The sequence below is a fragment of the Streptomyces harbinensis genome (genome assembly GCF_900116145.1).
Lineage (GTDB): Bacteria > Actinomycetota > Actinomycetes > Streptomycetales > Streptomycetaceae > Streptomyces > Streptomyces carpaticus.
Map to the genome: position 1 here is coordinate 527,011 of NZ_FPAB01000002.1, position 113,919 is coordinate 640,929.

General features: G+C 74.3%; 101 protein-coding genes (2 of these 101 cut by a window edge). 48 read left to right on the forward strand and 53 right to left on the reverse strand.

The window, feature by feature from the left end; translation table 11 throughout:
- A protein-coding gene (locus BM385_RS06665; protein ID WP_093842436.1) for a sulfite exporter TauE/SafE family protein crosses the window boundary here: on the forward strand, positions 1 to 538 show its 3' portion. 260 nt of this gene lie to the left of the window's left edge; only the last 538 of its 798 coding nucleotides appear in the window; the start codon falls outside the window, past its left edge; the stop codon is at positions 536 to 538.
- A gap of 15 nt (positions 539 to 553) precedes the next feature.
- Here the strand turns inward: BM385_RS06665 and BM385_RS06670 are convergent, their stop codons facing one another.
- Positions 554 to 1,225 (reverse strand): pyridoxamine 5'-phosphate oxidase family protein, encoded by a 672-nt coding sequence (locus BM385_RS06670; protein ID WP_093842437.1) that lies wholly within the window; start codon positions 1,223 to 1,225, stop codon positions 554 to 556.
- Between the two features lie 46 nt (positions 1,226 to 1,271).
- Here BM385_RS06670 and BM385_RS06675 point away from each other — a divergent pair, with 46 nt between their 5' ends.
- Complete coding sequence (locus tag BM385_RS06675) at positions 1,272 to 2,606, forward strand: aminotransferase class I/II-fold pyridoxal phosphate-dependent enzyme (RefSeq protein ID WP_078576214.1); 1,335 nt, start codon at positions 1,272 to 1,274, stop codon at positions 2,604 to 2,606.
- Between the two features lie 30 nt (positions 2,607 to 2,636).
- Here the strand turns inward: BM385_RS06675 and BM385_RS06680 are convergent, their stop codons facing one another.
- A complete protein-coding gene (locus BM385_RS06680; protein WP_093842438.1) occupies positions 2,637 to 3,491 on the reverse strand; it encodes an alpha/beta hydrolase in 855 nt (284 codons plus the stop codon).
- 172 nt (positions 3,492 to 3,663) lie between these two features.
- On the opposite strand from BM385_RS06680, the gene BM385_RS06685 reads away from it, so the two are divergent.
- Positions 3,664 to 4,245, forward strand: coding sequence for a TetR/AcrR family transcriptional regulator (locus BM385_RS06685; protein WP_093842439.1), 582 nt, complete (start codon positions 3,664 to 3,666; stop codon positions 4,243 to 4,245).
- A 33-nt stretch (positions 4,246 to 4,278) separates the two neighbouring features.
- Here the strand turns inward: BM385_RS06685 and BM385_RS06690 are convergent, their stop codons facing one another.
- Positions 4,279 to 5,706, reverse strand: coding sequence for a GntP family permease (locus BM385_RS06690; RefSeq protein ID WP_093842440.1), 1,428 nt, complete (start codon positions 5,704 to 5,706; stop codon positions 4,279 to 4,281).
- A gap of 240 nt (positions 5,707 to 5,946) precedes the next feature.
- Between BM385_RS06690 and BM385_RS06695 the strand changes: the two genes are divergently transcribed.
- The 7 genes from BM385_RS06695 to BM385_RS06725 all read left to right on the forward strand — a co-directional run bounded on the left by BM385_RS06695 (position 5,947) and on the right by BM385_RS06725 (position 12,881).
- Positions 5,947 to 6,732, forward strand: a complete 786-nt coding sequence (locus tag BM385_RS06695; protein WP_026047579.1) for a FadR/GntR family transcriptional regulator — start codon at positions 5,947 to 5,949, stop codon at positions 6,730 to 6,732.
- A 170-nt stretch (positions 6,733 to 6,902) separates the two neighbouring features.
- A complete protein-coding gene (locus tag BM385_RS06700) occupies positions 6,903 to 8,228 on the forward strand; it encodes an ABC transporter substrate-binding protein (RefSeq protein WP_093842441.1) in 1,326 nt (441 codons plus the stop codon).
- Positions 8,225 to 9,175: a carbohydrate ABC transporter permease gene (locus tag BM385_RS06705; protein WP_093842442.1), complete on the forward strand. Its 951-nt coding sequence runs from the start codon at positions 8,225 to 8,227 to the stop codon at positions 9,173 to 9,175. Before BM385_RS06700 ends, BM385_RS06705 begins: the two co-directional genes overlap by 4 nt.
- Entirely contained in the window at positions 9,172 to 10,005 is an 834-nt protein-coding gene (locus BM385_RS06710) for a carbohydrate ABC transporter permease (RefSeq protein WP_093842443.1), read from the forward strand. Before BM385_RS06705 ends, BM385_RS06710 begins: the two co-directional genes overlap by 4 nt.
- Before the next feature lie 34 nt (positions 10,006 to 10,039).
- The gene (gene manD / locus BM385_RS06715) at positions 10,040 to 11,242 is read left to right on the forward strand and encodes a D-mannonate dehydratase ManD (protein WP_019434684.1); all 1,203 of its coding nucleotides are present in this window, start codon (positions 10,040 to 10,042) and stop codon (positions 11,240 to 11,242) included.
- A 68-nt stretch (positions 11,243 to 11,310) separates the two neighbouring features.
- The gene (locus BM385_RS06720) at positions 11,311 to 11,937 is read left to right on the forward strand and encodes a bifunctional 4-hydroxy-2-oxoglutarate aldolase/2-dehydro-3-deoxy-phosphogluconate aldolase (protein WP_254791451.1); all 627 of its coding nucleotides are present in this window, start codon (positions 11,311 to 11,313) and stop codon (positions 11,935 to 11,937) included.
- A complete protein-coding gene (locus tag BM385_RS06725) occupies positions 11,934 to 12,881 on the forward strand; it encodes a PfkB family carbohydrate kinase (RefSeq protein WP_093842444.1) in 948 nt (315 codons plus the stop codon). The genes BM385_RS06720 and BM385_RS06725 overlap by 4 nt, the downstream gene beginning before the upstream one ends.
- 34 nt (positions 12,882 to 12,915) lie before the next feature.
- Here BM385_RS06725 and BM385_RS06730 read toward each other — a convergent pair whose 3' ends face one another.
- A complete protein-coding gene (locus BM385_RS06730) occupies positions 12,916 to 13,326 on the reverse strand; it encodes a (R)-mandelonitrile lyase (RefSeq protein ID WP_019434681.1) in 411 nt (136 codons plus the stop codon).
- Positions 13,327 to 13,369: 43 nt separating this feature from the next.
- A complete protein-coding gene (locus BM385_RS06735) occupies positions 13,370 to 14,386 on the reverse strand; it encodes a zinc-dependent alcohol dehydrogenase family protein (RefSeq protein WP_093842445.1) in 1,017 nt (338 codons plus the stop codon).
- A gap of 258 nt (positions 14,387 to 14,644) precedes the next feature.
- On the opposite strand from BM385_RS06735, the gene BM385_RS06740 reads away from it, so the two are divergent.
- Entirely contained in the window at positions 14,645 to 15,538 is an 894-nt protein-coding gene (locus tag BM385_RS06740; RefSeq protein WP_093842446.1) for a helix-turn-helix transcriptional regulator, read from the forward strand.
- Positions 15,539 to 15,628: 90 nt separating this feature from the next.
- Here BM385_RS06740 and BM385_RS06745 read toward each other — a convergent pair whose 3' ends face one another.
- On the reverse strand, positions 15,629 to 17,437 hold the full coding sequence (locus tag BM385_RS06745) for a flavin-containing monooxygenase (protein ID WP_093842447.1): 1,809 nt from the start codon (positions 17,435 to 17,437) through the stop codon (positions 15,629 to 15,631).
- A 205-nt stretch (positions 17,438 to 17,642) separates the two neighbouring features.
- On the opposite strand from BM385_RS06745, the gene BM385_RS06750 reads away from it, so the two are divergent.
- Positions 17,643 to 18,662 (forward strand): SMP-30/gluconolactonase/LRE family protein, encoded by a 1,020-nt coding sequence (locus BM385_RS06750; RefSeq protein ID WP_093842448.1) that lies wholly within the window; start codon positions 17,643 to 17,645, stop codon positions 18,660 to 18,662.
- 12 nt (positions 18,663 to 18,674) lie between these two features.
- On the opposite strand, the gene BM385_RS06755 is transcribed toward BM385_RS06750, so the two are convergent.
- Positions 18,675 to 19,265, reverse strand: a complete 591-nt coding sequence (locus tag BM385_RS06755) for a TetR/AcrR family transcriptional regulator (RefSeq protein WP_019434676.1) — start codon at positions 19,263 to 19,265, stop codon at positions 18,675 to 18,677.
- 124 nt (positions 19,266 to 19,389) lie between these two features.
- Entirely contained in the window at positions 19,390 to 20,259 is an 870-nt protein-coding gene (locus BM385_RS06760; RefSeq protein ID WP_026047576.1) for a helix-turn-helix transcriptional regulator, read from the reverse strand.
- 78 nt (positions 20,260 to 20,337) lie between these two features.
- On the opposite strand from BM385_RS06760, the gene BM385_RS06765 reads away from it, so the two are divergent.
- From BM385_RS06765 to BM385_RS06800, 8 genes are all read left to right on the forward strand, one after another.
- Positions 20,338 to 21,105 carry an SDR family oxidoreductase gene (locus tag BM385_RS06765; RefSeq protein ID WP_019434674.1) on the forward strand — a complete coding sequence of 256 codons (768 nt, stop codon included), beginning with the start codon at positions 20,338 to 20,340 and terminating at the stop codon, positions 21,103 to 21,105.
- An 83-nt stretch (positions 21,106 to 21,188) separates the two neighbouring features.
- Positions 21,189 to 21,398, forward strand: a complete 210-nt coding sequence (locus BM385_RS06770; RefSeq protein ID WP_019434673.1) for a 4-oxalocrotonate tautomerase family protein — start codon at positions 21,189 to 21,191, stop codon at positions 21,396 to 21,398.
- Between the two features lie 18 nt (positions 21,399 to 21,416).
- Positions 21,417 to 22,259 carry a HipA family kinase gene (locus BM385_RS06775; protein ID WP_019434672.1) on the forward strand — a complete coding sequence of 281 codons (843 nt, stop codon included), beginning with the start codon at positions 21,417 to 21,419 and terminating at the stop codon, positions 22,257 to 22,259.
- Entirely contained in the window at positions 22,256 to 22,654 is a 399-nt protein-coding gene (locus tag BM385_RS06780; RefSeq protein WP_019434671.1) for a DUF3037 domain-containing protein, read from the forward strand. The genes BM385_RS06775 and BM385_RS06780 overlap by 4 nt, the downstream gene beginning before the upstream one ends.
- Before the next feature lie 96 nt (positions 22,655 to 22,750).
- Positions 22,751 to 23,512 (forward strand): SDR family oxidoreductase, encoded by a 762-nt coding sequence (locus BM385_RS06785; protein ID WP_093842449.1) that lies wholly within the window; start codon positions 22,751 to 22,753, stop codon positions 23,510 to 23,512.
- A 91-nt stretch (positions 23,513 to 23,603) separates the two neighbouring features.
- Complete coding sequence (gene ung, locus BM385_RS06790) at positions 23,604 to 24,287, forward strand: uracil-DNA glycosylase (RefSeq protein ID WP_026047575.1); 684 nt, start codon at positions 23,604 to 23,606, stop codon at positions 24,285 to 24,287.
- 272 nt (positions 24,288 to 24,559) lie between these two features.
- On the forward strand, positions 24,560 to 25,738 hold the full coding sequence (tuf, locus tag BM385_RS06795; protein ID WP_093842450.1) for an elongation factor Tu: 1,179 nt from the start codon (positions 24,560 to 24,562) through the stop codon (positions 25,736 to 25,738).
- 82 nt (positions 25,739 to 25,820) lie between these two features.
- Positions 25,821 to 26,675, forward strand: a complete 855-nt coding sequence (locus BM385_RS06800) for a spermidine synthase (RefSeq protein WP_093842451.1) — start codon at positions 25,821 to 25,823, stop codon at positions 26,673 to 26,675.
- Between the two features lie 46 nt (positions 26,676 to 26,721).
- Here BM385_RS06800 and BM385_RS06805 read toward each other — a convergent pair whose 3' ends face one another.
- Both BM385_RS06805 and BM385_RS06810 read right to left on the reverse strand, forming a co-directional pair.
- On the reverse strand, positions 26,722 to 27,618 hold the full coding sequence (locus BM385_RS06805) for a DUF8017 domain-containing protein (protein WP_139275145.1): 897 nt from the start codon (positions 27,616 to 27,618) through the stop codon (positions 26,722 to 26,724).
- 19 nt (positions 27,619 to 27,637) lie between these two features.
- Complete coding sequence (locus BM385_RS06810) at positions 27,638 to 28,498, reverse strand: DMT family transporter (protein ID WP_093842453.1); 861 nt, start codon at positions 28,496 to 28,498, stop codon at positions 27,638 to 27,640.
- Positions 28,499 to 28,680: 182 nt separating this feature from the next.
- Between BM385_RS06810 and BM385_RS06815 the strand changes: the two genes are divergently transcribed.
- The 3 genes from BM385_RS06815 to BM385_RS06825 all read left to right on the forward strand — a co-directional run bounded on the left by BM385_RS06815 (position 28,681) and on the right by BM385_RS06825 (position 30,605).
- Complete coding sequence (locus tag BM385_RS06815) at positions 28,681 to 29,250, forward strand: helix-turn-helix domain-containing protein (RefSeq protein ID WP_093842454.1); 570 nt, start codon at positions 28,681 to 28,683, stop codon at positions 29,248 to 29,250.
- A 47-nt stretch (positions 29,251 to 29,297) separates the two neighbouring features.
- Positions 29,298 to 29,861 (forward strand): YbaK/EbsC family protein, encoded by a 564-nt coding sequence (locus BM385_RS06820; RefSeq protein WP_093842455.1) that lies wholly within the window; start codon positions 29,298 to 29,300, stop codon positions 29,859 to 29,861.
- A gap of 63 nt (positions 29,862 to 29,924) precedes the next feature.
- Positions 29,925 to 30,605 (forward strand): GntR family transcriptional regulator, encoded by a 681-nt coding sequence (locus tag BM385_RS06825; protein WP_093842456.1) that lies wholly within the window; start codon positions 29,925 to 29,927, stop codon positions 30,603 to 30,605.
- A 72-nt stretch (positions 30,606 to 30,677) separates the two neighbouring features.
- On the opposite strand, the gene BM385_RS06830 is transcribed toward BM385_RS06825, so the two are convergent.
- The 3 genes from BM385_RS06830 to BM385_RS06840 form a co-directional block, all read right to left on the reverse strand.
- On the reverse strand, positions 30,678 to 31,220 hold the full coding sequence (locus BM385_RS06830) for a VOC family protein (RefSeq protein ID WP_019434661.1): 543 nt from the start codon (positions 31,218 to 31,220) through the stop codon (positions 30,678 to 30,680).
- Between the two features lie 340 nt (positions 31,221 to 31,560).
- Positions 31,561 to 32,463, reverse strand: coding sequence for a serine hydrolase (locus BM385_RS06835; protein WP_093842457.1), 903 nt, complete (start codon positions 32,461 to 32,463; stop codon positions 31,561 to 31,563).
- Entirely contained in the window at positions 32,460 to 33,350 is an 891-nt protein-coding gene (locus tag BM385_RS06840; RefSeq protein WP_093842458.1) for a LysR family transcriptional regulator, read from the reverse strand. The genes BM385_RS06835 and BM385_RS06840 overlap by 4 nt, the downstream gene beginning before the upstream one ends.
- Before the next feature lie 129 nt (positions 33,351 to 33,479).
- On the opposite strand from BM385_RS06840, the gene bla reads away from it, so the two are divergent.
- Positions 33,480 to 34,424: a class A beta-lactamase gene (gene bla / locus BM385_RS06845; protein ID WP_175542930.1), complete on the forward strand. Its 945-nt coding sequence runs from the start codon at positions 33,480 to 33,482 to the stop codon at positions 34,422 to 34,424.
- A gap of 168 nt (positions 34,425 to 34,592) precedes the next feature.
- On the opposite strand, the gene BM385_RS06850 is transcribed toward bla, so the two are convergent.
- Positions 34,593 to 35,012, reverse strand: coding sequence for a CoA-binding protein (locus BM385_RS06850; protein ID WP_026047573.1), 420 nt, complete (start codon positions 35,010 to 35,012; stop codon positions 34,593 to 34,595).
- Between the two features lie 59 nt (positions 35,013 to 35,071).
- Here BM385_RS06850 and BM385_RS06855 point away from each other — a divergent pair, with 59 nt between their 5' ends.
- The 7 genes from BM385_RS06855 (at position 35,072) to BM385_RS06890 (ending at position 46,231) form a co-directional block, all read left to right on the forward strand.
- A complete protein-coding gene (locus BM385_RS06855; RefSeq protein WP_093842459.1) occupies positions 35,072 to 35,719 on the forward strand; it encodes a YigZ family protein in 648 nt (215 codons plus the stop codon).
- A gap of 63 nt (positions 35,720 to 35,782) precedes the next feature.
- On the forward strand, positions 35,783 to 36,889 hold the full coding sequence (locus tag BM385_RS06860; protein WP_093842460.1) for an LLM class flavin-dependent oxidoreductase: 1,107 nt from the start codon (positions 35,783 to 35,785) through the stop codon (positions 36,887 to 36,889).
- On the forward strand, positions 36,886 to 37,512 hold the full coding sequence (locus BM385_RS06865) for an FMN reductase (RefSeq protein WP_093842461.1): 627 nt from the start codon (positions 36,886 to 36,888) through the stop codon (positions 37,510 to 37,512). The genes BM385_RS06860 and BM385_RS06865 overlap by 4 nt, the downstream gene beginning before the upstream one ends.
- 118 nt (positions 37,513 to 37,630) lie before the next feature.
- Positions 37,631 to 38,686 (forward strand): pectinesterase family protein, encoded by a 1,056-nt coding sequence (locus BM385_RS06870; RefSeq protein ID WP_093842462.1) that lies wholly within the window; start codon positions 37,631 to 37,633, stop codon positions 38,684 to 38,686.
- A 1,059-nt stretch (positions 38,687 to 39,745) separates the two neighbouring features.
- Complete coding sequence (locus BM385_RS06880; protein ID WP_093842464.1) at positions 39,746 to 40,900, forward strand: exonuclease SbcCD subunit D; 1,155 nt, start codon at positions 39,746 to 39,748, stop codon at positions 40,898 to 40,900.
- Entirely contained in the window at positions 40,897 to 45,387 is a 4,491-nt protein-coding gene (locus BM385_RS28450; RefSeq protein ID WP_093842465.1) for an AAA family ATPase, read from the forward strand. Before BM385_RS06880 ends, BM385_RS28450 begins: the two co-directional genes overlap by 4 nt.
- A 31-nt stretch (positions 45,388 to 45,418) precedes the next feature.
- Positions 45,419 to 46,231: an SDR family oxidoreductase gene (locus BM385_RS06890; protein ID WP_093842466.1), complete on the forward strand. Its 813-nt coding sequence runs from the start codon at positions 45,419 to 45,421 to the stop codon at positions 46,229 to 46,231.
- A 46-nt stretch (positions 46,232 to 46,277) separates the two neighbouring features.
- Here BM385_RS06890 and BM385_RS06895 read toward each other — a convergent pair whose 3' ends face one another.
- Positions 46,278 to 47,969, reverse strand: coding sequence for a DUF885 domain-containing protein (locus BM385_RS06895; RefSeq protein ID WP_019435468.1), 1,692 nt, complete (start codon positions 47,967 to 47,969; stop codon positions 46,278 to 46,280).
- 85 nt (positions 47,970 to 48,054) lie between these two features.
- The gene (locus BM385_RS06900; RefSeq protein ID WP_019435467.1) at positions 48,055 to 48,597 is read right to left on the reverse strand and encodes a GNAT family N-acetyltransferase; all 543 of its coding nucleotides are present in this window, start codon (positions 48,595 to 48,597) and stop codon (positions 48,055 to 48,057) included.
- Positions 48,598 to 48,757: 160 nt separating this feature from the next.
- Here BM385_RS06900 and sigJ point away from each other — a divergent pair, with 160 nt between their 5' ends.
- Positions 48,758 to 49,687, forward strand: coding sequence for an RNA polymerase sigma factor SigJ (gene sigJ / locus BM385_RS06905; RefSeq protein WP_093842467.1), 930 nt, complete (start codon positions 48,758 to 48,760; stop codon positions 49,685 to 49,687).
- Positions 49,688 to 49,720: 33 nt separating this feature from the next.
- On the opposite strand, the gene BM385_RS06910 is transcribed toward sigJ, so the two are convergent.
- On the reverse strand, positions 49,721 to 50,470 hold the full coding sequence (locus BM385_RS06910) for a glucose 1-dehydrogenase (protein WP_093842468.1): 750 nt from the start codon (positions 50,468 to 50,470) through the stop codon (positions 49,721 to 49,723).
- Between the two features lie 129 nt (positions 50,471 to 50,599).
- Here BM385_RS06910 and BM385_RS06915 point away from each other — a divergent pair, with 129 nt between their 5' ends.
- Positions 50,600 to 51,340 carry a GntR family transcriptional regulator gene (locus tag BM385_RS06915; protein WP_019435464.1) on the forward strand — a complete coding sequence of 247 codons (741 nt, stop codon included), beginning with the start codon at positions 50,600 to 50,602 and terminating at the stop codon, positions 51,338 to 51,340.
- Between the two features lie 163 nt (positions 51,341 to 51,503).
- Here BM385_RS06915 and BM385_RS06920 read toward each other — a convergent pair whose 3' ends face one another.
- The 6 genes from BM385_RS06920 to BM385_RS06945 form a co-directional block, all read right to left on the reverse strand.
- Positions 51,504 to 52,613, reverse strand: coding sequence for an ROK family protein (locus BM385_RS06920; RefSeq protein WP_019435463.1), 1,110 nt, complete (start codon positions 52,611 to 52,613; stop codon positions 51,504 to 51,506).
- Between the two features lie 50 nt (positions 52,614 to 52,663).
- Positions 52,664 to 54,094, reverse strand: coding sequence for an adenylosuccinate lyase (purB, locus tag BM385_RS06925; protein ID WP_093842469.1), 1,431 nt, complete (start codon positions 54,092 to 54,094; stop codon positions 52,664 to 52,666).
- A gap of 11 nt (positions 54,095 to 54,105) precedes the next feature.
- A complete protein-coding gene (locus tag BM385_RS06930) occupies positions 54,106 to 54,885 on the reverse strand; it encodes an SGNH/GDSL hydrolase family protein (RefSeq protein ID WP_019435461.1) in 780 nt (259 codons plus the stop codon).
- Positions 54,886 to 54,904: 19 nt separating this feature from the next.
- The gene (locus BM385_RS06935; RefSeq protein WP_019435460.1) at positions 54,905 to 55,936 is read right to left on the reverse strand and encodes a hemolysin family protein; all 1,032 of its coding nucleotides are present in this window, start codon (positions 55,934 to 55,936) and stop codon (positions 54,905 to 54,907) included.
- Entirely contained in the window at positions 55,933 to 57,249 is a 1,317-nt protein-coding gene (locus BM385_RS06940) for a hemolysin family protein (protein WP_093842470.1), read from the reverse strand. The genes BM385_RS06935 and BM385_RS06940 overlap by 4 nt, the downstream gene beginning before the upstream one ends.
- Before the next feature lie 115 nt (positions 57,250 to 57,364).
- Positions 57,365 to 58,099 (reverse strand): Mut7-C RNAse domain-containing protein, encoded by a 735-nt coding sequence (locus BM385_RS06945; protein WP_093842471.1) that lies wholly within the window; start codon positions 58,097 to 58,099, stop codon positions 57,365 to 57,367.
- Positions 58,100 to 58,180: 81 nt separating this feature from the next.
- Here BM385_RS06945 and BM385_RS06950 point away from each other — a divergent pair, with 81 nt between their 5' ends.
- From BM385_RS06950 to BM385_RS06960, 3 genes are all read left to right on the forward strand, one after another.
- The gene (locus BM385_RS06950; protein ID WP_019435457.1) at positions 58,181 to 58,834 is read left to right on the forward strand and encodes a TetR/AcrR family transcriptional regulator; all 654 of its coding nucleotides are present in this window, start codon (positions 58,181 to 58,183) and stop codon (positions 58,832 to 58,834) included.
- Between the two features lie 86 nt (positions 58,835 to 58,920).
- Positions 58,921 to 60,459 (forward strand): MDR family MFS transporter, encoded by a 1,539-nt coding sequence (locus tag BM385_RS06955; protein ID WP_093842472.1) that lies wholly within the window; start codon positions 58,921 to 58,923, stop codon positions 60,457 to 60,459.
- A 156-nt stretch (positions 60,460 to 60,615) separates the two neighbouring features.
- A complete protein-coding gene (locus BM385_RS06960) occupies positions 60,616 to 61,437 on the forward strand; it encodes an SAM-dependent methyltransferase (protein WP_019435455.1) in 822 nt (273 codons plus the stop codon).
- Between the two features lie 91 nt (positions 61,438 to 61,528).
- Here BM385_RS06960 and BM385_RS06965 read toward each other — a convergent pair whose 3' ends face one another.
- Positions 61,529 to 62,902, reverse strand: coding sequence for an MFS transporter (locus tag BM385_RS06965; protein WP_093842473.1), 1,374 nt, complete (start codon positions 62,900 to 62,902; stop codon positions 61,529 to 61,531).
- Positions 62,899 to 63,558, reverse strand: coding sequence for a GntR family transcriptional regulator (locus tag BM385_RS06970; RefSeq protein WP_093842474.1), 660 nt, complete (start codon positions 63,556 to 63,558; stop codon positions 62,899 to 62,901). Before BM385_RS06970 ends, BM385_RS06965 begins: the two co-directional genes overlap by 4 nt.
- 262 nt (positions 63,559 to 63,820) lie before the next feature.
- On the opposite strand from BM385_RS06970, the gene BM385_RS06975 reads away from it, so the two are divergent.
- Both BM385_RS06975 and BM385_RS06980 read left to right on the forward strand, forming a co-directional pair.
- A complete protein-coding gene (locus tag BM385_RS06975) occupies positions 63,821 to 64,978 on the forward strand; it encodes a pectate lyase family protein (protein WP_019435452.1) in 1,158 nt (385 codons plus the stop codon).
- 115 nt (positions 64,979 to 65,093) lie between these two features.
- The gene (locus BM385_RS06980; protein WP_093842475.1) at positions 65,094 to 67,034 is read left to right on the forward strand and encodes a heparinase II/III domain-containing protein; all 1,941 of its coding nucleotides are present in this window, start codon (positions 65,094 to 65,096) and stop codon (positions 67,032 to 67,034) included.
- A gap of 67 nt (positions 67,035 to 67,101) precedes the next feature.
- On the opposite strand, the gene rocD is transcribed toward BM385_RS06980, so the two are convergent.
- The 4 genes from rocD to BM385_RS07000 all read right to left on the reverse strand — a co-directional run bounded on the left by rocD (position 67,102) and on the right by BM385_RS07000 (position 70,383).
- Positions 67,102 to 68,346, reverse strand: coding sequence for an ornithine--oxo-acid transaminase (rocD, locus tag BM385_RS06985; protein WP_093842476.1), 1,245 nt, complete (start codon positions 68,344 to 68,346; stop codon positions 67,102 to 67,104).
- Positions 68,343 to 69,158, reverse strand: coding sequence for a dimethylargininase (gene ddaH, locus BM385_RS06990; RefSeq protein WP_026047721.1), 816 nt, complete (start codon positions 69,156 to 69,158; stop codon positions 68,343 to 68,345). Before ddaH ends, rocD begins: the two co-directional genes overlap by 4 nt.
- Before the next feature lie 102 nt (positions 69,159 to 69,260).
- Entirely contained in the window at positions 69,261 to 69,782 is a 522-nt protein-coding gene (locus tag BM385_RS06995; protein ID WP_093842477.1) for an Lrp/AsnC family transcriptional regulator, read from the reverse strand.
- A 58-nt stretch (positions 69,783 to 69,840) separates the two neighbouring features.
- Positions 69,841 to 70,383 carry a DUF1990 domain-containing protein gene (locus BM385_RS07000; protein ID WP_302848648.1) on the reverse strand — a complete coding sequence of 181 codons (543 nt, stop codon included), beginning with the start codon at positions 70,381 to 70,383 and terminating at the stop codon, positions 69,841 to 69,843.
- A gap of 111 nt (positions 70,384 to 70,494) precedes the next feature.
- Here BM385_RS07000 and BM385_RS07005 point away from each other — a divergent pair, with 111 nt between their 5' ends.
- The 5 genes from BM385_RS07005 to BM385_RS07025 all read left to right on the forward strand — a co-directional run bounded on the left by BM385_RS07005 (position 70,495) and on the right by BM385_RS07025 (position 76,374).
- Positions 70,495 to 72,015, forward strand: a complete 1,521-nt coding sequence (locus BM385_RS07005; RefSeq protein WP_019435446.1) for a sugar ABC transporter ATP-binding protein — start codon at positions 70,495 to 70,497, stop codon at positions 72,013 to 72,015.
- Entirely contained in the window at positions 72,012 to 72,998 is a 987-nt protein-coding gene (locus BM385_RS07010) for an ABC transporter permease (RefSeq protein ID WP_093842479.1), read from the forward strand. Before BM385_RS07005 ends, BM385_RS07010 begins: the two co-directional genes overlap by 4 nt.
- The gene (locus BM385_RS07015; protein WP_093842480.1) at positions 72,988 to 73,974 is read left to right on the forward strand and encodes an ABC transporter permease; all 987 of its coding nucleotides are present in this window, start codon (positions 72,988 to 72,990) and stop codon (positions 73,972 to 73,974) included. The genes BM385_RS07010 and BM385_RS07015 overlap by 11 nt, the downstream gene beginning before the upstream one ends.
- Before the next feature lie 14 nt (positions 73,975 to 73,988).
- Positions 73,989 to 75,080 carry a rhamnose ABC transporter substrate-binding protein gene (gene rhaS / locus BM385_RS07020; protein ID WP_093842481.1) on the forward strand — a complete coding sequence of 364 codons (1,092 nt, stop codon included), beginning with the start codon at positions 73,989 to 73,991 and terminating at the stop codon, positions 75,078 to 75,080.
- A 169-nt stretch (positions 75,081 to 75,249) separates the two neighbouring features.
- Positions 75,250 to 76,374, forward strand: a complete 1,125-nt coding sequence (locus BM385_RS07025) for an NAD(P)-dependent alcohol dehydrogenase (protein ID WP_019435442.1) — start codon at positions 75,250 to 75,252, stop codon at positions 76,372 to 76,374.
- A 3-nt stretch (positions 76,375 to 76,377) separates the two neighbouring features.
- On the opposite strand, the gene BM385_RS07030 is transcribed toward BM385_RS07025, so the two are convergent.
- The 5 genes from BM385_RS07030 to BM385_RS27045 all read right to left on the reverse strand — a co-directional run bounded on the left by BM385_RS07030 (position 76,378) and on the right by BM385_RS27045 (position 79,619).
- The gene (locus tag BM385_RS07030) at positions 76,378 to 77,970 is read right to left on the reverse strand and encodes a Na+/H+ antiporter (protein WP_093842587.1); all 1,593 of its coding nucleotides are present in this window, start codon (positions 77,968 to 77,970) and stop codon (positions 76,378 to 76,380) included.
- A gap of 95 nt (positions 77,971 to 78,065) precedes the next feature.
- Positions 78,066 to 78,443 (reverse strand): DUF2255 family protein, encoded by a 378-nt coding sequence (locus BM385_RS07035; RefSeq protein ID WP_019435440.1) that lies wholly within the window; start codon positions 78,441 to 78,443, stop codon positions 78,066 to 78,068.
- A 137-nt stretch (positions 78,444 to 78,580) separates the two neighbouring features.
- Positions 78,581 to 78,784 (reverse strand): hypothetical protein, encoded by a 204-nt coding sequence (locus tag BM385_RS26715; RefSeq protein ID WP_139275146.1) that lies wholly within the window; start codon positions 78,782 to 78,784, stop codon positions 78,581 to 78,583.
- A 14-nt stretch (positions 78,785 to 78,798) separates the two neighbouring features.
- Entirely contained in the window at positions 78,799 to 79,308 is a 510-nt protein-coding gene (locus BM385_RS07040) for a sigma-70 RNA polymerase sigma factor region 4 domain-containing protein (RefSeq protein WP_093842482.1), read from the reverse strand.
- A 158-nt stretch (positions 79,309 to 79,466) separates the two neighbouring features.
- Positions 79,467 to 79,619 carry a hypothetical protein gene (locus tag BM385_RS27045; protein ID WP_019435437.1) on the reverse strand — a complete coding sequence of 51 codons (153 nt, stop codon included), beginning with the start codon at positions 79,617 to 79,619 and terminating at the stop codon, positions 79,467 to 79,469.
- A 567-nt stretch (positions 79,620 to 80,186) separates the two neighbouring features.
- Here BM385_RS27045 and BM385_RS07045 point away from each other — a divergent pair.
- Positions 80,187 to 81,476, forward strand: a complete 1,290-nt coding sequence (locus BM385_RS07045; RefSeq protein ID WP_107407796.1) for a glycosyltransferase 87 family protein — start codon at positions 80,187 to 80,189, stop codon at positions 81,474 to 81,476.
- Here BM385_RS07045 and BM385_RS07050 read toward each other — a convergent pair.
- The 13 genes from BM385_RS07050 to BM385_RS07110 all read right to left on the reverse strand — a co-directional run bounded on the left by BM385_RS07050 (position 81,409) and on the right by BM385_RS07110 (position 104,044).
- Positions 81,409 to 82,647 (reverse strand): acyltransferase family protein, encoded by a 1,239-nt coding sequence (locus BM385_RS07050; protein ID WP_093842484.1) that lies wholly within the window; start codon positions 82,645 to 82,647, stop codon positions 81,409 to 81,411. The two genes, BM385_RS07045 and BM385_RS07050, sit on opposite strands and share 68 nt — an antisense overlap.
- 73 nt (positions 82,648 to 82,720) lie before the next feature.
- Positions 82,721 to 84,004, reverse strand: a complete 1,284-nt coding sequence (locus BM385_RS07055) for an SGNH/GDSL hydrolase family protein (protein ID WP_093842485.1) — start codon at positions 84,002 to 84,004, stop codon at positions 82,721 to 82,723.
- On the reverse strand, positions 84,001 to 85,371 hold the full coding sequence (locus BM385_RS07060; protein WP_093842486.1) for an SGNH/GDSL hydrolase family protein: 1,371 nt from the start codon (positions 85,369 to 85,371) through the stop codon (positions 84,001 to 84,003). Before BM385_RS07060 ends, BM385_RS07055 begins: the two co-directional genes overlap by 4 nt.
- Positions 85,368 to 86,975 (reverse strand): GMC family oxidoreductase, encoded by a 1,608-nt coding sequence (locus BM385_RS07065; protein WP_093842487.1) that lies wholly within the window; start codon positions 86,973 to 86,975, stop codon positions 85,368 to 85,370. The genes BM385_RS07060 and BM385_RS07065 overlap by 4 nt, the downstream gene beginning before the upstream one ends.
- Positions 86,968 to 87,741 (reverse strand): 4'-phosphopantetheinyl transferase family protein, encoded by a 774-nt coding sequence (locus BM385_RS07070; protein ID WP_093842488.1) that lies wholly within the window; start codon positions 87,739 to 87,741, stop codon positions 86,968 to 86,970. Before BM385_RS07070 ends, BM385_RS07065 begins: the two co-directional genes overlap by 8 nt.
- Positions 87,738 to 88,502 carry a thioesterase II family protein gene (locus tag BM385_RS07075; RefSeq protein ID WP_019435430.1) on the reverse strand — a complete coding sequence of 255 codons (765 nt, stop codon included), beginning with the start codon at positions 88,500 to 88,502 and terminating at the stop codon, positions 87,738 to 87,740. The genes BM385_RS07070 and BM385_RS07075 overlap by 4 nt, the downstream gene beginning before the upstream one ends.
- 1 nt (position 88,503) lies before the next feature.
- Positions 88,504 to 89,484, reverse strand: coding sequence for a R2-like ligand-binding oxidase (locus BM385_RS07080; protein WP_093842489.1), 981 nt, complete (start codon positions 89,482 to 89,484; stop codon positions 88,504 to 88,506).
- 32 nt (positions 89,485 to 89,516) lie between these two features.
- Positions 89,517 to 90,557, reverse strand: a complete 1,041-nt coding sequence (locus BM385_RS07085; RefSeq protein ID WP_093842490.1) for an HAD-IIIC family phosphatase — start codon at positions 90,555 to 90,557, stop codon at positions 89,517 to 89,519.
- Positions 90,554 to 91,693, reverse strand: a complete 1,140-nt coding sequence (locus BM385_RS07090; RefSeq protein WP_093842491.1) for an acyl-CoA dehydrogenase family protein — start codon at positions 91,691 to 91,693, stop codon at positions 90,554 to 90,556. Before BM385_RS07090 ends, BM385_RS07085 begins: the two co-directional genes overlap by 4 nt.
- Positions 91,690 to 91,956, reverse strand: coding sequence for an acyl carrier protein (locus tag BM385_RS07095; protein WP_019435426.1), 267 nt, complete (start codon positions 91,954 to 91,956; stop codon positions 91,690 to 91,692). Before BM385_RS07095 ends, BM385_RS07090 begins: the two co-directional genes overlap by 4 nt.
- 46 nt (positions 91,957 to 92,002) lie before the next feature.
- Positions 92,003 to 92,854, reverse strand: coding sequence for a 3-hydroxyacyl-CoA dehydrogenase family protein (locus BM385_RS07100; protein WP_175542931.1), 852 nt, complete (start codon positions 92,852 to 92,854; stop codon positions 92,003 to 92,005).
- The gene (locus BM385_RS07105) at positions 92,851 to 102,189 is read right to left on the reverse strand and encodes a type I polyketide synthase (RefSeq protein ID WP_175542932.1); all 9,339 of its coding nucleotides are present in this window, start codon (positions 102,187 to 102,189) and stop codon (positions 92,851 to 92,853) included. Before BM385_RS07105 ends, BM385_RS07100 begins: the two co-directional genes overlap by 4 nt.
- Positions 102,190 to 102,205: 16 nt before the next feature.
- Positions 102,206 to 104,044: a fatty acyl-AMP ligase gene (locus BM385_RS07110; RefSeq protein ID WP_093842493.1), complete on the reverse strand. Its 1,839-nt coding sequence runs from the start codon at positions 104,042 to 104,044 to the stop codon at positions 102,206 to 102,208.
- 263 nt (positions 104,045 to 104,307) lie between these two features.
- Between BM385_RS07110 and BM385_RS07115 the strand changes: the two genes are divergently transcribed.
- From BM385_RS07115 to BM385_RS07130, 4 genes are all read left to right on the forward strand, one after another.
- Positions 104,308 to 105,543 carry a beta-ketoacyl-[acyl-carrier-protein] synthase family protein gene (locus BM385_RS07115; RefSeq protein WP_019435422.1) on the forward strand — a complete coding sequence of 412 codons (1,236 nt, stop codon included), beginning with the start codon at positions 104,308 to 104,310 and terminating at the stop codon, positions 105,541 to 105,543.
- The gene (locus tag BM385_RS07120) at positions 105,540 to 106,454 is read left to right on the forward strand and encodes an acyl-ACP desaturase (protein WP_019435421.1); all 915 of its coding nucleotides are present in this window, start codon (positions 105,540 to 105,542) and stop codon (positions 106,452 to 106,454) included. Before BM385_RS07115 ends, BM385_RS07120 begins: the two co-directional genes overlap by 4 nt.
- A gap of 32 nt (positions 106,455 to 106,486) precedes the next feature.
- Complete coding sequence (locus BM385_RS07125; protein ID WP_019435420.1) at positions 106,487 to 106,735, forward strand: acyl carrier protein; 249 nt, start codon at positions 106,487 to 106,489, stop codon at positions 106,733 to 106,735.
- Positions 106,736 to 106,966: 231 nt separating this feature from the next.
- Positions 106,967 to 107,566, forward strand: coding sequence for a DedA family protein (locus BM385_RS07130; protein ID WP_139275147.1), 600 nt, complete (start codon positions 106,967 to 106,969; stop codon positions 107,564 to 107,566).
- 36 nt (positions 107,567 to 107,602) lie between these two features.
- On the opposite strand, the gene BM385_RS07135 is transcribed toward BM385_RS07130, so the two are convergent.
- The 6 genes from BM385_RS07135 to BM385_RS07160 form a co-directional block, all read right to left on the reverse strand.
- A complete protein-coding gene (locus BM385_RS07135; protein ID WP_093842494.1) occupies positions 107,603 to 108,850 on the reverse strand; it encodes an Nramp family divalent metal transporter in 1,248 nt (415 codons plus the stop codon).
- A gap of 10 nt (positions 108,851 to 108,860) precedes the next feature.
- Positions 108,861 to 109,841 (reverse strand): phosphotriesterase family protein, encoded by a 981-nt coding sequence (locus BM385_RS07140; protein WP_019435417.1) that lies wholly within the window; start codon positions 109,839 to 109,841, stop codon positions 108,861 to 108,863.
- 78 nt (positions 109,842 to 109,919) lie between these two features.
- Positions 109,920 to 111,461, reverse strand: coding sequence for an MDR family MFS transporter (locus BM385_RS07145; protein WP_107407797.1), 1,542 nt, complete (start codon positions 111,459 to 111,461; stop codon positions 109,920 to 109,922).
- 157 nt (positions 111,462 to 111,618) lie between these two features.
- Entirely contained in the window at positions 111,619 to 112,431 is an 813-nt protein-coding gene (locus BM385_RS07150) for a DUF4097 family beta strand repeat-containing protein (protein ID WP_093842496.1), read from the reverse strand.
- Positions 112,428 to 113,072: a response regulator gene (locus BM385_RS07155; RefSeq protein WP_026047717.1), complete on the reverse strand. Its 645-nt coding sequence runs from the start codon at positions 113,070 to 113,072 to the stop codon at positions 112,428 to 112,430. Before BM385_RS07155 ends, BM385_RS07150 begins: the two co-directional genes overlap by 4 nt.
- Positions 113,060 to 113,919, reverse strand: the 3' portion of a protein-coding gene (locus BM385_RS07160) for a sensor histidine kinase (RefSeq protein WP_093842497.1). Its footprint extends 373 nt past the window's final position; only the last 860 of its 1,233 coding nucleotides appear in the window; the start codon falls outside the window, past its right edge; its stop codon occupies positions 113,060 to 113,062. The genes BM385_RS07155 and BM385_RS07160 overlap by 13 nt, the downstream gene beginning before the upstream one ends.

Here is a 113,919-nt window from a genome sequence, read left to right on the forward strand (position 1 = left end):
GGGCGCGGCGGCCGGCTCGCTGATCGCGAACGCGCTGGACGGGGCCGTGCTGCACGGTCTCTTCCTGGGCTATCTGCTGATGACGATCCTGGACAGCCTGCTGCGCGCGGGCTTTCTCGTCCGGCCCGAAGACGCTTCGCCCCGGCCGCTGAGCCGGGGCGCGGCGACGCTGGGAGGCACGGGTATCGGGGCGGTGGCGGCCGGTCTGGGGGTGGGCGGCAGTGTGCTGACGGTGCCGCTGCTGCGGCGCCGGGGGCTGCCGATGGTGGAGGCGACGGCGATGGCCAATCCGCTGAGCGTCCCGGTGGCGGCGGTGGCCACCACCGTGTACGCGCTGGCGCCCACGGCGGCGGTGGCGGCCGGTGGCCGGCTCGGGCATGTCGATCTGCCGGCCGCCGCCGCGCTGCTGGCCGGCTCGCTGCCCACCATCGCCGTGGTGGGCCGGTTCGCCGGGCGGGTCCCGGACCGGGTGCACGCCGCCGCCCATGTCGGCCTGCTGGTGCTGGTGCTGGGGGTGACCGCCGCCGTCGGCCCCTGAGCGGCCGGCGGCTGGTCAGGCGCCGGGGCGGGCGGTGAGGTAGTCCGGGACCGGCGTGCCGGCCGCCAGGTCCGCGGCGGGTTCGGGCGCGCCGTACCGGACGCCCACCGGCACCACGCCGCTCCAGTGCGGCAGCTCCAGGTCCGCGGCGTCGTCGTTGGGGCCGCCGGTGCGGGTCTTGGCGGACACCTCGGTGAGGTCGATGGCCAGGACGGCGGTGGCGGCGCTCTCCTTGCGGTCGGCCGGGCGGCAGTCGGCGGCCCGGCCGGGGACGGCCTGGTCGACGATGGCGTCGAGCGCGGCGGCCTTCTCCCCGGCGTCGGTGACCGGCCGGGCGGTGCCGTGCACCACGACCGAGCGGTAGTTGACGGAGTGGTGGAAGGCGGAGCGGGCCAGGACCAGGCCGTCCACATGGGTGACGGTCACACAGACCGGCAGCCCGTCCGCCGCACCGCCGGCGGCGCGCACCGGGGCGGAGCCGGTGGAGCCGTGGACGTACAGCCGTTCGCCGACCCGGGCGTACAGCGTGGGCAGCACGACCGGGGCGCCCTCGCGCACGAAGCCGAGGTGGCACAGATAGCCCTCGTCCAGGATGCGGTGCACCAGCTCCCGGTCCCAGGAGGCCCGTTGCGGTGCCCGGGTCGGGGTGGTGCGCGCGGTCCGCGGGTAGGGGATGTCGGCCGGCATGGGCAGCTCCTTGCGTATGGTTTTGCATTAGTGCATAATCTGCTTTGTGCTAGGAGATTATCGCATCACGGGTCGGGGCGCCGCCGATATCGCCGCCAGCGTGGAACGCGGCATCGGCACCGGAGCGCTGCCGCCCGGCCACCTCCTCCCGCCGCAGCGGGAGCTGGCCACCACCCTCGGCGTCAACCCCAACACCGTCGCCGCCGCCTACCGCACCCTGCGCGAACGCGGCCTCATCGAGACCGCGGGCCGGCGCGGCAGCCGTGTCCGCCACCGTCCTGCCAGCACCTCACGGGACGACACCATCCGCGTCGACGTGCCCCCCGGCGCCCGCGACATCTCCGACGGCAACCCCGACCCCGCCCTGCTGCCCCCGCTCGGTCCTGCCCTCGCCGCCACCGCCGCCCGCTCCGCCGGAGCCCCCGTGCTGTACGGCACCCCACCGGTCAGCGCACGGCTGGCCGCCGTCAGCCGCACCGGACTCGCCGCCGACGGCGTCCCCGAGGCGCCGCTCACCGTCACCTCCGGCTCGCTGGACGCCGTCGAACGGGTGCTCGCGGCCCATCTGCGTCCCGGCGACGCCGTCGCCGTCGAGGACCCGGGCTGGGGCAGCCTGCTCGACCTGGTGCCCGCCCTCGGACTGCGCCCGGTGCCCATGGCCGTCGACGACGAGGGCCCGCTGCCCGGCGACGCCGAACGCGCGCTGGAACGGGGCGCCCGCGCCCTCGTCGTCACCGCCCGCGCCCAGAACCCCACCGGCGCGGCCCTCACCGCCGGCCGCGCCGCCGCCCTGCGGGCCGTCCTCGCCGCACACCCCGGGGTCCTGCTGGTCGAGGACGACCACGGCCACCACATCGTCGATCTGCCGCTGCACACCCTCACCGGCGTCACCCGGCACTGGGCGTTCCTGCGGTCCGCCGCCAAGGGCTACGGCCCCGACCTGCGGGTCGCCGTCCTCACCGGTGACCCGCTGACGATCGACCGGGTGGCCGGGCGGCACCGGCTCGGCCCGGGCTGGGTCAGCCACCTGCTCCAGGAGACCGTCGCCGCGCTGTGGGAGAGCGGGGCCGTGGACCCGGCCGCCGTCGCCGCCTCCTACGGCAGCCGCCGCGAGGCGCTGCGCACCGCGCTCACCGAGCGCGGGCTGCCCGCCCGGGGCCGCAGCGGCATGAACGTGTGGGTCCCCGCCCCGGACGAGACCGGGGCCGTCGCCCGGCTGCTCACCGCCGGCTGGGCGGTGGGCCCGGGCGCCCGGTTCCGGCTGGCGTCCCCGCCCGGCATCCGGCTCACCGTCTCCCGGCTGACCCCGGCCGACATCCCGCCGCTGGCCGACGCCGTGGCCGCCGCCCTGACCCCCGGCGCCGTCCGCCGGTACGACTAGGCAGGGACGGGGCCCGCGCCGGGTCCGCGCCTACCGGGCCCGGCAGGTCCTGAGATAGCTGAGGAACGAGGCCTGGAGCCCGGTCACATGCGTCTCGTGCAGGAGCGCGCTGGTGACCGGTGCGTCGTGTGCGGTGAGGCGGTGCAGGAAGGTGGCCGTGTTCCTGGCGAGGTTCTGGTAGACGGGTATGCCGCCGAGCAGTTCCCGGTCGTTGAAGGTCAGGTGGAGCCGGGTGGCGGGCAGGGTGTCACCCATGGCCCGGAGGCGGGCGAAGACCTGGCTGTCCTCACCGACGATGCCGGGGCTGCCCGCGCCGATGGTCTCGAAGAGGGTGCTGTCGGAGAGCCAGGCATAGAGGCTGAAGAGCCCGCCGTAGGAGTAGCCGAAGAGGCCGTGGCCGCTCGGGGCCGTGCCGTAGTCGCGTGCGATCCGCGGGTGCAGGTCGTCGGTGAGGAAGGCGAGGAACGCGTCCCCGCGGCTGTCGCTCAGTTCGGCGAGGTAGGCGTCGGCCTGCTCGCGCGTCATCGTGCCCGTGGCGATGCCCATCTCCGTGGCATCGATGTACTCCTGCGCGATGGGCTCGCCGGGCGGCACGAGGTCGCGGTTGCGCAGCCGCTCCCAGTGCTCCGCCTCCTCGCCGGCGTAACCGACGCTGACCTGGATGTAGGGCTGGAGCGCCTGCATGGGGTCGAGTTGGGTGACGATGAGCGGTGCGGTCAAGCCCACGGCCCAGTTGCCGTCGAGCACGTACACCACGGGCGCCGGCGCCGCGGCGGGGTCGTAGCCCGGTGGCGTGGTGACCCAGACGCCGTAGTCGTGCCCACCACTGGAGCGCGTCTCGAAGTAGTCGGTGTGGGCGAGGCAGCCTTGCCACATGGTGCTCATCGGGGGTCCTTCACGAGTTGACCGGCGTGGATGGCGAGGACGTCGATGACCGCGGCGCCGGCGGCATGAGCGGGTCCCATGGCCGATCCTCCGCCGTTGCGAGCCGACTGCGACGATGTGCGGAGCAGCACGGAACCGCCCGTCCTTCTTTTCCAATGGATAAACTGTGGGAGTGATCCTGTCAACTTCGGAACCCAGGGGCAGCGCCCGCGAGCGACTTCTGGCGCGGCTTCTTGACGCCTTCGGCGAGACCCTTCCCCCGCCGGAGATGTCGCTCCGCGAGGTCGCCGCCCGGATCGGGACCAGCCACGCCCTGTTGCGCTACCACTTCGGGTCGCTCCCGGGTGTCCTGGCCGCCATGCTCACGGCGCAGCGATCCCGCGACAACGAGGCGCTGCTCCAGGCCGCCCGGCACAGCACCTTCGAGGAGTTCGCGGAGGCGATCTGGCGGACGTACAGCCGCCCCGAGCAACTGTCCCGGATCCGCGGCTTCTTCTCCGTCGTCGGGCTGGCCGCGTACGGTCCCGGGGACTTCCCCGAGTTCGTGGAGTCGATCGGCGACCTGACCGTGGCGTTGGCCTCACGCGCGGAACGCGAAGGGGCCGACACGCGGGAGGCGCGGGAGGTGGCCACCGTCACCGTCGCCGCGATGCGCGGCCTCCTCCTCCAGGAAGTCCTGGCTCCCGGCACCTGCCCGAAGGACGCGATCACCTTGATCCTGCGGATGAGACAGAACCCGTCCGTCCCCCGTTGAGGCCTCACCCCCGACCGGGGGTCCGCGGATCTCTCACAGAACCACCAGCCCCAGCAGCACCACCGCCCCCAGTGCCGCCAGCCCCTGGACGAGGGTGGCCGCGGTCTGGGCGCGGTAGGCGGTCTTCACGTCCATGCCGGAGAACTGGGTGACCACCCAGAAGTACGAGTCGTTGACATGGCTGACCACCATCGCCCCGGCGCCGATGGCCAGCACCGCCATCACCTGGCCCATCGGGATGGCGCCGAGCGTGCCGTCCAGCCCCAGGGCGGGCAGCAGCGGCTGGGCGAGCGTGGAGGTGATGATCAGCGCGGCGGTGGTGCTGCCCTGCGCGGTCTTGAGGAGGGCGGCGATCGCGAAGAGGACCAGCAGCGCGGGGACGCCGCTCACCGCCGAACCGTCCCCGATGAGGTCGGCGATGTAGTCGGCGATCGGCGTGCCCTTGATGACCGCGCCGAAGGCGCCGCCGGCGCCGGTGATGACCAGGATGGGCGCGGCGTCCACCAGTCCTTCGGCGACCCAGGTGGTCAGGGCCTTGGCGTCGCGCCGGGGCGGCAGCAGGGCCAGCGCCAGAAGGACGCCGATGAGCAGCGCGTTCACCGGGTTGCCGACGTCGGTGAGGAACGCTCCGAAGGCGCCGTCGACGAGCGTGCCGTCACCGGAGGGGAACGCGGCCACCGAGCCGATCGCCATCAGCACGATCGGCCCCAGGATCGGGGCCAGCGCCCGGCCCATCGAGGGAAGCCGCTCGAACTGCTCCTTGTACTCCTCGAAGGTCTGGCGCGCGTCCGGGAGATGGCTCTCCAGGTCCGTGGTGCGGCGCAGCGCCCAGGCGAGCCCGGCGACGGCGGCGACCAGGGAGACCGGGATGCCGAAGAGGATGACCCAGACCAGCCCGTCGGAGGCGATGCCGACATTGCCGGCCGCGGCGATCGGGCCCGGCGTCGGCGGGACGAAGGTGTGGGAGGCGTACAGGCCGGTGGCCAGGGCGGTGCCGAGGACGACGGGGTTCTTGCCCGTCCGGCGGGCTATGGAGCGCTGGAGGGGGGAGAGCACCACGTAGCCGGAGTCGCAGAAGACCGGGACCGAGACCACCCAGCCCATGACCGACATGGCCAGCGCGGGATGGCGTTTGCCGATGACCTTGAGGACGCCCTCGGCGAGGGTGACGGCCGCGCCGGTCCGCTCCAGGACCTTGCCGATGATGGTCCCGAAGAGGATCACCAGGCCGATGCTCATCAGGATCGAGCCGAAGCCCTCGGCCACGGTCCCGGCCAGGTTGTCGACGAACGGCTCCTGCGCACCGGTCGCGGCGCCGATGCCCATCGCGAGGAACCCGAAGGCGTAGGTGGCCAGCACGATGGCGAGGAAGGGGTGCAGACGGAACCGCCCGCACAGGACGATGATCAACCCGATGCTCACGGCCAGGGCGGTGAGCAGGGCGGGGCCTGCTGTGCTCATGGAACTCCTCGCGGGGACGCGGCACTTCGGCTGCGGCGGCCCTCGGCGGTGACGGGCCGTGCTGCGGGGGCCCACGGTACTGATGAGGCGCGTGTCGCGGGAGGGGTCCGACGGCAGGGGTCCGATGGCAGCGGCCCCGGCCGCCGTCGTCCCGGGTCGCCGAAGACGCGGGGCGGCCTCGGGCGTTGCGTGCGTCCGCGGCGCGGGGCAGCGTCCGGCTCGGCTGTTAAGCTCCTGACCATGCCCGCCCCGCCATCCTCACGACCGGGCCGTGCCGTGCCGTCGTCCCAGCGGGGGCTGCTGACCGAGCGCATCGCCCGGCAACTGGAGCACGAGATCCGGTCCGGGGAGCTCGCCGCCGGGGTGAAGCTGCCGTCCGAGCGCGAGCTGGCCGAGCAGTTCGCCGCCAGCCGCAACGTGGTGCGCGAGGCGCTGCGGCGCCTGGAGGCCCAGCATCTGATCGAGGTGGCGCCGGGCCGGGGCTCGTTCGTCAGCGAGCAGAACGCCGGCCAGGCGAGCAGCTACGACGCCCTGTACCGGGCGGGTCGTCCCACCGCGCGCCAGCTGATCGAGGCGCGCATCCCGCTGGAGGTCGAGATCGTCGGCCTCGCGGTGGAACGGGCCACCCAGGCCGACCTGGACGCGATGCGCAGGGCGAACGAGGTGCTCGCCCGGGCGACCGACGTGGTGCACAAGGCGCGGGCCGACCTCGACTTCCACGACGCGATCGCGGCGGCCAGCGGCAACCCCGTGCTGCGCATCATGCTCTCCTCGATCGGCGGCATGATGTTCGAGATGATGCTGCGCTCCAACTCCGATCCCTCGATCGGCGAGCCGGGTGTGCCGCACCATCCGGAGATCTACGAGGCCATCGTGGCCCGCGACGCCGAACTGGCCAGGTCGCGGATGCGCGAACACCTCACCCTGGGCCTGCGCACCTACGGCGCGGACCTCGACGTCAGTCTGGACGTCATGGCCCGCCAGCACATCGAGACGCTGATGCGGCAGTCCCGGGACGCCCCTTAGTCTCTGCCGTACCGGCGGCGACGCAGGGCCGTCCACCGGTCGGCGGAGCGTGAACCCCGTCCTGCGGGGCTGGTCAGGCGCCGTTCCGCCTGTTACGGTCCAACTGGTCCTACCAGTTGGACCACATTCGCGGGACGAGAAACAGTACGTCAAGAGAGTCGAGGACGAGGATGTCCACGAGCAGCCAGCCGGTCAGCCGGCGCTCCTTCGGCAAGCTCGCCGCCGTCGCCGCCGCGGCCGTCGCGGGCGGGTCGGCGCTCAGCTCCTGTGCCACCCGGAGCGGCACCGCGTCGCCCGGTGCGCCACTGCGCGTCATGGCGATCAACCACGTCTGGTCGCACGCCATCAGCGGCCGGGTCGCCGAGCTGGAGGAGCGGATCGGCCGCCGGGTGTCGATCACGATGCTCACCGCCGACCAGCTCGCCAGTAGTTACAACGTGAAGCTCAACGCCTCCGGCACGGACGTCGACGTCATGATGGTCCGGGCACTCCAGGAGCAGCTTCTGTTCGCGCACAACGGCTGGCTCACCGACCTCACCGACCGCGCGAGGGGTGATACGGCCTACGACTGGGCCGACTTCCAGGACGCGCCCCGCGAACGCTCCGTCACCGACGGCCGGGTGCTGAGCATCCCGGTGGTCACCGAACGCCCGGCGCTGTACTACCGCAAGGACCTGGTCGAGGAGTTCGGCGGGCCACCCGGCACGCTGGAGGACCTGCTGGAGATGTCGCTCGAACTCGCCGACCGGCGCCGGGGCTTCTTCGGGTACGTCGGCCGCGGCCAGCGCAGCGGCGCCGTCAGCCAGTGGTCCAGCTTCCTGTACTCCTTCGGCGGCGACTTCACCGTGGACGGCCGCTCCGCCATCGCCACCCCGCAGGCCATCGCCGCCTACGAGCTGTACGGCGGGCTGCTGGAGCGCACCGGGCCGCCCGGCGCCACCAACATGAGCCTGGAACAGGCCATGCCGATCTTCGCCCAGGGCAAGGCCGCTTTCTACGTCGACGCCGACGCCATCTACACCAACTTCCTCGACCCGAAGATCTCCACCGTCCAGGACACCGTCGGCTTCGCGCCGTTCCCGGCCGGACCCGCCGGCTCCCGGCCGCACAACATCCCCTCCTGGAGCCTGGCCGTCAACGAGTTCTCCCTGCTGCGGGACGACGCCTGGGAGTTCATCCGCTGGGCCTCCAGCCCCGAGATGGTCGCCTCCCTCCAGGCCGAGGGCATCCCCGGCGCCCGCAGCTCCGCCTGGTCGGACCGGGCCACCCTCACCTCCTTCCCCGCCGACCTGGCCGAGGCGATGCGGATCAACGCCGAGAACGGCCTCGGCCACGACCGGCCCGAAGTCCTCCAGGTCGGCCGCGCCCGCGACATCGTCGGCCGGCCGCTGGTGGCCGGAATCCTCGGCAAGTCGGTGCCCGGGATCGCCCGCGACGCGAACGCCGAATTCGACGACTTCCTCGTCCGCGACAACCGCCACCGGGAGCCCCGATGACCGCCACCCAGACCCGGCCCCGGACCACCGCCGGCCGGCGCCCGCCCGGCAACCGGCCCCCGCGCACGTTCGAACAGGCCAACCGGCGGCTGAAGTGGGCGATGCTCGCCCCGGCGCTCGGCTTCGTCGGGCTCATGATCGTCTTTCCGCTGCTCTTCACGCTCAACCTCGGCTTCACCGACGCCTTCGGCGCCGTGAACGCCGACAAGAGCTGGATCGGCCTCCAGAACTTCCAGGACGCCCTCGCCGACTCCCGCCGCTTCTGGCCCGCCGCCCAGCGCACCGTCGTCTTCACCGTCGGCGCCGTGCTGATCGAGACGGTCCTCGGCCTCGCCCTGGCCATGCTGATGCGCAAGGCGTTCCGCGGCATGCGCTGGGTGCGCACCATCCTGATCATCCCGCTGCTCACCACCCCGGTCGCCATCGGCATCCTGTGGCTGCTGATCCTCGACCCCACCAACGGCATCGCCAACCACCTGCTGGAGTCCGTCGGCCTGCCGCCGCAGGAATTCCTCGGCTCGGTCAGCCAGTCGCTGCCCACCCTCATGCTCATCGACGTGTGGCAGTGGACACCGATGATGACCCTGCTGCTCCTCGCCGGCCTCTCCACCCTCCCCGAGGAACCCGAGGAAGCGGCCAAGGTCGACGGGGCGGACGCCTGGCAGCGCTTCCGCCACGTGGTGCTCCCCATGCTCTGGCCGACGCTGATGACCGCGCTCGTGCTGCGCTCGGTGGACGCGCTCAAGACGTTCGACATCCTCTACGCCACCAAGGGCCCCGGCGGCGGCTCGGACTTCGAGGCCGAGACGCTCAATGTCTACGCCTACGGCCTCACCTTCGACTACCAGGAGTACGGGCTCGCCTCCGCGGTGCTGGTGCTCTTCACGCTCTTCATCATCGGCGTCGTGGTCCTGCTGCGGCGCCGCGCCGGAAAGAAGGAAGCATGAGTACCCACACCGCCGGCGCGGTCCGCAGCCGTCTGGGCTGGCTGCGGGGCATCGCGGTCGCCGCCGTCTCGCTGATCTTCGTCCTGCCCATCGTGTGGATGTTCGCCGCCGCGTTCAAGACCAATGTGCAGGTCACCGACCCGAGCGTGGGCCTGCTCTTCTCGCCCACCTTCGAGAACTTCCGCAACGTCCTGGCGGACGGCGAGATCCTTCGCTCGCTGCGCAACTCGCTCATCGTGGGCGGCGTCTCCACCGCCCTGTCCGCGCTCATCGCGGTGCCCGCCGCCTGGGCGGTGGGCCGGTTCCGGATGCACCGCACCGGCTCGCTGGTCCTGGTGGCCCGCATCGTCCCGGCCGTCTCCCTGCTGGTGCCCTGGTACTACCTGTTCGCCCAGGCCGGGCTGGTCGGCAGCTACACCGTGCTGATCCTCAGTCACATGTTCGTCTCCGTCCCGCTGATCCTGTGGATCATGATCGGCTTCTTCGAAAGCCTCCCGGTGGAACTGGAGGAAGCCGCCCGGACCGACGGACTGACCGCCTTCGGCGCGTTCTGGCGGATCGCCCTGCCGCTGGCCGCGCCGGGCACCGCGACCGCCTCCCTGCTGGCGTTCGTCTCCAGCTGGAACAACTTCATGTTCGCGCTGATCTTCGCCGACGAGACCACCCAGACCGCCCCCGTCACCCTCTTCAACTTCATCTCCTACGCCAGCACCGACTGGGGCGGCCTGATGGCCGTGGCCACCCTGATGACCGTCCCCGTCGTCATCGCCGCCCTCCTCGGCCAGAAGTACCTCGTGGCCGGCCTCACCGCCGGTGCCACGAAGGGCTGACCCGCACCACCCCACACCCCAGGAAGACCACTCCATGAAGATCGTCGACGCACAGGTCGTCGTCACCAGCCCGGGCCGCAACTTCGTCACGCTCAAGATCACCACCGACGAGGGACTCACCGGCCTCGGCGACGCCACCCTCAACGGCCGCGAACTCTCCGTGGTGAGCTACCTCACCGACCACGTGGTGCCGCTGCTCATCGGCACCGACCCGCACCGGATCGAGGACACCTGGCAGTACCTGTACCGGGGCGCGTACTGGCGCCGCGGCCCGGTCACCATGGCCGCGATCGCCGCCGTCGACGTCGCCCTGTGGGACATCAAGGCCAAGGCCGCCGGGCTGCCGCTCTACCAGCTGCTGGGCGGCGCCAGCCGCGAGCGGATACGCGCCTACGGGCACGCCGCCGGCCGGGACATCCCCGAACTGCTGGACTCCGTCCGGGCCCGGCAGGCGGAGGGCTACCGGGCCATCCGGGTCCAGACCGGCGTGCCGGGACTGACCAACGTCTACGGGGTACGCCCGGACCTGTCCGTCTCCGACCAGCTGCCGCGCCCGGTGGTCGAGGACTGGGACACCCCCGCCTACCTGCGGCACCTGCCGCGCGTCCTGGAGGCCGTGCGCGCCGAGTTCGGCCCCGGACTGCCGCTGCTGCACGACGCGCACCACCGGCTCACCCCGATCCAGGCGGCCCGGCTCGGCAAGGACATCGAACCCTACGACCTGTTCTGGCTGGAGGACTGCACCCCGGCCGAGAACCAGGAGGCCCTGCGGCTGGTGCGCCGGCACACCACCACACCGCTGGCCATCGGCGAGGTGTTCAACACCGTCTTCGACTACCAGACGCTCATCAACGAGCAGCTGATCGACTACGTACGCTCTGCGGTCACCCACTTCGGCGGCGTCACCCCGCTCAGGAAGCTGTTCGACTACGCGGCGCAGTACCAGATCAAGAGCGCCGTCCACGGCCCCGAGGACATCTCGCCGGTCGGCATGGCCGCCGCCCTCCACCTCGACCTGGCCATCCACAACTTCGGCATCCAGGAGTACTCCGGGCACACCGCGCTGACCGGCGAGGTGTTCCGGCACGCCTACACCTTCACGGACGGATATCTCCACCCGGGCGAGGCGCCGGGCATCGGCGTCGAACTGGACGAGGAACTGGCCGCCGCCCACCCCTACCGGCCCGCCTACCTCCCGGTCAACCGGCTGGCCGACGGCTCCGTCCACGACTGGTGACCGGCGCCCCGGCCACCGGCCCCGCCCACCGGCGACCCACCCGAAGAGACACGGACAAGGAGACCGTCGTGCCCGAAGGACCCGAGACGACACCCCCGGCCGCCCTGCTCGCCGCGCTGCGCACCCAGCGCCTCCTGCCGGTGCTGCGCTCGCCCGACGTGGCCGCGGCCGTCACCGCCGTGACGGCCCTGCTGGACGCCGGCTGCCGCGTCGTGGAGCTGACGACCTCGACCCCCGGCTGGGAGCGGGCGTTCACCGCGAGCCGGCACGGCCACCGGACCGGCGACGGCGCGGCACCGCTGCTGGGCGTCGGCACCGTGACCACCGCCGCCCAGGCCGCGGCGGCGATCGGCGCCGGCGCGGACTTCCTGGTGTCCCCCCATCCGGCGCCCGCGGTACGGGAGGAGGCGGCCCGGCACGGGACCGTGTTCGTCGAGGGCGGCTTCACCCCGGCCGAGGTCGCCGACGCGGCCGGCCGCGGACCGGCCAAGATCTTCCCCGCACACGTCGGCGGGCCCCGGTTCGTCGGCTCGCTGCGGGCCGTCCTGCCGCACGCCGCCCTGATCCCCACCGGCGGCATAGCGATCGAGGAGGCCCCCGCCTACCTGGCGGCCGGCGCGCTGGCCGTCGGAATCGGCTCCGGCCTCCCCGAGGACCCGGCGGCGCTCGCCCGGCTGTTCGGAGGCGTGCGATGAGCGACTACGACGTGGTGCTGATCGGCGAGATCCTCGTCGAGTTCTACTGCGAGGGCCCGCCCGCCGACGGGGCGCGCATCGGCCTCGGCTTCTCCGGCGACGTCCTGAACGCCGCCGCGGCGGCCTCCGCCGCCGGCGCCCGCACGGCCATCCTGACCGCCGTCGCCGACGACCAGCTGGGCGACGCCCTCGTCGACCGGGTCCGCGCCCTGGGCGTGGAAACGGCCCTGATCCGGCGGGTCCCGGGCGGCAACGGCGCCTACCTGCTGCACGGCGACCTCAGCGGCGAGCGGGAGTTCACCTACTGGCGCACCGGCAGCGCCGCCTCCCGGCTCGGCGTGGCCGACATCGAACGGGAACGCGCGGCGCTGACCGGCACCCGGGCCCTGGTCGCCTCGGGCGTCGGCAGCGCCCTGTCGGACAGCTGCCGGGACGCGATCCTGGCCGCCGCCCGGATCGCGGCGGACGCGGGTGCCGCCGTGGTGTACGACCCCAACTTCCGGGCCCGGCTGACCACCGCCGAACGGGCCCGGGCGGCCCTGGCCGACCTGGCCCCGCACTGCGCGCTCATCACCCCGTCCTGCCCCGCGGACGCGCGGGCGCTGCTCGGCACGGACGACCCGGTGGCCGCCGCCGGAGCGGTGCTCGCCCTCGGCGCCCGGGCCGCCGCCGTCACCTGCGGCGCGGAACGGGTCGTCGTCACCGGCCCGGACGGGCCGCTCACCCTGCCGGTGCCCACGGTGTCCGGTGCCGTCGACGCCACCGGGGCCGGCGACGTCCTCACCGGAACGACGGCCGCCCGCCTGGCGCTCGGCGACCCGCTGCCCACCGCGGTGCGCCTGGGCATCGGCGCCGCCTCGCTGTCGGTCACCGGCCGGGGCGGTACCGGCCGCATCCCCACCCTGGCCGAAACCCGGGCCGCCGCCCCGGCCGGCCGCCCCTGACGACGCCGGGCCGGCGCCCGGCCCTGCCCCCGGGTCAGCCGGTGGCCGGGGCCGCGCCGTACTCCTCGTCGGTGACCGGGGCCAGCCAGTGCACGACGTCGTGGGTGTCGTCCGCCTCGTTGAGGGCGAGATGCACCATCAGCCGGTTCGGCGCGGCGCCGTGCCAGTGCTCCTCGTCCGCTTCGAACAGCACCCGGTCGCCGGGCCGGATGATCTCCACCGGCCCGCCCCGGCGTTGGCACAGGCCGATGCCTTCGGTGACGAAGACGGTCTGGCCCAGCGGGTGGCGGTGCCAGTGGGTGCGGGCCCCGGGCATGAAGTGCACCAGGGCGGCACTGAGCCGGGACGGGGCGGGGGCGGCGGCCACGGCGTCGATGTAGACGTCGCCGGTGAACCAGTCGGCCGGCCCCTTGACGGTGTCGATCGAACTGCGGGTGATCTGCACGGTGCGTCCTTTCCATCGGGGGCGGTGGGGGAGCGGGCCCGGGTCAGGGCGTGAGGAGCGCCTTGATGGCGCGCCGCTCGTCCATGGCGCGGTAGCCCTCGGCGACCTCCGCCAGGGGCAGGGTCAGGTCGAAGACCTGGCCCGGGTCGATCCGGCCCGACACGACCCGGTCGATCAGGTCCGGCAGGTAGCGGCGTACGGGCGCGGGGCCGCCGCGCAGCCCGACATGGGAGAAGAACAGCTCCTGGCCGTCGACGGTGACCCCGTGCGGGACCCCGACGAAGCCCACGTTGCCGCCGGGCCGGGCGGAGTGCAGGGCCTGCCGCATGGCCTCCGCGGTGCCGACGCATTCCAGCACGCTGTCGGCCCCGATACCGCCGGTCAGCTCCTTGATCCGCTCGACGCCCTCCGTACCGCGTTCGGTCACGATGTCGGTGGCGCCGTAGGCGCGGGCCAGCCGCTGCCGGCTCTCGTGCCGCGACATGGCGATGATCCGCTCCGCGCCCAGCTCCTTCGCCGCGATCACCGCGCACAGGCCGACCGCGCCGTCACCGACGACCACGGCGGTCGAGCCGGGCCGGACCTCGGCGGCGTCGGCCGCCCACCAGCCGGTGCCCATCACATCGGAGACGGCGAGCAGGCTCGGCCACAGCCGCTCGTCCGGCACCTCGTCGGTGGCCACCAGGGTGCCCTCGGCGTTGGGGATGCGCACGTACTCCGCCTGACAGGTGCTCATGAACTCCCGGTGCAGGCAGTTCGACGGGTAGCCGTTGCGGCAGTTGGCGCAGGTGTTGTCCGAGGTGGCGAACGACCCGACCACGAACTGGCCGGGCCGCACGGCGGTGACCTCGCTGCCGACCTCCTCGACGAAACCGACGTACTCGTGCCCCATCGGGTGCGGGTCGCCGATCGGCTCCAGGCCGCGCCAGGGCCACAGGTCGGAGCCGCACACGCAGGTGACGGCGGTACGGATGACCGCGTCGGTCGGCCGCAGGATCCGGGGATCCTCCAGGGTCTCGAAACGGACGTCGCCGGGGGCGTGGATCACTGCTCCGCGCATCGGGAGGCTCCTTACCTGGTGGGCATCCGGTCCCGGGGGCACCGGATGCCGCCGAACGGGTGACGGGACCCGGCGCCGGCGGCGCGGCGGCCGTCCGCGGTCCCGGGACCCGGGCGCCCGTGCCCGCCCGCCGGCGGGGACGGACGGCGGGCGCCACGTCCTCTAGGTAACCCCGCCCGCGCGCCCGCAGCGAGTCACCGCCGAGGGGTGTACCAGCGGTACATCCCTCGCCCGCGCGACCGGCGGTACCGTCGGGGTGTGGACAACCGTGAGGAGGTCCGCGAGTTCCTGACCTCGCGGCGCGCCAGAATCAGCCCGGAGCGGGCGGGCCTGCCCGCCGGCCCCCGGCGGCGGGTGCCCGGGCTGCGCCGGAGCGAGGTCGCCGCCCTCGCGGACATGAGCGTGGAGTACTACGCCAAGCTGGAGCGCGGCACCCTCGCCGGTGTCTCCCCCGCCGTCCTGGAGGCGGTCGCCCGGGCCCTCCAGCTCGACGACGCCGAACGCGCCCACCTGCTGCACCTGGCCCGGGCCGCCGACGGCTCCGACCTCCTCGCCCGGCCCCGGCGCCGCACCGGCAGGCCGTGGACCCCGCACCGCAGCCTCCAGTGGACCCTGGACGCGGTCACCGCGGGGCCGGCCTTCGTCCGTAACGGACGCATGGACATCCTGGCCGCGAACCCGCTGGCCCGCGCCTTCTACAGCGACCTGTACGCGACCGGCGGCAACCAGGCCAACCTGGCCCGCTTCCAGTTCCTCGACCCCGCCGCCCGGCACTTCTACCCCGACTGGGAGGCGTTCGCCGACATGGCGGTGGCGATCCTGCGCACCGAGGCCGGCCGCGACCCCCACGACAAGGACCTGCACGATCTCGTCGGCGAGCTGTCCACCCGCAGTGACGCCTTCCGCACCCGCTGGGGCGCGCACGACGTCCGCGTGCACGGCACGGGCACCAAGCGCTTCCACCACCCGGTCGTCGGCGCGCTCACCCTCGCCTACGAAGGGCTCGACATGGCGGCCGAGCCCGGCCTCACCCTCACCGTGTACGCGGCGGAGCCCGGCTCGCCCTCGGAGGAGGGACTGCGCCTGCTCGCCTCCTGGGCCTCCACCGAGGCCCCGGCCGCCCCACCCGCACGGACGCCGCCCGCCGGCTGACCGGCACGCCCGCGCCGTCACCGCCCGGCGTACCGTCGCCGCAGGACGGCGCAGGACGGCGCCCGCGCTCAGCCCGGCCGGCGGTACCGGTCAGGCGCCACGGGTCCGTGGCTGGAGGATCTCCGCCATGCGCTCGTCCCGCCACCGCCGCAGCAGCGCGTGGAAGGCCACGGCGCCGTGCGGGTACGAGGACGGGCCGGACGGCCGGCCGCGGCCTTCGGCGTTGTAGTAGCCGGGGGTGCACTCGGCGTGGAACCAGGCGTGGTCGGGGGCGCCCTCCGCGAGGGTGGCGAGCCAGGCGTCCTCGGCCTCGCGGGACGGTTCGACCAGCGCGCCCTTGGCCTCCGCCGCCGCGACCAGGGCGGCGGCGTGGACGGCCTGTTCGTCCAGCACGTGGGTGAAGTTGACGCTGCTCGCGTTCTGCAGCGAACCCAGCTGGAAGAGGTTCGGGAAGCCGTTGCTGGTGAGGCCGTGCAGGGTCCGCGGGCCCTGGTGCGCCCAGGTGTGCAGCAGCTGCCGGCCGCCGCGGCCGTGGACCGGGAGCTTGCCGGACAGGACGCCGGAGACACCGACGGAGAACCCGGTGGCGAAGATCAGGCAGTCGAGCTCGTACGCGCGGTCCCCGACCACGACGCCGGTCTCGGTGACCCGTTCGATGCCGTGGGTGTCCGCGGTGTCGACCAGGGTGACGTTGTCGCGGTTGAAGGCCGGGTAGTAGAGGTCGGAGAACCCGGGGCGCTTGCACGCGTAGCGGTACCAGGGGGTGAGCTTGGCGGCGGTGTCCGGGTCGGTGACCGACTCCGCCACCCGGGCGCGCAGTTCGTTCATCTTGGCCGCGTCGGCGATTTCGTACGCGGCTTCGAAGGCGTCCCGGTCGCCGCCCTCGCGCCGGAAGCTGGGCAGCAGCTTCTCCAGCAGCTCCGCCGACGCGGTCCACCGGTCCGCGACGAGGTCCTCGGCGGCCGGCTCGCCCGAGACGATGCGCAGGAAGTTGTCGCGGCGCTCGCGTACCCAGCCGGGGCGGCCGGCGCCGACCTCCTCGGCCGTGGTGCGCCGGTTGGCCCGCACATCCACACTCGACGGCGTGCGCTGGAACACCAGGACGTGTGCCGCGTCCCGGGCCAGCATCGGGATCACCTGGATGCCGGTGGCACCGGTGCCGACGATGCCGACCCGCTTGTCCGCGAGGCCGGTCATCCCGCCGTCCGGGGTGCCGCCCGTGTAGCCGTAGTCCCACCGCGAGGTGTGGAAGGTGTGGCCCGCGAAGGTCTCGATGCCGGGGATGCCGGGGAGTTTCGGTTCGGAGAGGGTGCCGGTCGCGGTGATGACGTACCCGGCCCGGAACGCGTCACCCCGGTCGGTGCGCACCAGCCAGGTCTCGGACCTCTCGTCCCACTCCAGCGAGGTGACGGCGGTGGACAGCAGCGCGTCCGGGTAGAGGTCGTAGGTGTCCGCGATCCGCATCGCGTGGCGGCGGATCTCCTCGCCCGGGGCGTACTTCCACTCCGGGACGTAGCCGGTCTCGTCGAGCAGCGGGAGGTACACGTGCGACTCGATGTCGCAGTGGATGCCCGGGTAGCGGTTCCAGTACCAGGTCCCGCCGAAGTCGCCGCCCTTGTCGACGATCCGGATCCGTGCCACGCCCTGCTGCCGCAGCCGGGCTCCGGCGAGTATCCCGCCGAACCCGCCGCCGACGACAGCGACATCGACGGTGTCCCGCACGGGTGCGCGCTCGGCCGGTTCCGGGGCGTAGGGGTCGGCCGCCCAGTAGCCGAAGTCGGCTTCGGCCGTCCGGTACTGGCGCGGGCCGTCGGGACGGACCCGCCGGTCGCGCTCGGCGCGGTAGCGCGTGCGCAGGGCGGCGATCTCGTCGGCGGTGGGGGTGTGAGGGTGCGTCATGTGGGGTCTCGATCCTGTCGATCGGTGCTCGCGGGATCAGCTCGGCCACCCGTCAGCTGGGCCGGGTGCGCTGTCACCTGGGGGCGGCGACTACTCTAACAACCTACCGGACAACACTGTCCGGTTAGGGGCCGCCGACCCCGCCCGGAACCTGGTCCGGGCGGTCAGCGGCATCCGCACCGAACGGACCCAAGGAGTGACCCGGATGCGACGACACACGATCCGGCCCCTCGCGGCACTGGCCGCTACAGGGGCACTGGCCCTCACCGGATGCGCGGCGGACGACGGGACGGCGGGGGAGGGCACGAGCCCGGGCGACGGGGGACGTACGCTGCACGCCCAGCGGGTCATGCAGCTGACACAGGTGCACCCGCAGACCGGGATGACGCTGCTGGAGGGCCCCACCTTCGACGAGGAGGGCCGGCTGCTCGTCGTGGACGTCACCGCGCCCGCCGGGGAACCCAAGGTCATCCGAGTCGACCTCGACGAGGAAACCGCGCAGCCGCTGCACACCGACGACCGGGGCGCCTACACCTCGGCCCAGTTCAGCCCGTACGACGGCCGGCTCTACCTGACGGACTTCGCGGGCGGCGCCGTCGTCAGCCTCGCGCCGGACGGCGGCGACCCGCACACCTTCTTCTCCGGCGACGTCGACGGCGCGCCGATGAACCCCGACGACCTGGCCTTCGACCCGGAGGGCAACCTCTACCTCAGCGACTCACGCGGCATGAGGGAGGGCGAACCGCTCGGCCGCGTGGTCCGCATCGACCGGGACGGCGAGGAGGCCACGGTCCTGGCCGACGGGCTCGCGGCGACCAACGGCATCTCCTTCGACGCCGGTTACGACGGACTGTGGATCAGCGAACTGCTGGAGAACCGGATCTCCTACCTCCACCTCGACGCCGAGGGCGGCGTGGCCTCCCGGCACACCGCCGTCCATGTCGACGGCGGGATCGCCCAGACCGACTCGATCGCCGTGGACGCGGACGGCAACCTCTACCAGGCGCTGCACGGCAGGCCCGCCATGCTGGTGTACAGCCCGCACGGCGAACACCTGGCGACCGTGGAGATCCCGGCCGGTCACCAGGGCCTCGAATCCGCCACCAACGTCGCGATCGTCCCCGGCGGAACCACCGCCTATCTGACCGTCAGCGGGCCCGCCGGAGGCTATCTGTACTCCTTCGAGGCACTGGCCGAGGGCACCCGGCAGTCCAACGGCGGCTGAGCCCGCCCGGCTTCACCCAGGGAAGGGCCGAACGGCCCCCACCTCGACCCCCAGCAGCCGCCAGGCCGCCAGCGCGCGGCGCTCCCGCTCCGCGCGCGTCGGCCCGGTGACGGCACCGGCGACCATGGCCACGGCGAGCATCAGATCGTCGTCCCCGGCCAGCCCGTGCCCTTCCGGCAGGCACCCGCGCAGGGCGCGCTCGACGCGCGCGGAGAGGGACCGGGCGTACGCGTGGGTGCCGGAGTCCCGGTTCACCTCGTCGGCGTGTAAAAGGCTGATGAAGGCGGCGGATTCGGTCAGGTGCCAGGACACGACGCCGAGAGCCCCGGACAAGGTCGCCCCCGGGGCCGCGGCGGCCTGCTCCACCTGCTGCACGTTCTCCTCCAGCACGGCGGCGGCCACCGCCGACCGATCGGGGAAATGCCGGTACAGCACGCCCTGCCCGACCCCGGCCCGCCGCGCGATCGCGGACAGCGGGGCGTTCAGCCCCTGCTCCGCGTACACCTCGCGGGCGGCGACGAGGAGCGCGGCGCGATTACGGGCGGCGGCCCGCGGCCCGTCGTTGGGAGGCCGCCGCTCCTCCGGTCTCGGGTGCTCGGTCACCCCCCGAGCGTACCGGCGGCAACCCCCGGGCACGGGCGCGGCGACCCCAGGGCGCCGGCTCGGTGCGCTGTCCACCCGGCGGGCATCGGGCCGGCCGGCGCGGTCGGTCCGCCGGCAGATGCGGTCAGCGGCCCGGGCCGCTGACCGCCTGGGTGCCCAGCACGGCCAGCAGATCGAGGAGATCGCCGCTGCCGGTGCCGACCGCCGGGGTGAACCACAGCAGCCGCTGCCGGCCGTCCTCGCTGAACAGGTTGAGGCAGTTGACCTCGACCAGGCCGAGAGCCGGGTGGTTGAGCCGCTTGCGGTCCTCCCGCCGGACGGCCACGTCGTGGTCGGCCCACAGGGCGGCGAACTCGGGGGAGAGGCCGAGGAGCGTACTGATCATCGAGCCCGCCTCGGTATCCCTGGCATCCCGCCGGGCAGCCGCTGCCCGTAGGTCGGCGACGAGGATCCGGGACTGGCCGGCGTGATCGGCCTCGGGATAGAGCCGCCGGGCCTCCGGCTCGGTGAACCACCGGTGGATGAAGCTGGCCCGGGCTCCCCGGAAAGCGGAGTGGTCCCCGAGCAGCGCCACCGCCAACGGGTTCTGCACGAGCGTGACATGCAGATCGGTGATCACCTGCGCCGGGGTGGAGGTCACCCGGCCGAGCAGGTCGAGCATGCCGGGATGGACGTGCGAGGCGGCTCCGCCGTGCGCGGGCACCGGACGGTCGGCCAGATGGTACAGGTAGTCCCGCTCGTCGGCGGTCAGCCGCAGCGCCCGCGCCAGGGCGGCGATCATCTGCTCCGAGGGCTGGGACCCGGCGCCGCGTTCGAGCTCGTTGTAGTAATCCACCGACGCCCCGGCGAGCTGGGCCACCTCGTCCCGGCGCAGCCCCGGGACCCGGCGGCGCGGCCCGTGCGGAAGCCCCACATCGGCCGGCCGGATGCGTTCGCGCCGCGAGCGCAGGAACGCCCCCAGCTCGGTGTGTCGCACAGAACCCATGCCGTCCATTCTGCGCCGGGCCCGGCCGCCGACCCAGGGGATGACATCCCCTGGTTCCGCCGGCCGGGGCGCCGCATCGTGAAGGGCATGACACCGAACCACACCGCACACCGTTCTTCCCCGGCAACCGCACGGGTCGCTGTCGTCACCGGCGGATCGCGCGGCATCGGCCGGGCGGTCTCCGGCCGGCTCGCCCGGGACGGCCTGGCCGTCGTGGTGAACTACGCCCACGACGCGTCGGCCGCCGAGGAGACGGTGTCGGCCATCACCACCGCCGGGGGACGGGCGATCGGCGTACCGGCGGACGTGGCGGACGAAGACGCGGTCGCCGCGTTGTTCGATCGGACGGAGCGGGAATTCGGCGGCGTGGACGTCGTGGTGAACTGCGCCGGCCGGCTCGCCCTGTCGCCGATCGCCGACCTCGACCTGGAGGTCCTCGACGCCCTGCACCGCACCAACATCCGCGGTGCCTTCGTCACCGCCCAGCAGGCCGCCAGGCGGCTGCGTGCGGGCGGCTCGTTCGTGGGATTCTCGACCTCCGTGGTCGGCACCCGGTTTCCGGCCTACGGCGCGTACGCGGCGAGCAAGGCGGCGGTCGAATCGCTCACCCTGATCCTGGCCCGGGAACTGCGCGGCCGGGACATCACCGTGAACACCGTCGCCCCGGGCCCCACCGCCACCGACCTGTTCTTCGAAGGCAAGACGGATCAGGAGATCGACCGGCTCGCCAAGACCCCGCCCCTGGAGCGGCTGGGCACCCCCGAGGACATCGCCCAGGTGGTCGCCTTCCTCGCCGGCCCGGCGGGACGCTGGGTGAACGGCCAGGTCCTGCGTGCCAACGGCGGAATGGTCTGAGAACACCACCGAACCCCGGGGCGGTCGCCCCGGAAGCGTCCCGCCACCCGAACCCGGAAGCAACCACCCAAGGAGAAACCGTCATGCCTTTCGCCCACTTCAAGGTCCCGGCCGGCACGGTCACCGCCGAGGACAAGCAGAAGATCGTCGAACGCACCACGGATCTGTACGCGGAGATCTACGGAGAGCGGGCCCGCCCCACCACCGTTGTCCTGGTCGACGAGGTCACCGACGGCGGCTGGGGCGTCGCCGGCCACATCCTGACCGCCGCCGCGCTCAACGGGAACACCTGACCCCGATAACCTGGGGGAATGCTGCGCGAAACGTTCGCCACCCGCTATGTCACCCCCTTGCGGGAGGGGGGATCGCTGCCCGGGATCGTCGAGGCCGACGACCTGGGCACCTACGTCATGAAATTCACCGGTGCCGGGCAGGGCCGCAAGACCCTGGTCGCCGAGGTGATCTGTGGCGAACTCGCCCGCCGGCTCGGGCTGCGGGTGCCCGAACTCGTGCGCATGGAACTGGACCCGGTGGTCGGCCGCGCCGAGCCGGACCAGGAGGTGCAGGAACTGCTGAAGGCCAGCGGCGGGCTCAACCTCGGCATGGACTTCCTGCCCGGGTCGCTCGGGTTCGACCCGCTCGCCTACGAGGTCGGCGCCGAGGAGGCCGGGCGGGTGGTGTGGTTCGACGCCCTCATCGGCAACGTCGACCGCTCCTGGCGCAACCCCAACCTGCTGGTCTGGCACGGCGACCTGTGGCTCATCGACCACGGCGCCGCGCTCATCTGGCACCACAACTGGCCCACCGCCGGCGCCTGGGCCCAGCGGCCCTACGACGCCTCCGACCACGCCCTGGCCCCGTTCGGGCCGCGCATCGCCGAGGCCGCCGCCGCGCTCGCCCCGCTCGTCACCCCCGCGCTGCTCGCCGAGGTCACCGCCCTCGTCCCGGACGCCTGGCTGGAGGGGGAGCACGGCTTCGACACCCCCGACGCGGTGCGCGCCGCGTACGCCGAGGTGCTGGCGGCCCGGGCCCGTACCATCCACGAACACATCACCGTGGGCCCGCCCACCGCCGACAAGCCCTCCCAGGCGCCCGGCTGGCTCACCGGCGGCCACCCCCTGCCCACCCCCAGCACCCTGGACGATGCCCGATGAGCGACACCCCGGCGCCCCGGCGCGAGGTCTTCGAGTACGCCCTGCTGCGGGTCGTCCCCCGGGTGGAGCGCGGCGAGTGCGTCAACGCGGGCGTGCTGCTCTACAGCCAGGCGCACGCCTTCCTGGCCGCCCGCACCCACCTGGACGAGGCACGGCTGCGCGCCCTGGACCCGGACGTCGACCTGACCGGGGTACGGGCCGCCCTGCGCGCCGCCGAACGGGTCTGCGACGGCGGCAGCACGGCGGGCCAGGCCGCCGGGGACGCCCCCGGCCGGCGGTTCCGCTGGCTGGTCGCGCCGCGCAGCACCGTCGTCCAGCCCGGGCCGGTGCACAGCGGACTGACCGCCGACCCGGCCGCCGAACTCGACCGGCTGCTGGCCGTCCTGGTGCGCTGAGAGCGCCCGGGGGAGCGGGCGCGCCGCGCCGTTGACACCGGGGGGAGCGACTTCTAGCGTCACCCCGGCCACCACTCGACGGCGAGGAGACGCAGCATGTCCACCACTCAGCAGCGGGTCGCGATCGTCACCGGAGCGGCCCGGGGCATCGGCGCCGCGACCGCGCTGCGGCTCGCCGCCCAGGGCCGCGCCGTCGGCGTCCTCGACCTGGACCCCGGCGCCTGCGGCGAGACCGTCGAGAAGATCACCGCCGAGGGCGGCACCGCGCTCGCCGTGGGCTGCGACGTCTCCGACACCGACCAGGTCCGCGACGCCGTGGACCGGGTCGCCGCCGAACTCGGGCCGCCCGTCGTCCTCGTCAACAACGCCGGGGTGCTGCGCGACAACCTGCTGTTCAAGATGACCGACGCCGACTGGGACAGTGTGATGGGCGTCCATCTGCGCGGCGCGTTCCTCATGACCCGCGCCTGCCAGACGTACATGGTGGCGGCCGGCTTCGGCCGGGTCGTCAGCCTCTCCTCGTCCTCCGCGCTCGGCAATCGCGGCCAGGCCAACTACGCGGCGGCCAAGGCCGGGCTCCAGGGCTTCACCAAGACCCTCGCCAAGGAACTGGGCAAGTTCGGCATCACCGCCAACGCGGTCGCCCCGGGCTTCATCGTCACCGACATGACCGCCGCCACCGCCGCCCGGGTCGGCGTCGGCTTCGACGACTTCCAGGAGGCGGCGGCGGCGAAGACCGCCGTGCAGCGGGTCGGTGTCCCCGACGACGTGGCCCGCGCGATCGCCTTCTTCACCGCCGAGGAGGCCGGGTTCGTCTCCGGCCAGGTGCTGTACGTGGCCGGCGGCCCGCTGAACTGAACGGGCGCGGGCGGCGGTTGTCAGTGGCACCCGGTACGTTCGTGCGCGTAACAACTCCTGGCGCACCATCGGAGGTCGCGACGTGATCGGCATGCTGCCCGCATCCTGGCAGGGCCCGCTCGGCGAAGAACTGGACAAGCCCTACTTCAAGGAGCTGACCGAGTTCGTCGAGGAGGAGCGGGCCCGCGGCCCGGTGTTCCCGCCCCGCGAGGAGGTCTTCGCCGCCCTGGAGGCCACCCCGTACGACCGGGTGAAGGTGCTGATCCTCGGCCAGGACCCGTACCACGGGCGCGGCCAGGGCCACGGCCTGTGCTTCTCGGTGCGCCCCGGGGTACGGATCCCGCCCTCGCTGCGCAACATCTACAAGGAACTGCACAGCGAGCTGGGCCACCCCATCCCCGACAACGGCTATCTGATGCCGTGGGCCGAGCAGGGCGTGCTGCTGCTCAACGCCGTGCTCACCGTGCGCGAGGGCGAGGCCAACTCGCACAAGGGCAAGGGCTGGGAGACGTTCACCGACGCGGTGATCCGCGCGGTGGACGCCCGCCCCGACCCGGCCGTCTTCGTCCTGTGGGGGAACTACGCCAAGAAGAAGCTGCCGCTGATCGACACCGGCCGGCACGTGGTCGTCCAGGGCGCCCACCCCTCCCCGCTGTCGGCGAAGAAGTTCTACGGCTCGCGGCCCTTCACCCAGATCGACGCGGCCGTCGCCGCACAGGGCCACACCCCGATCGACTGGCGGATCCCCAACCTGGCCGGGTCCGCGGCCTCCTGACCCGGAAAACCCTTCGACACGCCCGCCCCGGCGGGCCACCATGGTGCCCATGTACCGGCAGCCCGTCCTCGCAGCACGGTCCGCAGCAGCGGACCCGACGCGGGCTGCCCTCTTCCTGTCGCACCTGACGGACGGCGCCCGACGCTGACCCTTCCCGGATCGCACCGCGGACCCCGCAGGGGGAGGGTCGGCGGGATCACGGGGTCCGCGCGCCGGCCGGGACGACCGCTCCCGGCCGGCGCCGCACCGGCGCAGCCGCGAAGGAAGAGACCATGCCCAGGCAGGCATACACCCGCACCAAGCCCCACCTCAACATCGGCACCATGGGCCACGTCGACCACGGCAAGACGACGCTGACCGCCGCCATCACCAAGGTCCTCAGCGACCACGGCACCGGCACCTTCGTCCCGTTCGAGCGCATCGACAAGGCCCCGGAGGAGGCCGCCCGGGGCATCACCATCACCCTCACGCACATCGAGTACGAGACGGACACCCGGCACTACGCCCACGTCGACATGCCCGGGCACGCCGACTACATCAAGAACATGGTCACCGGCGCCGCCCAACTGGACGGCGCGATCCTGGTGGTCTCCGCCACCGACGGCGTGATGCCGCAGACCGCCGAGCACGTCCTGCTCGCCCGGCAGGTCGGCGTCGAGCACATCGTGGTCGCCATGACCATGGCCGACGTCGGCGACCCGGACCTGATGGACCTGGTCGAGCTGGAGGTGCGCGAACTGCTCACCGCGCACGGCTACGCGGGCGAACTCCTCCCCGTCGTGCGGGTGTCCGGCCTCGGCGCCCTGCGCGGCGAGGCGCGCTGGAGCGCGGCGATCGAGGCGCTGCTCGACGCGGTGGACACCTTCGTGCCGGTGCCCGAACGGTATGTGGACGCGCCGTTCCTGCTGCCGGTGGAGAACGTGCTGACCATCACCGGACGCGGCACGGTCGTCACCGGCGCCGTCGAGCGCGGCACGGTGCGGGTCGGCGACCGGGTGCACCTGGTGGGCGGCACCGGGACCGAGACGGTCGTCACCGGCGTGGAGACGTTCGGCAAGCCGATGACGGACGCCCGGGCCGGGGACAACGTGGCGCTGCTGCTGCGCGGCGTCCCCCGGGACGCGGTACGCCGCGGCGACATCGTGGCCAGGCCCGGCAGCGTCACCCCGCGCCGGACCTTCACCGCGCAGACGCGGCTGCTCCCGGCGGCGGAGGGCGGCCGGCGCACCGGCGTCACCAGCGGCTACCGGCCGCAGTTCTACCTGCGCACGGCGGATGTGGTCGGGGACATCACGCTGCCGGACGGCGGGATGGCGCTGCCCGGGGAGACCGTCACCATGACGGTCGAGTTGGGCCACGCGGTACCGCTGGAGTCCGGTCTCGGCTTCGCGATCCGCGAGGGCGGGCGCACGGTGGGCGCGGGCCGGATCACCGCGGTCGGCACCGTCTGACGACCGCCGCGCCCGGGGGGTGGCCCGGACCGCTGTCCGGGCCACCCCCCGAGGGGCGGCGCCGGCCGGGGACAATGGCCGGATGAGTGAGCACGAGGCGATCCCGGTGGTCCGGCCGGTGAGGTTCGGCACCGCCCGGCTGCTGCCCGACCTCGACCGGGACGGCGGCCGGCTGCTGACGGTCGACGGGGCCCCGCAGTCGTACGTCGATCTGCGGGACCCCACCCACCTGGAGTTCGAGTACACCCGCCGGCTCGGCCATGTGCTGGACACCGTGGCCCCGACGGGCCGGCCCCTGGACCTCCTGCACCTGGGCGGCGGCGCGCTCACCCTGCCCCGGTACGCCGCCGCCACCCGCCCCGGCTCCCGGCAGCGGGTCGTCGAGGCGGACGGCCCGCTCGCCGCGCTGATCGCCGAACACCTGCCGCTGCCGCCCGGCGAACCCGTCGAGGTCCTGGTCGGCGACGCCCGGGAGCAACTGACGGCGGCGCCGCCCGGCGGGTACGACCTGGTGGTCGCCGACGTCTTCGACCGCTCCCGCATCCCCGGGCCGATGACCACGCTCGGCTGCGCCCGGGCCGCCGCCCGCGCGCTGCGGCCAGGCGGTCACTACGCCGTCAACCTCGCCGACGCCGCGCCGTTCGGGTTTCTGCGCTCCCAGCTCGCCACGCTCGCCGCCGTCTTCGGGAACCTGTGCCTGATCGCCGAACCGGCCGTGCTGCGCGGCCGGCGGTTCGGCAACCTCGTCCTGCTGGCCTCCGCCGCCGCGCCCCTGCCGCCCGACGGTCTCGCCCGGCGGCTGGCCGCCGACCCGTTCCCGGCCCGGCTGGTGGCGGGCGGCGAGCTGGTGCGGCTGACCGGCGACGCCAGCCCGGTCCCGGACGGGGAGGCCCGGCCCTCGCCGTTGCCGCCGGCCGGGGCGTTCGGCGTCGGCTGAGCCGGGGGACGGGTAGGGGCGCTCGGTGCCTCCCCGGACAACGGACCTAGTCGACGGCGTACGGCCGCAGGCTGTTCATCATCGCGTCGATCGTCTCCTGGGACGGCTCCTCCGGGAAGCCGGTGTCGGTCAGCAGCACCCAGGTGGCCAGGTCCCCCTGGGCGTCGATGAAGGAGAAGGTGACGGCCTTGCCGCCCTCCGGCGCCTCGCACGGCTCGTGCCGGTTCTCGGCCAGATCGGTGACCGTGGCGGTCACGGTGTGCCCGGTGATGCCGTGTTCGCTGGTGAACGGCTCGGGCTCGGTGATCTCGAAGGTGCCCAGCTGCTCCTGGTCGTAGGCGGCCAGTACCCAGTTCATCGCCTCGTTGCGGGCGGCCTCCTCGGTGCCCGAGGCGCCCTGGCCCGCCTTGGTGCCGGCCATCGACCGGGCGCTGGGGTTGTCCGCCTCGGCGCACCAGCCGTACAGGTACTCGCTGGGCCCGCTCATGGCCACCAGCAGGGTCCCGGGTTCGGCGCCCTCCCGGTCGTCGTTGTACCCGACGTAGGTGTCCTCGGAGTTGGTCTTCCACTCGGGCGGTACGTCGAACGCGCTGTGCTTGTCGGCGTTCGTCTGCACCCGCCAGTCGGGCGCCACCACCGGGTCCGGCTTCTCGACCATGGAACGGCGCGGATCATCGGGGGCCGGGCGTGCGCCCACCGGGTGCTCCTCGCCGCCGCCGTCCGACGCCCCGTCACCGCCGCGCAGGACCAGCGCCGTGGTGGCCGCCGCGGCGGCCACCACGGCCGCGGCCAGCACCACGGTGAGCACCGTCCGCGTCCGGCGAGGGCGGCGGGGCGGGGGCGAGGTGACCGCGGTCGGCGCGTACCCCGGGCCCTGCCACGCGTACGGGTATCCGCCCGCGGTCGGCGGGCCGCCCTGCGGCGGCTGTCCTTCTGGCCTCATGACACAGGAGAATAGAGGGCTACCCCGACGCCAGGAGCAGCGTCCCCGTCATCGCCAGCCCGGCACCGGCCGCCTGGACCAGACGCAGCCGCTCGCGCAGCACCCCGCGCGCGGCCGTCGCCGTGATCAGCGGGTCGAGGGAGGCCAGGACGGCGGCGACCGTCACCGGTCCGATCCAGGCCGCCAGCGCGTAGGTGGCGTTGCCCGCGACGTCCGCCACCCCGACGAAGGCGAGGGCCGGGAGCGCGGTCAGCAGTCCGCGCCGGCCGCCGCCCGGCAGGATGGGATCGCCGCGCCGCGCCGCCGCGTACAGTGCGGCGCCGCCCACCGCTACGCTGCACACCCGCTGGACGAAGAGCGCGAGGAGCAGTCCGAGCACGGTGGTGGAGGCGTGCACGATGAGCACCAGCACCGCGCCGAATCCGGCCGCCGAGACCAGGGCCAGGGCCACGGTGCGGCGCTGCACCCGCGCCCCGCGCAGCTGCGGGCCGCCGGCCAGCACCACGCCGAGCAGGGCGATGGCGATCCCGGTGTACTGCACGGGCTGCGGTCGCTCGCCCAGCAGCAGCGCCACCCCGATCGGTACGGTCACGGAGGTGGCGGCCAGCGGCGAGACCACCCCCATCGGTCCGTGGGCCAGCGCCCGGTAGAAGCACAGCATGGCGGCGGGGCCGATGACCCCGGCCGCCGCCGCGAACCACAGCCCGGGCCCCACCGCGCTCCAGGCGCCGGTGGCGGCCACCACCACGCCGAGCACCAGTGCGGAGAGCCCCTGCGAGACCACGACGACGGTGAGCGGCGGGGTGCGTCGCGACAGGAGCCCGCCACCGAAGTCGGACAGCCCCCACAGCAGGCTGGTGACCAGGGCCAGGGCTACCATCGATGACCTCGCAGTACAGTGTGTTGAACGGAGGGGACCGGCGTACTGTAGCTCATTCTGTTGCACTCTGCGATGCAGAATATGTGACTCCGGTGGTCTCCCCCGGCCCCGGCGTCCCGCACCGCACGCACCCCGGTCCGCCCAGCCCCGTCCCGCCCGCCCCGTGGAGAGGCCGCCCGCCTGTGACCGACCTCGATCAGTTCACCCAGTCACTCGCCCGCAACCTGCGCCGGCTGCGCACCGAACGCGGCTTCACCCTCGACGCGCTCGCCGCCCGCGCCGGCATCAGCCGGGGCATGCTCATCCAGATCGAACAGGCCAGGACCAACCCCAGCGTCGGCACCGTGGTGAAGGTCGGCGATGCGCTCGGGGTGAGCATCACCACACTCCTGGACTTCGACCGCGGCCCCGCCGTCCGCGTGGTGACCGGCGACCAGGCCGTCCGGCTGTGGTCCACCGAGGCCGGCAGCCACAGCACCCTGCTCGCCGGGACGGAGGCCCCCGGACCGCTGGAACTGTGGCGCTGGCGGCTGATGCCGGGCGAGGGCAGCGACTCCGACCCGCACCCGGTGGGCACCAGCGAGCTCGTCCACGTCACCGCCGGGGTGCTCACCCTCGTCCTGGACGGCGAGGACCACCCGGTGCCGGCGGGCGCCTCGGCCTCCTACGAATCCCATGTGGCGCACAGCTACCGCAACGACGGCCCGGAACCGGTGGAGTTCATGATGGCCGTCTCGGTGCCCTCGGCCTGACCCCGAGGGGCGCCGCGCCGCCCGTGCCGCCTTGCTAGGGTGCCGCCATGCGCGCCCCCATCGGAGACTTCGACGACGCCCGCCCGGCCATCGAGTGCCCGGACCTGCTGCCCGCCCCGGTCCTCGCCGCCCTGCGGGCCTGGGCCGGCCCGGTCCCGGTCGAGCAGGTGCTGTTCGTGGACACCGACCCGGAGAAGGCCGACACCGCGGTGTTCGTGGCGACCTACGGCGCCGACCTGGACCGGACCTCGGCCAACTGCGTGGTGGTCGCCGGGAAGCGGGGCGGCGAGACGACCCTGGCGGCGGCCGTGGTGCCCGCCACCGCCCGGCTCGACGTCAACGGTGCGGTGCGCCGCCACCTGGGCGCCCGCAAGGCGTCGTTCGCGCCGATGGACACCGCCGTGGAGAGCAGTGGCATGGAGTACGGCGGCATCACCCCCATCGGGCTGCCGGCCGGCTGGCCGCTGCTGGTGGACGCGGCGGCGGCCGACCTGCCCTGGGTACTGATCGGCAGCGGCAACCGCCGCGGCAAGATCATCCTGCCCGGCAAGGCGCTGGGCGCCCTGCCCGGGACGACCGTGGTCGAAGGGCTGGGCGTGCCGCGCTCCTGACCGGCGCGGCACCCGATATCGCGAGATTCCAGGGGATTCCTGGCCCCGGCTAGTATCGGGTTCATGGCCAGCCGAATCCCGACGACCCGGTCCGAGCTTGTCTACGAGAAGGTCCGCGGGGAGATCCTGCACGGCACGCTCCCACCCGGTTCCCGCCTGCGTTTCGTCGATTTGGCCAACCGCTTCACGGTCAGTCAGTCGGTGGTCCGGGAGGCTCTCGTGCGCCTGGCCGAGCAGGGCCTGGCCGTGGCCCTGCCGCAGCAGGGCTTCCGGGTTCGCGCACTGAGCCTGGCCGACCTCCACGAGCTCACCGAAGCCAGGGTCGAGATCGAGGCCCTGGTCGTACGCCGGGCGATCGCGCAGGGTGACCTGCCATGGGAATCCTCGGTGATCGCCGCGCACCACACGCTCGCCCGGACCCCCAGGACGACGCGGGCCGGGAAGATCAACGAGGAGTGGGTCGACGCGCACGAGGCCTTCCACGCCGCGACCCTGCGAGGCTGCCGGAACGGAACGCTCCTGTCCGTCGCCACCTCGCTGCGGGAAGCCGCTTCGCTCTACCGGTGGTGGTCCGGGGCGGCCGCCCCGGACCCGGACCGCGACATCGCCCTGGAACACCGGCAGATCCTGGACGCCGTCATCGCCCGCGACGAGGTGACCGCGATGTGCCTGATCGCCCAGCACATCCAGCGCACCACCGACGAGCTGAGCGCGGCAGCCGTTCCTCTCGAAGCACGCGGCTGACCCCCGGACGCGTCGGGGACGCGACGCCGACGCGCCCGGTCGAGGCGCGGAAGGTGCCGGTGCCGGACGGCGTCAATTCGCTCCGGCGCGCCACGGGTTGTTGCTGGAGTGGTCACCCCCGAGCCAGCGGGCGAGGTCGGCGTGTGCCGTGCGGAGCCGTTCGGCGTTGATGCGTTCCACGTCGGGGTGGTCCACGGTGAATTCGAGGTGCAGCCCGTTCGGGTCCACGGTGTAGAGCGAGACGCAGTAGCCGTGGTCGACGACGAACGTGCCGGGCTCCGTGTAGCCGGCCTCGGTGAGGCGTTCGCGGATCGCGTCCTGGGTCTCCTGCTCCACCTTCAGGGCGATGTGGCGCATCGGAGTGGGGTTGATCTCGGTGTGGAACTGCTGCTGGGCCCGCGGGTCGGCCAACTGGAAGAAGGCCAGTGCACTGCCGTCGGCCAGACCGTAGAAGGTATGGCACAGCGCGTACTCGGTCCCGTTGATCGACTCGATCTCGGTCCAGGTGGCGATCAGCGGCAGGCCGATCACCTCCTCGTAGAACTGCCGGTTGGCCTCCTGGTCGTCGACGGTCCAGCCGTAGTGGTGCAGGCGCAGCGGTAGTTGCGTGGTCATGGGAGGACCTCCGTCGGTCGGATGGAAGGGGCTGCCGTGGCGGGTCCTGCCGGGTCGGGACGCGAGGGCAGGGGGAGGCCCGCGCGGTTCCGAGCGCCGGGTGGCGCGTGATTCGCCGGGAAGCGTCGCCGGCCATCGGTCCGGCTACCGGACCCCGAGGGCCCCACCCCCCGCAGTCTTCGGCTGTGCCCAACCTAAGGAGGCGATCACGAGAAGTCAATAAAGTCTCTAGATTCCTGCACATCTCGATGGCTCGGCCAGGGTCCCCGGAGGAACCGCCGGTCCACGACACGATCCATCGGAACGACACACCGTCACGGACCCGCAGGGCCCGGCGGGATCAGCCCTGCCGCAGCTGATCGCGCAGCGCCCGCGCCACCCGGCCCATCAGCGCCTCCGCCTCCGGCTGCCGCCCCGCCGCCACCCGCGACTCGGTGAGCGCGGTCACCGCGAACACCTGCCCGTCCGCGTGCTCCACCACCCCCGACTCGTGCCGCAGATGCAGCAGCGTCCCGGTCTTCGACGACCACAGGGCGGCGTCCGAGCTGAAGTCGGGGGCCAGGCGCTGCCGCAGCAGGTTGGCGCCCATCAGCTCCCGTATCCGGGCGGCACTCGCCGGATCGATCGCCGAAGGCGTCCACAGCGCCTGGAGCAGGTCGGTGAACGCCCTGGCCGTCCCCGTGTTGGCCCGCGCGAGGTCGAGCTGCGGCACCGGATGGCCCGGGCCGCTGCCGGCCGCCGCGATCACCAGTTCCTGCGCCAGCCGCGCCTGTTGCGGACCCAGCCGCTCCACCGGGGTGTCCTCCAGATCACCCATCGGATGCCGCACCTTGATGCCCTCCAGGCCCAGCTCGCCCAGGATCCGCGCCACCTCGGCGGGCGGGGTCAGCGCGAACAGCGCGTCGGCCGCGGTGCTGTCGCTGATGGACAGGCCCAGATACAGCAGATCCTCGACCGCCATCCGGGCCGGGTGCCGGAACCGGCTCAACCCGGTCGGCCCGGGCGAGGTCACCCGTCCCGGCGCCACCTCGATCTGCCGGGTGGCGTCCAGCTCGCCGCGTCTGACCCGCTCCAGGGTCGCGATGGCCAGCGGGATCTTCACCAGGGAGGCGACGGGCAGCTCCCGGTCGGGGTCGATGCCCAGTTCCTCCCCGGTGGCAAGATCCCGCACCAGGAACGAGCCGCGCAGCCCGCCGTCCCGCAGCAGGTCACGCAGCTCGCGCAGCAGCCGCTCGTCGTTCATCCTCGCGCCTCCCGCGCGGTGTCGGCCCCCAGACAGTGCGCGACGTCGTCGCCCAGGAGGGTACGGATCCGGTCGCCGTCGGCCCGCACCGTGGCGGCCACGTCGTAGCCGCGCACCAGCGCGGTCTCGCCCAGCGGGCGCCAGCACAGCCCGAGTTCGCCGGCCTGGGCCGCCGAGCACAGCAGCAGATCCCGCGAACCCAGCACCTCGGCGGTGGCCGCCGCCAGGGAGGACGCGGACCGCACCTGCGCCGGGCGCAGCCCCACCGCGTCCCGCAGCCGGCCGAGCGGATCCCGCACGTGCGGCACCTCGTCCTCCGGCTGGAGCCACACCCGGCGGGGCGGCTCACGGTCGGTGCGCCCGGCCCGCAGGGTCTCCAGATGGATGCGGGCGCCGGAGGGCTCGGCGGTCTGGGCCAGGCCCAGCGGTACGGTCCACACCGCCTCGTCCGCGGGGACGGCCACCAGGGCGGCCCGTACCTCCTGGACCCGCACCCGCTCGGCGCGTTCGGCCGGCGGCAGCGGCCGGGGCTCCAGGATCAGCTCGTGCCGGCGGGCCGCGGCGATCAGCCGGGCCAGCGCGCCGGGCGGGCAGCTGTCCGGGACGGCCAGCCGGAAGGGGCGGCGCTTGGCGGTCTCGGCCTCGTGCTCCAGCAGATCGGCGAGCTGGACGAGCCGGCGGGCGTGCGGCAGCAGGTCCCGGCCGAAGGGGGTGAGCGTGGCCCGGCGGGCGGTGCGCTCCAGCAGGGGCTCGCCCAGGTGCTTCTCCAGCGCGGCGATCCGGCGGCTGGCGACCGACTGCGCCATGCGGGCGGCTGCCGCGCCCACTGTGAAGCTGCCGCGTTCACTCACCTTCACGAAGGCGCGGCAGGCACCGACCAGATCCATGCGGCCGACCCTATGCCACTTCGGCATCGAACCGCGCATTCGGGTCTTGGACGGCATGAGCCGGCGGCGGCAGGGTGGGGCTCGCGGACGGGGAGAGGCCCTGCCCGCGGAAGCGAAGGGGATGACCGGATGCGAGGACGCGGATACGGGCGGGGACGGCTGCCGGCGGCGCTGATCGGCGCGCTGGTGCTGGTACCGCTGGTGGGCTGCGGCACGGGGGAGACCGGGGCCGGCGCGGCGGACACCGCCGGCCCCGCGGCGGTGGTGGCGGACACCGCCGAGGACCCGGCCGGGGAGTTCGCCCGCCTTGAGGACGCCTACGACGCGCGGCTGGGCGTGTACGCGCTGGACACCGGGAGCGGGGAGGAGATCGGCTACCGGGAGGACGAACGGTTCGCCTACGCCTCCACCTTCAAGGCGCTGCTGTGCGGGGCGGTCCTGGAGGAGTACGGCCTGGCGGGCATGGACGAGGTGATCCCGTACGGCGAGGAGGATCTGCTGCCCAACTCGCCGATCACCGAGGAGCGGCTGGCGGAGGGTGGCATGAGCAAGTCGGACCTGTGCGACGCCACCGTCCGCTACAGCGACAACGCCGCCGCCAACCTGCTGTGGGACACGATCGGCGGCCCGGCCGGGCTCCAGGAGCGGCTGGCCGGGCTCGGCGACGACGTGACGCGGATGGAGCGCTGGGAGACCGAGCTGAACGAGGCGGTGCCCGGCGACGAACGGGACACCACCACTCCGGAGGCGTTCGCCGGGAACCTGGCCGGCTACGTGCTGGGGGAGGTGCTGCCGGAGCCGGAGCGGGCGCAGCTGACCGAATGGCTGGTCACCAACACCACCGGCGACGAGCTGATCCGGGTCGGCGTCGGCGAGGGCTGGACGGTGGGCGACAAGACCGGCGGCGGTGGGCACGGCACGCGCAACGACATCGCGGTGCTGTGGCCGGACAGCGGTGAGCCGCCGCTCGTGCTCGCGGTGTTCTCCACCCGGGAGGAGCCCGACGCCGACTGGGACAACGCGCTGATCGCCGAAGCGGCGTCGGTCGCGGTCGGGGCGCTGGGGCGCGACTAGCCGGGGGAGCCGGGCGGTCCGCTCATCGCGGGCCGCCCGCTCACGCGCGACGGCGGGCTCACTCCGGGCCGTCCGCGCACCGCGGGCCGCCCGCTCACGCGCGACGGCGGGCTCACTCCGGGTCGTCCGCGCACCGCGGGCCGCCCGCTCACTCCCGGCGGAGCCCGCTCACTCCGGGCGGTCCGGCAGCCGGGGGATCTCGATCGCCGGGCAGCGGTCCATCACCACATCGAGTCCGGCCGCCCGGGTACGGTCCCGGGCGGCCTCGTCGATCACGCCGAGCTGGAACCAGACCGCCTTGGCGCCGATGGCCACCGCCTCGTCGGCGACCGCGCCCGCCAGCGAGCTGTTCACGAAGACGTCCACGACATCCACCGGGAAGGGGATCTCGGCGAGCGAGGCGTAGCCGCGTTCGCCGTGCACCGTCTCGGCCTTGGGATGGACGGGCACGATCCGCTTGCCGAAGCGCTGGAGGACGGCGGCCACGCCGTGGGCGGCCCGGCGCTCGTTGGCGGAGAGGCCGACGATCGCCCAGGTGTCGCCGGTTCCGGTCAGCACACGCCGTACGGTTTCCGCTGAGGTATCCATGATCGTGCCAACGGCCGCCCCGGCCGTGCCATTCCCCGGGCGCGGCCTAGGCTGGCCCGATGCGGGACGGATATCTGACGGTGGCCGGTGCGGGGGGCGTGCACGAGAGCGAGGTCAACCGTTCACGCTTCGTGTGTGCGCTGGCACCGGCCGGCACCGAGGAGGAGGCCGCGGCCGTGGTGGCGCGGGAGCGGGCGGCGCACCCGACGGCCACGCACCACTGCTGGGCGTACGTGATCGGCGCGGACGCCGGGGTGCAGAAGTGCAGCGACGACGGCGAGCCGGGCGGTACGGCGGGGGTGCCGATGCTGCGGATGCTGACCCGCCGCGAGATCCGGTACGCGGTGGCGGTGGTGACCCGGTACTACGGCGGCGTGAAGCTGGGCGCGGGCGGGCTGATCCGCGCGTACGGCGGGGCGGTGGGCGCGGCGCTCGACGCGGTGGGGACGGTGGAGCGGCGGCGGTACCGGCTGGCCACGGTCGAGATCGGGCATCAGCGGGCGGGCCGGCTGGAGCATGAGCTGCGCGCGATGGGGCACGCGGTGCGGGAGATGCGGTACGGGGCCGGGGTGACGATCGAGGTCGCGGTCCCGGCGGACGAGGTGCCGGGCTTCGAGGGCTGGCTGGCGGATGCGACGGCCGGTGAGGCGCGGCTGGCGCTGGGCGGCGACACCTACGGCCTCGGCCCGGCCCGAGCGGGGGAATAGCGGGCGGAGCGGGTGCGTTCCCAGGATATAGTTGAACAGTCAACAACATGGGAGGCGGGCACGATGCAGTTCGGCATTTTCACGGTCGGTGATGTCACCACCGACCCCACCAACGGCACCACGCCGAGCGAGCACGACCGCATCAAGGCGATGACCACCATCGCCCTGAAGGCCGAGGAGATCGGCCTGGACGTCTTCGCCACCGGCGAGCACCACAACCCGCCGTTCGTCCCCTCCTCGCCCACCACCATGCTCGGCTGGATCGCCGCCCGCACCGAACGGCTCATCCTCTCCACCTCCACCACCCTCATCACCACCAACGACCCGGTGAAGATCGCCGAGGACTTCGCGATGCTCCAGCATCTGGCGGACGGCCGCGTCGACCTCATGCTCGGCCGCGGCAACACCGGCCCCGTCTACCCCTGGTTCGGCCAGGACATCCGGCAGGGCATCCCCCTCGCGATCGAGAACTACGCGCTGCTGCACCGGCTGTGGCGCGAGGACGTCGTCGACTGGGAAGGCCGCTTCCGTACCCCGCTCCAGGGCTTCACCTCCACCCCGCGCCCGCTGGACGGCGTACCGCCGTTCGTCTGGCACGGCTCCATCCGCAGCCCCGAGATCGCCGAACAGGCCGCCTACTACGGCGACGGCTTCTTCGCCAACAACATCTTCTGGCCCAAGGAGCACTTCCAGCGCCTCATCGACCTCTACCGCGACCGCTGGGAACACTACGGACACGGGCCGCGCGAGAGCGCCGTGGTCGGCCTGGGCGGACAATTCTTCATGCGCCGCAACTCCCAGGACGCCGCCCGCGAGTTCCGGCCCTACTTCGACAACGCCCCGGTGTACGGCCACGGCCCCTCGCTGGAGGAGTTCACCGACCAGACCCCGCTCACCGTCGGCAGCCCGCAGGAAGTCATCGAGAAGACCCTGGCCTTCCGCGACACCTTCGGCGACTACCAGCGCCAGCTGTTCCTCGTCGACCACGCCGGACTGCCGCTGAAGACCGTCCTGGAACAGCTCGACCTGCTGGGCGAGGACGTCCTCCCCGTCCTGCGGAAGGAGTTCGCGGCGCGCCGGGCCGCCGGCGTCCCCGAAGGCCCCACCCACGCCGCCCGGGTCGCGGAGCGGAACGACGCCGCGGAGCAGAAGGAAGGAACGCAGCGATGACCGCGCTGAAACTCACCGTCGTCACGGCCGGCCTCGGCAAGCCCTCCACCACCCGGCTGCTGGCCGACCGGCTGGCCCTCGCCACCGAGGAACACCTCGCCGAGCAGGAACGCGACGTCGACACCCGGGTGTTCGAACTCCGCGAACTGGCCGGCGACATCGCCCAGCACCTCGCCACCGGCTTCCCAGGACCGGCGCTGCGCGAGGCACTGGACGCCACCACCGGCGCGGACGGCATCATCGCCGTCACGCCCGTCTTCAACGCCTCCTACAGCGGACTGTTCAAGTCCTACGCCGACCTGCTCGAAGCCGACCAGCTCGCCGGCCGCCCGGTACTGATCGCCGCCACCGGCGGCAGCCCCCGGCACTCGCTGATGCTCGACCACGCGATGCGGCCCCTGTTCGGCTACCTGCGGACCACCGTCGTACCCACCGGCGTGTACGCGGCGGCCGAGGACTGGGGCGGCGGCACCGACCCGCTGATCGACCGGCTCCCCGCCCGCATCCACCGCGCCGGCCGGGAACTCGCCACCCTCATGGCGGGCGGCGCGGCCCAGGCCCGGCGCGAGCCGGACCTCGTCCCGTTCGCCGAACAGCTGGCCGCGCTGCGCCCGGGGACGTAGCGGGCCGGGTGCGGGTGCGGGTGCCGGCGGCGGCAACCCATCGGGGCGCGGCGGCGACCAGGGTGCGTCACCACCACCGCCGACCCACCCGCTCGCTCGCTCGCAGAACGGACGACCCATGCGTTCGCGTACCCGCACCCGCACCCTCTCCGTACCCCTGTTGCTGGCCGGCGCGCTGCTCGCCACCGCCGGCCTCACCACCCCCGCGGCGGCCACCGCACCCGCTCCCACCCACCTGACGGTGGCCGCCGACGGCAGCGCCGCGTTCACCGGCGTCCAGGCCGCCATCGACGCCGTACCTGCGGGGAACACCAGCCCCGTCACCATCACCGTCCAACCCGGCGTCTACCGCGAGACGGTCGTGGTCCCGAGCAACAAACCCCACATCCGGCTGGTCGGCAGCACCGGCCGGGCCGCCGACGTCACCATCGTCTACAACAACTCCAGCGGCACACCGAAGCCCGGCGGCGGCACGTACGGCACCAGCGGCAGCGCCACCTTCATGGCGGACGCCGACGACTTCGAGGCCCGCCACCTCACCTTCGCCAACGACTTCGACGAACTCGCCCACGCCGACCAGCCCAACCACCAGGCGGTGGCGCTGCGCACCCGGGGCGACCGCATCGTGCTGGCGAACATCGCCGCCCACGGCGACCAGGACACCCTCCTGCTGGACAGCGCGAACAAGGACCGGCAGGGCCGCGTCCACATCAGCGACTCGCTGATCACCGGGAACGTCGACTTCATCTTCGGCCGCGCCACGGCTGTCATCACCGACTCGGTCATCGAGGTCACCCGCCGCCCCGACGGCACCTCGGCCGGGTACGTCACCGCGCCGTCCACCGCCGCGCAGTTCCCCGGCTTCCTGATCACCGACTCGGTGATCACCGGCAACGTCGGCGACGGCACGTACTACCTCGGCCGCCCCTGGTACGCGGGCGGCGACGCCACCCTGCACCCGCAGGTGACCATCCGCGACACCCACCTCTCGGCCGCCGTCCGCGCCACGCCCTGGACCGACATGAGCGGCTTCCCCTGGCAGGGCGCCCGCTTCGCCGAGTACCACAACACGGGCCCCGGCTCCGCCCCGCCCACCACCAACCGCCCGCACCTGACCGACCAGCAGGCAGCGGCCCACACCCCGACCACGTGGCTGGGCGGCTGGACCCCGTAGGGGCCCGTCCGTCCGTGGCGGGTCCGGGGTACGGGCGTGCTCGCCCGGGCCCGCCGGGGGCGCGGCATCCGCGCGAGCCGGGGGGCCGTGCGGGCACCCGCCCACCGGCCGGGGGCGCGGCACCCGCACGCGCACCCGCCCGCGCCCGGCGTGCCGACCCGTTCACGCGCCCGGCCCGGCACACCGCCCGGAGCCGTACGGACCCGACGCCTGCGCGCCGCCGGGCGTGCCGCACCGGCACGCCCGTGCCGCACCGACACGGGCGTCAGGAGCGGCCGTCGCTGCCCGTCCGCTCGGCGACGATCAGGAACCGGTGCGCCCGGACCTCGAACCGTCCCTCCGCACACATCCGCGCGTGCAGGCGCCGCAACGCAGGACCGTAGCGCTCCCAGGCCCGCCTCGGCGGGAACACCCCCGCATGCGCGGGGACCACGAAGACCCGGCCACCATGGCGCTGCACGAGCTGGGACCACCCCCGCATGCGCGGGGACCACAGGCCGTGAGCTGCGACTCTATCGCCTGGGGGTATGGTTTTTACTTACTAGTTGAGAGTCCGGCATAGCTCGCATAGGGGTCTCATGTAGGTCCTGCCGGAGATGGGACATCACCGCAGCCGGCTCCGCGTCTGCGGTGCTTCGTCGCCGTGGTCCAGCCCTGTCGTGGGCAGTCGGCGCATGCCCGCTCCGATGTGTCGGCCGGTGGGTCAACTGGGCTCCTCTCCGTCGTGCGTCCGCCATGTGGAGATCCAGGATCCGGTGAAGTGTGTCGCCCGGTCCTGGTGTTCTGTTTTCTCGCCGCCGCTGTCGTAAGCCAGGAGTCCATGATGGCCCGCGCGCACCGGTCGGGCAGCCCCGTTCCGCTCCTCCGGTTCCACCGGGGGTGGCGCGACCCGCCCCGGCGGGGCATGCCATGGTGCAGTTGCCGTCGAACCGGCGCCGGGAGTTCGTCGGCCGGGTAGTACACACCCCCGCGCCGCCGAGCCTGTCCGAGCCCTTAGCGTTGTTCTCCGGAGTGCGGCCCCGCCGGGTGGGCCGGTGAGGGAGAAGAGGGCGGCGTTCGGTGAGGTTTCTGCACACCTCCGACTGGCATCTGGGGCGCGGGCTGCACCGGGTGCCGTTGCTCGATGCGCAGCGGCGGTTCCTCGACCATCTCGTCGACACCGCCCGCGCCCGGGAGGTGGATGCCGTGTTCGTGGCCGGGGACATCTACGACCGGGCCGTGCCGCCGCTCGCCGCCGTGGAGTTGTTCGATCACGCGCTGCGGCGGCTCGCCGAGGCCGGTGTCGCCACCGTCATGATCTCCGGCAACCACGACTCCGCCCGGCGGCTCGGCGTCGGCGCCCCGCTCATGGCCGGCGCCGGTATCCATCTGCTGACCGACCCGGCGGGCTGCGACCGTCCCGTCCTGCTGCGCGACGCGTACGGGGACGTCGCCGTCTACGGGCTGCCCTACCTCGAACCCGCACTCGTCCGGGAGGAGTTCGCCGTCGAGACCGCCCGGCACAGCGCCGTGCTCGGTGCCGCCATGGACCGGGTGCGCGAAGACCTCGCGGGCCGCCCGGACGGGACACGCGCCGTCGTGCTCGCGCACGCCTTCGTCACCGGCGCCGCCACCTCCGACAGCGAACGCGACATCACCGCCGGTGGCGCCGCCTCCGTCCCCGTGACCCTCTTCGACGGCGTGCACTACGCCGCACTCGGCCATCTGCACGGCTGCCAGACCCTCACCGACCGGGTGCGCTACTCCGGCTCGCCGCTCGCGTACTCCTTCTCCGAGGCCGCCCACCGCAAGTCGATGTGGCTGGTCGATCTCGACGCCGCCGGGACCGTGCACGCCGAACGGCTCGACTACCCCGTGCCCCGCCCGCTGGCGCGGATCACCGGCCGGCTGGAGGACCTGCTGGCCGATCCGGCGCTGGAAGCGCACCGCGAGCACTGGGTCGAGGCCACCCTCACCGACCCGGCGCGCCCCGCCGAGCCCATGGCCCGGCTCTCCGCCCGGTTCCCGCACCTGCTCGCCCTGGCCTTCGCGCCCGAGCGCGCCGCCTCCGAGGACCGCCGCAGTTACGCCGAGCGGTTGCGCGGCCGGGACGACCAGCGGATCGCCGAGGACTTCATCGCGCACGTCCGCCCAGGTCAGGACCTCGACGCGCGCGAACGCGCCGAGTTGCGCCGCGCCCTGGAGTCCGCCCGGGTCCGGGAGGGCGGCGCATGAGACTGCACCGGCTCACCCTCACCGCGTTCGGCCCGTTCGGCGGCACCCAGCACATCGACTTCGACGCGCTGTCGGCCGGCGGGCTCTTCCTGCTGCACGGGCCGACGGGCGCCGGCAAGACCGCCATCCTGGACGGTGTCTGCTACGCGCTGTACGGCTCGGTGCCCGGGGCCCGGCAGCAGGCACCCGGGGGGCTGCGCAGCGACCACGCCGATCCGGGAACGCCGACCGAGGTCGTCCTCGAACTCACCATCGGCGGGCGACGGCTGGAGGTCACCCGGCGCCCGGAGCGGGAGAGGCCCAAGAAGCGCGGCACCGGGTTCACCCTCGAGCGGGCGTACAGCGCGTTGCGCGAGCGCGCGCCGGGCGGTGACGGCGGGTGGCGGGCGCTCAGCCGTTCCCACCAGGAGATCGGCGAGGAACTGGCCGGCCTGCTCGGCATGAACCGGGAACAGTTCTGCCAGGTCGTGCTGCTCCCGCAGGGCGACTTCGCCCGTTTTCTGCGCGCCGGGGCGGAGGACCGGGCCAAGCTGCTCGGGCGACTGTTCGACACGCGCCGGTTCGCGGCCGTCGAGCAACAGCTCGCCGAGCGGCGCCAGGCGGCGACGGCGGGGGTACGGGAGGGGGACGACCGGCTCCGCTCACTGGCCGACCGGCTGCGGCAGGCGGCCGGAGCCGGGGAGCCGGAGGAGGATCTGCTGTCCTGGGCCGCGCAGTTGCGCAGTCTCGCCCGCGAGCGGCGCGACATCGCCGCCCAGTCCCTGCGGACGGCCGAGGCCGCGCACGCCCGGGCGGAGCGGGAGGTCACCGCGACGGCGGACCGGGTACGCCGCGCCGAACGCCGTGCCGAAGCCCGCGCCCGCGCCGCCGTCTGGGAGGCGGAGCGGGAGGAACGCGAACGTACCGAGCGCGAACTGGCCGACGCACGCGCCGCGGAGAGCGTCACCCCCGCGCTGCGGCTCCGGGACCGGGCGGCGGAGGAACATCGGGACGCTGTCGTGGCGGCCCGGCTCGCCAGGGCGGAGCTGCCCGCCGCGTTCGCCGGGGCGTCCGCCGCCACGCTGGCCGAGGAGGAACGGACGGTACGCGGTCGGCTCGGCGCGCTGAGCGCGGCGCGGCAGGCCGAGGAGCGGGCCTCCCGGCTGGCCGCCGAGTGTGCCGCGCTGGAGCGGGCCGATGCCGAGGACACCGCGCTGCTGGCCGGCACCGTCGCGGCGCTGGAGCGGTTCGCACCGGAACGGGATCGCCTCGCGGCGCGGCTGCGGGCGGCGGAAGCGGCTGGGGCCCGGGCCGGACACCGGGCGGAGGCCGTGGCGGAAACCGGCCGCCGGCTGGCCGCCGCCCGGCGCCGCCAGGACCTGGACGACCGGATCGAGGAGGCGGCCAAGGAGGCGCTGCGCGCCCGGGAACACGCGAGCGCCGCGTACGAGGACTGGCTGGATCTGAAGGAACGGCGGCTGCGCGGCATGGCCGCCGAACTCGCCGCCGCCCTGCGGGAAGGCGAGCCGTGCGCCGTGTGCGGCTCCACCGCCCACCCGCGTCCCGCGCCCGCCGGCCCGCACGCCGTCTCGCCGGACGAGGAGCGGGCGGCCGAGGAGAAGCACCGTGCGGCCTCGGACGACCGGGACCGCGCGCTGGCGGCCCTGGCCGGGCTGCGCGAGGCACACGCCGCCGCCGACGCGGCGGCCGGCGCGGAGCCGGCGCAGGTGCTGGCCGACCGGCTGGCCGCGCTCGAACGGGACCAGCGGGCCGATCTGGCCGCCGCCGAGGACGCGGGCCCGGCGGGTGAGGAACTGGCGGCTGCCGAGCGGCGGCATGCCGGACAGCAGGCGGCACGCGAGGACATCGAACGGCGGATGGCCGCCCGCGCCGGACAGGCACAGTCGCTGCGGGCCGAGCACGAGGGGCTGCGGGCCGAGATCCGCGCCGCGCGGGGGGAGGCCGAGTCGGTGGCGGCGCGTGCGGCCGATCTCGCCGAGCTGGCCGGACGGCTGGCGTCGGCCGCCGAGGCCGTCCGCGCGGCGGAGACGAGCGCGGCCCGGGAACGCGAAGCCGAGGAAGCCGTCGCGGACGCGGCCCGCCGGGCGGGTTTCGCCACCCCGGAGGCGGCCTCCGCGGCACAGCGGTCCGCCGACCGGCGGCGGGAGGCGGAACGCCGCCTGGAGCACTGGCGTACGGAGGCGGCGGCGATCGACGCGCTCCTCGCCGAGGCCGAGGCGGGGGCAGAGGCGGGGACGGGGGTTGCGGATGGCGGTGACCGGGAGCGCACCGGGCGGGCCGGGGACGGTACGTCGGCGGGCGGGCGAGACCCGGGCCGGCCACTCCCGCCCGGCGGGGTCTCGGGCAGGGGCCGGGCTCCCGGCTCCGCGGAACCCGAACGGGCGGCGGGCGTACGGCAGGACACCACCGCTCCGGCGGCGCCTGACCCGGAGGCTGTCCGGGATGTGCCGGTGCAGAACGCGCTCGGGCGTGAACGGCCCGGCGGGCGAGAGGACGGCGCGGAGCACGCCGTTGGTGGCCGTCCCGTGCAGGATGCGGGTGGCGAGCCCGCCCTTCCGACGCGCGGTGGGCACCGGGCACCACGGTCCGAGGGCCGAGCGGGTCGGCCGCCGGCCTCGGGGGAGGCGGAGCGCGGTGCGGTTGTGGGGACGTCGGTTGCGGGGGGTGCTGCGGGTCCTGCCATGGTTCCGGCGTCGCTGGGCGGGGCGGCCCACGACGTGCCTGCGCAGAATGCGCTGGGGCGGGGACAGTTCGGCGATCGGGAGGACGGTCCAGAACACCTCGCTGAGGGTGGCGACGCCGCGCTTTCTGTGGCAGGTGAGTACGAAGCACCACGGTCCGGGAGCGGGGACGGTGCGGGCGACGGTCGGCCGCCCGCCTCGCAGGATGCGGAGCGCGGCGCGGCTGCAGAAGGGCGGACCTGGCCCGCCGTGCTGGATCGGGGCGGGTCTGCTCTCGGCACGGTGTCGGCCCGTTGGGCGTCGGGGGAGGACTCGTTGTCCGGGGCCGGGGCCGGGGAAGTGCCACAAGGCGAGCCGTGGGAGCCGTCCGGTGTCGGTACGCCGCGGGCGTCTTCCGCCCCAGTGGCTGAAGACGGGGCCGCAGACGGTGGCGGGTCTGCCGGGCAGCGGGCGGCCGAGGAGCGGCCGGGGGCGGGCCGGAGGTCCGGCTCCGCTGAGCCCGACCCGCGCGCGGGCCTGAGCGGAGCGGTGCCCGGCGCACGCCGGGAACTCCCGGGCGGAGGAGGCACGGACGAGGCCTCGGGCACGGACCTGGACGCGGAGGCAGACGCAGACGCGGCCATGGGCACGAACTCGGCCACGGCCACGTACGCGGAGGCGGGTACGCACTCGGGCACGGACGCGGACGCAGGCGCGGCCTTGGGCACGGACCTGGACGTGGGCACGAAGGCCGGCAGGGGCACGCACTCGGCCACGGACCTGGCCACGAACGCGGACGCAGGCGCGGCCTCGGGCACGGACCTGGACGCGGCCACGGACCTGGCCACGGGCACGCACCCGGCCACTGGAACGCACCCCGCCACCGACACGCCCCCGCCCCCGGACTCCGCCCACCGGCCGGAGGACGGGCCGTGGCCCGGCGACCGTGGCGGCGCGTCCGCCCCGTCCTCGGCCTCCTCCTGGCCCTCTTCGGCACCGTCATCCGCCTCCTCCCCGGCCCCCTCCCCGGCCCCGTCCCCGCCCCCCTCCCCGGCAGCCGCCCGGTGGCCCGGGCTCGCCGCCTCGGTGTCCGGTGCGGCCGATGCCGCTCCCGGCCGGGCGGCGCTGGACGCCGCCCGGCGCGCTTTGGAGCGGGCCGTCGTGCGGCTGCGGGAGGCCGCGTCCGCCGACAGCGCCGCCCGGGCGCGCTGTCGCGAACTCGATGCGCTGTCCGCCGCCCTGGCCGCCGAGGCGGCGGCCCTGGCGCCGGTGCGGGAGGAGGCGGAGCGCATCGCGCGGCTGGCCGGGCTCGCCGCCGGGACGGCGGCCGAGAACCGGTACCGGATGCGGCTGGAGACGTATGTGCTGGCCGCCCGGCTGGAGCAGGTGGCGGAGGCGGCGGGGAGCCGGCTGCACCGGATGTCCGCCGGGCGGTACCAGCTGGCGCACTCGGACAGCAAGACCGCGCGGGGGCGTTCGGGGCTCGGCCTCCAGGTGCTGGACGCCTGGACCGGGCGGGCCCGGGACACCGCCACGCTCTCCGGCGGCGAGTCCTTCTTCGTCTCCCTCGCGCTCGCCCTCGGCCTCGCCGACGTGGTCGCGGCCGAGGCCGGCGGGCAGCGGCTGGACACCCTCTTCATCGACGAGGGGTTCGGCAGCCTGGACGAGCAGTCCCTGGACGAGGTGCTCGACGTGCTGGACGGGCTGCGCGAGCAGGACCGGGCGGTCGGCATCGTCAGCCATGTGCCGGACCTGCGCGCCCGGATCCCGACCCAGCTGCGCGTCATCAAGACCGCCCGGGGGTCCACGGTGCAGAAAACCGGATGACGCGAGACGGCGCGTATCGCAGGGTGGGTCCATGACCGCACCTCATCCCCTGCGCGGACGCACCGCCCTGGTCACCGGCGCCAGCCGGCGGGCCGGCATCGGGTTCGCCACCGCCCGCCGGCTGGCGGCGCTCGGCGCGAGCGTCTATCTGCACCACCACACCCCGCACGACGCCGAACAGCCCTGGGGCGCCGACCCGGACGGGCCGGAGGCACTCGCCGCCGCCGTACGCGATCAGGCCGCGCCCGGCGCCGTCGTCGCGCACGGGCCGGGCGATCTCGCCGATCCCGCCGTGCCCGCCGCGCTGGTCGAGGAGGCGGCCGGTGCGCTCGGCGGCCGGCTGGACATCCTGATCGCCAATCAGGCCCTCAGCGGACACGACGGGCCGCTGGACGACCTCACCGCCGACATGCTGGACCGGCACTACCGGGTCAACACCCGGGCCTCCGTACTGCTGGTGCAGGCGTTCGCCCGCCGGCACGGTCAGGCCGGCCCCGACGCGCCGCCCGGCCGTATCGTCCTGATGACCTCGGGACAGGATCAGCGCGGCGGCATGCCCGGGCAGATCCCGTACGCCCTGTCCAAAGGCGCGCTCGCTTCCATCACCCGGAGCCTGGCCACCGACCTGGCCGCCCGGCGCATCACCGTCAACGCCGTCAACCCGGGCCCGGTCGACACCGGTTACCTCACCGGCGAGCACCACGCCGTCATCGCCGGGCTCTTCCCCGGCGGCCGGTGGGGCACGCCCGAGGACGCGGCCCGGCTCATCACCTGGCTCGCGAGTGACGACGCCGGCTGGGTCACCGGCGAGGTCATCAACTCCGAGGGCGGCTTCGCCCGCTGAGCGGCGGGGGCCGGGCGCCCGGCGCCCGGCCCCGCCACCGTACGGCTCACAGCGCGGACAGCTCCGCCTCCAGGTCGTCCAGGCCCAGCGAGCCCTGCGACAGCGCCGCCATGTGCCACTTCTTGGCGTCGAACGCGTCGCCGTGCGCCGCCCTGGCCGCCTCGCGCCCGCGCAGCCAGGCGCGTTCGCCCAGCTTGTAGCCGATCGCCTGCCCGGGCATGCCCAGGTAGCGCACCAGCTCGCTCTCCACGAAGTCCGCCGGGCGCCCGCTGTGCTGCCCGAAGAACTCCTGCGCCAGCTCCGGCGTCCACCGCTCGCCCGGGTGGAACGGCGAGTCCGCCGGGATCTCCAGCTCCAGGTGCATGCCGATGTCGATGATCACCCGCACCGCGCGCATCATCTGGCAGTCCAGGTAACCGAGCCGCCGCTCGGCGTTGTTCAGGAAGCCCAGTTCGTCCATCAGCCGCTCGGCGTACAGCGCCCAGCCCTCGGCGTTCGCCGACACCATGCCCACCGTGGTCTGGTAGCGCGACAGCTGGTCGGCGACGTGCGCCCACTGCGCCAGCTGGAGGTGGTGGCCGGGGACGCCCTCGTGGTACCAGGTGGAGACCAGGTCGTACACCGGGAAACGGGTCTCGCCCATGGTCGGCAGCCAGGTGCGGCCGGGCCGCGAGAAGTCCAGCGACGGGCTGGTGTAGTACGGTGCCGCCGCGCTGCCGGGCGGGGCGATCATCGACTCCACGCGCTTGACGCGGTCGGCCAGTTCGAAGTGGGTGCCGTCCAGCGCCTCGATGGCCTCGTCCATCAGCTCCTGGAGCCAGACCCGGATCTCCTCGACCCCCTCGACGGCCTCGCCCTCGGTGTCCAGGTGGCGCAGCGCCTCCCACGGGGTGGCGCCGGGCAGGATCTTGGCGGCCTCGGTTCGCATCTCCGCGTTCAGCCGGTGGAATTCGGACCAGCCGTACGCGTACGCCTCCTCCAGGTCCAGATCGGTGCCGTTCCAGTAGCGCACCCAGCGGGCGTAGCGCTCGCGGCCCACGATCTGCGGGGCGCCGGCCACGCCGGGGGAGTACGTACCGGCCAGCCACTCGCGCAGGTCCGTGATCGCCGCCGTGGCGGCCCGGGCGCCCTCGGTCAGCTCCGTGCGCAGCGCCTCGGGGCCCTCCGCCACGAACTGCGCGAACCAGCTCTTCTCCGCGCCGTCCGCGATCCACTCCTCCAACTGGCCGATGACCGTGGTCACCTGGCGCGGCCCGGCCGGCAGGCCGCGCTCCAGACCGGCGGCGAGCGCGGCCCGGTAGCTCTCCAGCGAGGCGGGGACGGCGGACAGCCGGCGCGCCACCCGCGCCCAGTCGTCCTCGGTCTCGGTCGGCATCAGCGAGAAGACGCTGCGCACGTCGTGCACGGGGGAGAACAGGTTGCTGACGGCCCGCAGATGCTCGTCCGCCTCGTGCACGGCGAGGTCGGCGGTCAGCCGCTCGCGCAGCAGCCGGGCGCAGCGCCGCTCGGCGTCGCTGTCCGCGCCGGGGCGGCTCTCCGCCTCGGTCAGCTCCCGCAGGGTGCGCCGGGCGAGGTCCGCGCGGGCCTCGTGTCCTTCGGGGGAGTAGTCGGGCAGCCGTTCGGCGCTCTCGGCGACCCCGAGGTAGGTACCGGTGATGGGGTCGAGCTCGACGAGGGCGTCGACGTAGGAGTCGGCGAGTGCGCGGGGCAGCACGGGGCTGGTGGTGTCTTCGGACATGCGCCCCATCCTGGTACCTGACCCCCCGTTCCGTCACTACCGTTGTGCGGGGTTGTTGCTGTTTGCGCCGGTCAGAGCGGTGCGGTCAGCGTACGGTGGCCGGGCCGAGCGGCGTGGGGAGCGGCCGGGAGGCCAGCGGGGCGGAGAGGACGACGGCGCCACCGTCCTCGTACCGGCCCACCGTCAGGCCCGCCGCGCGCAGCAGCCCGAGGACGCCGCGCTCGCCGCTGCCGCCCGGGATGGTCACCGCGTAGATCTCGGTGAACCCCGCGCCGGTCGCCACGGTGAGCAGCCGGCCCAGCAGGGCGGCGCCGACGCCGCGCCGCTGGCGGGCGTCCGGCACCAGCAGCGCCAGTTCCACCTCGTCGCCCTCGCCGTCCCACAGCAGTTGGCCGAGTCCGGCCAGCGCGCCGTCCCGGTCGCGGGCGGCCACGCTGTGCCCGAACCGGTGGCTGAGCAGGTGCGGCAGCAGCCGGTCGGCCTCCGCCCGGTCGGCCACCCCGTGGTAGCGCTCGCGCAGGGTGGCGGGCGAGCAGCGGGCGTGCATCTCCAGCGCGGCGGCGAGGTCGCCGGGCCCCACCGGGTCCACCGACCGGACGATGGTGCGCTGAAGTGAGGAGTCAGCCATGGAACCACTGTCCCTCCCCGGTGTTGCCCGGCCACGAACGTCCTGTGACCGCGGGGTTAAGGATGCTTCGGTGGTAAATGCGGCCTTCGCTCGGCCGGGCCCCCATGCCATGCTCCGAGCGTAACCCGGTGCGCGCGCGTTTCCCGCGTACCGGGATGGGATGCTGGCCGGCGTGGAAGAGGACGCGCTGGAGATCTTCGAGGAGCACCGCGGCCTGCTGTTCGGCGTGGCCTACCGCATGCTGGGCGCCGTCGCCGACGCCGAGGACATCGTGCAGGAGACCTGGCTGCGCTGGTCGGGTGCCCGGGGCGAGGAGGTGCGACACCCGCGCGCCTATCTGGTGCGGATCACCACCCGGCTGGCGGTGGAGCGGCTGCACCGGCTGCGCGAGGCGCGCGAGACCTATCCGGGCAACTGGCTGCCGGAGCCGCTGCCCACCGCGTACGCCACGGTCCCGGCCGGTGCGCCCGGCGCCGCGGAGGCGGGGGACGCGGCGGCGCCGGCGCTGCGCGCGGAGTCGGTGTCGCTGGCGGTGCTGGTGGTGCTGGAATCGCTCAGCCCGCTGGAGCGCGCGGTGTTCGTGCTGCGGGAGGCGTTCGGGTTTCCGTACCGGGAGATCGCCGAGGTGCTGGGGCGCGGTGAGGCGGCGGTACGGCAGCTGGCGGGGCGGGCGCGGCAGCATGTCGCGGAGCGGCGGCCCCGGTTCACGGTGGACCCGGTGCAGCGGCGGGATCTGACGGAACGTTTCCTCGCGGCGGCCACCCAGGGCGATCTGGACGGGCTGCTGGCGCTGCTGGCCACCGGGGTGCAGGTGGTCGGCGACGGGGGCGGCCGGGGCAAGGCGCCGCTGCGGGTCATCGCGGACGCGCGCAAGGCCGGCCGGTTCTTCACCGGGATCGCGGGGCGGGCGCCCGCGGAGTTCGCGATCCGGCCGGTGGAACTGAACGGCGGTCCGGCGTTGCTGATCACCAGCGGGGGAGTACCGCACTCGGTGTTCCAGCTGGAGGTCGCGGACGGGCTGGTGCAGCGCGTCTATCTCCAGGCGAACCCGGACAAGCTGCGGCACCTGGCGGTCCCGGCCGGGGCCTGAACCACCGGCCCCGGCCACCGCCCCCGGCGGGTCTCAGAGCCCGCCGGAGACCCGCAGGACGGCGCCGGTGGTGTAGGACGCCTCGTCCGACAGCAGCCAGGCGACGGCGCCCGCCACCTCCTCCGGCTCCCCGGGGCGGCCCATCGGCACCCGGTCGGCCTTGCGCCAGGGTCGCTGCGGGTCGCCCATGGCGGCGTGCATGTCGGTGAGGATCATGCCGGGCTGCACGGAGTTGACCCGCACCCCGTCCGGGGCCAGTTCCTTGGCCAGGCCGACCGCCAGGGTGTCCACGGCGGCCTTGGTCGCCGCGTAGTGGACGTACTCGCCGGGGCTGCCGAGGGTGGCGGCGCCCGAGGAGATGGTGACGACGGCGCCGCCCGCGCCGCCGTGGCGGGTGGACATGTCGCGGGCCGCGCGCCGGGCGCACCACAGGGTGCCCAGCACATTGACCTCCACGACCCGGCGCATCACCTCGGGGTCGGTCTCGGTGAAGCGGCCGAGCGGTCCGGTGATCGCGGCGTTGCACACCACCCCGGTGACCGGGCCGAACGTCTCGGCGGCGGTGTCGAAGAGCCGGTCGACCTGTGCGGGTTCCGCGGTGTCGAGACGGACGGTGTGGGCGCGGGCGCCGGCCTCGCGGACCCGGACCGCGGTGGCCTCGGCGGCCTCGGTGTCGCGTGCGTAGCCGATGACCACGTGGTGGCCGGCCCGGGCGAGGCGCACGGCGATGGCGGCGCCGATGCCCCGGCCGCCTCCGGTGACGACGGTGACGTGCTGTTTCATACCCCGACTGTATCGAGGTACCTCGGTACCGTGCCTGGTGTATTGGTCTTGACCAAGTCGGCACTCCGGCCTAGGGTCCGGGCATATACGCAACAACCTTTCATAATCGCGCGGTTCGGGGAGGCGGCAGTGGACACCAGGGACTGGCGGCGGGAGCCGGAGCCCAAGTACTGGCACCTGCGCACGCTGCTCACCGAAGCGCTGGACACCGAGTTCTCGGTGGGCGAGGTCCTGCCCAACGAACGTGCGCTGGCGGCCCGTTACGGCGTCGCCCGGGCCACGCTGCGCCAGGCGCTGGAACAGCTGGAGCTGGAGGGCCGCCTCCAGCGCCGCCGGGGCGTGGGCACCACCGTGGCCCCGCCGCGCGTCGGGGTGGACCTCAGCCCCTCGCAGCACGCGTGGCCCGGCCGGCCCGGCGACCCCTGGACCGTCACCGCCGCCGCGCCCGCGCCGCCGCCGCCCGCCGTGGCCCGGCTGCTCGACCTGCCGTCCGGCGCGACCGTGGAGATCATCCACCGCACCCTGACGACCCATGGCCGCCCGGTGGCCACCGAGGAGCTGTACGTACCCGGCGCCGTCTCCCCGCCCGCGCCCGCCGACCCGGCCGAAGGCCCCGAGCGCGCCCGGCGGTTGCTGCGGCTGCTCCAGGAGTGCGAGCCGGCCGGCCAGGACCGCACCGTCGAACTCGGCGCCGCCACGGCCGAGACCGCCCACCGCCTCGACCGGCTCCCGGGATCCCCCGTCCTGCTGGTCACCACCCGCTACCTCACGGCCGGCCGTACCGCCGCCGCCTCCGTGGCCACCTACCGGGCCGACACCTGCCGGCTCACCTTCGCCAACCAGCCGGCCCTCACCGCGCTCACCGGCTGACCCGGCCCGCCCCCGGCGGCCGGACCGGCCGCTCACCACCGGGGCGGCCTGCCACCGGTGGGCCGGTCCGCTCTCCGGCTGACCCGCCCCGTGCCGACCACCCGGCGCGGCCTGCCCCCGCCCCGGCCCGTGCTCACCACCGGACGGCCCCCGGCCCGTGCCCTCAGCCGCCGGCCGGCGCACGCACCGCGAACATCTCCGCCTCCACCCGGTCCAGCGCCAGCCGCAGCGCCCCCGTCGCGATCGCCTCCGCGCCCAGCTCCGACACCGCCACCCGGGGCGTGCGCAGACAGTACCGGGACAGCTCCCGCGCCAGCGGCCCCGCCACCCCCTCAAGACCCGACGCCCAGCCGCCCACCACCACCAGCTCCGGGTCCAGTGCCAGCACCAGCGCCGTCACATCGTGGGTCAGCCGCTCCACATAACGCTGCACCGCGGCCCCCGCGCGCGCCTCCCCGCCCCGCGCCCGCTCCAGCACCCGGCCCACCGCGGCCTCGTCCAGCGCCGCCAGCGGCCGGTCCCCGTCCGGCGACAGCAGCCGCTCCGGCGCCGCCCCCCGGCCCAGCAGATGCAACGCCCCGATCTCCCCGGCCGCCCCGCCGAACCCCCGGTGCACCCGGCCCCCGATCAGCGACCCGGCACCCGGCGACAGCCCGGCCAGCACCATCACCACATCGTCACAGCCCGCCGCCGCGCCCCGCCAGCGCTCACCCACCGCCGCCGCGTTCGCGTCGTTCTCCACCAGCACCGGCGCCCCCAGCGCCGACCCGAGCCGCTCCCCGAGCGGCAGCCCCGTCCACCCCGGCAGCGCCGCGCACAGCCGCACCGAACCGTCCGCCGCCATGATCCCCGGCGAGCCCACCCCGACCGCCCGCACCCCGTCCGGCGGCACCCCCGAGGCCATCAGCGCCGTCCGCGCCGCCCCGGCCACCAGCGCCAGCCGCTCCTCGGCCGGCGCGTCGGCCGCCACCGTCCGCACCGCGGACCCCACCCGCCGGCCGGCCAGATCGGCCACCAGCACCGTCACCCGCAGCGCGCCGATCTCCACCCCCAGCAGATGACCGGCCTCCGCCCGGAACCGGAACCGGCGGGCCGGGCGCCCCACCCGGGGCGCCCGCGCCGCACCACCCGCCACGGCCGCGTACCCGGCGCCGAGCAGCGACTCCACCACCTGCTCCACGGTGGGCCGCGACAGCCCGGTGACCGCCGCCAGCTCGGCCACCGACGGGCTCTCGCCCAGCTCGCCGGCCGAGCGCAGCGCCCGCAGCACCACCGCGGAATTGATCCTCCGCAGCAGGGACGGATCCCCGCCCTCCCACGAGGTCAGAGAATCGCCCCCGGCGTGTACGCGGCAGCCTTCGGGTACCGCTTCACCACCTCCTCGACCGCTGCCACCACGGCGGCCACCTGCTCCCCGGCCGCGCCGGTGAACGACAGCCGGTCCGCCATCAGGGCGGCCAGCTCGGCCGCGCCCAGCGGGATCCGGTCGTCGGCCGCCAGCCGCTCCAGCAGCTCGTTGCGCTCGGCGCCCTCCCGCAGCCGCAGCGCCGACGCCACCGCGTGCTCCTTGATCACCTCGTGCGCCGTCTCCCGGCCCACCCCGGCCCGCACCGCCGCCATCAGCACCTTCGTGGTCGCCAGGAACGGCAGGAACCGGTCCAGCTCCCGGGCCACCACCGGCTCGAACGCCCCGAACTCCTCCAGCACGGTCAGGAACGTCTCCACCAGCCCGTCGAACGCGAAGAACGCGTCCGGCAGCGCCACCCGGCGCACCACCGAGCAGGACACGTCGCCCTCGTTCCACTGGTCGCCCGCCAGCTCGCCCACCATCGAGGCGTGGCCGCGCAGGATGACCGCGAGCCCGTTCACCCGCTCGCACGAGCGGGTGTTCATCTTGTGCGGCATCGCCGAGGAACCGACCTGCCCCGGCTGGAACCCCTCGGTCACCAGCTCCTGGCCCGCCATCAGCCGGATCGTCTTCGCCAGCGACGACGGCGCCGCCGCCAGCTGCACCAGCGCCGACACCACCTCGTAGTCCAGCGACCGCGGATACACCTGGCCCACCGAGGTCAGCGCCCGCGCGAAGCCGAGGTGGCCCGCGATCCGCTCCTCCAGCTCCGCCAGCCGGGCCGGCTCCCCGCCCAGCAGGTCCAGCATGTCCTGCGAGGTGCCGACCGGGCCCTTGATGCCGCGCAGCGGATAGCGCGCCAGCAGCTCCTCCACCCGGCCGAACGCCACCAGCAGCTCGTCCGCGCCGGTCGCGAACCGCTTGCCCAGCGTGGTGGCCTGCGCCGCCACGTTGTGCGACCGCCCGGCCATCACCAGACCGGTGTACGTGCCGGCCAGCCGGCCGAGCCGGTCCAGCAGCGCCACCGTGCGGTCGCGCACCAGCTCCAGCGACAGCCGGATCTGCAACTGCTCGACGTTCTCGGTCAGATCCCGCGAGGTCATGCCCTTGTGGATCTGCTCGTGCCCGGCCAGCGCGTTGAACTCCTCGATCCGCGCCTTCACATCGTGCCGGGTCACCCGCTCGCGCTCGGCGATCGACGCCAGGTCGACCCGCTCCAGCACCCGCTCGTAGTCGGCGATCGCCTCCTCGGGGACCGCCACCCCCAGATCGCGCTGGGCGCGCAGCACCGCCAGCCACAGGCGGCGCTCCAGCACCACCTTGTACTCGGGGGACCACAGCCGGGCCAGCTCCGCCGAGGCGTAGCGGCCGGCCAGGACATTCGGAATGCGGGGCTTGTCTGTCACGCCACCGGATTCTACGGCGGGCTCAGCTCGGGCCTCTTCGGCGCCCGCCCGTCCCCCGAGGAGCGGCCCGTCAGCCGCCGCCCGATCCACGGCAGCAGATGCTCGCGCGCGAACCGGACGTCCGCCCCGATCCGCCGCGCGAACCGCACCGGCGCCGCCGGGGGCAGCGGCGCGTCCCAGTCGAAGGCCGGCGCGTATCCGAGGCGCTGCCAGACCGCCTCCGCCACCCGCCGGTGGCCCTCCGCGGTCAGATGCAGCCGGTCGTCCGCCCACATCCGCTGGTCGCTCAGCGCCGCCGAGGCGTACAGATCGACCACCACCACCCCGGGGTGCCGGGCCGCCAGCGCGTCGATGTGCGCGTACAGCTCCTCCATCCGGCCCCGGTACCGCTCCAGGACGGGCCCGGTGCGGCCCGGCGAGCGCATCAGCACCAGCGTGCCGCAGGCGGGGGCCAGCCGCTCGACCGCCTCCTCCAGCAGCGCGCACACCCGGGGCAGATCGCAGCGCGGGCGCAGCACGTCGTTGAGCCCGCCGACCAGCGAGACCAGATCGGCGCCCATCGCGGCGGCGGCCGGCACCTGGTCGCCGGTGATCTGGCCGATCAGCTTGCCGCGCACCGCCAGATTGGCGTACCGGAACTCCGGCACCCGCTCGGCCAGCCGCCCCGCCAGCAGATCCGCCCAGCCCCGGTAGGAGCCGTCCGGCAGCGTGTCCGACATGCCCTCGGTGAACGAGTCGCCCAGGGCGACAAAACTGCGCACGGGCCGGCCGCCCGCACGCTCCGGTTCCATGGCAATCACCCGCCCGATGCTAGCGGGGCCGGCCGGCGGCGCCGGGCGTGCCCACCAGCTCGCGCAGCACGTCCTCCATCGTCACCACGCCGGTGGGCCGCCCGTCAGGGCCCATCACCGCCGCCAGATGGGTCGCCCCGCCGCGCATCGCGGTCAGCACCTCGTCCAGCGGCGTGCCCGCCCCGACCCGGGCGATCGGCCGCAGCGCCGACAGCGCGAACGGGGCTTCGGGGCGGGCGGCGTTCAGCGCGTCCTTGACGTGCAGGTAGCCGAGCACCGTGCCGCGCTCGTCCTGCACCGGGAAGCGCGAGTAGCCGGTGCGGGCCGACAGCGCCTCCAGCGCGTGCGGGGTGACGCCGACCCGGGCGGTGACCACCGCGCCGCGCGGGCGCATCACCTCGCCCACCGGCCGCCGCGCCAGCCGCAACGCGTCCCGCAGCCGGCCGGTGGCCCGCTCGTCCAGCAGCCCGGCCGCGCCCGAGTCGGTGACGATCCGGTCCAGCTCCTCGTCCGAGAAGACCGCCGTCACCTCGTCCCGGGGGGTGACCCGCAGCAGCCGCAGCAGGGCGCTCGCCAGCTCGTTGATCGCCCGCACCAGCGGGGACAGCGCCCGGGACAGGGCCAGCAGCGGCGGGCCGAGCAGCAGCGCGCAGCGCAGCGGGGTGGCCAGCGCGATGTTCTTGGGCACCATCTCGCCCAGCAGCATGTGCAGATAGGTGGCCACCGACAGCGCCACCACGAACGCGATCGGGTGGACCGCTCCGTGCGGCACGCCCACTGCGTCCAGCGGCGGCTCCAGCAGATGCGCTATCGCCGGCTCGGCGACGATGCCCAGCACCAGCGTGGTCAAGGTGATGCCCAGCTGGGCGGTGGCCATCAGCAGCGACAGGTGCTGGAGCGCCTCCAGGACGCGGCGGGCCCGCGGGTCGCCCTGCTCGGCGAGCGGTTCGACCTGGCTGCGGCGCACCGAGATCAGACAGAACTCGCCGAACACGAAGAACGCGTTCAGGGCGATCATCAGCAGCCCGGTCAGCAGTTGCAGCGCGATCATCGGGCCTCCTCGGCGTCGGGCGCGGGCGCGGGGGCGGTGAGCCGGACCCGGACCGCCCGGTGGTGGTCGGTGCGCAGCGCCGCCAGTTCCCAGCCGCCGGTCCGCACCCGGTCGCCCGCGGCCGGGATGCGCCCCAGGTCGGTGGCGATGAAGCCGGCCAGCGTCTCGTACGGGCCCTCCGGCAGCTGGAGCCCGATCACCTGGAGCTGGTCGCGGCGCACCGCCCCGTCCGCCTCGTACACGCCCGGGCCCAGCGGCAGCAGGTCGGGTGCCTGCCGCGGGTCGTGCTCGTCGCGGACGCTGCCGACGATCTCCTCGATGATGTCCTCGAAGGTGAGCACCCCGGCGGTGCCGCCGTACTCGTCGATGACCACCGCCATCGGCCGTTCGTCCGTCAGCTCCTCCAGCAGCCGGTCGGCGGGGAAGGAGTCGGGGACGAGCAGGGGTTCGCGCAGCAGTTCGCGCACCGATGTCGCCGCCCACCGGTCGTCCGGCACCGCGAGCACGTCCTTCAGACGTACCGTGCCGCGCACCGCGTCCAGGCCGCCCTCGCAGACCGGGAACCGGGACAGGCCGGTGGCGCGGACGGCGTCGGCGACGTCCTGGAGGGTGGCGTCGGTCTCCAGCGCGGCGACCCGGACCCGGGGCGTCATGATGGATTGCGCCGTCAGCCCGGACAGCTGGATCGAGCGGACGAACAGGTCGGCGGTGTCGGCGGCGAGGGTGCCCTCCTCGGCGGAGTGCCGCGCCATGGCGACCAGTTCCTGCGGGGAGCGGGCGGAGGCCAGCTCCTCGGTGGGTTCCAGGCCCAGCCGCAGCAGGACCCGGTTGGCGGTGTTGTTGAGATGGCGGATGAACGGCCGGAACAGCGAGGAGAACCCGCGCTGGAGGGGGGCCACCCGGCGGGCGACGGGCAGCGGGGAGGAGATCGCCCAGTTCTTCGGCACCAGTTCCCCGATGACCATGAGCACCACGGTGGACACCGCGGTGCCCAGGACGAGCGCGAGGGAGCCGGCCGCGGAGCCGGGCACCCCGGCCGCGCGCAGCGGGCCGGCCAGCAGGGCGGCGACGGACGGCTCGGCGAGCATGCCGATCACCAGACTGGTGAGGGTGATGCCCAGTTGCGCGCCGGAGAGCTGGAAGGTGAGCGACCGGACGGCGGCCAGCGCCCCGGGGGCGCCGGGCACGCCGCGCTCGACGGCGTCCTCCAGGGCCGAACGCTCCACCGTGGTGAGGGAGAACTCGGCGGCCACGAACACCCCGCAGGCCAGGGTGAGCACGAGGGCGACGCCCAGCAGCAGAACCTCGGTCACGACACCACCGTCCTGACGGAAGGGGACAGGGCGCCCCACTGTACGAGTCCGGCGGGGCCGCGGCGGGGAGGTGACGCGCGCCCCGCGCCGGGCCGCGCTGCTCCCCGCGCCCGGCTCAGCGGGGGCGGTCGCCGAATTCGGCGAGGGCCCCGGCCACGATGGTCTCCAGATGGTCGGAGTGCGCGCCGCGCCAGTACACCCGGTCGCAGCGCGTGCAGCGGGCGAACACGTCGTAGGTGCGCCGGGTGCCGCCGTCGAGACCGGCGGCCACCTCGTCCTTGCCGACGCTCTCCAGCTCGCCGTTGCAGGCCGTGCACCGGGTCCACGGAGCCAGCGGCGGGGCGAACCGGCCCAGGACGTCGCGCAGCTGCTCGTCGGGCCGGTCGCTGTAGACGAACCCGCCGGCCCAGATCTCCCGGCGGCGCAGCAGGCCCCGGTCGCGGGAGAGCAGCACCCGGCGCTCGGCGGCGGAGCGGGCGGCCAGGGCGGGGTCGCCGATGTCCTCGCTCTCGTACGCCGCGTCCACGCCCAGCAGCCGCAGCCGGCGGGCGAGGGTGCCGAGGTGCACGTCCAGCAGGAAGCGCAACGGGGCGCCCGGCACCCGCTGCGGGCGGGTCACGGCCGCCACCTCGACGCTCTCGCCGCCCCGCGGCACGTAGGAGAACGCCACCGGACGGCCGTCGGCGGTCAGCGCCCCGACCTCGGTGAGCGGGGTGCCGCAGGACTCCACCACATGGCCGAGCGTGGACACCCCGTCCACGGCCGCCACCGCCCCTTCCGTGCGGCGGCGCGCGGAGAGCAGTGGATGGAGTTCGGGGGCGAAGCGGATCCGGATCTCGGGTGGGTGCACGCGCCCAGCATCGCACCGGGGCGGGCGGCGGCACCGGAAATTAATTTTGCACAGTCTGCACTTTTGCATACCCTGCAAGGTGTGCCGAGTGACATCCGACCCCAGGGCCTGCGGGACCGCAAGAAGCGGGCCACCCACCGCGCCCTCACCGAGGCGGCCCTGAGGCTCGCCGCCGAGCACGGCGCCGAGCACGTCACCGTCGAGGCGATCAGCGAAGCGGCCGGGGTCTCGCCGCGCACCTTCTTCAACTACTTCGACAACCGGGACGAGGCGTTCGTCATGGTCGACGCCGACGTCGCCGAACGGGTACGGCGGGCGGTGCGCGACGCACCGCCCGACCTGCCCCCGCTGCGGGCCGTCGCCGACGCCTACGCGGCCGAGCTGCCCGAACAGGGACCGGACCACGAGCTGTGGGAGCTGCGCGCCGAGGTGCTGCGCCGCTCGCCCGACCTGCTGGCCCGTACCCTGGGCGTGCACCAGGCCGACGAGGAGGCCCTGGCCCGCACCATCGCCGCACGGCTCGCCGCCACCGGCTGCGCCGATCCCGGCACCTACCCCAGACTGCTGGCCGCCGTGGCCAACACGGCGACCCGGGTCGCCGTGGAGCACTGGAGCGCCGGCGGCCGGGAGCAGTCCCTGATCCGGATCTTCCGGGACGTCATGGGACAGCTCGCCGCCGGCCTGCCGGCCCCCGCCGTCACCACCGCCCCGGCCACCAGCCGCGCCGGATCCTGAGGATCCGGCCGCTCCACTTCACTCCGTACACCGAGAAGGACATCGTGACAGTCGCGACCGAGGCACCCGAGGAAACACCGGGTGCCATGACCAACCGCCAGATACTCCAGGCGATGTCCGGCCTGATGGCCGGCATGTTCGTCGCCATCCTGGCCGGCACGGTGGTGGCCAACGCGCTGCCCCGCATCATCACCGACCTCAACGCCAGCCAGTCCTCGTACACCTGGGTCATCACCGCCGAACTGCTGGCGATGACCGCCACCGTCCCGCTGTGGGGCAAGCTCTCCGACCTCTACAACAAGAAGCTGCTGCTCCAGCTCTCCCTCGGGCTGTTCCTGGTCGGCTCGCTGCTGGCGGGCTTCTCGAACGGTGTCGGACTGCTGATCTTCAGCCGGGTCATCCAGGGCATCGGCGCCGGCGGGCTCACCGCCCTGGTGCAGATCGTGATGGCCGCCGTCATCCCGCCGCGCCGGCTCGGCAAGTACGCCGGCATCTTCGGCGCCGTCTTCGCGGTCGGCACCGTCGCCGGGCCGCTCATCGGCGGCGTCCTGGTGGACACCTCCTGGCTCGGCTGGCGCTGGTGCTTCTTCATCGGTGTGCCGTTCGCGCTCGCCGCGATCGTCATCCTCCAGCGCACCCTGACCCTGCCCACCGTGCGCCGCGAGGTCAAGATCGACTACCTGGGCGCCGGCCTCATCGTCGCCGGGGTGTGCGCGCTGCTGATCTGGACGACCATGGCGGGCTCCCAGTTCGACTGGGCCTCCTGGCAGACCGCCGCCCTCACCGGCACCGGCGTGGTCCTGCTGGGCCTGGCCGTCCTGGTGGAATCCCGGGTGCCGGAACCGGTCATCCCGCTGACGATCTTCCGCAACCGCACCGTCACCCTGACCACCGTCGCCAGCTTCCTGGTCGGCCTGGCCATGTTCGGCGGCACCGTCTTCCTGTCCCAGTACTTCCAGATCGCCCTCGGCAAGTCCCCGACCGTCGCCGGGCTGATGAGCCTGCCGATGATCGGCGGTCTGCTGGTCTCCTCCACCGTCGCCGGACAGATCATCTCCGCCACCGGGCGGTGGAAGATCTACCTGGTCGCCGGCGGTGTCACCATGACCGCGGGGCTCGGCCTGCTCGCCACCATCAGTGCGGACACCGGCTTCGGCCTGCTCAGCCTCTACATGGCGCTGCTGGGCATCGGCGTCGGCCTGCTGATGCAGAACCTGGTGCTCGCCGCCCAGAACGACGTGCCCGCCGCCGAACTGGGCAGCGCCACCTCCGTGCTGTCCTTCTTCCGCAGCATGGGCGGCACCATCGGCACCTCCGTCCTCGGCGCGGTGCTCGCCAACCGGGTCGCCAGCCAGCTCGGCGGCTTCGACGCCGGCGGCGGCGACGCGCACGCGGTGCCGGACATCTCCCAGCTGCCCGACGAGGCCCGCGAACTGGTCCAGGGCGCCTACGGCTCGGCGACCGGCGATCTCTTCCTGATCGCCACCCCGTTCGCCGTCCTGGCGCTGATCACGGTGCTCTTCATCAAGGAGAAGGCCCTGAAGACCACCAACGCCACCCAGCGGCTCGCCGAGGAGGCCCAGCGGGAGGAGGCGGCCAAGGACGCCGCCCCCACCGCCGGCTGACCACCCCGGCACCCGGCCCGCCGCGCCCGGCCCCCCTACCCCGGGGCCGGGCGCGGCGCCGTACCACCGGTAGTCCCCACCCGGTCGGTGGCGCGCCCCGGGAGCTGTGCATCATGGGACGCCCAGGTCCCCTCTAGCGATGGCGAGTTGACCCCGATGGGCGAGAACAGCAAGGACGTGCGGGAGACCCCGGCGGCACCGGAGATCGACACCTCGGTACCGCACTCGGCCCGCATCTGGAACTACTGGCTCGGCGGCAAGGACAACTACGAGGTCGACCGGGTCGCCGGCGACCAGTACGCCGCCACCTTCCCCGGGATCTTCGACATCGCCCGGGTCAGCCGCTACTTCCTGCACCGCACCGTGCGCCACCTGGCGGGCGAGGCCGGCATCCGGCAGTTCCTCGACGTCGGCACCGGCCTGCCCACCGAGGACAACACCCACGAGATCGCCCAGCGCGTCGCGCCGGACGCCCGCATCGTCTACGTCGACAACGACCCGCTGGTCCTGGTGCACGCCCAGGCGCTGCTCACCTCCACCCCGCAGGGCCGCACCGACTACATCGACGCCGACCTGCACGACCCGGCCCGCATCCGCCGGCTGGCCTCCCGCACCCTCGACTTCAGCCGGCCGGTCGCGGTGATCCTCTCCGACGTCATGGGCCACGTCCCCGACGACGACCTGGCCCGCTCCATCGTCCGCAACCTGGTGGCGGAGCTGCCGGCCGGCAGCTATCTGATGCTCTCGCACGGTGCGACCACCTCGCAGGAGGTGATGGACGCCCAGGACGACTACAACGACAGCGGAGCCGCGCCGTACCGGCTGCGCACCCAGGAGCAGATCAGCCGCTTCTTCGACGGCCTCGACCTGGTGGAGCCGGGCGTGGTCCCCATGCCCCGCTGGCGCCCCGACCTCGGCGACCTCGGCCCCGACCCGCAGGGCGCGGGCATCGGTGGCCTGGCCCGCATCCCCGGCTGAGCGGCGGCGTCCGGGTGGCCGGTGCCCGGCGGTGCGGGCGCGTTCACCCCGTGGCAGGGGCATCGGGCGCCCGCCCCGCCGGGCCGGTGGCTCAGCCCGCGCGCACGCCGGTCCGTTCGCGGGTCGCGGGGGCCGGGTGCCGAGTGGGGGAGGGGTGCCGCTCCCGTTCGCGGCGCACCGCGCGCCCGTGCAGCCGCAGGATCCGGGTGACGCCGAGCAGCACGAAGCCCAGCACCACCGAGAGCGCGATCCGGTAGTCGTCGCCGGTGGCGTCCAGCAGCAGGCCCACCGCCAGCAGCGCCAGCATCGAGGCGGTGAAGCCGCCGATGTTGACGATGCCCGAGGCGGTGCCGTGCCGCTGCGGCGGGTTCGCCAGCCGGGCGAAGTCGAAGCCGACCGTGGAGGCCGGGACGCAGCCGCCGAGCACCACGCACAGCAGGATCACCAGCCAGCCGGGGGTGCGGTCGGCCGGCCACCAGATCGCCGTGGTCCACACGGCCACCACGGCGGCGGTCACGGTCAGCACCACCGGCAGCCGGGCGCCGGGCCGGCGGGAGAGCAGCCAGCCGAACGGCAGGCCGAGCAGCAGGCTGGTGGCCACCACCAGGGTGAGCAGTTCACCGGCCGTCACCCGCGCGTACCCCTGGGACTCCACCAGGAACGGCAGCCCCCACAGCATCAGGAAGACCATCGCCGGGCACTGGGTGGTGAAGTGGGTCCACATGCCGAGCCGGGTGCCCGGCTCGCGCCAGGCCGCGCCGATCTGCCGGCGCACCGCGCCGCGGCCCGCCGCCGGGCGCGGCTCGGGCGCCCGCCCCGGCGGCTGGTCGCGCAGGAAGAGCAGCAGCGGGACGAGGACGAGCAGCCCGCCCAGCGCGCTCCCGGCGAACGCGGTGACCCAGCCGGAGTGCTCCAGCACCCGGGAGAGGACGAGGGTGGAGGTGAGATTGCCGGTCATCCCGGCCAGGCCGGTGAGCTGGGCCATCATGGGCGCGCGGTGGGCGGGGAACCAGCGGTTGCCCAGCCGCAGCACGGCCAGGAACGTCATGGCGTCGCCGCAGCCGAGCACGGCGCGGGCGGCCAGCGCGCTCCCGTAGGTGGGGGCGAAGGCGAAGCCGAGCTGGCCGGTGATCAGCAGCGACAGGCCGAGGATCAGCACCCGCCGGCTGCCGAGCCGGTCGACCATGACGCCGACCGGTATCTGCATCGCCGCGTAGACCAGCAGCTGGAGGATGGGGAAGGCGGAGAGCGCGGAGGCGCCCACCGCGAACCGGTCGGCGGCGTCGAGTCCGGCGACCCCGAGGGAGGTGCGCAGCAGGACGGCGACGAAGTAGACGGCGACCGCGATGGTCCACACGGCGACGGCGCGCCGGCCGCCGGGCGGATCGGCGGGGGCGGTGCTGCCGGTGGGCGGGGCGGGATCGAGGGGGTCGGCGGGTTCGGCGGAACGCTGCGGGCGGCTCACCGGCTCTCCCCCCGGGCCAGCTCGGACACCCGGCTGACGTGCCGGACGGTGACCGCGAGCGCCGCCTCGGCGTCACCGGCCCGCAGGGCGTCCAGGATCTCCTGGTGTTCGGCGAGGGCGAGCGCGATGCGGTCGGGCCGGGCCCGGACCACGGCCTCGCCCATCCGCAGCTGCCGGTCGCGCAGCTGGTCGTACAGCCGGGAGAGGATGGCGTTGCCGCCGCTGCGGACGATCTCGGCGTGGAAGGTGCGGTCGGTGACCGCCAGGTCGGCCAGCGCTCCGGCGGCGGCCTGGGCGCGGTGCAGCGCCAGCAGTTCGGTGAGCCGGTCGATCAGTCCGGGCGGCGCCGGTACCGCCTTGCGCACCGCGTGGGTCTCCACCAGCAGCCGGGTCTCCACGACGTCCGCGATCTCCTGGGCGGAGACCGGCAGCACCATCGCGCCCTTCTTCGGGTAGAGCCGCAGCAGCCCTTCGCTCTCCAATCGCAGCAGGGCCTCGCGGACCGGGGTGCGCGAGACGCCGGCGGCCTCGGCCAGCTCACCCTCGGTGAGCAGGGTGCCGCCCTCGTAGCGGCGTTCCAGGAGGGCGCGCTTGACGTGGTCGTATACATGGTCGGCGGCGGGGGGACGCTTGGGGGCGGCGGCGGACTGCGGCATGTGCACAGCATAGATACAACAGGGATACCCGGTGCTGCCCGGTCCGGCATGCGGGCAGGCCACGGCGGCGCCCGGCCGGTCTCCGAAGGCGGGCTGGACGGATGGGTGTTGTGCGAACCGTTGACATGTTCCAGTCGTCAACTCAGTCTGGTGAATACCGGGTTACTGCAACCGGTTGCACCATCGTGGGTTCACATGCCGACAACATCACGAGGGCCCCACACCCTCGGACACGTTCCCCCACCGGCTGAGAGGACTCCTCATGTCACGCACCACCCGGACCGTCACCAGGGCCGGCATCGCCGTCGCCGGCGGCATCGCGCTGCTGGCCGGCACCCTGACCGCCGTCTCCCAGGCGTCCACCGCGCCCACCGCCGACACCCCGCCCGCCGCACCCGGCACCTTCGCGGCCGACCCGTTCGCCGACGCCCCCATCGGTTACGCCGCCGAGGCCGGCGGCACCACCGGCGGCGAGGGCGGCGACACGGTCGACACGTACCTGCTCAGCGAGTACGCCGAGGAGAGCGGGCTGAGCCCCTCCGAGGCGCTGTACCAGCTGCTGAAGGCGCACCAGAAGAGCGAGAGCGAGGGCCTGATCGTCTACGTCGACCTCACGCTCAGCCAGGACGGGCTGAGCGAGAGCAAGATCGACATCAAGGACGTCGAGAACGTCTCCATCCTCGGCGTGGGCGACGCGGGCGAACTGGACGGCGTGGGCTTCAAGGTCACCCGCACCCAGAACCTCATCATCCGCAACCTCACCATCCACCACGTCTCCGAGGGCGAAGGGGACGCGATCGAGGTCACCGACAACAGCTCGCACGTGTGGATCGACCACAACGACCTGTTCAGCGAGCGGGACAACGAGCCGGACAAGGACTACTACGACGGGCTCGTCGACATCAAGCGCAACAGCGAGTACATCACCGTCTCGTGGAACACGATCCACGACCACTGGAAGACCTCGCTGGTGGGCCACAACGACAGCGCCGACCAGGCCCCCGACAAGATCACCTACCACAACAACGCGTTCACCTCCCTCAACTCCCGGGTGCCGCTGATCCGCCACGCGGACGTGCACATGCTCAACAACGTGTTCACCGACATCAACGGCTCCGCCATCAACGCCCGGATGGGCGCGCGGGTCCTCGTCGAGGGCAACTGGTTCGAGAACGTGGGCTCCGGCGAGGTGGACTCGCACGCCGGCTACATCGAGGGCCCGGTCGGCTGGTTCTACGGCAGCTCCGAGACCGGCTACTGGAACCTGGTGGACAACACCTTCATCGACAGCCCCCACGAACACCTGGAGTCCACCACGGACTTCACCGTGCCCTACAGCTACCAGGCGGACACCCCGGCCGCCGCCAAGGAGGCCGTGGAACGGTACGCGGGCACCGGCGTCATCGACGTCACGCCCTGATTACTGCGAACGGTTGCAGTGATGCGCGGCTCCGGCCGCGCTCGGCCGGCCGTACTCCGGGCACCCTCGGGTACGGTCGGCCGCGGCACTCCCGCACCCCTCACCAGGAGCAGATGTGGCGCAGGTGACTTCCCCAGGACCGCTGACCGCCCGGCTGCCGCTGCTGGCCCCCGGCGCCGCGGCCCGTCTGGCCGACGCCCTACGGGACGCCCCGCGCCGGATCCCGGTGCCGCCCGTCACCGACCGCACCGCCTGGGACGCCGTCCACCCCGCCACCCGCACCGCGCTGCTGCGCCGGGCCGAGGCCGAACGCGCCGCCCCCGTCCCCGTGCTGCGCGCCTCCGACTGGGCCCGCTCCTTCCGCGACGGCGTCCGCACCGCCTACGAGGACCCGGCCCGCGCCCTGCGCACCCGCACCACCGTCTTCCTGCTCGCCGCCGTCCTCACCGGGGAGAGCGCGCCGGCCACCGCACCCCCCGGCGCCACCCCGAACCTGGACGCCGCCATCGACGGACTGATCGCCCTGTGCGAGACCTCCACCTGGTGCTGGGCCCCGCACGACGGCTACACCGCCGCCCGCGGCGAGGTGCTGCCCGACCCGGAGGAGCCCTATGTGGACCTCGGCGCCGCCGAGGTCACCACCGTGCTCGCCTGGGCCGACCACGCGCTCGGCCCCCATCTGGACCTGCGCGCCCCCGGACTGCGCCGCCGGCTGCGCCGCGAGACCGACCGGCGCGTCCTCACCCCGTTCACCACCCGGCGCGACTGGCCCTGGATCGGCGCCGACCGGCCCGCGGACAACTGGAACCCGTGGATCCACGGCGCGATCACCGCCGCCGCCCTGCTGCTGACGGACGATCCGGAGCGCGCCGCCGGCCTGCTGCGCACCGCCGTCGCCGGACTCGACCGCTTCGTCGCCACCCTCCCCGACGACGGCGGCATCGACGAGGGCGTGGCGTACTGGTGGCACGGCGCCGGCCGGCTGCTGGAGACCCTCGATCTGCTGGCGGCCGTCGGCGGCCCCGGGCTCGACGCCCGCGACCTGCCCGTGCTGCGGCAACTCGCCCGCTTCCCGCACCGGATGCACCTGGGCGGCGCCTGGTACGTCAACGCCGGGGACGCCGCCGCCCGGCTCTCCGGCACCCTGCCCTGGCAGCTGCTGCACCGCTGGGGCGCCGCGCTCGGCGACCCGGCGGTACGCGACCACGCGGCCGGCCGCGGCCGGGACACCGGCCTGGCCGCCCAACCCGAAGCGGGGGCGGGCAGCGCGCTCACCGCACTGGTGGACCCGCGCTGGCGCGCCGCGCTGACCGGCCCGCCGGGGGAGGGGGGCAGCTGGCTGACGGCCGCCGAGTGGCTGCCGCGCACCCAGATCCTGCTGGCCAGGGAACGGCCCGGTTCCACCGGCGGCCTGACCGTCGCCGTCAAGGGCGGCCACAACGCCGAGCGCCACAACCACCTCGACGTCGGCTCGTACTGGATCGCGCTGGACGGTGTGCCGCTGGTCGTCGACCTCGGCCAGCCGACGTACACCGCCGACAGCTTCGGGCCGCACCGCTACCGCGCCTGGCCGCTGACCAGTGACTGGCACAACCTGCCCGCGCCGGGTGGCGGCACCGGGCAGCTGCCGGGCGCCGGACGGGCCGCCCGGGAGGTGCGCGCCGAAGCGACAGACAGCGGTGCCCTCTTCCACGCCGACCTGGCCGCCGTCTACCCGGACGGCGCGGCCGGCGGCCTGACCCGTACCGTCCGGCTGGACCGGGACCGGCCGTTGGTCACCGTGACCGACCGCTGGGCACCGGCGGCCGGCCCGGTACTGCTGCGGCACGTCCTGGCGGGCGAGGTCACCCTGAGCGGCGGCGAGGCCATCGTGCGGGCGCCGGACGGTCCCGCGCTGCGGATCGGCTGGGAGCCGCGCGACGCGCGGGCGGTGCTGGAGGACCGGGAGCTGACCGACCCGCTGCTGCGTGCCTCGTGGGGCGGACGGCTCACCCGGCTCACCCTCACGGTGCGCGACGGCGAGGGCGCGACGGTCCGTTTCGACCGCGCGCCCTGACCGGGAGGCCGGCCGGCGCGGGGCGGGGCCGCGCGGGCCCCGCCCCGTCCCCGTTCACCGGCCCCGGTCAGCTGCCCTCGGCCAGCACCTCCCCGAGGATGTCGAGCGCCCCGGTCAGCTCCTCCTCCTCGATGGTCAGCGGCGGGGCGATGCGGATGGTGGAGCCGTGGGTGTCCTTCACCAGCAGGCCCCGGGCCATCAGCCGTTCGCTCAGCTGCCGGCCGGTGCCGATCGCCGGGTCGATGTCGATCCCGGCCCACAGCCCGCGGCCCCGGTGCCGCAGCACCCCGCGCCCGGTCAGCCGGCCGAGGCCGGCCGCGAGCACCTTGCCGAGCCGTTCCGCCCGTTCCTGGTACTCCCCGGTGGCCAGCAGGTTGATGACGGCCGTGCCGATCGCCGCCGACAGCGGGTTGCCGCCGAACGTCGAGCCGTGTTCGCCCGGCCGCAGCACCGCCATCACCTCGCGGGTGCCGACGACCGCCGAGACCGGTACCAGACCGCCGCCCAGCGCCTTGCCGAGCAGCAGCAGATCGGGCCGTACCCCCTCGTGGTCCAGCGCCAGGGTGCGGCCGGTGCGGCCGAGCCCGGACTGGATCTCGTCGGCGGCGAACAGCACCCCGGCCCGCCGGGTCGCCTCGCGCACCCCGCGCAGATAGCCGTCGTCCGGGACGATCACGCCCGCCTCGCCCTGGATGGGCTCGATGAGGACGGCGGCCGTGGTGTCGTCCAGCGCCGCCTCCAGCGCGGGCAGGTCGTTGTAGGGCACCACGGTGAAGCCGGGGGCGTAGGGCCCGAAGCCGTCGTGGGCCACCGGGTCGGTGGAGAAGCCGACGATGGTGGTGGTGCGGCCGTGGAAGTTGTCGGCGGCCACCACGATCCGGGCCCGGTCCCGGGGGACGCCCTTGACCTCGTACGCCCACTTGCGGGCGATCTTGATGGCGCTCTCCACCGCCTCCGCGCCGGTGTTCATCGGCAGGGTGACGTCCAGGCCGGTCAGTTCGGCCAGCCCGGCGGCGAAGGCGGCCAGCCGGTCGTTGTGGAAGGCGCGCGAGGTGAGGGTGAGGGTGTCCAGCTGGCGGTGGGCCGCCTCGACCAGGGCGGGGTGCCGGTGGCCGAAGTTGAGGGCCGAGTAGCCGGCGAGCAGATCGAGGTAGCGGTTGCCGCGGACGTCCTCCACCCACACGCCCTCGCCCCGGGCGACGACCACGGGCAGCGGGCGGTAGTTGTGGGCGACCAGCCGGTCCTCGGCGGCGATGACGGCGGCCGGGTCGGTGGGGTCGCCGGCGGCTTCGGTGCTCGGGTGTGCGCTCATGCGATGCGGATCTCCTGTGTGCAGCACTTGATTCCGCCGCCGGCCTTCAGCAGCTCGGAGGTGTCGACGGGGAGGGGGACGTACCCGCGTTCGGTCAGCCGGGCGATCAGCTCGGTGGCGCCGGGGGAGATGAGGACGTGCCGGCCGTCCGAGACCGCGTTGAGGCCGAACGCCATCGCGTCGGCGCGGGTGGCGATCACGGCGTCGGGGTAGCGGCGGCGCAGCGCGGCACGGCTGCCCGGCGAGAACGCGTCCGGGTAGTAGGCGATGGTGGTGTCGTCCAGCGCGAACAGCGCGGTGTCGAGATGGTAGAAGAACGGGTCCACCAGCCGCAGACTGATGACCGGCCTGCCGAAATACTCTTGTGCGCTGATATGCGCGGCGGTGGAGGTGCGGAATCCGTACCCCGCCAGAATGTCCGGACCCACCGGTACCAGATCGCCTTCACCCTCGCAGGTCTCCTCGGGGGTGACGACCGGAAATCCGTTCTCCTTGAACCAGCGGCTGAATTCGAGTGCTTCCGGCTGCCGCTGCGGGGCGTGGAACCGCGATCCCAGCGCCTTGCCGTCCAGCACCAGTCCGCCGTTGGCGGCGAACACCATGTCGGGGAGGCCGGGGACCGGCTCCACCAGGTCCACCGTGTGGCCCAGTCCGCGGTACACGCGCACCAGTTCGTGCCACTGTTCCAGGGCCCGGTTCCGGTCCACCGGGGAATCCTGTCGCATCCATGGATTAATGACGTACGCCAGCTCGAAATAGCGTGGCTCGCACAGCAGATATCGGCGTTCTCGGCCGACCGTGACAGGCGCCATCGAGGCACTTTTCCCTTCGCCGGAGAGATGACTCCACGCTAAGGACCGGGGCCGGGTGCGGACAAGTTCTTGTCCTTGCACGCCGCTTTCGAATGTTGCGCGTCAGCCGGGCTCGACGGCGTTTTCCGCCGGCCGGTCCAGCAGCGGGCGCAGCGGCGCGCCGCTTCCGCTGTCGCCACCGGGCAGCAACTGGGTGAGGACGACGCGGGAGTCGGTGCGCCGGACGAACGGCTCGGCGCGGATGCGCTCCAGCACCCGCTCGAAGTGGCCGATGGTGCGGGCCCTGATGTGCAGCAGCGCGTCCGCGTCCCCGGTGACCGTCATCGCGGCCACGATCTCCGGGTGGTTGCGCGCCACTTCCGACATCCGGCTGGGCGGGGCGGCGCTGTCGCAGTACACCTCGACGAAGGCTTCCATGCCCCAGCCCAGCGCCTCGGCCCGGACGGTGGCGGTGAAACCGGTGATCACCCCGTTGGCCCGCAGCCGGTCCACCCGCCGCTTCACGGCGGGGGCCGACAGCCCCACCCGCCGGCCGATGTCCACGAAGCTCGCCCGGGCGTCGGCGATCAGCAGCGCCAGGATGGTGCGGTCCAGCTCGTCGACGGCGGGCGGCAGATGCGTCATGGGGGTGGCTCCGGTTCTCGTGATTCCTCACGTCGGTGACGGGGTGCACCGCCAATGATCACCGTTCCGCGGGGCCTTGTGCACCGGTCGCCGGCCCGCGTGCGGACCGGGTCACCGACCGCCGTACCGCCCGCGCGTACCGCCGGGCGATCAGCCGCCGTACCGCCCGGCCCAGCGGGCCCGCCGCCCGGGTGTACCAGGCGGCGGGGCGGCTGATGGCGCGGACGGTGAAGGTGACGGTGCCATCGGCCGCGCGCTCGATCAGGAACGCCTCCTCGCCGCACTCGGGATGGCCCGGGAGCGTGCCGTAGCCGAAGCCCACCCGGCCGGGTTCCCGCACCGTCCACACCACCTCGCACGGTGCGCGCAGCGGCCCCAGACCGACCGTCACCCGTACGCCGGGCGCCGCGCGGGGCGCGGTGGCGCGGACGGTGAGCCCGGCGCCCCGGTGCGCGCCCCAGCCCAGCACCGTCTCCCCGGCGGTGGCCAGGACGCCGGGGCCGCGGCCCAGCGGGACGCGGATCTCCAGGGTGCGGAAGCCGTCCGGCGGGGGCGGGCCGCCCGGTGCGGTCATCCCGGGGGTGGGGTAACTGAGCGTCACCCGGCGGAGTATAGGGAACGGGCCGCCCCGGCAACTCTTGACGCGTTCATGGCTTGCCTCTAGCATCATCAGTCTCCTCTTGAATCGATTCATGCGGAGAGAGGGAATGCCGTGCCCGACCCCACCGCAGCCCCGCCCCCGGCCCTCCGATTGCACCGCGTCGCCAAGTCCTTCGGCGCCGTCACCGCCGTCAGCGACGTCTCCCTGACCCTGCATCCCGGCCGCGTCCACGCCCTCGCCGGCGAGAACGGCGCCGGGAAATCCACCCTCGTCCGCATGCTCGCCGGCGTCCACCGCCCCGACCGGGGCACCCTGGAGCTCGACGGACACCCCACCGTGCTGCGCGACCCGGCCGCCGCCCGCGCCGCCGGAATCGCCGTCATCCACCAGGAACCCACCCTCTTCCCCGACCTGTCCATCGCCGAGAACCTCTACCTGAGCCGCCAGCCCACCGGCCGGCTCGGCCGCATCGACCGCCGCGCCCTGCGCGCCGCCACCACCGCCCAACTCGCCCGGCTCGGCGTCACCCTCGACCCCGACCGGCCCGCCCGCGGCCTGTCCATCGCCGATCAGCAACTCGTCGAGATCGCCCGCGCGCTCTCCCTGGACGCCCGGATCTTCGTCATGGACGAACCCACCGCCGCCCTCTCCGGCACCGAGGCCGCACGGCTCGCCGCCGTGGTGCGCGGCCTGTGCGACCGGGGCGCGGCCGTCCTGTTCATCTCCCACCGCTTCGAGGAGATCTTCGGCCTCGCCCACGACATCACCGTGCTCCGCGACGGCCGCCACGTCTCCACCGACCCCGCCGACCGGCTCACCCCCGACACCGTCGTGCGCCGCATGGTCGGCCGCGACGTCGGCGCCCTCTACCCCAAGACCCCCACCACCCCCGGCGACACTGTCCTGGAGGTCACCGGCCTCACCCGGCACGGCGCCTTCCACGACATCTCCTTCTCCGTACGGCGCGGCGAAATCCTCGCCCTGGCCGGACTGGTCGGCGCCGGCCGCAGCGAAGTGGTGCGCGCCGTCTTCGGCGTCGACCGCTACGACGCCGGCACCGTCACCGTGGCGGGCCGCCCGCTGCCCGCCGGCTCACCCGCCGCCGCCATGGCGGCCGGGCTCGCCCTCGTCCCCGAGGACCGCCGCCAGCAGGGCCTGGTCCTTCAGCTGTCCGTCGAACGCAACACCGCGCTCACCCGGCTGCGCCGCCTCGCCCGGCACGGCCTGCTCACCACCCGCCGCGAACGCGCCGACGCGCTGCACTGGACCGAACGGTTACGGGTGCGGCACGGCGGCACCCACACCCCGGCCGGCACCCTCTCCGGCGGCAACCAGCAGAAGATCGTGCTGGCCAAATGGCTGGCCACCGAGCCCGCTGTGCTCATCCTCGACGAACCCACCCGCGGCATCGACATCGGCACCAAGGCCGAGGTCCACCGGATGATGTCCGAACTCGCCGCCCGCGGCCTGGCCATCGTGATGGTCTCCTCCGAACTCCCCGAAGTCCTCGGCATGGCCGACCGCATCCTCGTCCTGCACGAGGGCCGCGCCACCGCCACCCTCCCCGGCCCCGGCGCCACCGCCGAGACCGTCATGGCCGCCGCCACCGGCCACCCCGGAGGTGCCGCGTGACCCGGGCCCACCCCCGCGAACTCGGCGTCCTGGCCGCCCTCCTCCTGCTGATCGCCGGCACCGCCGCCGCCAACCCCCGCTTCCTGTCCGCCCAGAGCGTCCGCGACCTGCTGCTGTCCGCCGCCATCCTCACCGTGCTCGCCGCCGGCCAGACCGTCGTCGTCCTCACCCGCAACATCGACCTCTCCGTCGGCTCCGTCCTCGGTCTGGCCGCTTTCGGCACCGCCGACCTGCTCGCCACCCACCCCGGCACCCCGCTGCCGCTCGCCGCCCTCGCCGGCATCACCATCGGCGCCCTGTGCGGCGCCCTCAACGGCGCCCTGATCAGCTACGGCGGCGTTCCCGCCCTCGTCATCACCCTCGGCACCCTCTACGTCCTGCGCGGCGCCGCCCACTCCTGGGCCGCCGGACGGCAGATCAACGCCGCCGACCTGCCCCGCCCCTTCCTCGACCTCGGCACCGCCACCGTCCTCGGCATCCCCCTGCTCGCCCTCCTCGCCACCGCCGTCGTCCTCGCCGTCGCCCTGTGGCTGCACAGCTACCGCAGCGGACGCGAGCTGTACGCCATCGGCTCCGAACCCGCCGCCGCGGCCCGCGCCGGCGTCCCGGCCGGCCGCCGGATCCGTACCGCCTTCCTCCTCAGCGGCTCGCTCGCCGGACTCGCCGGCGTGCTCTACGCCGCCCGCTACGGCACCGTCGACGCCACCGCGGGACAGGGCATGGAACTCCAGGTCGTCGCGGCCGTCGTGGTCGGCGGCGTCGCCATCTTCGGCGGCAGCGGCAGCGTGACCGGCGCCGCCCTCGGCGCGCTGCTGCTCACCTGCATCGGCAGCTCACTCGCCGTCCTGCGGGTGGACCCCTTCTGGCAACAGGCCGTCGTCGGCGCCCTCATCCTGGCCGCCATCGGCCTGGACCGGCTGCTCACCACCCGGCTCGCCGCCCGCGCCGCCCGTACCGCCCCGGAGGTGTCCCGTGCCGGCTGAACCCCCGAGCGGACGCGGCGCCGCCGTCCTGCGCCGCTGGGACAGCGCCCTGATCGCCACCCTGCTCCTGGTGACCCTGGCCGCCGCCCTGGCCGTGGACGGCTTCGCCACCGGCCGCAACGCCCAGTTCCTGCTCCTGGACGCCGTCGCCATCGGACTCGTCGCCCTCCCGGTCACCCTCATCGTCGTCACCGGCGAGATCGACCTCTCGGTCGCCAGCACCCTCGGCCTGTGCAGCGCCGTGATGGGCCAGCTGTGGGTGTCCGGCTGGCCGCTGGAACTCGTCGTCCTCACCGCCGTCGCGCTCGGCGCCCTGCTCGGCGCCGTCAACGGCCTCTTCGTCACCGGCTTCGGCCTCCCCGCCCTCGCCGTCACCATCGGCACCCTCGCCGCCTACCGGGGACTGGCCTTCGTGGTGCTCGGCGACCGCGCCGTCGCCGACTTCCCCCGCGCCTGGACGGACGCCGTCGGCGGCACCGCGCTCGCCGGCGCCGTCCCCGCCGCCATGCTGGTCACCGCCGTGGCGGCGGCCGGCTGCGCCGTCCTGCTGCACGCCACCCCGCTGGGCCGCTCCCTGTTCGCCATCGGCAACAACGCCGAGGCCGCCCGCTTCTCCGGCATCGCCGTGGCCCGCACCAAGTTCTGGCTCTTCGTGAGCTGCGGCGCCGTCTCCGGCCTGGCCGGCGTCTTCTGGACCCTGCGCTACGCCAGCGCCCGCGCCGACAACGGCCAGGGACTCGAACTGGCCGTCGTGGCCGCCGTCCTGCTCGGCGGCGTGTCCATCTTCGGCGGCCGGGGCACCCTCGCCGGGGTCTGCGCCGGGGTCCTCCTGCTGGTCACCCTCCGCAACGCCCTCCAACTCGCCGACGTCCCCGCCGACACCCTCGACATCGTGACCGGCTCGCTGCTCATCCTCTCCGTCCTCGCCCCCCGCGCGCTCACCGCGCTCCGCCGCACCCCCACCACCCGCACCTGAGAAGGGACACGGACATGCCCGCACCTGCCGGAAGGACCCGCACCGGTACGGCGGCCACCGCACTCGCGGCGCTGCTGCTCCTCGCCGCCTGCTCGGGCACCACCCGGGGCGACGGCGACGACGGCGGCCCCGGACCGGGCGCCGGACCGGAACCCACCGCGCAGGCCGACCCCGACGCGCCGCTGCGCCCGGACCTGTCGGTGGCCTTCCTCCCCAAACAGGTCAACAACCCCTACTTCACCGTCGCCCGGGGCGGCGGCGAGCGGGCCACCGCCGAATTCGCCGGCACCTTCAAGGAGGTCGGCCCCTCCGAGGCCAGCGCCTCCTCCCAGGTCAGCTACATCAACACCCTCACCCAGCAGGGCACCGACGTCATCGCCATCTCCGCCAACGACCCCGGCGCCGTCTGCGGGGCGCTGAACAGCGCCCGGGACGCCGGGGCCGTGGTGGTGACCTTCGACTCCGACACCCGCGCCGAGTGCCGCGATCTCTTCATCAACCAGGCCACCGCCGAGGACGTCGCCCGCACCCAGGTGGAGCTGATCGCCGGACAGATCGGCGGCGCGGGCGAGATCGCCATCCTGTCCGCCACCCCCAACGCCACCAACCAGAACACCTGGATCGCCCTGATGGAGGAGGAACTGGCGCGCCCCGCCTACGCGGACATCGAGATCGTGGCGGTGGCCTACGGCAACGACGAGGACGAGAAGTCCTTCCAGGAGACCCAGGGCCTGCTGCGCTCCCACCCCGACCTGGCCGGCATCGTCTCCCCGACCACGGTCGGCCTCGCCGCGGCGGCCCGCTACCTCTCCGGCTCCGAGTACGCCGGCCGGGTCGCCCTGACCGGCCTCGGCACGCCCAACCAGCTGCGGCAGTTCGTGCACGACGGCACCGTGGAGTCCTTCGCTCTGTGGAACCCGGCCGACCTCGGCTACCTGGCCGCCCACGCCGGCGCCGCCCTGGCCTCCGGCCGGCTCACCGGCGCGGAGGGCGAGACGTTCACCGCGGGCGACCTCGGGGAGTTCACCGTCGGCCCCGACGGCGTGATCGCGCTCGGCCCGCCCACCGTCTTCGACGCCGCCACCGTGGACGACTACGACTTCTGACCCCGGACACCCCGCCGCCCGGCCGGGCCCGGCGGGGTGGGAGAGCCGCACCCCGCCCCGTCAACACCCGGCCCGCTGCCCTACCCGGTCGGTGGAATCCCCGCCCCGTTTCCTGGATTCCGCCCCCGCCCGGCGCCAGCATGACGGAGAGTCCAGCGAGGGAGCCGCCATGTCCAGCACCACCACCGCCGCCGTGGTCCGGCCCGGCACCCGGACCTTCGCCTGGGAGCAGGTCCGGCTGGACGCGCCACGCGGCGACGAGGTGCTGGTCCGCGTCGTCGGCGCCGGACTCTGCCACACCGATCTCGCCGTACGCGACGGCCACGTCCCCCTGCCGCTGCCCGCCGTGCTCGGCCACGAGGGCGCCGGGGTGGTGCAGGCCGTCGGGGACCGGGTGACCCGGCTCGCGCCCGGCGACACCGTACTGCTGTCGTTCAGCTCCTGCGGCGCGTGCGCCCCCTGCGGCCGGGGCCGCCCCGCGTACTGCGACACCTTCCTCCACCGCAACGCCTCCGGCTCCCGCGCCGACGGCACCAGCCCGCTCCAGGACGCGCGCGGCGAGCGGATCTCCGGACGCTTCTTCGGCCAGTCCTCCTTCGGCGCCCTCGCGCTGGCCGACGAACGGTGCGCCGTCCCGGTGGAGGTCGCCGACGAGGACGAACTCGCCCGGCTCGCCCCGCTCGGCTGCGCCGTCCAGACCGGCGCCGGAGCGGTCCTCAACGTCCTGCGCCCCGGCCCCGGCGACACCCTCGCCGTCTTCGGCACCGGAGCGGTCGGCCTCTCCGCCGTGATGGCCGCGGCCCTCACCGGCGCGGTACGGATCATCGCCGTCGACATCCGCCCCGCCCGGCTCGCCCTCGCCCGCGAACTCGGCGCCACCGACACCGTCGACGCCGGACGGGAGGACGTCGCCGGGCGGCTCGCCGAGCTGACCGGCGGCCGGGGCGTGCGGCACGCCGTGGAGAGCAGCGGGGTGCCCGACGTCCTGCGGCAGGCCGTCGAGGCGCTCGCGGTCGGCGGCACCGCCGCCGTGCTCGGCCTGCCGCCGGCCGGCACCCGGGTGCCCCTGGACATCGGCGCCCTGCTGCGGGGCCGTACCGTGCGCGGCGTCTACGAGGGCGACAGCGACCCGGCCGCCTTCCTCCCCGCCCTGGTCGCCCTGCACCGCGCCGGCCGGCTCCCCTTCGACCGCCTCGTCCGCCTCTACCCGCCCGAGCGCATCAACGACGCCGCCGCGGACGCCGCCTCCGGCGAGGCGGTCAAGCCCGTGCTGCGGTTCCCGGCCGGCTTCTGACGCTCACTCCGCCGCCTCCCGGCGCGTCAGCCGCACCTCCTCGATGTCCAGCCGGGACTGGAGCTGCCGCAGCACCGTGTCGTCGATGCGCCGCTCGTCCCGCAGCCGCAGCACCGTCGCCCGCTTGTGGGCGATCATGGCCAGCCGCAGCTCGGTGTAGTGCCGGTCGTGGCGCAGCGCCGCCTCGTCCTCGCCGTCCCCGTCGCCGGTGCCGGCCCGCAGCACCGCCAGATGCGTCTCGTACTCCCGCCGGGTCCGCTCCAGCACATCCCGCGCCGTACCGAGCCCGGCCGCCACCTCCGGCAGCGCGGCCAGCGCCTCCTCGGCCGCCAGGGTCTCGGCCAGCTGCCGCTCCGCCTCCACCCCGGTGTCCGGCGGCAGCCGTGCCCACCGCACGACCACCGGCAGCAGCAGCCCCTGCACCACGATCGTCACCGCGATCACCCCGCAGGTGACACAGACGATCAGATCCCGCTCGGGGAACGGCGCGCCCGAATCCAGCGTCCTCGGCACCGACAGCGCCACCGCGAGCGAGACCGCGCCCCGGAACCCGGCCGTCGCACTCACCACCCGCGTCCGCGCCCCCACCCGGCGGGCCCGCTGCCGCGGGCGCCGGTCCAGCAGCCGGATGACGTAGGGCGAGGTGAACAGAAAGAGGAAGCGCACGCCGATCACCACCGCCGAGACCGCCGCCACCGCGAGGGCCGCCCGGGCGAGCCCGGCACTGGTCAGCTCCCGCACCGCCTCCTGCGCCTGGAGCCCGACCAGCACGAACAGCGAACCGTTGAGCACGAACGTGGCCAGCGACCAGAACGCGATCGCCTGCCGGCGCACCTCCGCGCTCGCCACCCGCGGCCCCGCCTGACTCATGATCAGCCCGCACACCACCACCGCCAGCACCCCGGAGGAGTGCACCACCTCGGCCAGCAGGAACGCCGTGAACGGGATGAGCAGCAGCGCCACATTGCCCAGCAGCGGATCGGCCAGCAGGCCGCGCACCCGCACCCCGATCCAGGCCACCACCACCCCCGACAGCGCCCCCACCGCGACGGAGAGCAGGAACAGCGCCGTCACGTGCGGGACGGTGAAGTGCTCGGCGCCGACCGTGATGCCGACCGCCAGCCCGTACAGCACCAGCGCCGTCCCGTCGTTGACCAGGCTCTCCGCCCGCAGGGTGGTGATGGTGCGGCGGGGCAGCGCACGGGCCAGGACGCTCACCGCCGTCGCGTCGGTGGGCGCCACCGCCGCGCCCAGCACCCACGCCGCCCCCCAGGGCAGCCCCAGCAGGTACCCGACCACGGCCACCGCTCCGGCGGTGGCGATGACCAGCACGGTGGACAGCAGCACGATGGGCCGCAGATTGCTGCGGATCTCCCGCAGCGAGGTGGTCAGGCTCTCCCAGAACAGCAGCGCCGGCAGGAACAGCAGCAGGACCGTCTCGGGCGGCAGCCGCACCTCGCGCAGCGCCGGGACGAAGCCCAGCAGCACGCCGCCGAGCAGCAGCACGATGGGCGGTGCGACGCGCAGCCGCCGCGCGGTGGTGTGACCGAGTACCAGGGCGGTGCCCAGCAGGACGACGAGGACGAGTGCGAGCACGGTGGTTCTCCCGGCGGCGCTGGGGGCGGGGGACACGCCGGTCACGGAGCGGTGGCGGCCCGCGGATCGCCGGCCCGCTCACCGGTGTCCCGGCGTCAGGCGCGCGGCACCAGCCGCATGGTGGTCGCGTTCGCCCGCCCGGTGGTGACGGAGCCGATGAGGGAGGCGGAGTAGTGCGCGTACTTGGCGCGGTACGCGGCGTCGATCCGGTCCTCGTGCTCCCGGCCGGCGTCCGCGAAGGTGACGTCCTTCTCCACCCCGCCGGCCCGGATCCGGCCCTCCCGGCGGATCCGGGTGGCGCGGTACCAGTCGGATGCGGTGCCGTTGACGGACCGTACGTACAGGTCGTCGCCGTCGCGGACCACCCAGATGGTGCGCCGGCTGCTCAGCGAGCCGTCCTCGCGCAGCGAGGCGATCCGCAGTTCCTCGGCGTCGCCGATCCGGGTGAGTTCGTCGTCCGTCCAGGTGCTCATCGGGGGGTGGCCTCCTCGTGCCGGGTGATCCCTGCCGGTAGCCAACGGCCCCGGGCGGGCGCCGGCCGGACGACGGGCCGGTCCGGCCCCGGCCGTCACCCGCACGGACGGCGGCCGGCGGGGCCGGGGCCGGGTGCTCAGCGGTCGGCGCGCCGGGCGGCGGGGGCCGGGGAGCAGGCCACCCAGGCGTCGTAGAGCTGTGCGAGGTGGTGCCGGTCCTCCGCCGACCACCGGTTGCCCCGGCTGGAGACGAAGGCCCGGATGGCGTGGTTGATGGCGTCCGCGGCGCTCTCCATCGGGGGGACCTGCGGCGGTACGGGGGCGGGTGCGGGCGGTGTCATGGCGGTGCTCCGGGCTATCCGAGGACGTCGGCGGGCGTCGTCGCGGCGCGGTCCTCGCCGCGCAGGTTCTGACTGAGCGTCGTGGTGAAGGGGCGGCGCCGCTCCCGCCGGAGCATCCGGCGTTCCATGGCGCCCCGGGGCCAGCGCTTGCGCAGCCGTTGCGGGCTCATGCCCAGCGCCCGGGCGATCTCGGTGGTGGGCACGCCCTCCAGCCGGGCCCGCCGCACGACGGCGGCTTCCAGATCGCCCATCGACAGTTGCGCGGCGGGCAGCAGCCGCAGCAGTTCCCTGGCGGCGTCCGGCCCCGGGCGCGCGGCCTGGGCCTCGATGAGGCGGGCGTGCCCGGTGATGTCGGCCGCGACGGCGGCGGTGTAGCCGTCCTCGGGGCCGGTCTCCGGGGTGTCGAGGGCGTTGCGCATCCGGTAGGCGGCGTCCCGGCAGCGCTTGTTGCAGTACTCCTTGGGGCGGCCCGACTGGTTCGGGGTCACCTCCAGGTGGCACTTCGGATTCTTGCAGTGGGTCATGATGCCTCGGTGGGGCGGGGCGGGCCGCCGGGCGGCCCGCCGGTTGCGACGACGGGGTGGCGCCGGCGGCGGTGGGGCGGGCCGGCACCCGGGCCGGACGGGCACGCGCGGGCCGCGACAGGGGCGGTTGGTGCCGCGCGTGCCCGCCGGCGTCCGGATCAGCCGATGCGGACGCGGTGGTAGCGCAGCGCGGAGCCCCGGGAGGCGGCCGACGCGATCAGCGCGGCCACCGGGCCCAGGAGGCCGGTTCCGCCGAGGAACGGCGCCAGGGGCAGCAGGAGAAGGGCGATCAGCGCGGGGGCGGGCACCATGACGAGGGTTTCCCCGTGCGGGGTGGTTTCGGGGGCGGGGACCTGCGGAATGCTACGGTCACCACGCCGGTCGGACGGGCCCGTTAACGGGAGCACCGAGGCCGGCGGTACACGGTCGGGAGACATGGGTTCTCCTTGATTCGTGGGTTCACAAAGTCGAAGGGGAGCCCGGGCTGGTTGGCGCCTACCGGGCCCCTTCGCGTGCCTGGACGCTACCTGTTCAACCGTACGAGACGCCAGCACTACCAGACGTAATCACCATCATCGCGCCGGACCGGCGGCGAAAATCGCAGTAATATGCCACTGGCGGTCAAAAACGGGCAGGCTGCGGGGCGTTCCGATGAAGAAGCTTCGCCGAGCACACACATCCTCACCCGGCTGGCGCCCGGCCCGCCCCATCCGGTAGTGCACCCCCGGCCGCCCCGAGCCTCGCACGCCGTGACCGAAGGCAGGGGCACGGTGCTCCCGGCTCCCTGCCTCCCCGCGCCGTGCGGCAAAAGGGTGGTCGGCCGCGGCGATCTGCGGCGGTTCGTCCCCTCGGCCGCCGGCCGCCCTAGGGTGGCGCGCGTGGTGACGGTCGTGGACGGCGGGGCGCGGGCGCGGGGGCGGCTGCGCCGCGGTGGGCCGTGGCTCGTCCTCGCGCTCTGCGCCCTCTCCTTCACCGGCTGCGCGCTCGCCCAGCTGGCGCTCGGCCTGCCCCTCGGGGACCTCGACGTCTACCGGGCCGAGGGCTGGGCGGTGCGGACCGGGGAGGACCTGTACGACCTCGCGGTCAGCCGGCACGCCCTCCAGGCCACCTATCCGCCGTTCGCCGCGCTGCTGTTCGTCCCGCTCACGCTGCTGGGCGTCGAGGCCATGCGGGTGCTGGTGTGCGTCCTCAACTTCGGCCTGGTGATCGTCCTCGCCCAGCTCTCCCTGCGCCTCACCGGCATCCGGCCGGGCGGCCACTGGCGCTGGGCGGCCCCGCTCGCCGTCGCCGCCGTCGCCGTGTGGAGCGAGCCGGTGTGGGCCACCGTCCGGTACGGGCAGATCAATCTGCTGCTCGCCGTACTGGTGCTGTGGGATCTGACCCGGCCCGCACCCCACCGCTTCGCCGGGGTGGCGACCGGGATCGCCATCGGGATCAAGCTCACCCCCGCGATCTTCGCCGTCCTGTGCACCGTCGCCGGCGTGCTCGCCTGCCTCCGGCGCCGGGATGCCGCGCTGCTGCGGCTCGCCGTCCGGGCCTGGGCGGCGTTCGCCGGGACCCTCGCCCTCGGGGCGCTCGTGCTGCCCGCCGAGTCCTGGCGGTACTGGACGGACCTGGTGCTGGCCGAGGACCGGGTGGGGGCGCCGGAGGCGTCGGCCAACCAGTCGCTGCGCGGGGTCCTGGCCCGGATGCTGCACACCGGTGAACTCCCCGCCTGGTGGCTGCCGCTGGCGGCCGGTGTCTGCTGTGCCGGGCTCGCCGTCGGCGTCGCCGCCCTGCTGACCGGGCGGCGGGCCTGGGCCGTGGTCGCCTGCGCCGTGACGGCGCTGCTGGTGAGCCCGGTGTCCTGGTCGCACCACTGGGTGTGGGCCGTGCCCGCGGTGCTGCTCCTGGTGGCCGAGGCGCGCGGCCGGCGGCGGGGCGCGCGCGGGTGGTGGCTGGCCGCCGGGGGCGCCACACTGCTGTTCTGCAGCTACGTCAGCTGGCTGCTGCCGCACGACGAGACCCGGCCCGAGCTGGACCTCCCGCCCGGCCAGCAACTCCTCGCCGCCGGCTACCCGCTGGCCGGTCTCGCGCTGCTGGCCGCCGCCGCCGTGGCCGTCACAGCACCGCGCGGAACCCCGGCAGCCGGCGCAGCCAGGCGGCCAGCGGGAAGCTCAGCGAGATAGCCGCCGCCGTCACCACCACCCACGCGGTCAGCGGCGCCGGGTCCAGCGGGGCGAGCGCGAACTGGAGGGCCACCACGATCGGCAGGTGGACGATGTACACGGTGAATGCCGACCCGGCCAGCGAGGAGAGCACCGGGCCCTCGCCGTTCAGCCGCTCCCGGAACAGCGTCAGCAGGCCCAGGCACAGCGCCGTGCACAGGAACGTCTCGTAGACCGCCCACAGCGCGGCCGGTACGGTCGCCCCGCCCGTGGCGTACCAGAACGCCCCGGTGCCGCCGGCCGCGCACAGCACCACCGCGCCCGCCACGCCGCCCGCCAGCCACAGGTAGCCGGTACGGGCCGGGATCGCGGTCAGCCAGCCGTGCCGGTGGGCGAGGATGCCGGCCGCGAAGAACGCCGCGTACTGGGCCAGCCGGGCCGGCTCGGTCTGGATGAACTCCGCCACCGGCACCCAGGTGTCCAGCGGGTACCACAGCCGCAGTACGAAGGTGGCCGCCGCGACGGCGAGCGTGAAGAGCACCAGCGCGCGGTGCCCGGGGATCCGGGGCGTGCGCACGGAGGCGGCGGGCCGCAGCCGCCGCACCGCCTCGCCCGTCCGGCGGGCCAGCAGGTACAGCAGGCAGTAGACCAGCAGATTCTGGATGAACCACAGGTGCCCGAACTGGAGATCCGGCCAGATCGGCCCGGCCCAGTCGGCCGGCTCCTCGCCCAGCCCCAGGAAGACGTCCGCGTAGTACTGCGGGAAGGACAGCGCCGGCTGGTCGCGGTACACCAGGTAGTAGACGTACAGCAGCACCGGGATGAGGGTGACGGTCCCGGCAAGGAACGGGATGCCGAGCCGGCGCAGCCGCCCGCGCAGATATGCCCAGCTTCCCCGCCGGTCCACCGAGGCGGGGACGAAGCAGGCGGAGACGAAGAAGAACAGGCTCATGAAGAAGGTGCCGTTGAGGGTGGTGAAGGCGGCGAGCGCCCCACTGCCGGCCTGGTCCTCGACGTACCACCAGTCGGCCGGACCGTACGCCTGCGCCGCGTGGTGGGCGACCACCAGCATGATCAGCGCGATCCGGAGGTTGTCCAGATAGGCCGTCCGCCGCCGGGGCGCGGACGGCTCCAGCGGCGGACGGGTGGGGGTGGCGGGCGTGGGCCGGGTGAGCGGCCTGGTGGTGTCCATGCAGCCAGGCTAGGAAAGCCGGTGGCTCACCGTAATGATGCGAGCACCCGGGCCGTGCTGCGGACTTCCGCACTCAGCCGAGGGTGCAGTCCTCCCGTTCGCTCAGGGCGCCCCTCACCTGCGGTCCTGTCGACAGGCAGCTCAGATCGACGGCCTCGGCGAGCGCGCGGTAGCCGGCGTCGTTCGGATGCAGTCCGTCACCGGAGGCGTAGGCCGGGTTCAGCCGCACCGGGTCGGCGGCGTCCCGCCACACCACGTCCGCGTCGAGGATGCCGTCGAAGCCGCTCTCGTCGCGGATCCAGGCGTTGAGGGTCTGCCGCATGGCCTCGCCCTCCGCGGTCCACTCGGCGGCGTCGCGGAACGGCGGCAGGGTGGCGCCGATGATGCGCAGCCCGTGGTCGTGCGCGCGGTCGATGATGGTCCGGTACGCGTCGATGACCTCCTCGGCGGTGGGCGCCTCGTCGGGGAAGTAGGCGGCGCCCAGGATGTCGTTGAGCCCTTCGAGCCAGATGACGTCCCGCACCCCGGGCTGGGTGAGCACGTCCTGGTCGAAGCGGCCGAGCGCGCCGACGCTGCCGTACTCGGTGTCGTTGACGACCTGGTTGGCGCCGATCCCGGTGTTCAGGACGCCGACCTCGCCGCCGAGCCGGCGGGCCAGCACGCTCGGGTAGGAGCGGGCGGCGTCCAGGGTGGAGCCGACGCCGTCGGTGAGGGAGTCGCCGAATGCGACCACGGAGCCGGGGTCGCCGTCGGTGGCGACCTCCAGGCCGCTGACGAAGAAGAACGAGGTGATGGTGTCCGGGAACTGCGCCGCCGTCACCTTCTCCCGGTGGTCGCCCGGTTCCGACAGGTGGACGGTGCGGTTGGCGAGCCGGTGCCAGGTGGTGGGGCCGGTCGGCCCGGCGACGTAGAGGCTGGCGATCACGTCCGTGTCGGGGCGCACCGCGAAGGCGACCGGGTCGCTGGTGACCTCCTCGCCCGCCGGGACGGTGACCGAGGCGGCGCCGCCGAAGGTGACGTCGGTGCTGGAGCCGGGCGCGATGCCGCCGGTGCCGCGCGGCCGGGCCACCGACAGCGCGTCCACGGTGAGCGGCCCCGTGCCGTACACATTGGACAGCCGGACCCGGATCTGCTCCCCGCCGGTGCTGGCCCGCAGCGGCTGGCGGATCGTCCGGTTCTCGAAGCCCTCGGCGGAGATCCCGGCGGCGAACGGGACGGTGGGCGCGGCGGACCAGCTGCCGGTCCAGCCTGCGGCCGAGGCTTCCGGCCGGTCGGCGGCGGCGTGCGCTGCGGTGGCCGCCGGCGCCAGCAGGGCGGCCAGGGCGAGGACGAGGGGTGCGGCTCCGCGGATTCTCATGGACGGTCTCCGGTGTGCTGGATGGACGGGGGAGTGCAGTCCCTGCGCTCCCCGGCGGTCGGTGCGGGGCCGGTGGCCCCGGGCCCGGCGGACAGGCAGCCGAGGTCGATCGCTTCGGCCAGCGCGGCGTACCCGGCGTCGTTCGGGTGCAGCCGGTCGCCGGTGTCGTAGACGGGGTTGAGCGCCGAGGGGTCGGCCGGGTCGCGCCACAGCCGGTCCAGGTCGATGACCCCGTCGAAGCCGCTCTCCTCCCGGATCCAGGTATTGAGCGTCTGCCGCATCGCCTCGCGTTCCTCGGTGAACTCCGGCACCCCGCGGAACGGGCCGAGCGTCCCGCCGATGATCCGCAGCCCCCGGGCGTGGGCCCGGTCGGTCAGCTCCTGGTAGGCGGCGATGACCTCGCCGGCGGTGGGCGCCTCGTCGGGGAAGTAGTGGGCGCCGAGGATGTCGTTGATGCCCTGGATGAACAGCACGTCGCGCACCCCGGGTTGGTCCAGCACGTCGCGGTCGAAGCGGCCGAGCGCGCCGATACTGCCGTACACGGTGTCGTTGACGACCTGGTTGGCGCCGATGCCGGCGTTGAGCACGCCGACCTCGCCGCCGAGCCGGCGGGCCAGCACGCTCGGGTAGGAGCGGGCGGCGTCCCGGGTGGAGCCGACGCCGTCGGTGTGCGAGGCGCCGATCGCCACCACGGTGCCCGGGTCGCCGTCGGTGGCGACATCGAGACCGGTGACGAAGAAGTACGAGTCGAGGGTGGTCGGGAACGCGGCGGCGGTCGGGTCCTCGCGGCGGTCGCCGGAGCCGGGGGCCGAGACGTACACCGTGCGGTTGGCGAGCCGGTGCCAGGTGGTGGGCCCGGTCGGTGCGCCCACGTGCAGACTGGCGATCACATCGGTGTCCGGGCGCACCCGGAACGCCACCGGGTCGCTGAGCACCTCCTCGCCCGCCGGGACGGTGACCGAGGTGGCGCCGCCGAAGGTGACACCGGTGCTGGAGCCCGGCCGGATGCCGCCGGGCCCCCGGGGCAGGGCGAGCGACAGCGCGTCCGCGGTGAGCGGCCCGGTGCCGTACACGTTGGACAGCCGCAGCCGCACCCACTCGCCGCCGCGGGTCGCCCGCAGCGGCTGCCGGATCGTCTGGTCCGCGAACCCCTCGGCCGAGGGGCCGCTGCTGTGCGGCAGGGTGGGCGCCGTCGCCCAGCTGCCCGCCCACGATCCGCCGGGCCCCGGCGGCGGTCCGCCGGCCTGCGCCGTACCCGCCGTCAGCGGGGCGAGCAGCGTGGCGAGCAGGGCGCCGGTCAGCGACGCGGCCCGTAACCGGCGTAATCCTGTGGTGCGCCCGGGGCCCACCCGGCGGGTGCGGCTCATGGGGCGGTCTCCATTTCCCGGCGCCGCACCGGGCGGCTGCCGATGAGGTCGGCGGCGCGCAGCCCGACCACGATGGCCGGTGCGCAGGTGTGGCCCCGGATGATCTGCGGGATGACCGAGGCGTCCGCGATCCGCAGCCCCTCCACGCCGCGCACCCGCAGCTCCGGGTCGACGACCGAGGCCGGGTCGCGGCCCATCCGGCAGGTGGCCACCGGGTGGTACAGGGAGTGCGAGCAGGACTCGACCACGGCGTCCGGGTCCGCCGCCGCACCGGCCGGCTGGAGGTTCCCGCCCGCGTACCGGGCCAGCGACGGGGCGGCCAGCACCTTCTCGATCCAGCGGGCGCCGGCGGTCAGCGCCGCCCGGTCCGCGCCCCGCCGGTCGCTCAGATAGCGCGGGTCGATCAGCGGCGCCTCGGCCGGATCGGGCGAGTTCAGCCGCACCTCGCCCCGGCTGTGCGGCTGGAGCAGCACCGCACCCACTGAGAACGCGTGCCCCTCGCCCAGCGTCAGCCCCTCCTCCAGGTAGGGGCCGGGCGCGAACAGCAGCTCCAGATCCGGCAGCGCCAGCGACGGATCGCTGCGCGCGAAGGTGTACGCCTCGCCGAGGTTGGAGGTCAGCTTCCCGCGCCGGTACCGCCCGTAGCGCACCATCTCGCGCGCCGAGGCCGCGTCGAACAGGCTGATCGGCTCCCGGCTGGCCACCACCCGCATCGTCACCAGATGGTCGGCCAGATTCCGCCCCACCTCGGGCCGGTTGGCCAGCACCGGGATACCGAACCGCCGCAGCTCGCGGGCCGGGCCGATCCCCGACAGCTTCAGCAGCTGCGGGGTGTTGACGGCGCCGCCGCACAGCACCACCTCCGCCCGCGCCCCCGAGGCGACCAGCCGGCCCCCGTGCAGATACTCCACCCCGCTCGCCCGCCGCCCGGTGAACAGCACCCGGCGGGCCGCGGCCCCGGTGCGCACCGTCAGATTGGTCCGGCCGGCCGCCGGGCGCAGAAAGGCGTCGGCGGTGCTGAACCGGGCCCCCTCGCGCTGCGTCACCGCCGTGCGACCGCCGCGCTCGGCCGTCGCGTACCCGTCCACCGACACCTCGGTCAGCCCCGCCTCCTGGGCCGCCGCCAGGAACGCCGCCGTGAGCGGATTCGGGTCGCGCTGCATCCGCACCGGCATCGGCCCGCCCCCGGTACGGCGCCCGGCCGCCAGCGGATCCTCCCGGTCCTCCAGCGCGTCGAAGCACCGGGTGACGGCCCGCCGGCCCCACTCCGGACCCGCCAGCCGCTCCCAGGCGTCGTAGTCCTCCGGGAAGCCGCGCACCCACATCATGGCGTTGACCGAGGACGAGCCGCCCAGGGTGCGCCCGGCCGGCCAGTAGATCTCCCGCCCGCCGAGACCGCGCTGCGGCACGGTGCGCCGCGCCCAGTCGAACGGGCCGCCGAACAGCGACAGATAGGCCGCCGGCACCCGGATCGACGGGTCGCTGTCGGCCGGCCCCGCCTCCAGGAGCAGCACGCTGCGGGCCGGATCGGCGCTCAGCCGCTCCGCCAGGGGCGCCCCCGAGGCCCCCGCCCCGACGATGATGTAGTCGAACGAGTCATCCATGGTGCGACAAACCTTCCGGTCGGGTCGCGGGCGCCGCGCCGGGCGTCCACGACCAGGTGCGCAGCAGGGTCAGCGGCCCGCGTACGGTCACCGCGCCCGCGTAGCCGGCGGGCAGATCCAGCCGCCGCATCCGCCACGCCGCGCGGTGCCGCCCGCCCTCGAAGACCGCGGCGTCGGCGGTGGCTTCGGCGAACCGCACCTCGAAGCGGTCCAGCGGATGCGCCAGGCCCAGGCCCAGCGCCTTCACATAGCTCTCCTTGCAGGTCCAGTACGCCCAGAACGGCGCCCGGTCACCGGCGCGGGCCGCCGCCCGTACCGCCGCCGCCTCCGCCGGCGCGAACCACCGCTCGGCCAGGGCCGTGCGGTCCTGGCCGGTGATCCGCTCGATGTCCACCCCGACCGGGCCCGGCGCCGCCAGCGCCAGCAGCGCGGCGCCCCGGGTGTGCGAGAGGTTGAACGCCAGGCCCGCGTTCTCCACGTACGGCTTGCCGTACCGTCCCGCGCTGAACCGCAGCGCGGCCGGGTCGCGGTCCAGATAGCGGCCGAGGATGTCCCGCAGCGCGGTCCTGGCCACGGTGAACGCGAGGCGGTCCCGCTCGGTGGCCATCCGCGCCGCCCGGGCCCGTTCCCCGGCGTCCAGCAGCGGCGCGGGACCGGCCGCGCCGGCGCCCGGCTCCGGCAGCCGGATGTGCCACACATCCACCGTCCCCGCCGCCATACCCGTCCGGTACGGGGCACGGGCCGCCGTCGCCGCCGCGCCGCTCACCGGACCTCCTCCAGCGCCGCGCCGATCGGCTCCAGCACGGAGGCCGGGTTCTCGTACGGGAAGAAGTGGCCGCCGGGCACCACCCGCAGCCGGAACCCGGCACTGGTGTGCCCCGCCCACGGCCGTACCCAGCGCACCGGCACATTGCTGTCCAGCGATCCGGCGAACGCCGTCAGCGGCACCGGCAGCGGCGGTTCCTCCTCGTAGGGGTGGGTGAGGTTGACCGCGATGTCCGCGCGCAGCAGCGGCACCATCATCTCGGTGAACGCCGGCCTGGTCAGGATGTGTTCGGGGATGCCGCCCAGCGAGTGCAGAAAGCGCAGGAAGTCCGGCGCGGGCAGCTCGTGCACCGGCGGGCCCGGGGCCCGCACCTCGGGCGCCACCCGCCCCGACACGAACAGCGCCACCGGCAGCGGGGCGCCGCGCCGCCGCAGTTCCCGGGTGAAGGCGTAGGCCAGCAGCGCGCCCATGCTGTGCCCGAACACCGCGAACGGGCCGGTGAGATGCGGCAGCAGCACCTCGGCCGCCGCGTTCACCACCGTGCGCGCGTCCCGCAGCGGCGGCTCCCGGAACCGGTTCTCGCGGCCGGGCGGCTGCACCGGGCACAGCACCGTGCCCGGCGGCAGCCGGCCCTCCCACACCTGGAAGACCGAGGCCCCGGCACCGGCGTGCGGGAAGCACACCAGCGGCAGCGCCCCCTGGGGCGGCGGGCCAGCCGGCAGCCAGTCGGCGGCGCGGCCCACCGAGGTGGTGGCGTCCACGTCAGCCCGCCACCACGCTCTCGCCGGAGACCGCCAGCGCCCGGCGTTCCTCGTCCGCGATCTCCTCCTCCAGGTCCTCCGAGACGGTGTCGAGCCGCAGCCCGCCCGCCGTCTCCGACAGCGCCGACTCGATCGCGTGCAGCCGCCGTCCCGCGCACTCGGTGGCGTACTCCAGCAGATCGCGCATCACCAGACCGAACAGATCGGCCGGGTAGTCGCGGGTGGCGTGCTGGATCTGCCGGATGGCGTGCGGCAGCAGCTCCCGCATCCGCCGGGTGACGACCTGCCAGTTGTCCGGGTCGGCGGCCACCAGCCGGCGGCAGGTGTAGGTGCCCCACGCCATGTGCCGCCGCTCGTCGTCCCGGATGCGGGAGATCATCTGCCGCATGCCGGGGAAGATGTTCAGCTCGGTGCAGATCCGGGTCCAGGCGAAGTACCCGGTCAGCGCCAGCACGCCCTCCACCACGTGGTTGTAGGTGACCGACGCCCGCACCTGGTTCCGCGGGGTCGGGTCGTGCCGCAGCCGGTCCAGCGACTCCGGCAGCGCGTCGAAGAAGATCCGCCGGTAGCCGGGGTTGTCGGCGACCAGGCCGTTCAGGTCCTCGTGCAGCCCCACCGCGTCCAGCCACATCCGGAAGACCTCGGTGTGCTTGGCCTCCTCGTAGCAGAACTGGGTCAGATACATCTCGTCCGCCAGCCGTCCCTCGTGCGACATGGCGGCCATGAACGGCTGGAGGTCGTGGGTGACGGCCTCCTCGCCCGCCAGGAACATCGCGCACAGGCCGGTGAACGCCTCGCGCGACACGTCGTCGAGCCGCGCCCAGTCCTCGGCGTCGCGGGAGAAATCCAGATCGGCCGGGTTCCACGCCTTCGCGTGGCCCTTGCGGAACAGCCGCAGCGGCAGACTGTCGAAGTCCAGCCCGCCCCGGGCCAGCGCCGAGAAGTCCTTGCGCTGGGGCTGCGGTACGTCGTGCGCGGTCATGGTGGCTCCTTCCAGCCGGGAGAGGGACGGGGTCAGCCGCCGATGCGGAGGTCGAGGTACGGGGGCGGCTGCGGCACCTCGGCGTCGGGCGCGGTGAGCACCAGCGCGTCCCCGGTACGGCCGGTCTCCTCGAAGCCGGCGAACCGGTAGGTCACGTACATCACCCGGTTGCGGTCGGTGGGCACGAAGGCGGCCGTCAGCCGCGCCCCGTTCTCCCGCGCCAGCCGCATCACGTGGTGCAGCAGCACGGTGCCCACGCCCCGGTTCATCACCCGGCAGGACATCAGCAGCAGCTTCAGCCGCCACTCGGGCCCGGCCGTCTCCACCAGGGCGAGCCCGATCCGGCCGTAACTGCCGAACCGGTCCTCCAGACCGGCCATCAGCAGCAGATGGTCCTCGGACGCCGACAGCGCCTCCAGCTCCTCGTAGGAGTAGGTGGCACCGGTGGAGTTGAGCTGATTGGTGCGCACCGTCAGCTCCTCCGCCCGCTGGAGGTCGCTCACCTGCGCGCGGTCGATGGTGAAGACCATGCCGAGGGTGGACAGGAACTCCTCGCCCGCGCCCTCGAAGCTCTCCTCCGCCCGCACCCGGGCCTCGCTGCTGCGGTACATCTCCCGGCGGCGGGCGGCGTCCTCGGTGCGGAAGCGCGGGGTGAACTCCGGGCGGCCGGGCAGCTCGGCCACCGTGTCCGCGTGCACGCACAGCACTTGGGGGTGGGCGAACGCCACCTCCTCCAGCTCGAAGGGCTGGTCGTCGATGAACGCCAGCGCGTCGATCCCGATGTTGAGGGACTTGGCGACCGCCTCCACCGACACCGACTTCGGGCCCCAGGTGATCTGCGGGGCCAGGAAGTACTCGGCGATACCCAGCTCCGTCAGCCGCCGCATCGCCACCTCGTGGTCGTTGCGGCTGGCGACGGAGAGCAGGATGCCCCGCTCGTCCAGCGCCCGCAGCGTCTCCAGCACCCCGGGACGCAGACGCACCTCCCCGTCCTCCAGCAGCACCCCGTCCCACACCGTGTGGTCCAGATCCCACACCAGGCATTTGACGCGGCCCCGGCCGTCCCCGGTCATGACGCTCCCCCTTCCGGTGTCCGCGGGCGCCCGGCGCCGGCGGCGGTCAGCGCGTGCTGCGCGATGAGAATTTCCTGGATCTGGGAGCTGCCCTCGATGATCTCCATGATCTTGGCGTCCCGGAACAGCCGGTTCGCCGGATGCCCGTCGGAGCAGCCCACCGCGCCGTGGATCTGCACCGCGTCGGTGGCGGCCCGCATCGCGGCGGTCGAGGCGAAGTACTTGGCGGCGCAGGTGGCCATCAGGGTCGCCGGATCGCCGGCGTCCTTGAGCGCCCCCGCGTCCCGGCACAGCGCGCGGGCCGCCCGCAGATCCACCGCCATGCGGGTGATCAGCCGCTGGATCAGCTGGTGTTCGCCCAGCAGCGCCCCGCCCTGGCGGCGCCCGGCCGCGTGCCGGACGCTGCCCTCCAGGGCCGCCGCGATGATGCCGGTGGAGCCGGCGGCCACCGAGTGCCGGCCGATGTCCAGCACCCCGGTGGCGATCGCGGTCCCCATGCCCTCGGCGCCCAGCAGCGCCGCCGCCGGCAGCCGGGCCCCTTCGAAGCGGACCTCGGCGGTCAGCGCGGCCCGGGTGCCCAGCAGCCCCCGCACCGGGGTACGGGAGACGCCCGGCGCGCCGGCCTCCACCAGGAACGCGCTGACCCCGCGCCCGGTGCGGGCGAACACCAGGAACACCTCCGCGCGTTCACCGCCGGTCACCCACTTCTTGTGCCCGTCCAGCAGCCAGCCGCCGCCCGGCGCGGGCCGGGCGGACGCCTCCACGGCGGTGAAGTCCGAGCCGGCCGCGCTCTCCGTCAGACAGAACGCGCCCAGCGCCGTCCCCGCCGTCAGCGGCTCCAGCCACCGCTCGCGCAGCGCGTCCGCACCCCAGCGGTCCACCGCGTACAGGGCCATGCTGTGCACTGTCAGCAGGCTGCGCAGCGACGAGCAGCCGCGGCCGATCTCCTCGTGCAGCGCCGCGAACTCCACCATGGAGCCGGTGCGCACCGCACCCCACCAGCCGTGCTCCGCGACCGAGCCGAGCAGCCACTCGGGGATGGCCTCGTCCCGGTCGAACGCGTCGGCGTGCGGGATCAGTTCGGTGTCGACGAAGGCACGGGCACCGGCCGTGCCGGGGGGCGCGGCCGTGCTCACGCCTCACCGACCGAGGCGGCGTCCGGCGTGCGCAGCCGCCCGACCAGGGCCGACATGGCCGACACGGTACGGAAGTTGTCCAGGGACATCTCCTCGTTGGGGATCCGCAGCCCGAACTCCTTCTCCAGGAACATCACCAGCTCCATGGCGAACAGGGAGTTGACGAAGCCCAGGGTGAAGATGTCCACGTCGTCGTCGAGTTCGACACCCGGGAAGCGGCTGAGCACGAAGTCCCGGATGGTGCGGCCGGTCTGGTCCGACATTCCGTCTCCTTGAGCAGATAGCGATGAGCGGGGTGGATGGCAGGGGTCAGGCGGCGTCGGCGTAACGGAAGAAGCCCTCGCCGGACTTGCGGCCGTGCAGGCCCGCGTCGACCATCCGCTGGAGCAGCGGGCACGGCCGGTACTTGCTGTCCTGGAAGTTCTCGTAGAGCACGTCGATGCTGTAGAGGATCGTGTCCAGGCCGATCAGGTCGGCGGTGGCCAGCGGGCCCATGGTGTGGCCGAAGCACTCGGTGAAGATCCGGTCCACCTGCTCGGCCGTCGCCACCCCGTCGGCCACCAGGAACACGGCCTCGTTGATGGTGAGCATCAGCACCCGGTTGGACACGAAGCCGGGGGAGTCGTTGACCAGCACCCCGCTCTTGCCGACGCTCGCCAGGAGGGCCTGCGCGGTGTCGATGGTCTGCTGCGAGGTGTGCCAGCCCTTGATGACCTCCACGGTGCCCTTCATCGGCACCGGGTTCATGAAGTGCATGCCCAGCACCCGGTCGGGCCGCCCCGTCCTGGCGGCCACCTTGGTGATGGGGATCGCCGAGGTGTTCACCGCGAACACCGTCTCCGGCCGGCACACCGCGTCCAGCCGCGGGTACAGCTCCCGCTTGAGCTCCCAGTTCTCGGTGATGTTCTCCACCAGGAACTCCACCTCGCCCAGCTCCGCCACATCGGTGGAGTACGTCACCCGGCGGGTCATGTCCGCCCGCTGCGGCCCGGTGGCGCCCAGCAGCGCGCCGAACCGCTCGTACCGCTCGATCTCCGCCCGCGCCCGGTCCAGCGCCTCCTTGCTGCGGTCGGTGAGCACCACCTCGTGGCCGTGCTCGGTCAGGTTCTGGGTGAGCCCGGTGCCCATGACCCCGGCACCCACCACTCCGACACGTGTCATACCGATGCCCCTCTCAGCGTTGCGGGTTTGGTTGCGGCCGGCGCCTGGGCGGCGCTGTCGGCCGATCGGGCCAGGCGGACCACCTCGCGGACGGTCGGCGCCTCGTACAGCACATGCGGCGGCAGCCACGGGCACTCCAGTGCCGCCCGCATCCGGTGCACCAGGTCGACGCCCAGCAGCGAGTTGCCGCCCAGTTCGAAGAAGTCGTCGTCGGCGCCGACCCCGTCGACCCCCAGCACCCGGCCCCACAGCTCGGCCACCGCGCTCTCCTCGCCCTCGGCCGGCTCCGCGTAAGCGACCGCCAGTTCGGGGCGCGGGTGCCGGGCGCCCGGGGAGTCCCCGGCCCGGCCGGCCAGCTGGGCCAGATCCAGCCCGGCGGTGATCGCGGCCAGTTCGCCGATGTCCTGCGAGCAGACCACGACCTGCGGGTCCTCGCCGTCCAGCACCTTCAGCAGGGCCTGCCAGCCCTCGTCGAAGGTGATGCCGATCCGTTCCCGGTTGGCCCGCAGGAAGGCGGTGGTCGACTCGTCGAAACCGGCCAGCGCCATGTCCCAGGCGTTCCAGCGCCACTCGCCCCAGTCGATCGTCACCACCCGCGGCCCGCCGGACGTGTTGGCGGCGGCACCGGCGTGCGCGCCCAGCGCCGCGTTCGCCGCGCAGTAGTCCGCCTGGCCGGGACCACCGCCGGTGACGGCGGCCGTCGAGGAGAACAGCACCAGGAACTCCACCTGTTCGCGGGCCAGCCGCTCGCGCAGCACCTGCGCGCCGGCCAGCTTGGGACGCAGCACCGCCGTGGCCTCCTCGGCGGTTTTGAACTGCATGACGCCAAGACCCGGTACACCGGCGGCGTGCAGGACGCCGTCCAGCCGGCCGAAGCGCTCCAGCGTGGCGTCCACCGCCCGGTCCACCGCGCCGGGGTCGGCGGCGTCCATCGCCACCACCAGCACCTGCGCGCCCGCCCGCTCCAGACCGCGCACCAGCTCGATCCGGCGCACCGTCTCCGCGTCGGTGCCGGGATCGGCGGTCAGCCGGTCCCAGTCGGCCCGGTCCGGCAGTTCGGAGCGGCCGGCCAGTACCAGGCGGGCCCGTACCGAGGACGCCAGCCGCTCGGCCATCGCCCCGCCGATACCGCCGAGGCCACCGGTGATCAGATAGACGCCCTCCTCCCGCAGCACCGCGCCCGGCTCGGGCGCCGGACGGGACGGCAGCGGGCTGTGCGCGGTGGTCCAGCGGCGCCGGCCGCGCAGCGCCAGCTGCCGCTCGCCGGGCAGCGGGGGCTCCCCGGTCAGCTCGGGCAGCAGCCGGCCGGCCAGCGTGCCGGCCGCCTTCTTGCCGCGCGGCGCGATGACGTCGATGTGCCGCACGTCCAGGCCCGGGTACTCCAGCGGGGCCACCTTGCACGGGCCGGTCACCGTCGCCTTGGCCGGATCGACCGGCTCGCCGCCGGTGACGTCGCACGCCCCGGCCGTGATCACCGCGATCCCCCGCGGCGCCGCGGCGCCCGCCCCGCCGGCCGCCTGGAGCAGCGCGAGCAGCGAGTGGAACGCGGACCGGGCGCGGTCGGTGCCGGTGAGCGTGCCGGGCACCGGGTCCACCCCCCACAGATGCGCCACCCGCAGCGGCCCCGGGTCCTCGGCGTGCAGCACCGCCAGCAGTTCGCTCCACTGCCCGGCGTCGGCCGCGTCCAGGGTGAACGCGTCCGGCGCGGTCCTGGTGAGCGTGCTGCCCGGGGCGCCCGGGGTGGCCAGCACGGTGGTGGCCCCCGCCGTCCGCAGCCGGGAGGCGAGCGCCGGGGCGAGCCCGGCCGCGTCCGCCAGCAGCAGCCAGCGCCCGTCGGCCCCGGCCGCCGCGCGCGGCGGCAGCTGGCGCCAGCCCGGCACCGCGAGCCACTGGTCGGCGGGGAGTTTGGGCAGCGCCGCCAGCCGGTTGCCCGGGGTGCCGCCCGGGGCCGCCTGCGGGCGGGAGGCGCCCAGCGGGCGGTCGGGCGTGTCGATCCAGTACCGGGAGCGCTGGAACGGATACGTGGGCAGCGGCACCCGGTTGCGTATCTCACCGTCGTGGTAGGCGTCCCAGTCCACCACCGTGCCCAGCACCCAGGCCCGGGCGAGCGCGCCGTGCACGGCGGTGACCGCCTGATGCCGGCGGGCCCGGCCGGGGAGCACCCGGACCACGGTGCCGGACGCGTCCTCCGTGGACTCCGCCTCCGCCGCCGGGTCCGGGCCCAGCACCAGCAGCAACCGGTCCGGGTCGGCGGGCGGTTCACCGGCCGCGGTGTCCTCCGCCAGCAGCAGCCGCGCCCAGTGAGCGGGATCGGCGGCGGTCGCGGCGTCCGGCGCCGCCCCGGGCAGCCGGGGAGCGCTCAGGGCGACCTTGGCACGGATCCAGGACGTCAGCGCCCCGGCCCCGTCCCCGCCGGCCTCCCCGGCGGCGATCCCGGCGTGCTCGGCCAGCAGAGCGAGCGCGTCCTGAAGGGACATCACCCCGGCCACCACGGCCGCCGTCAGCCCGCCGACCCCCTGGCCGCGCACCGTGTCGGGGCGCAGCCCCCACCCGGCGAACAGGGCGGCCAGCGCGTACTGCGCGGTGAACACCGCCGCCGCCTCCACCCCCGGCGCGGCCGGCTCGTCGGCCGCCCCGGTGATCAGCTCCAGCACATCGGTGCCCAGCAGCGGGCGCAGCACCTCCCGGCAGCCGTCCACGGCGGTGCGGAACGCCTCCTCGGTGCGGTACAGACCGGCCGCCGCGCCCGGGTACCAGGCGGCGGCACCGGGGAAGTGGTAGCCGACCGGACGTTCCCGCAGCCGCTCGCGCCGCTGGTACCCGTCGTCCGCGCCGTTCTCCAGCGCCCGCAGCGCGTCCTCGGTGCCGCGCACCACCAGGGCGCGCCGCTCGTCGAACCGCTGCCGGCCCACCTGGAGGGTGAACGCCACGTCCGCCAGCGGCAGCCGCGGGTTGCGGCGCAGATGACGGGCCAGCTCGCGCCCGGCCGCGTCCAGCGCCTCCCGGCTGCGTGCCGACAGGGTGAGCACCTGGACGTCGCGGCCCGGGGAGCCGGCCCGCTGCGGCGGCGCCTCCTGGAGCACGACGTGCACATTGGTGCCGCCCATCCCCAGCGAGTTGATGCCCGCGATCCGGGGCCGGCCGGCGGGCGACTCCCACGGGGTCAGCTCGGTGGTGACCCGGAACGGGCCGTTCTCGAAGTCGATCTCGGGGTTGGGGGTGGTGTAGTGCAGGCTCGGCGGCAACTGCCGGTGCTGAAGGGCGAGCACGGTCTTGATCAGCCCGGTGGCGCCCGCCGCCCGGTCCAGGTGCCCGAGGTTGGTCTTCACCGACCCGACCCGGCAGTTGCCCGCCGGGGCGCCGGCGAAGGCCCGGCCGAGCGCCGACATCTCGATCGGGTCGCCCAGTTCGGTGGCGGTGCCGTGCGCCTCGACGTAGCTCACCTCCGCCGGGTGCACCCCGGCGTCGGTCAGCGCCCGGCTGATCACCTCGGCCTGGCCGCGCACGCTGGGCGCGGTGAAGCCGACCTTCAGCGAACCGTCGTTGTTGACGGCCGAGCCCCGGATGACGGCCGCCACCGGGTCGCCGTCGGCCAGCGCCCGCGACAGCCGCTTCAGCAGCACCACCGCCGAGCCGTCACCGAAGATCGAGCCCCGGGCGGCGGCGTCGAAGGTCCGCACATGCCCGTCGGGGGACTCCATGCCGCCCTCCTGGAACACATGGCCCACCCGATCCGGCACCCGGACCGACACCCCGCCCGCCAGCGCCATGTCGCACTCGCCGGCCAGCAGGGCGCGGGCCGCCAGATGAGTGGCCACCAGGGAGGTCGAGCAGAAGGTCTGCACCCCCAGCGAGGGGCCGGACAGATTGAACCGGTAGGAGACGTTGGTGGTCAGCGCGTCCTTGTCGTTGCTGATGACCACTTGGTACTCGTTGACGGACGCGGCCGTCTCCGGGTCCTCGTAGAGCTTGCGGATGTAGGTGGAGATGTTGGCGCCGCCGTACACCGCCACCGAGCGCGGCCGGTCGCCGTCGCCGTATCCGGCGCTCTCCAGCGCCTCCCAGCAGCACTCCAGGAAGAGCCGTTGCTGCGGGTCGAGCAGCCGGGCCTCGCGCGGGTTGTAGCCGAAGAACTCCGCGTCGAACATGGCCACGTCGTCCAGCACCGGGCGGGCCCGTACGTAGTCGGGGCGGGCCGCCTGCTCGGCGGGCACCCCGGCGGCGACCAGTTCCTCCTCGGTGAAGAACGAGATGGTCTCCTCGCCGTCCCGCAGCACCTGCCAGAACCGCTCCAGGTCCGCCGCGCCGGGGAAGCGGCCGGCCATCCCGATGATGGCGATCGCGTCGTCGTCGGCCGGGTTGGCAGCGGCCGGCGCGGCCTGCGGCGCGGGGGCCGGGGCCGGGACCGCGGTCACCGCGGGTGCGGCGGGCGCGGCCGGTACGGGGACCGGTGCGGGCACCGGGGCGGCGGCCGGCGGTGCGGGGGCGGGCGTGCCGCCCGCGCCCCGCTCCCGCAGATAGGCCGCCATGGCGCCGATGGTCGGCGCCTCGAAGAGCGCCACCGCCGGGAGCGTCAGCCCGAACTCCTTGCCGATGGAGTTCATCAGCTGCATCCCGATCAGCGAATTGCCGCCCAGGTCGAAGAAGTTGTCGTGCGTGCCGACCTCGGTGCTGCCCAGCGCGACGCGCCACTGCGCGGCCAGCCGCCGTTCGATGTCCGCGCCGTCCGCGGTCGCCTCCGCGCCCGGCCGGGCGAACGGGTCCGCACCGCCCGGCACCGGCGCGGCGGCCGGGGCGGCGGTCTGCTGGGCGCCGCCCGTCCAGGCCGCCAGCCGGGCCGCCAGGTCGCCCTGGGCGACCACCAGCACGTCGGCGGTGCCCAGTACCCGGTCGAGGACGGCGAGCCCCTGGGCGGGCGTGAACGAAAACCGGTTGAGGGAGTCGCCGATCCCGCCCGTGCCCGGCCCGTCCACGGTGGAGCGCCAGGTGTCCCAGGCGATGGCCTGCCAGCCCGGCCGCCCCAGCGCACGCATTCGCTGCGCGAACCGGTCGAGGAAGGCGTTGGCCGCCGCGTACGCGCTGAACCCGAGGCCGCCGAGCACCGCCGACATCGACGACATCAACAGGACGAAGTCCGGCCGCTCGCCCTCCAGCGCCTCGGCCAGCGCGGTGGTGCCGCGCACCTTCGCGTCGAAGTGCGCCGCCACCTGGGCGTCCGTCAGCCCGGCGATCGGCGCGAACACCTCCGCGTCGGTCAGCCCGGCCGCGTGCACCACGCCGGTCAGCGCGCCGAACGCGGACCGCCCCTCCTCGATCGCCACCCGCAGCGCCGCCGGATCGGCCGCGTCGGCGGCCCGCACCAGCACCCGCGCGCCGCGCCGCTCCAGGTCCAGCACCCCGCGCACCCGCCGGGTCACGGCGGTCTGCGGTCCGTCCAGCAGCGCCTCCCACTCGGCGCGCGGCGGCAGGCCCGAGCGGCCGGTGAGCACCAGGCCGATACCCGGCGCCCGCTCCGCGAGATGTCCGGCGATGACCAGGCCGAGCGAGCCGAGCCCACCGGTGATCAGGACGGCGCCGTCCGCGCGCGGTGTCACCGGCGGGCCGGCCGGCGCCGGGGCCGGGCGGTGGCGCAGCACGGAGCGCTCCCCGTCCCGGACGGCCACCATGGTCTCGGCGCCGGTGCGGGCGAGTTCGGCGGCGACCTCGGCCGCCTGCCGCCCGGCCGCGCCGGGGTCCCCGGCCGGGGCCAGGTCGAGCAGCCGGCAGGACCAGCCCGGGTACTCCTGCGGCAGGGTCAGCGCCGGCCCGGTCAGCGTCGCCTTGCCGGCGTCGGCCGGCTCCCCCGCGCGCACCGCCTGCGCCCCGTCGGTGACGACCAGCCACCGCACCGGCTCGCGCACCCGGTCCGCCAGGGCGGCGGCGGCCCGGAGGACCGCGGTGAAGCCCAGCTCCTGGGCCCGCTCGGGCGCGGGCGGAGTGTCCCCGGTGAGCGACCACAGCTGCACCACGGTGCGCGGCAGCTGCTCCGGCGGCAGTTCGGTGAGCAGCCGGGCGTGGTCCCCGGCGTCACCGGGCCGCACCGTGTACCGGCCGTCGCCGGTGCGCGCGAACGCCGGGCCCTCGGTGACCAGGACGCTCGGTCCGCTCTCCCGCAGCAGTTCCGCCAGCCGTTCGCCGGTGCCGAGCCGGTCGGCGTAGATCAGGAACGGGCCGGCGGGCGCCGCCGCGGTGCCGCTGTCCGGCTCCCACACCGGGGCCCACACCCCGGGCTCCGGGGGAGCGGAGCCGGCGGCGGGCGGCGACTGCGGCGCCGTGGGCGCGACGGGCTCCGGCCACAGCCGCTGGTGCGCGAACGGATAGCCGTCCAGGGTCACCACCCGGCCGCTGTCCCCGCCCGGCGCGAACTCCACCGGCACCCCGCGCTCCCACAGCCGGGCGAGCGTCGCGGCCACCAGCGCCCCCGGGCCCCGCCGGTCGGCGGCGCCGGGCAGTGTCGGCAGCGCGGTCAGCTCGCCCGCCGTGCCCTCGGCGGTCGCGATCTGGGTGGCGAAGCTGGCCAGCTGTCCCGGGCCGGCCTCCAGCAGCACCCGCGGCCGGCCGTCCGCCAGCCGCCGCACGCCCTCCGCGAACCGGACCGTGCCGCACAGATGCCGCGCCCAGTACCCCGGGTCGCGGGCCTCCTCCTCGGTGATCCAGTCGCCCGTCACATTGGAGACATAGGGCACCCGGGGGGCGTGGCGCGGCAACGAAGCGACCAGCGCCTCCAGTTCGGCGGCCCGCTCGGCCAGCAGCGGATGGTGCATCGCCCGGTCGGTCCCGATCCGCATGAAGGCCACCCGCTCGGCGCGCAGCCGCTCCTCGAAGGCCGCCACCGCGTCCACCGGGCCGCTCACCACACAGGTCAGCGGTCCGTTGGTGGCCGCGAGCAGCACGCCCGGGGTCAGCAGCGGCGTCAGCCGCTCGGGGGCCAGCGCCACCGTCGTCATCGCGCCCGGCTCGGCACCGGCCACCAGCCGCGCCCGCCGGATCACCAGCAGCAGCGCGTCCGGCAGCGAGAACACCCCGGCCAGGCACGCCGCCACGTACTCGCCCAGGCTGTAGCCCAGCAGCGCGGCCGGGGTCACCCCGTGCGCCCGCCACAGCGCGGCGCAGGCGTAGTCCACCGCGAACACCGCCGCGTGCCCGACATCCAGCCGGGTGTGCAGCGGTGAGTCCGCGTCCGCCCCGGCCCGCGCCGCCGCCGGTCCGAACGCCCCGGTCGGTGCCTCCTCCACCGCGCCCGCCGGGTACAGCACCTCCCGCAGATCCAGGCCCAGTTCCGCCTCGGCCGCCGCGGCGCACGCGTCGAAGGCCGCGCGGAACTCCGGCCGGCTCTCGTACAGTTCCCGGCCGGTGCCCACCCGCAGCTCGCCGGTGCCCGGCAGCAGCAGCGTCACCGGCGCCCCGGGCCCGCCCGGCGGTACGGCGTGCACGGTGCCGCCGTCCGCCAGCCGCCGCAGCGCGGTGGCCAGTCCGGCGGCGTCCGCGCCGCTCACCGCGGCCCGCTGTTCCAGCACACTGCGGCCGGTGCGCAGCGTGAACGCCACATCGTCCGTCCGGGGCGCGTCCCCGGCGCTCAGCCGCTCGGCCAGCTCCCCGGCCATGGTCCGCACCGCCTCCGGGGTGCGGCCCGACAGCGGCAGCACCCGGCTGCCGGCCGGTACCGGCGCGCGCTCCGGGCGCGGCGCCTGGGCCAGCACCACATGGCTGTTGGTGCCGGACCAGCCGAAGGAACTCACGCCCGCGACGCGCGGCCCGCTCCGGCGCGGCCAGTCGGTGAGCCGGTCCGGCAGCAGGGTGGGGCAGCCGTCCCAGTCGATCGCCGGGCTGGGCTCGCTGTGGTGCAGGTTGCGGGGTATCCGCCCGTGCTCCAGCGCCAGCACCGTCTTGATCAGCCCGGCCATCCCGGCCGCGCCCGTCAGATGGCCGACGTTGGTCTTCACCGCGCCGACCACCAGCGGCCGGTCCTCCTCGCGGCCGGGGCCGAACACCTCGTGCAGCCCGGTCATCTCGATGGAGTCGCCCAGCAGGGTGCCCGACCCGTGCGCCTCCACGAAGTCCACGTCGTCCGGGGTCAGTCCGGCGTCCGCGAGCGCCGCCCGGATCACCGCCCGCTGCGCCGTGCCGTTGGGCGCGGTCAGACCGTTGCTGGTGCCGTCCTGGTTGACGGCCGAACCCTTGATCACCGCCAGCACCCGGTGGCCGCGCGCCGTCGCCTCGCTCAGCCGCTCCAGGACGACCACGCCGCAGCCCTCGCCCATCAGGAACCCGTCGGCGGCGGCGTCGAAGGTCTTGCAGCGGCCGTCCCGGGCGAGCATCCGCATCTTGGAGCCCTGCCGGTAGGTGTCCGGGTGCAGGATCGCGCTGACCCCGCCCACCAGCGCCAGCTCGCTCTCGCCCGTCCGCACACTGCGCGCCGCCAGGTGCAGCGCCACCAGCGAGGAGGAGCAGGCGGTGTCCAGCAGCAGCGCCGGGCCGCGCAGGTCCAGCAGGTACGACAGCCGGCCCGCCACCACGCTGGAGGCGGTGCCCAGGCCCAGGTACGGGTCGTCCAGCACCTCGGGGCCGCCGCGTTCGCGCTGGAGCGAGGCGTACTGGTTGCCGGGCATCATCCCGACGAACACGCCGGTGGTGCTGCCCCGCAGCCGGTCCGGCGCGCAGCCCGCGTCCTGGAGCGCCTGCCAGGCCACCTCCAGCAGCATCCGCTGTTGCGGGTCCATGCGCAGCGCCTCGCGCGGCGAGATGCCGAAGAAGGCCGGGTCGAAGCCCGCGAGATCGTCGACGAAGGCGCCCCGGGTGGTGTACGCGCTGCCCGGCGCGTCCGGGTCCTCCGCATACCGGGCGTACGCGTCCCAGCGGTCCGCCGGGACATCGGCGGACGCGTCGTAGCCCTGGGACAGCAACTCCCAGAACAGCTCCGGGCTGTTGGCGCCGCCCGGGAAGCGGCAGGCCATGCCGACGACGCACACCGGGTCGTCGTCGTCCGCCGCCGGTGCTGCCGCGAGGGGCCCGGCAGCGGCGGCCGGAGCCGGGGCGGCCGGCACCAGATGCGCCACCAGCGCGTCGATGGTGGGGTGGTCGTACAGCGCGGTCGGGGCCAGCTGGAGCCCGAACCGGTCCGCCAGCTCCCCGGACAGGCTCACCGCGTCGGTCGAGTTGACGCCGTAGACATCGAACGGGGTGCCGGTGTCGATCTCCTCCGGCTCCACTCCGCTCGTCTCCGCGACCCGGCCCGCCAGCCAGGCACGCAGCGCCCCGGCGGGGGCGGGTACGGATGTTCCGCTGTCGTCGCTCATGGCTCCCCAGTCCGGATCAGGCGAGGTGGTCGGCATCGAAGGTCCCCGCGCTCCAGCGCTCACGGCACTCGGCGCGCTTGATCTTGGCGCTGCTCGTGTACGGCAGCACCCCGGGCCGCAGCAGGCCCACCTCGCTCACCCGCACCCCGTGCTCGGCGGTCACCGCGCGCCGGATCGCCGCCTCCAGCTCGCCGGCCCGCACGGAGTTGCGCGGCAGCTCGGCGCCTTCGGCGACCGGGCCGCGCACCACCGGGTGGCGGCGCTGGACCTCCGCCAGCACCACCAGCTTCTCCTGGCCGCCGTCGTCCACCGAGAAGGCCGCGCAGCGGTCCTGGCGCAGCGCCGGGTGGCTGCCGGAGACGGTCGCCTCGATGTCGTGCGGGTAGTAGTTGAGGCCGTCCAGGATGATGACGTCCTTGCGGCGGCCGGTGATGAACAGCTGGCCGTCGTACAGGAATCCGAGGTCCCCGGTGCGCAGGAACACCAGGTCCGGGTCCTGCGGCAGCCGCGCCCTGAACGTCTCCTCGGTGATCGCCGGCGCGTCCCAGTAGCCGGAGCCGACGCTGTACCCGGAGACGTACACCTCACCGATCGCGTCGTCCGCGCACGGCTCACCGGTGGCCGGGTCGACGATCCGCAGCGTCAGCGAGGGCTGGATCTGGCCGCACCCCACCAGCTGCCGGGCCCGCGCCCCCTCGGTGGCGGGCCGCACCCGGCCGGCCACCAGGGCGGCGGCGTCGAAGGAGCGGATCACCGGCTCCTCGGGCGCCGGGCCACCGCTGACCATCACGGTCGACTCGGCCAGCCCGTAACAGGGGAAGAACGTCGCCCGGCGGAACCCGGCGGGCGCGAACTTCTCGGCGAACCGCTCCAGGGTCTCCGGCCGCACCGGCTCGGCGCCGACCGCGGCCAGCCGCCAGCCGGACAGATCGAGCTTCGCGATCTGCTCCTCGCTGATCCGGCGCACGCACAGCTCGTAGGCGAAGTTCGGGGCCACCGAGATGGCGTCGCCCCGGTCGGAGATGGCCCGCAGCCAGTTGAACGGGTGCTGGACGAACGCCAGTGGCGGCATCAAGGTCGCCTCGAACCCGGCGTACAGCGGCTGGAAGACCGCGTTGACCAGCCCCATGTCGTGGAAGAGCGGCAGCCACAGCACCACCGGCGGCGGCGTCTGCCCCTCCTCCAGATCACCGCGCGCGCCATTGGTGTGAATGAGCGCCAGATTGTCCAGCACATTGGCGTGGGTGAGCATGACGCCCTTGGGCAGCCCGGTCGAGCCGGAGGAGTACTGGAGGTACGCCACGGTGTCCCGGTCGATGTCCGGCTCGCGCCACTCCCCGGCGACGGCGGTGTCCACCGTGTCGGTGGCCAACTGCCTGACACCGGCCAGCGCCCGGCCCACCTGCTCGCTGCCGGCCAGCTTCTCCAGTACGCCGGTGGTGCTGAGGAACAGCGCCGGACGCGCCGAGGCCAGCACCGCCTCCAGCCGGTCGGTCTTCGCCCCGTCCCGGCCGGTCTCCACCGGTGGGATCGGCACCGCGATCATCCCGGCGTACAGCGCGCCGAAGAAGGCGGGGACGAAGTCAAGACCGGGGCCGTAGTTGAGCAGCACCCGGTCGCCGGGCTTCGCCACCCGCAGCAGTTCCACGGCGATCGCCCGCGCCCGCAGATCGACCTGGGCCGGGGTGAGGGAATCGCTTTCCTCCACCCCGTTCTCCAGAAAGGAGAAATACCGGCGGTCGGGTTCCCCGGCCGCCCGCGCGCGGCACATCTCGACCAGGGTGAGCCAGCCCGGATCGTCGTCCTGCGGCGCCGCCGTGCCGGCGGAAGTGGGAGAAAAAGTGCCCTGCACCATGCCTGACCTCTCATCCGAGGAGCGGTGAATTCAAACCGACCGGAATTCCCGGGTCGAGCGGTGGCCATCTTAGGCAAGCGGCACAGGGCGCGGACAACCGTCCTTGGAAGAGGTTCGGATCCGTCTTTGGAATGAGCCGAAGACATGCTGGGGGAGGGGAGTTATTCGTTCCTGAGCGGCTATTTTCCGGCCCTCCCCATCCGTACGCTTCTGGGGCACAGGCGCACCGGCCGACACGGAATTCCCGGAGAAAGGGTTGTGCTGTGCTGGACCAACGTGAACACGTACGCCCCGAAGTGGTGGTGACCGGCATGGGCGCCACCACCCCGCTGGGCGGAGACGTCCCCACCAGCTGGTCGGCCCTGCTGGCCGGCGAGTCGGGTGTCACCGCCCTGGAGGACCCCTGGGCCGGACAACTGCCGGTGCGCATCGCCGGCGTGCTGCGCAAGGACCCGGCCGAGATCGTGGACCGGGTGCAGCGCCGCCGGCTCGACCGCAGCCAGGAAGCTGCCCTGGTCGCCGCCCGCGAGGCGTGGTCGGACGCCGGCGCCCCCGAGGTGGACCCCGAACGGCTCGCCGTCGTGGTCGGCACCGGCATCGGCGGCGCGCTGACCATGCTGGACCAGGACGACCGGCTCGAAGAACTGGGGCCCCGGCTGCTCTCCCCGTTCACCATCCCGCGGCTGATGCCCAACGGCGCCGCCGCCGTCGTCTCCCTCGAACTCGGCGCCCGCGCCGGCACCCACGCCCCCACCAGCGCCTGCGCCTCCGGCGCCGAGGCGCTGGCGGTGGGCGCCGCGCTGATCCGCTCCGGCCGCGCGGACGTGGTGGTGGCCGGCGGCACCGACGCCTGTCTGCACCCGCTCTCCATCGGCGGCTTCGCCCGCATGGGCGCGCTCTCCACCCGCAACGACACGCCCGAGCTGGCCTCCCGCCCCTTCGACCGGGACCGGGACGGCTTCGTGATGGCCGAGGGCGCCGGCCTGCTCGTCCTGGAACGCGCCGAGTTCGCCCGGGCCCGCGCCGCCCGCCCCTACGCGGTGCTGGCCGGCGCCGGCGTCACCTCCGACGCGCACGACATGACCACCCCCGACACCCGCGGCCAGGTGCGCGCCCTCACCGAGGCGCTGCGCGACGCGGACCTCACCCCCGCCGACATCGGCCACGTCAACGCGCACGCCACCGGCACCCCGGCCGGGGACATCACCGAGGCCCGCGGCATCGCCCAGGCCGTCGGCACCCATCCGGCCGTCACCGCCACCAAGTCCGCCACCGGCCACCTGCTGGGCGCGGCCGGCGCGGTGGAGGCGGTCTTCACCGTCCTCACCCTGCGGCACGCGCTGATCCCGGCCACCCGCAACCTCACCGTCACCGCACCCGAGGTGGAACTCGACCTCGTCACCGGGGAGCCCCGGGCCGTCCCGGTCACCGCCGCGCTGTCCACGTCCTTCGGCTTCGGCGGCCACAACGTGGTGCTGACCTTCAGGAGCCCATCGTGAAGCCCGACATCCTCGTCGAACTGGAACCCGTCGTCGCCCGGAACCTCGACCGGCATCTGTCCATCGCCAAGGAGTGGATGCCGCACGAGTACGTGCCCTGGGAGGAGGGCCGCGACTTCGTCGAACAGCCCTGGCACCCCGACCAGTCCCGGCTCAGCCCGGAGGCCAGGATCGCGCTGGAGGTCAACCTCCTCACCGAGGACAACCTGCCCAGCTACCACCGGGAGATCGCCAACCGGTTCGGCCGGGACGGGGCCTGGGGCACCTGGGTGGGCCGCTGGACCGCCGAAGAGGGCCGGCACGCCATGTGCATCCGCGACTATCTGCTGGTCACCCGGGCGCTGGACCCCGACCAGCTGGAGGCCGAGCGGATGGCCGTGATGCAGGCCGGGCACCACAGCGAACGGCTCGGCGCCGTCCGGTCGCTGGCCTACGTCTCCTTCCAGGAGCTGGCCACCCGCATCGCGCACCGCAACACCGGACGCTTCGTCAACGATCCGATCGCCGACCAGCTGCTCGGCCGGGTCGCCGCGGACGAGAACCTGCACATGGTCTTCTACCGGTCCCTGGTCTCCGCCGCCCTGGAGATCGACCCCTCGGAAACCGTCCGTGCCATCATCGACGAAATCACCTCGTTCGCCATGCCCGGAACGATGATCCCGAATTTCACCCGGAAATCCCTGGTGATCGCCAGATCCGGTATCTACAACCTGCGCATTCACCACGACGAAGTGGTGCGCCCACTGTTGAAGCACTGGCGCCTCTTCGACATCGAAGGGCTGGACGCCGAGGCGGAAAAGGCCCGCGAAGAACTCGCCGTCCACCTCGAACTCCTCCAGGTGCAGGCGGAACGGCAGCAGGACCGTTTCCACACCGCGGCGGCCCGCCGCCGCGACCGCAAGCCTTCCTGACACGACCACCACGGCAGAACCGGGAGACCAGCATGTCCGAGCAGTCCATCCTCACTTCGGTGGCCGGCATCGTCGAGGAGATCGGCGGGGTGCCCGCCGCCGACGTCACCCCCGAGAAGCACCTCGTCGACGACCTCGGCATCGACTCGCTCGCCCTCATCGAGATCGCCGTCGCGGTCGGCGAGGAGTTCAGGATCGAGCTGAGCGACGACGAACTGAAGGAACTGCGCACCGTCCAGGACGTCGTCCTGCACATAGAGAAGGGGCTGGCCGCACGGTGACACCCCGCGCGGGCTGACCGCCCCACCACCGCGGACCAGCGGCCGGCCCCCCGGGGCCGGCCGCTCCCGCGTTCGGGCACCGCGGCACCCCCGGCGGCCCTGTGGATCTCCGCACCCGGGCCGGGGCGCTGTCCGCAGCGCGCCCGCGCGTCACGATGCGTAGTGTGGGGGTCGGTACGGCAGGGGGCGGGTCGCCCCGACGGAACCGACGACGTCACGGAGAGACAATTCGTGAGCCATAGCGGTGGGTTCATCCCGATCGTGGCCGTGTATCTGCTGGTCGCCCTCATCGTGTTCGCGGGCCGCTCCGGCCTCCACACCATGGTGATCCCCGCCGAGGCCGCCGCCCTGTTCGCCGGCGCGGCCGGCGGCGGCGCGCTGGCCCCGGCCGTCGACGTCCCGATTCCGGCCATGATCGCCGTGGTGCTGCTGTCCGGCCTCGCCGCCAGCGCCGCCGGCTACACCGCAGGACACCGGCTCGGCCCGCCCGCCCTCGGCTGGCGGGTGCTCATCGTGCGCCGCGAACGGCTGCTCCAGGCGCACCGGTACCTGGCGCACAGCGTCCGCTCCGCGCTCTTCCTCGGCCCCTTCACCGGCTTCCGCCGCCAGGTGATGCCCGCACTCGCCGGGATCACCGCACTGCCCTACCGCCGCTTCCTGGCCTGGACGGGGCTCGGCACCGCCACCTGGACCCTGCTCTTCGTGGGCCTGGGCACCCTGGCCTCCCGGCACGCCCAGGGCATCACCCGCATCACCGCGGGCGTCTTCCTGCTGGCCGTGCTCTCGCTGGTGGCCGCCGACTTCACCGTCTGGCGGCTGCGCACCCGCTGACCGGCCGGCACCCGGGCCGGGCCGGTGCCGGACCCGTCAGGGCACCAGCACCAGCCACAGCAGAAAGGCGTTCAGCGCGATGATGGCCGCCGCGATCAGCGCGTACAGCGCCGTCACCGGCCGCGCGTTGGCGTGCCGGCCCATCACCGCACGGTCGCGGGTGATCAGCAGCAGCGGCACCAGTGCCGGGGCGATCCCGAACGACAGCACCACCTGCGACAGAATCAGCGCCTGCGTGGGGTCCCAGCCCGCCATCGCGATGAGCACGGCCGGCGCCATGGTGATGCCGCGCCGCACCACCATCGGGATCCGCGCCCCGGTGAACCCCTCCATCACGATCTGCCCCGACAGCGTGCCGATCCCCGACGAGGACAGCCCCGCCGCCAGCAGCGCCAGCGCGAACACCAGCGCCGCCGCCGGGCCCACCCAGCCGCCCAGCGCGGCGTGCGCGTCGCTCAGCGACGCCACCTCGAACAGCCCCGAGCCGTGGAACGCCCCGGCCGCCACGATCAGCATCGACGCGTTGATCACCCCGGCCAGCGTCAGCGCCACCAGCACATCGATCCGCTCCGCGCGCAGCGCCCGGTCGATCTCCGCCCCGGTGCCCGCCACATGACGCCGCCGCACCAGCGCCGAGTGCAGATAGATCGCGTGCGGCATCACGGTCGCCCCCACGATGCCCAGCGCCAGCAGCGTCGCCCGGTTGTCCTCCGCCCCCGGCACCAGCCCCGAGGCCAGCGCCGCGCCGTCGACTCCGGAGCGCAGCATCAGATAGCCGAATCCGGCGCACATCAGACACAGCATCACCGCGATCACCACCTCGAACGGGCGGTGCCGGCGGGCCTGGAAGCCCAGCATCAGATACGACAGCGCCCCGGTGAGACACACCGCGGCCGGCAGCGGAATGCCGAACAGCAGGTCGAGCGCCACCGCCGTCCCCATGAACTCGGCGATGTCGGTGGCCATCGCCATCGCCTCCGCCTGGAGCCACAGACCCCGGGTGGTCCGCCGCCCGTACCGCTCCCGGCACGCCTCGGGCAGCGAACGCCCGGTCACGATCCCCAGCTTCGCGGACAGGAACTGCACCGGCATCGCCACCAGACCGGCGGCGACCACCACCCACAGCAGGCTGTAGCCGTAGGAACTGCCGCCCTCGATGTTGGTGGCGAAGTTCCCCGGATCCACATAGGCCACCGCGGCCACGAAGGCCGGGCCCAGCGCGCGCAGCGCCGTGACCGGTACGGCGGCGGGCCTGCGCCGCCGTACCGCGCGCGGGGAACGCACCGCCGCGGCCTCAGCCGGCCAGGAACCGGCGCGGGTTCTCCACCAGCATCAGCTCCAGGTCCGCCTCGCTCACACCCAGCTCCCGCAGCCGCGGCAGCACGGTGTCACTGATGTGCGTGAAGTTCCACTCCGGCAGGCCCCTGGCCTTCACCGCGTCCGGGTCCGGCGCCAGGTAGTCGGGGAAGCAGTGCGCGTCGTGCGAGAGCACCATCCGGTCCGCGTAGCCGCGCCGGGCCAGCTCCGCGACGGTGGCCGCCCGCTCCTCGGTGGCGCCGAACAGCGACAGACCGAAGCGGTCCATGCCCAGCGTCGCGCCCCGGTCCGCCAGTTCCGTCAGATAGTCCAGGTCGGTGCTGTCCCCGGCATGCCCGATCAGCACCCGGGACAGGTCCACCGACTCCTTGGCGAACAGATCCAGCGCGAGCAGCCCGGCCCGGCTGCCGCTGTCGGTGTGCACACTGATCGGAGCCCCGGTCTCCCGGTGCACGGCGGCCACCGCGCGCGCCACCCGCTCCACACCCGGCACCAGACCCGGCGCCTCCACACAGCACTTGAGCAGCGCCGCCCGCACCCCGCTGTCGGCGATCTGCGCGGTGATGTCCTTGGTGAAGTCGGCGATCATCGGGTCCGGCTGGTCGAGCAGCAGCCCCGGGCCCCGGAACGCGTAGTGCTGGGGCACCGCGTCGAAGGTGTACAGACCGGTGGTCACCACGATGTTCAGCTCGGGCACCCGCTCGGCCACCCGCTTGATCAGCCGGATGTCCCGCCCGATGCCCTGCACCGTCTGGTCGACCAGGGTACGGATGCCGCGCGCGGCCAGCTCGCGCAGCTTGCGGGCGGCGTCCTCGACCCGCTCCTCCTCGTCCCACCAGGTGCCCGCCCCGTAGTCGCGCACATACTCCGGGGAGAGCACGAACAGATGCTCGTGCATGAGGGTGGGGCCGAGATCCTCGGGCGCGACGGAACCGAGCACGGTGGGTATGCGGGACACACTGACTCCTCGAAAGATCCGTGGAAGGGGACGGAGAAGAACGGGGGAAGGGCGGGCACGGGGGAGGGGAGCGCGGGGCTATCCGTCGTCCCGCACCGTGCGGCGCAGCGGGACCGCCGGGATGAACCAGGCCAGCACCAGCATCAGGGCCGCGAACGGCAGCGCCGTCGCGAACACCAGATGGATCGAATCGGCGAACGCCTCCGCCACCGCCGGCCGCGCCGACTCGGCTATGCCACCGGTGTGATGGGCGATCGCGTTGTACGCGTCATCGGGATCGCCCCCGGGCGCGGCGGCCGGCAGCGCGTCCCGCAGCCCGCGCAGCAGCAGCGTGCTGAACAGCGCGGTCCCCACCGCTCCGCCCAGCGCCCGGAAGAACATGGTGGCGGCCGTCGCGGTGCCCAGATCCGCGTGCGGGACGGCGTTCTGCACGATGAACACCATCAGCTGCATGTGCAGCCCGACGCCGACCCCCAGCAGCGCCAGCGGCACGAACAACTGCCACAGCGGGGTGTGCGGCTCCAGCAGCGTCAGCCCGCCGAACCCGGCCAGCACCAGCAGCGAACCGGCGATCGGGAACCGCCGGTAGCGGCCGGTGGCCCCCACCCGGATCGCGGCGGCCATCCCGGCACCCACCGCCAGACCCATTGTGGGCACCAGCACCAGACCCGCGACGGTCGGCCCGGCGCCCCGGCTCACCTCCACGAACTGCGGCACGTACACGATCGTCCCGAACAGCGCGATGCCCAGCAGCCCCGAGGACGGCACCCCCAGCGCGAACACCGGGTTGCGGAACAGCCGCGGCGGCAGCACCGGGTCGGCCGCGCGCCGCTCCTGCCACCAGAACAGCCCGCCCAGCACCACGGCGCCCGCCACCAGACCCAGGATCTGCGGCGACCCCCAGGCGTACTCGGTGCCGCCCCACACCGTCACCAGCAGCAGCGCCGTGACGGCGGCGGCCAGCAGTGCCGCCCCGGTGTAGTCGATCGCCGCCTTCGGCCGGCGCGGGGTGTGCGGCACCCGGAAGGTCACATAGGTGACGACCAGACAGAGCAGCCCGAGCGGCACATTGACGTAGAAGATCCACCGCCAGCTCAGATGCTCGGCGAACAGCCCGCCCAGCAGCGGCCCGCCCATGCTGCCGATGGCGAACACCCCGCCGGTGTAGCCCTGCACCTTGCCGCGTTCGGAGGCCGGCACCAGATCGGCGAAGCCGGAGGTGGCCAGGTTCATCAGGCCGCCGCCGCCCAGACCCTGCAACGCCCGCATCGCGATGAGCATTTCGACGCTGTTCGCGGCCCCGGCCAGCGCCGAGGCGATCACGAAGATCGTCACCGCGGCCAGGAACGTCCGCCGCCGCCCGTACAGATCACCGAGCTTGCCGTGGATCGGCGCCGAGGCCACCGTGGTGATGAGATACGCCGTCACCACCCAGGACACCGACCCGGTGGCGTGGAACTCCCGGGCGATGGCGGGCAGCGCCGTCGCCACGATCGTCTGGTCGAGCACCGCGAGCAGCAGTGCCATGGCGAGCCCGCTCAGCGCCACTTTGGTACGGCGCGGCAGCCGGCTGGGGCCTTTTTCCGTAGCGACAGCCGTAGCTGTCTCGCTCCTGGTCACGCGGCACCGGCCTTCCCTGAAAAAGGACGCTGAGCGCCCTCCATGCTAGGGAAATCGCCCCTGCCGCTCATCGCCCCGCGGACGGAATCACGCTCCGCCCGAGGTCGCTTTCCGCACCGCCCAAAGAATGAGCCGGCCGCGGTGAGCTCCGGCGGATTCAGGAATTCCCGGCCGGCCGTACCCGTACCGGGCCGTCCCGGGTGGACACCGTCACCGTGCGCTCGGAGCCGGCCCGCGAGGCGAGCCCGACGTCCGCCGCGCCGTCCCGCCGGTCGATGTGCAGCGCGTACCCCTCGGGCGGCTCCGGCAGCACCAGGTCCACCGCCCCGTCCCGGGTCGCGGCCCGCACCTCCGGGGGCGCCGCGGCGAACCGCAGCGCCACGTCGCCGTTCCGGGTGGAGACGTCCGTCGCCCCGGTCAGCGCGGTGCCCGTCACCGAGCCGTCCCGGGTGCTGATCCACACCGGGCCCGGGCTGTCCGACACCTCCACCGCCCCGTCCTCACCCGCCACCTCGACGCCGCCGGCCACCCCGCTCACCTGCACCGCGCCGGAGGCGGACACCCGCACCGCCGCCTCGCGCGGCACCACCAGCGTCACCGCGGAGCCGCAACCGCGGCCCGGCAGCCCGGGACAGCTCACCGAAAGCCGCAGCGTGCCGCCGTCCTCCTCCTGCACCACCCGCGGCTCGAACAGCGACCAGCTCAGCTCCCACCGGGCCCGTACCGACTCCGCCCCCGGCTCGGCGCGCACCGTCACCGGGCCGCTCGCGCTCACCTCCACCCGGTCGAAGTCCCCCGGGTGCACGGTCTCCCGCTGGTCGCCGGTACGGGTCAGGTGCGAGGCGATGAACAGACTCAGGAACAGCACCACGCAGGCAGCCGAAAGACCGCCGGTGATCAGCAGCCGGCGGTCGGGAACGGGGGGCGGGGGCGGCACCGCGCGCTCGGTGCCGGTGGTCGCCGCCGTCATGACTTCAGATAGTGGACCACGGCGAGAATCCGCCGGTGCGATCCCTCGGCCACATCGAGCCCCAGTTTACGGAAAATGGAATTGACGTGTTTCTCCACCGCGCTGCTCGACACATACACCTGCCGGGCGATGGAATCATTGGTGTGCCCCTCCGCCATGAGGGAAAGCACTCTCGATTCCCGCTCGGTGAGCGTGCTCAGCGGATCGGTGCGCTTGCTCCGGGCGAACAACTGCCGGATCACCACCGGATCGAGCGCCGTACCGCCCTGGGAGACCCGCTCCAGGGCGTCCATGAACTCCTCGACCCGCGCCACCCGGTCCTTCAGCAGATAGCCGATCCCGCCCGCGTCATGGGTGAGCAACTCGGTGGCGTACCGCTCCTCCACGTACTGCGACAGCACCAGCACCCCCATGGCCGGCCAGCGCTGCCGCATCAGCAGAGCCGCCTTCAGCCCCTCGTCGGTGTGAGTGGGCGGCATCCGCACATCCACCACCGCCACGTCCGGGGTGTGCCGCTCGACCTCCGCGATCAGCTCCACCGCGTCCCCGGCCCGGCCCACCACCTCGTGCCCCTCGTCCTCGAGGAGCCGCGCCACCCCCTCGCGCAGCAGAACGGAATCCTCGGCGATCACGACTCGCACGGCAGCTCCACGGTCATCACGGTGGGTCCGCCCACCGGGCTGGTCACGGACATCTCACCCTCGACGGCGGCGATCCTGCGCATCAGCCCGGAAAGACCCGCCCCCGAGGTGTCCGCGCCGCCCACTCCGTCGTCCTCGATCACTATGAGAGCACGATCACCCTCGGCCCGGATGCCGACCCGGATGAGATCGGCCGCCGCGTGCTTGGCCGCGTTGGTGACCGCCTCGGAGACGGCGAAGTACGCCACCGGCTCGATGCCGGGCGGCAGCCGCCACGGCAGCCGGTAGTCGATGCGCACCGGGACCGCCGACCGCTCCGCCAGCGCGGAGAGCGCGGCGTCCAGACCGCGGTCGTCCAGAATGGCCGGATACACCCGCCAGGCCACGTCCCGCAGTTCGGTCAGCGCCTGGAGCGCGTTCTCGTGCGCCCGCTCCAGCGGCGGCAGCAGATCCTCCCCGGGCCGCGTCCCCTCGGCCACCCGGCTCGCGGTGCGCCGGGCGCTCGCGAGTAACAGGGCCAGCGCCACCAGTTGTTGCTGCACCCCGTCGTGCAGGTCCCGTTCGATGCGCCGCCGCTCGGCGTCCACCGCCTCCACCACCGAGGCGCGCGAGCGGATCAGCGCCCGCACCCGGGCCGCCAGCCGGGCCGGCTCCCCGGGGCCGAGCAGCCGCCGCGCGGTGCGGGCGTCCCAGCCGGCCAGCGCGGTCGCGATCCACGGGGCGAGGGCGAGCAGCGCCGCCCCGGCCAGCATCCGGACCGCCTCGCCGAGCAGTTGCGGATCGGCCCGGTACAGCGGCGAGGTCACCAGCGCCAGCCCGAAGGACCAGCACAGCAGTACGCCCGCAC

Excerpts from the sequence above, each read along its gene's own strand:
- BM385_RS06670 (WP_093842437.1), bottom strand. The coding sequence starts at position 1,225 with ATGCCGGCCGACATCCCCTACCCGCGGACCGCGCGCACCACCCCGACC.
- BM385_RS06680 (WP_093842438.1), bottom strand. The coding sequence starts at position 3,491 with ATGAGCACCATGTGGCAAGGCTGCCTCGCCCACACCGACTACTTCGAG.
- BM385_RS06690 (WP_093842440.1), bottom strand. The coding sequence starts at position 5,706 with ATGAGCACAGCAGGCCCCGCCCTGCTCACCGCCCTGGCCGTGAGCATC.
- BM385_RS06695 (WP_026047579.1), top strand. The coding sequence starts at position 5,947 with ATGCCCGCCCCGCCATCCTCACGACCGGGCCGTGCCGTGCCGTCGTCC.
- BM385_RS06700 (WP_093842441.1), top strand. The coding sequence starts at position 6,903 with ATGTCCACGAGCAGCCAGCCGGTCAGCCGGCGCTCCTTCGGCAAGCTC.
- BM385_RS06705 (WP_093842442.1), top strand. The coding sequence starts at position 8,225 with ATGACCGCCACCCAGACCCGGCCCCGGACCACCGCCGGCCGGCGCCCG.
- BM385_RS06710 (WP_093842443.1), top strand. The coding sequence starts at position 9,172 with ATGAGTACCCACACCGCCGGCGCGGTCCGCAGCCGTCTGGGCTGGCTG.
- manD (WP_019434684.1), top strand. The coding sequence starts at position 10,040 with ATGAAGATCGTCGACGCACAGGTCGTCGTCACCAGCCCGGGCCGCAAC.
- BM385_RS06725 (WP_093842444.1), top strand. The coding sequence starts at position 11,934 with ATGAGCGACTACGACGTGGTGCTGATCGGCGAGATCCTCGTCGAGTTC.
- BM385_RS06735 (WP_093842445.1), bottom strand. The coding sequence starts at position 14,386 with ATGCGCGGAGCAGTGATCCACGCCCCCGGCGACGTCCGTTTCGAGACC.
- BM385_RS06745 (WP_093842447.1), bottom strand. The coding sequence starts at position 17,437 with ATGACGCACCCTCACACCCCCACCGCCGACGAGATCGCCGCCCTGCGC.
- BM385_RS06750 (WP_093842448.1), top strand. The coding sequence starts at position 17,643 with ATGCGACGACACACGATCCGGCCCCTCGCGGCACTGGCCGCTACAGGG.
- BM385_RS06760 (WP_026047576.1), bottom strand. The coding sequence starts at position 20,259 with ATGGACGGCATGGGTTCTGTGCGACACACCGAGCTGGGGGCGTTCCTG.
- BM385_RS06765 (WP_019434674.1), top strand. The coding sequence starts at position 20,338 with ATGACACCGAACCACACCGCACACCGTTCTTCCCCGGCAACCGCACGG.
- BM385_RS06770 (WP_019434673.1), top strand. The coding sequence starts at position 21,189 with ATGCCTTTCGCCCACTTCAAGGTCCCGGCCGGCACGGTCACCGCCGAG.
- BM385_RS06775 (WP_019434672.1), top strand. The coding sequence starts at position 21,417 with ATGCTGCGCGAAACGTTCGCCACCCGCTATGTCACCCCCTTGCGGGAG.
- BM385_RS06780 (WP_019434671.1), top strand. The coding sequence starts at position 22,256 with ATGAGCGACACCCCGGCGCCCCGGCGCGAGGTCTTCGAGTACGCCCTG.
- BM385_RS06785 (WP_093842449.1), top strand. The coding sequence starts at position 22,751 with ATGTCCACCACTCAGCAGCGGGTCGCGATCGTCACCGGAGCGGCCCGG.
- ung (WP_026047575.1), top strand. The coding sequence starts at position 23,604 with ATGCTGCCCGCATCCTGGCAGGGCCCGCTCGGCGAAGAACTGGACAAG.
- tuf (WP_093842450.1), top strand. The coding sequence starts at position 24,560 with ATGCCCAGGCAGGCATACACCCGCACCAAGCCCCACCTCAACATCGGC.
- BM385_RS06800 (WP_093842451.1), top strand. The coding sequence starts at position 25,821 with ATGAGTGAGCACGAGGCGATCCCGGTGGTCCGGCCGGTGAGGTTCGGC.
- BM385_RS06805 (WP_139275145.1), bottom strand. The coding sequence starts at position 27,618 with ATGAGGCCAGAAGGACAGCCGCCGCAGGGCGGCCCGCCGACCGCGGGC.
- BM385_RS06810 (WP_093842453.1), bottom strand. The coding sequence starts at position 28,498 with ATGGTAGCCCTGGCCCTGGTCACCAGCCTGCTGTGGGGGCTGTCCGAC.
- BM385_RS06820 (WP_093842455.1), top strand. The coding sequence starts at position 29,298 with ATGCGCGCCCCCATCGGAGACTTCGACGACGCCCGCCCGGCCATCGAG.
- BM385_RS06825 (WP_093842456.1), top strand. The coding sequence starts at position 29,925 with ATGGCCAGCCGAATCCCGACGACCCGGTCCGAGCTTGTCTACGAGAAG.
- BM385_RS06830 (WP_019434661.1), bottom strand. The coding sequence starts at position 31,220 with ATGACCACGCAACTACCGCTGCGCCTGCACCACTACGGCTGGACCGTC.
- BM385_RS06835 (WP_093842457.1), bottom strand. The coding sequence starts at position 32,463 with ATGAACGACGAGCGGCTGCTGCGCGAGCTGCGTGACCTGCTGCGGGAC.
- BM385_RS06840 (WP_093842458.1), bottom strand. The coding sequence starts at position 33,350 with ATGGATCTGGTCGGTGCCTGCCGCGCCTTCGTGAAGGTGAGTGAACGC.
- bla (WP_175542930.1), top strand. The coding sequence starts at position 33,480 with ATGCGAGGACGCGGATACGGGCGGGGACGGCTGCCGGCGGCGCTGATC.
- BM385_RS06850 (WP_026047573.1), bottom strand. The coding sequence starts at position 35,012 with ATGGATACCTCAGCGGAAACCGTACGGCGTGTGCTGACCGGAACCGGC.
- BM385_RS06855 (WP_093842459.1), top strand. The coding sequence starts at position 35,072 with ATGCGGGACGGATATCTGACGGTGGCCGGTGCGGGGGGCGTGCACGAG.
- BM385_RS06860 (WP_093842460.1), top strand. The coding sequence starts at position 35,783 with ATGCAGTTCGGCATTTTCACGGTCGGTGATGTCACCACCGACCCCACC.
- BM385_RS06865 (WP_093842461.1), top strand. The coding sequence starts at position 36,886 with ATGACCGCGCTGAAACTCACCGTCGTCACGGCCGGCCTCGGCAAGCCC.
- BM385_RS06870 (WP_093842462.1), top strand. The coding sequence starts at position 37,631 with ATGCGTTCGCGTACCCGCACCCGCACCCTCTCCGTACCCCTGTTGCTG.
- BM385_RS28450 (WP_093842465.1), top strand. The coding sequence starts at position 40,897 with ATGAGACTGCACCGGCTCACCCTCACCGCGTTCGGCCCGTTCGGCGGC.
- BM385_RS06890 (WP_093842466.1), top strand. The coding sequence starts at position 45,419 with ATGACCGCACCTCATCCCCTGCGCGGACGCACCGCCCTGGTCACCGGC.
- BM385_RS06895 (WP_019435468.1), bottom strand. The coding sequence starts at position 47,969 with ATGTCCGAAGACACCACCAGCCCCGTGCTGCCCCGCGCACTCGCCGAC.
- BM385_RS06900 (WP_019435467.1), bottom strand. The coding sequence starts at position 48,597 with ATGGCTGACTCCTCACTTCAGCGCACCATCGTCCGGTCGGTGGACCCG.
- sigJ (WP_093842467.1), top strand. The coding sequence starts at position 48,758 with ATGCTGGCCGGCGTGGAAGAGGACGCGCTGGAGATCTTCGAGGAGCAC.
- BM385_RS06910 (WP_093842468.1), bottom strand. The coding sequence starts at position 50,470 with ATGAAACAGCACGTCACCGTCGTCACCGGAGGCGGCCGGGGCATCGGC.
- BM385_RS06930 (WP_019435461.1), bottom strand. The coding sequence starts at position 54,885 with ATGGAACCGGAGCGTGCGGGCGGCCGGCCCGTGCGCAGTTTTGTCGCC.
- BM385_RS06935 (WP_019435460.1), bottom strand. The coding sequence starts at position 55,936 with ATGATCGCGCTGCAACTGCTGACCGGGCTGCTGATGATCGCCCTGAAC.
- BM385_RS06955 (WP_093842472.1), top strand. The coding sequence starts at position 58,921 with ATGACCAACCGCCAGATACTCCAGGCGATGTCCGGCCTGATGGCCGGC.
- BM385_RS06960 (WP_019435455.1), top strand. The coding sequence starts at position 60,616 with ATGGGCGAGAACAGCAAGGACGTGCGGGAGACCCCGGCGGCACCGGAG.
- BM385_RS06970 (WP_093842474.1), bottom strand. The coding sequence starts at position 63,558 with ATGCCGCAGTCCGCCGCCGCCCCCAAGCGTCCCCCCGCCGCCGACCAT.
- BM385_RS06975 (WP_019435452.1), top strand. The coding sequence starts at position 63,821 with ATGTCACGCACCACCCGGACCGTCACCAGGGCCGGCATCGCCGTCGCC.
- rocD (WP_093842476.1), bottom strand. The coding sequence starts at position 68,346 with ATGAGCGCACACCCGAGCACCGAAGCCGCCGGCGACCCCACCGACCCG.
- ddaH (WP_026047721.1), bottom strand. The coding sequence starts at position 69,158 with ATGGCGCCTGTCACGGTCGGCCGAGAACGCCGATATCTGCTGTGCGAG.
- BM385_RS06995 (WP_093842477.1), bottom strand. The coding sequence starts at position 69,782 with ATGACGCATCTGCCGCCCGCCGTCGACGAGCTGGACCGCACCATCCTG.
- rhaS (WP_093842481.1), top strand. The coding sequence starts at position 73,989 with ATGCCCGCACCTGCCGGAAGGACCCGCACCGGTACGGCGGCCACCGCA.
- BM385_RS07025 (WP_019435442.1), top strand. The coding sequence starts at position 75,250 with ATGTCCAGCACCACCACCGCCGCCGTGGTCCGGCCCGGCACCCGGACC.
- BM385_RS07035 (WP_019435440.1), bottom strand. The coding sequence starts at position 78,443 with ATGAGCACCTGGACGGACGACGAACTCACCCGGATCGGCGACGCCGAG.
- BM385_RS26715 (WP_139275146.1), bottom strand. The coding sequence starts at position 78,784 with ATGACACCGCCCGCACCCGCCCCCGTACCGCCGCAGGTCCCCCCGATG.
- BM385_RS07040 (WP_093842482.1), bottom strand. The coding sequence starts at position 79,308 with ATGACCCACTGCAAGAATCCGAAGTGCCACCTGGAGGTGACCCCGAAC.
- BM385_RS27045 (WP_019435437.1), bottom strand. The coding sequence starts at position 79,619 with ATGGTGCCCGCCCCCGCGCTGATCGCCCTTCTCCTGCTGCCCCTGGCG.
- BM385_RS07050 (WP_093842484.1), bottom strand. The coding sequence starts at position 82,647 with ATGGACACCACCAGGCCGCTCACCCGGCCCACGCCCGCCACCCCCACC.
- BM385_RS07055 (WP_093842485.1), bottom strand. The coding sequence starts at position 84,004 with ATGAGAATCCGCGGAGCCGCACCCCTCGTCCTCGCCCTGGCCGCCCTG.
- BM385_RS07060 (WP_093842486.1), bottom strand. The coding sequence starts at position 85,371 with ATGAGCCGCACCCGCCGGGTGGGCCCCGGGCGCACCACAGGATTACGC.
- BM385_RS07065 (WP_093842487.1), bottom strand. The coding sequence starts at position 86,975 with ATGGATGACTCGTTCGACTACATCATCGTCGGGGCGGGGGCCTCGGGG.
- BM385_RS07080 (WP_093842489.1), bottom strand. The coding sequence starts at position 89,484 with ATGACCGCGCACGACGTACCGCAGCCCCAGCGCAAGGACTTCTCGGCG.
- BM385_RS07085 (WP_093842490.1), bottom strand. The coding sequence starts at position 90,557 with ATGACCGGGGACGGCCGGGGCCGCGTCAAATGCCTGGTGTGGGATCTG.
- BM385_RS07095 (WP_019435426.1), bottom strand. The coding sequence starts at position 91,956 with ATGTCGGACCAGACCGGCCGCACCATCCGGGACTTCGTGCTCAGCCGC.
- BM385_RS07100 (WP_175542931.1), bottom strand. The coding sequence starts at position 92,854 with ATGACACGTGTCGGAGTGGTGGGTGCCGGGGTCATGGGCACCGGGCTC.
- BM385_RS07105 (WP_175542932.1), bottom strand. The coding sequence starts at position 102,189 with ATGAGCGACGACAGCGGAACATCCGTACCCGCCCCCGCCGGGGCGCTG.
- BM385_RS07110 (WP_093842493.1), bottom strand. The coding sequence starts at position 104,044 with ATGGTGCAGGGCACTTTTTCTCCCACTTCCGCCGGCACGGCGGCGCCG.
- BM385_RS07125 (WP_019435420.1), top strand. The coding sequence starts at position 106,487 with ATGTCCGAGCAGTCCATCCTCACTTCGGTGGCCGGCATCGTCGAGGAG.
- BM385_RS07150 (WP_093842496.1), bottom strand. The coding sequence starts at position 112,431 with ATGACGGCGGCGACCACCGGCACCGAGCGCGCGGTGCCGCCCCCGCCC.